At 63.3% G+C, this 113,825-nt stretch carries 104 protein-coding genes, 1 other RNA gene and 1 pseudogene (1 of these 106 running past the window's edge); 65 read left to right on the top strand and 41 right to left on the bottom strand.

The window, feature by feature from the left end; translation table 11 throughout:
* Window positions 1-830, bottom strand: partial view of a penicillin-binding protein activator gene (locus HU766_RS18985; RefSeq protein ID WP_186659708.1) — the 5' end (the start) only. It extends 988 nt beyond the left edge of the window; 830 of the gene's 1,818 nt are visible here — the first part of the coding sequence; the start codon lies at window positions 828-830; its stop codon lies beyond the left edge, outside the window.
* A gap of 187 nt (window positions 831-1,017) precedes the next feature.
* Here HU766_RS18985 and rsmI point away from each other — a divergent pair, with 187 nt between their 5' ends.
* The 18 genes from rsmI to lpxC all read left to right on the top strand — a co-directional run bounded on the left by rsmI (window position 1,018) and on the right by lpxC (window position 20,452).
* Window positions 1,018-1,893 (top strand): 16S rRNA (cytidine(1402)-2'-O)-methyltransferase, encoded by an 876-nt coding sequence (gene rsmI, locus HU766_RS18980; RefSeq protein ID WP_186659706.1) that lies wholly within the window; start codon window positions 1,018-1,020, stop codon window positions 1,891-1,893.
* A gap of 67 nt (window positions 1,894-1,960) precedes the next feature.
* An RNA gene (rnpB, locus tag HU766_RS18975) (RNase P RNA component class A) lies at window positions 1,961-2,334 on the top strand.
* 308 nt (window positions 2,335-2,642) lie between these two features.
* Window positions 2,643-3,098 (top strand): division/cell wall cluster transcriptional repressor MraZ, encoded by a 456-nt coding sequence (mraZ, locus tag HU766_RS18970; protein ID WP_019439042.1) that lies wholly within the window; start codon window positions 2,643-2,645, stop codon window positions 3,096-3,098.
* 2 nt (window positions 3,099-3,100) lie between these two features.
* Entirely contained in the window at window positions 3,101-4,042 is a 942-nt protein-coding gene (rsmH, locus tag HU766_RS18965; protein WP_177326487.1) for a 16S rRNA (cytosine(1402)-N(4))-methyltransferase RsmH, read from the top strand.
* Window positions 4,039-4,332 carry a cell division protein FtsL gene (gene ftsL, locus HU766_RS18960; protein ID WP_033702839.1) on the top strand — a complete coding sequence of 98 codons (294 nt, stop codon included), beginning with the start codon at window positions 4,039-4,041 and terminating at the stop codon, window positions 4,330-4,332. The genes rsmH and ftsL overlap by 4 nt, the downstream gene beginning before the upstream one ends.
* Window positions 4,332-6,068 carry a penicillin-binding protein 2 gene (locus HU766_RS18955; protein WP_162181164.1) on the top strand — a complete coding sequence of 579 codons (1,737 nt, stop codon included), beginning with the start codon at window positions 4,332-4,334 and terminating at the stop codon, window positions 6,066-6,068. The genes ftsL and HU766_RS18955 overlap by 1 nt, the downstream gene beginning before the upstream one ends.
* Entirely contained in the window at window positions 6,065-7,555 is a 1,491-nt protein-coding gene (locus tag HU766_RS18950) for a UDP-N-acetylmuramoyl-L-alanyl-D-glutamate--2,6-diaminopimelate ligase (RefSeq protein WP_186659704.1), read from the top strand. Before HU766_RS18955 ends, HU766_RS18950 begins: the two co-directional genes overlap by 4 nt.
* Window positions 7,548-8,915 carry a UDP-N-acetylmuramoyl-tripeptide--D-alanyl-D-alanine ligase gene (gene murF, locus HU766_RS18945; RefSeq protein WP_186659703.1) on the top strand — a complete coding sequence of 456 codons (1,368 nt, stop codon included), beginning with the start codon at window positions 7,548-7,550 and terminating at the stop codon, window positions 8,913-8,915. The genes HU766_RS18950 and murF overlap by 8 nt, the downstream gene beginning before the upstream one ends.
* Window positions 8,915-9,997: a phospho-N-acetylmuramoyl-pentapeptide-transferase gene (mraY, locus tag HU766_RS18940; protein WP_033702836.1), complete on the top strand. Its 1,083-nt coding sequence runs from the start codon at window positions 8,915-8,917 to the stop codon at window positions 9,995-9,997. The genes murF and mraY overlap by 1 nt, the downstream gene beginning before the upstream one ends.
* 6 nt (window positions 9,998-10,003) lie before the next feature.
* Window positions 10,004-11,350, top strand: coding sequence for a UDP-N-acetylmuramoyl-L-alanine--D-glutamate ligase (gene murD / locus HU766_RS18935; protein ID WP_186659701.1), 1,347 nt, complete (start codon window positions 10,004-10,006; stop codon window positions 11,348-11,350).
* Complete coding sequence (gene ftsW / locus HU766_RS18930) at window positions 11,350-12,561, top strand: putative lipid II flippase FtsW (protein ID WP_177326488.1); 1,212 nt, start codon at window positions 11,350-11,352, stop codon at window positions 12,559-12,561. The genes murD and ftsW overlap by 1 nt, the downstream gene beginning before the upstream one ends.
* Window positions 12,551-13,630, top strand: coding sequence for an undecaprenyldiphospho-muramoylpentapeptide beta-N-acetylglucosaminyltransferase (murG, locus tag HU766_RS18925; protein ID WP_033702834.1), 1,080 nt, complete (start codon window positions 12,551-12,553; stop codon window positions 13,628-13,630). The genes ftsW and murG overlap by 11 nt, the downstream gene beginning before the upstream one ends.
* Entirely contained in the window at window positions 13,623-15,071 is a 1,449-nt protein-coding gene (gene murC / locus HU766_RS18920) for a UDP-N-acetylmuramate--L-alanine ligase (RefSeq protein WP_033702833.1), read from the top strand. Before murG ends, murC begins: the two co-directional genes overlap by 8 nt.
* Complete coding sequence (locus HU766_RS18915; RefSeq protein WP_186659699.1) at window positions 15,068-16,024, top strand: D-alanine--D-alanine ligase; 957 nt, start codon at window positions 15,068-15,070, stop codon at window positions 16,022-16,024. The genes murC and HU766_RS18915 overlap by 4 nt, the downstream gene beginning before the upstream one ends.
* Before the next feature lie 5 nt (window positions 16,025-16,029).
* Window positions 16,030-16,899, top strand: a complete 870-nt coding sequence (locus HU766_RS18910; RefSeq protein ID WP_033702831.1) for a cell division protein FtsQ/DivIB — start codon at window positions 16,030-16,032, stop codon at window positions 16,897-16,899.
* Between the two features lie 14 nt (window positions 16,900-16,913).
* A complete protein-coding gene (ftsA, locus tag HU766_RS18905) occupies window positions 16,914-18,176 on the top strand; it encodes a cell division protein FtsA (RefSeq protein ID WP_033702830.1) in 1,263 nt (420 codons plus the stop codon).
* Between the two features lie 55 nt (window positions 18,177-18,231).
* Window positions 18,232-19,428 (top strand): cell division protein FtsZ, encoded by a 1,197-nt coding sequence (gene ftsZ, locus HU766_RS18900; protein ID WP_016488958.1) that lies wholly within the window; start codon window positions 18,232-18,234, stop codon window positions 19,426-19,428.
* A gap of 112 nt (window positions 19,429-19,540) precedes the next feature.
* Complete coding sequence (gene lpxC / locus HU766_RS18895; RefSeq protein ID WP_033702829.1) at window positions 19,541-20,452, top strand: UDP-3-O-acyl-N-acetylglucosamine deacetylase; 912 nt, start codon at window positions 19,541-19,543, stop codon at window positions 20,450-20,452.
* 58 nt (window positions 20,453-20,510) lie between these two features.
* Here the strand turns inward: lpxC and HU766_RS18890 are convergent, their stop codons facing one another.
* The gene (locus tag HU766_RS18890; protein WP_186659697.1) at window positions 20,511-21,413 is read right to left on the bottom strand and encodes a hypothetical protein; all 903 of its coding nucleotides are present in this window, start codon (window positions 21,411-21,413) and stop codon (window positions 20,511-20,513) included.
* Window positions 21,414-21,483: 70 nt separating this feature from the next.
* Window positions 21,484-21,951, bottom strand: a complete 468-nt coding sequence (locus tag HU766_RS18885) for a DciA family protein (RefSeq protein ID WP_186659695.1) — start codon at window positions 21,949-21,951, stop codon at window positions 21,484-21,486.
* Window positions 21,952-22,264: 313 nt separating this feature from the next.
* Here HU766_RS18885 and secA point away from each other — a divergent pair, with 313 nt between their 5' ends.
* The 4 genes from secA (at window position 22,265) to HU766_RS18865 (ending at window position 28,028) form a co-directional block, all read left to right on the top strand.
* A complete protein-coding gene (gene secA / locus HU766_RS18880; RefSeq protein ID WP_186659692.1) occupies window positions 22,265-25,000 on the top strand; it encodes a preprotein translocase subunit SecA in 2,736 nt (911 codons plus the stop codon).
* A gap of 184 nt (window positions 25,001-25,184) precedes the next feature.
* Window positions 25,185-26,402, top strand: coding sequence for a bifunctional glutamate N-acetyltransferase/amino-acid acetyltransferase ArgJ (gene argJ, locus HU766_RS18875; RefSeq protein WP_033702824.1), 1,218 nt, complete (start codon window positions 25,185-25,187; stop codon window positions 26,400-26,402).
* Window positions 26,403-26,454: 52 nt separating this feature from the next.
* On the top strand, window positions 26,455-27,087 hold the full coding sequence (locus tag HU766_RS18870; protein ID WP_186659690.1) for a glutathione S-transferase family protein: 633 nt from the start codon (window positions 26,455-26,457) through the stop codon (window positions 27,085-27,087).
* A complete protein-coding gene (locus HU766_RS18865) occupies window positions 27,084-28,028 on the top strand; it encodes a Nudix family hydrolase (protein ID WP_186659688.1) in 945 nt (314 codons plus the stop codon). The genes HU766_RS18870 and HU766_RS18865 overlap by 4 nt, the downstream gene beginning before the upstream one ends.
* A 106-nt stretch (window positions 28,029-28,134) precedes the next feature.
* Here the strand turns inward: HU766_RS18865 and HU766_RS18860 are convergent, their stop codons facing one another.
* The 3 genes from HU766_RS18860 to HU766_RS18850 are packed head-to-tail and all read right to left on the bottom strand — an operon-like array spanning window position 28,135 to window position 31,690.
* Complete coding sequence (locus tag HU766_RS18860; protein WP_186659685.1) at window positions 28,135-28,701, bottom strand: cob(I)yrinic acid a,c-diamide adenosyltransferase; 567 nt, start codon at window positions 28,699-28,701, stop codon at window positions 28,135-28,137.
* Between the two features lies 1 nt (window position 28,702).
* Window positions 28,703-30,733 (bottom strand): ATP-binding protein, encoded by a 2,031-nt coding sequence (locus HU766_RS18855; protein ID WP_186659722.1) that lies wholly within the window; start codon window positions 30,731-30,733, stop codon window positions 28,703-28,705.
* Window positions 30,734-30,772: 39 nt separating this feature from the next.
* Window positions 30,773-31,690, bottom strand: a complete 918-nt coding sequence (locus HU766_RS18850) for a putative 2-dehydropantoate 2-reductase (protein WP_033702819.1) — start codon at window positions 31,688-31,690, stop codon at window positions 30,773-30,775.
* A gap of 100 nt (window positions 31,691-31,790) precedes the next feature.
* Between HU766_RS18850 and HU766_RS18845 the strand changes: the two genes are divergently transcribed.
* From HU766_RS18845 to HU766_RS18835, 3 genes are all read left to right on the top strand, one after another.
* Window positions 31,791-32,276, top strand: a complete 486-nt coding sequence (locus HU766_RS18845) for a YajQ family cyclic di-GMP-binding protein (protein ID WP_033702818.1) — start codon at window positions 31,791-31,793, stop codon at window positions 32,274-32,276.
* Between the two features lie 114 nt (window positions 32,277-32,390).
* On the top strand, window positions 32,391-33,233 hold the full coding sequence (locus HU766_RS18840) for a mechanosensitive ion channel family protein (RefSeq protein WP_186659683.1): 843 nt from the start codon (window positions 32,391-32,393) through the stop codon (window positions 33,231-33,233).
* 165 nt (window positions 33,234-33,398) lie between these two features.
* Window positions 33,399-34,643, top strand: coding sequence for an MFS transporter (locus HU766_RS18835; RefSeq protein ID WP_186659681.1), 1,245 nt, complete (start codon window positions 33,399-33,401; stop codon window positions 34,641-34,643).
* A 73-nt stretch (window positions 34,644-34,716) separates the two neighbouring features.
* On the opposite strand, the gene HU766_RS18830 is transcribed toward HU766_RS18835, so the two are convergent.
* Both HU766_RS18830 and HU766_RS18825 read right to left on the bottom strand, forming a co-directional pair.
* Window positions 34,717-36,264 carry an AmpG family muropeptide MFS transporter gene (locus HU766_RS18830; protein ID WP_033702815.1) on the bottom strand — a complete coding sequence of 516 codons (1,548 nt, stop codon included), beginning with the start codon at window positions 36,262-36,264 and terminating at the stop codon, window positions 34,717-34,719.
* A 43-nt stretch (window positions 36,265-36,307) separates the two neighbouring features.
* Complete coding sequence (locus HU766_RS18825; protein ID WP_033702814.1) at window positions 36,308-36,661, bottom strand: MGMT family protein; 354 nt, start codon at window positions 36,659-36,661, stop codon at window positions 36,308-36,310.
* Between the two features lie 151 nt (window positions 36,662-36,812).
* Between HU766_RS18825 and HU766_RS18820 the strand changes: the two genes are divergently transcribed.
* The 5 genes from HU766_RS18820 (at window position 36,813) to groL (ending at window position 41,415) form a co-directional block, all read left to right on the top strand.
* Complete coding sequence (locus HU766_RS18820) at window positions 36,813-37,823, top strand: DUF481 domain-containing protein (protein WP_186659679.1); 1,011 nt, start codon at window positions 36,813-36,815, stop codon at window positions 37,821-37,823.
* A gap of 97 nt (window positions 37,824-37,920) precedes the next feature.
* Window positions 37,921-38,652, top strand: a complete 732-nt coding sequence (locus HU766_RS18815) for a DUF2470 domain-containing protein (protein ID WP_186659677.1) — start codon at window positions 37,921-37,923, stop codon at window positions 38,650-38,652.
* A gap of 65 nt (window positions 38,653-38,717) precedes the next feature.
* Window positions 38,718-39,182 carry an FxsA family protein gene (locus HU766_RS18810; RefSeq protein WP_033702811.1) on the top strand — a complete coding sequence of 155 codons (465 nt, stop codon included), beginning with the start codon at window positions 38,718-38,720 and terminating at the stop codon, window positions 39,180-39,182.
* 247 nt (window positions 39,183-39,429) lie between these two features.
* Entirely contained in the window at window positions 39,430-39,723 is a 294-nt protein-coding gene (locus tag HU766_RS18805) for a co-chaperone GroES (RefSeq protein ID WP_033702810.1), read from the top strand.
* A 48-nt stretch (window positions 39,724-39,771) separates the two neighbouring features.
* Window positions 39,772-41,415, top strand: a complete 1,644-nt coding sequence (gene groL, locus HU766_RS18800; protein ID WP_033702809.1) for a chaperonin GroEL — start codon at window positions 39,772-39,774, stop codon at window positions 41,413-41,415.
* An 80-nt stretch (window positions 41,416-41,495) separates the two neighbouring features.
* On the opposite strand, the gene HU766_RS18795 is transcribed toward groL, so the two are convergent.
* The gene (locus HU766_RS18795; RefSeq protein WP_186659675.1) at window positions 41,496-42,224 is read right to left on the bottom strand and encodes a phosphatase PAP2 family protein; all 729 of its coding nucleotides are present in this window, start codon (window positions 42,222-42,224) and stop codon (window positions 41,496-41,498) included.
* A gap of 181 nt (window positions 42,225-42,405) precedes the next feature.
* Here HU766_RS18795 and colR point away from each other — a divergent pair, with 181 nt between their 5' ends.
* The 5 genes from colR to HU766_RS18770 all read left to right on the top strand — a co-directional run bounded on the left by colR (window position 42,406) and on the right by HU766_RS18770 (window position 46,109).
* Window positions 42,406-43,089: a two-component system response regulator ColR gene (colR, locus tag HU766_RS18790; RefSeq protein WP_003255215.1), complete on the top strand. Its 684-nt coding sequence runs from the start codon at window positions 42,406-42,408 to the stop codon at window positions 43,087-43,089.
* Window positions 43,079-44,389, top strand: a complete 1,311-nt coding sequence (locus HU766_RS18785; RefSeq protein WP_033702807.1) for a HAMP domain-containing sensor histidine kinase — start codon at window positions 43,079-43,081, stop codon at window positions 44,387-44,389. The genes colR and HU766_RS18785 overlap by 11 nt, the downstream gene beginning before the upstream one ends.
* Before the next feature lie 107 nt (window positions 44,390-44,496).
* Window positions 44,497-45,177 carry a class I SAM-dependent methyltransferase gene (locus tag HU766_RS18780; protein ID WP_033702806.1) on the top strand — a complete coding sequence of 227 codons (681 nt, stop codon included), beginning with the start codon at window positions 44,497-44,499 and terminating at the stop codon, window positions 45,175-45,177.
* A 6-nt stretch (window positions 45,178-45,183) separates the two neighbouring features.
* Complete coding sequence (locus HU766_RS18775) at window positions 45,184-45,885, top strand: lipopolysaccharide kinase InaA family protein (RefSeq protein WP_033702805.1); 702 nt, start codon at window positions 45,184-45,186, stop codon at window positions 45,883-45,885.
* Window positions 45,882-46,109, top strand: coding sequence for a hypothetical protein (locus HU766_RS18770; RefSeq protein WP_186659666.1), 228 nt, complete (start codon window positions 45,882-45,884; stop codon window positions 46,107-46,109). The genes HU766_RS18775 and HU766_RS18770 overlap by 4 nt, the downstream gene beginning before the upstream one ends.
* A gap of 68 nt (window positions 46,110-46,177) precedes the next feature.
* Here HU766_RS18770 and HU766_RS18765 read toward each other — a convergent pair whose 3' ends face one another.
* The 9 genes from HU766_RS18765 to HU766_RS18725 form a co-directional block, all read right to left on the bottom strand.
* Window positions 46,178-49,222 carry a multidrug efflux RND transporter permease subunit gene (locus tag HU766_RS18765; protein WP_047582693.1) on the bottom strand — a complete coding sequence of 1,015 codons (3,045 nt, stop codon included), beginning with the start codon at window positions 49,220-49,222 and terminating at the stop codon, window positions 46,178-46,180.
* 12 nt (window positions 49,223-49,234) lie between these two features.
* On the bottom strand, window positions 49,235-50,383 hold the full coding sequence (locus tag HU766_RS18760) for an efflux RND transporter periplasmic adaptor subunit (protein ID WP_186659664.1): 1,149 nt from the start codon (window positions 50,381-50,383) through the stop codon (window positions 49,235-49,237).
* 255 nt (window positions 50,384-50,638) lie between these two features.
* Window positions 50,639-51,736, bottom strand: a complete 1,098-nt coding sequence (locus HU766_RS18755; protein ID WP_033702801.1) for a DUF1513 domain-containing protein — start codon at window positions 51,734-51,736, stop codon at window positions 50,639-50,641.
* A 2-nt stretch (window positions 51,737-51,738) separates the two neighbouring features.
* The gene (locus HU766_RS18750; protein ID WP_095064201.1) at window positions 51,739-52,803 is read right to left on the bottom strand and encodes an imelysin family protein; all 1,065 of its coding nucleotides are present in this window, start codon (window positions 52,801-52,803) and stop codon (window positions 51,739-51,741) included.
* Window positions 52,804-52,821: 18 nt separating this feature from the next.
* The gene (locus HU766_RS18745; protein ID WP_186659662.1) at window positions 52,822-54,249 is read right to left on the bottom strand and encodes a di-heme oxidoredictase family protein; all 1,428 of its coding nucleotides are present in this window, start codon (window positions 54,247-54,249) and stop codon (window positions 52,822-52,824) included.
* A gap of 162 nt (window positions 54,250-54,411) precedes the next feature.
* Complete coding sequence (locus HU766_RS18740; protein WP_033702798.1) at window positions 54,412-55,746, bottom strand: imelysin family protein; 1,335 nt, start codon at window positions 55,744-55,746, stop codon at window positions 54,412-54,414.
* A 148-nt stretch (window positions 55,747-55,894) separates the two neighbouring features.
* Window positions 55,895-57,946, bottom strand: a complete 2,052-nt coding sequence (locus HU766_RS18735; RefSeq protein ID WP_186659660.1) for a GGDEF domain-containing phosphodiesterase — start codon at window positions 57,944-57,946, stop codon at window positions 55,895-55,897.
* Between the two features lie 266 nt (window positions 57,947-58,212).
* Window positions 58,213-58,809, bottom strand: coding sequence for a Fe-Mn family superoxide dismutase (locus HU766_RS18730; RefSeq protein WP_095064204.1), 597 nt, complete (start codon window positions 58,807-58,809; stop codon window positions 58,213-58,215).
* Window positions 58,810-59,012: 203 nt separating this feature from the next.
* Entirely contained in the window at window positions 59,013-59,612 is a 600-nt protein-coding gene (locus HU766_RS18725) for a LysE/ArgO family amino acid transporter (RefSeq protein ID WP_186659658.1), read from the bottom strand.
* A gap of 124 nt (window positions 59,613-59,736) precedes the next feature.
* Here HU766_RS18725 and HU766_RS18720 point away from each other — a divergent pair, with 124 nt between their 5' ends.
* The 3 genes from HU766_RS18720 (at window position 59,737) to HU766_RS18710 (ending at window position 62,633) form a co-directional block, all read left to right on the top strand.
* Window positions 59,737-60,627 (top strand): LysR family transcriptional regulator ArgP, encoded by an 891-nt coding sequence (locus HU766_RS18720; RefSeq protein WP_033702794.1) that lies wholly within the window; start codon window positions 59,737-59,739, stop codon window positions 60,625-60,627.
* A gap of 49 nt (window positions 60,628-60,676) precedes the next feature.
* Window positions 60,677-61,681 (top strand): NAD(P)-dependent oxidoreductase, encoded by a 1,005-nt coding sequence (locus HU766_RS18715; protein ID WP_033702793.1) that lies wholly within the window; start codon window positions 60,677-60,679, stop codon window positions 61,679-61,681.
* Window positions 61,682-61,760: 79 nt separating this feature from the next.
* Window positions 61,761-62,633 carry an ATPase gene (locus tag HU766_RS18710; RefSeq protein ID WP_186659656.1) on the top strand — a complete coding sequence of 291 codons (873 nt, stop codon included), beginning with the start codon at window positions 61,761-61,763 and terminating at the stop codon, window positions 62,631-62,633.
* 40 nt (window positions 62,634-62,673) lie between these two features.
* On the opposite strand, the gene HU766_RS18705 is transcribed toward HU766_RS18710, so the two are convergent.
* Together HU766_RS18705 and HU766_RS18700 are read right to left on the bottom strand one after the other, a co-directional pair.
* The gene (locus tag HU766_RS18705; RefSeq protein WP_186659652.1) at window positions 62,674-63,723 is read right to left on the bottom strand and encodes an alkene reductase; all 1,050 of its coding nucleotides are present in this window, start codon (window positions 63,721-63,723) and stop codon (window positions 62,674-62,676) included.
* Window positions 63,724-63,735: 12 nt separating this feature from the next.
* Window positions 63,736-64,038, bottom strand: coding sequence for a helix-turn-helix transcriptional regulator (locus tag HU766_RS18700; RefSeq protein ID WP_033702790.1), 303 nt, complete (start codon window positions 64,036-64,038; stop codon window positions 63,736-63,738).
* 152 nt (window positions 64,039-64,190) lie between these two features.
* On the opposite strand from HU766_RS18700, the gene HU766_RS18695 reads away from it, so the two are divergent.
* Complete coding sequence (locus HU766_RS18695; RefSeq protein ID WP_186659649.1) at window positions 64,191-64,775, top strand: ACP phosphodiesterase; 585 nt, start codon at window positions 64,191-64,193, stop codon at window positions 64,773-64,775.
* A 51-nt stretch (window positions 64,776-64,826) separates the two neighbouring features.
* Here the strand turns inward: HU766_RS18695 and HU766_RS18690 are convergent, their stop codons facing one another.
* Together HU766_RS18690 and olsB are read right to left on the bottom strand one after the other, a co-directional pair.
* Window positions 64,827-65,615 (bottom strand): lysophospholipid acyltransferase family protein, encoded by a 789-nt coding sequence (locus tag HU766_RS18690; RefSeq protein ID WP_186659647.1) that lies wholly within the window; start codon window positions 65,613-65,615, stop codon window positions 64,827-64,829.
* Window positions 65,615-66,370, bottom strand: a complete 756-nt coding sequence (olsB, locus tag HU766_RS18685; protein ID WP_186659643.1) for an L-ornithine N(alpha)-acyltransferase — start codon at window positions 66,368-66,370, stop codon at window positions 65,615-65,617. Before olsB ends, HU766_RS18690 begins: the two co-directional genes overlap by 1 nt.
* 150 nt (window positions 66,371-66,520) lie before the next feature.
* Here olsB and HU766_RS18680 point away from each other — a divergent pair, with 150 nt between their 5' ends.
* From HU766_RS18680 to HU766_RS18655, 6 genes are all read left to right on the top strand, one after another.
* Window positions 66,521-67,408, top strand: a complete 888-nt coding sequence (locus HU766_RS18680) for an acyl-CoA dehydrogenase (protein WP_186659641.1) — start codon at window positions 66,521-66,523, stop codon at window positions 67,406-67,408.
* Between the two features lie 81 nt (window positions 67,409-67,489).
* Entirely contained in the window at window positions 67,490-68,554 is a 1,065-nt protein-coding gene (locus HU766_RS18675; RefSeq protein WP_186659714.1) for a serine hydrolase, read from the top strand.
* Window positions 68,551-68,859 carry an amidase gene (locus HU766_RS18670; protein ID WP_186659638.1) on the top strand — a complete coding sequence of 103 codons (309 nt, stop codon included), beginning with the start codon at window positions 68,551-68,553 and terminating at the stop codon, window positions 68,857-68,859. Before HU766_RS18675 ends, HU766_RS18670 begins: the two co-directional genes overlap by 4 nt.
* A 43-nt stretch (window positions 68,860-68,902) precedes the next feature.
* The gene (locus HU766_RS18665; protein ID WP_033702784.1) at window positions 68,903-69,484 is read left to right on the top strand and encodes a YceI family protein; all 582 of its coding nucleotides are present in this window, start codon (window positions 68,903-68,905) and stop codon (window positions 69,482-69,484) included.
* Window position 69,485: 1 nt separating this feature from the next.
* The gene (locus HU766_RS18660) at window positions 69,486-70,643 is read left to right on the top strand and encodes a phosphatidylserine/phosphatidylglycerophosphate/cardiolipin synthase family protein (protein WP_186659636.1); all 1,158 of its coding nucleotides are present in this window, start codon (window positions 69,486-69,488) and stop codon (window positions 70,641-70,643) included.
* A 51-nt stretch (window positions 70,644-70,694) separates the two neighbouring features.
* A complete protein-coding gene (locus HU766_RS18655) occupies window positions 70,695-71,273 on the top strand; it encodes a DJ-1/PfpI family protein (RefSeq protein ID WP_033702782.1) in 579 nt (192 codons plus the stop codon).
* A 35-nt stretch (window positions 71,274-71,308) separates the two neighbouring features.
* On the opposite strand, the gene HU766_RS18650 is transcribed toward HU766_RS18655, so the two are convergent.
* Window positions 71,309-71,707, bottom strand: a complete 399-nt coding sequence (locus tag HU766_RS18650; protein WP_033702781.1) for a nuclear transport factor 2 family protein — start codon at window positions 71,705-71,707, stop codon at window positions 71,309-71,311.
* 115 nt (window positions 71,708-71,822) lie between these two features.
* Between HU766_RS18650 and HU766_RS18645 the strand changes: the two genes are divergently transcribed.
* Together HU766_RS18645 and HU766_RS18640 are read left to right on the top strand one after the other, a co-directional pair.
* Window positions 71,823-72,413, top strand: a complete 591-nt coding sequence (locus HU766_RS18645; RefSeq protein WP_186659634.1) for a GNAT family N-acetyltransferase — start codon at window positions 71,823-71,825, stop codon at window positions 72,411-72,413.
* The gene (locus HU766_RS18640) at window positions 72,410-73,282 is read left to right on the top strand and encodes a carbon-nitrogen hydrolase family protein (protein WP_186659632.1); all 873 of its coding nucleotides are present in this window, start codon (window positions 72,410-72,412) and stop codon (window positions 73,280-73,282) included. Before HU766_RS18645 ends, HU766_RS18640 begins: the two co-directional genes overlap by 4 nt.
* Before the next feature lie 51 nt (window positions 73,283-73,333).
* Here HU766_RS18640 and HU766_RS18635 read toward each other — a convergent pair whose 3' ends face one another.
* Window positions 73,334-74,857, bottom strand: coding sequence for a fumarate hydratase (locus tag HU766_RS18635; protein ID WP_033702778.1), 1,524 nt, complete (start codon window positions 74,855-74,857; stop codon window positions 73,334-73,336).
* 249 nt (window positions 74,858-75,106) lie between these two features.
* Here HU766_RS18635 and HU766_RS18630 point away from each other — a divergent pair, with 249 nt between their 5' ends.
* Window positions 75,107-76,027 carry an iron-sulfur-binding ferredoxin reductase gene (locus tag HU766_RS18630; protein WP_186659628.1) on the top strand — a complete coding sequence of 307 codons (921 nt, stop codon included), beginning with the start codon at window positions 75,107-75,109 and terminating at the stop codon, window positions 76,025-76,027.
* A 143-nt stretch (window positions 76,028-76,170) separates the two neighbouring features.
* Here HU766_RS18630 and pyk read toward each other — a convergent pair whose 3' ends face one another.
* On the bottom strand, window positions 76,171-77,625 hold the full coding sequence (gene pyk, locus HU766_RS18625) for a pyruvate kinase (RefSeq protein WP_033702776.1): 1,455 nt from the start codon (window positions 77,623-77,625) through the stop codon (window positions 76,171-76,173).
* Window positions 77,626-77,805: 180 nt separating this feature from the next.
* Here pyk and HU766_RS18620 point away from each other — a divergent pair, with 180 nt between their 5' ends.
* The 3 genes from HU766_RS18620 to sbcB all read left to right on the top strand — a co-directional run bounded on the left by HU766_RS18620 (window position 77,806) and on the right by sbcB (window position 80,180).
* Window positions 77,806-78,192: a hypothetical protein gene (locus tag HU766_RS18620; protein WP_095064207.1), complete on the top strand. Its 387-nt coding sequence runs from the start codon at window positions 77,806-77,808 to the stop codon at window positions 78,190-78,192.
* Window positions 78,193-78,315: 123 nt separating this feature from the next.
* Complete coding sequence (locus tag HU766_RS18615) at window positions 78,316-78,675, top strand: PilZ domain-containing protein (RefSeq protein WP_033702999.1); 360 nt, start codon at window positions 78,316-78,318, stop codon at window positions 78,673-78,675.
* A gap of 68 nt (window positions 78,676-78,743) precedes the next feature.
* Window positions 78,744-80,180, top strand: a complete 1,437-nt coding sequence (sbcB, locus tag HU766_RS18610) for an exodeoxyribonuclease I (RefSeq protein ID WP_186659624.1) — start codon at window positions 78,744-78,746, stop codon at window positions 80,178-80,180.
* A 70-nt stretch (window positions 80,181-80,250) separates the two neighbouring features.
* On the opposite strand, the gene mvaT is transcribed toward sbcB, so the two are convergent.
* Window positions 80,251-80,628 carry a histone-like nucleoid-structuring protein MvaT gene (mvaT, locus tag HU766_RS18605; protein ID WP_033702773.1) on the bottom strand — a complete coding sequence of 126 codons (378 nt, stop codon included), beginning with the start codon at window positions 80,626-80,628 and terminating at the stop codon, window positions 80,251-80,253.
* A gap of 284 nt (window positions 80,629-80,912) precedes the next feature.
* Here mvaT and purU point away from each other — a divergent pair, with 284 nt between their 5' ends.
* Both purU and HU766_RS26225 read left to right on the top strand, forming a co-directional pair.
* Window positions 80,913-81,764, top strand: a complete 852-nt coding sequence (gene purU / locus HU766_RS18600; protein ID WP_033702772.1) for a formyltetrahydrofolate deformylase — start codon at window positions 80,913-80,915, stop codon at window positions 81,762-81,764.
* A gap of 49 nt (window positions 81,765-81,813) precedes the next feature.
* Entirely contained in the window at window positions 81,814-82,047 is a 234-nt protein-coding gene (locus HU766_RS26225; RefSeq protein ID WP_077068743.1) for a hypothetical protein, read from the top strand.
* Here HU766_RS26225 and HU766_RS18595 read toward each other — a convergent pair.
* The 4 genes from HU766_RS18595 to HU766_RS18580 form a co-directional block, all read right to left on the bottom strand.
* Entirely contained in the window at window positions 81,953-82,945 is a 993-nt protein-coding gene (locus HU766_RS18595) for a lysylphosphatidylglycerol synthase transmembrane domain-containing protein (RefSeq protein WP_186659622.1), read from the bottom strand. The genes HU766_RS26225 and HU766_RS18595 overlap by 95 nt on opposite strands.
* Window positions 82,942-83,706: a DUF2334 domain-containing protein gene (locus tag HU766_RS18590; protein ID WP_186659620.1), complete on the bottom strand. Its 765-nt coding sequence runs from the start codon at window positions 83,704-83,706 to the stop codon at window positions 82,942-82,944. Before HU766_RS18590 ends, HU766_RS18595 begins: the two co-directional genes overlap by 4 nt.
* Window positions 83,699-84,820, bottom strand: a complete 1,122-nt coding sequence (locus tag HU766_RS18585) for a glycosyltransferase family 1 protein (protein WP_033702769.1) — start codon at window positions 84,818-84,820, stop codon at window positions 83,699-83,701. Before HU766_RS18585 ends, HU766_RS18590 begins: the two co-directional genes overlap by 8 nt.
* A gap of 167 nt (window positions 84,821-84,987) precedes the next feature.
* Window positions 84,988-86,862: a methyl-accepting chemotaxis protein gene (locus tag HU766_RS18580; RefSeq protein ID WP_033702768.1), complete on the bottom strand. Its 1,875-nt coding sequence runs from the start codon at window positions 86,860-86,862 to the stop codon at window positions 84,988-84,990.
* 167 nt (window positions 86,863-87,029) lie between these two features.
* Between HU766_RS18580 and HU766_RS18575 the strand changes: the two genes are divergently transcribed.
* Entirely contained in the window at window positions 87,030-88,505 is a 1,476-nt protein-coding gene (locus tag HU766_RS18575) for a helicase HerA-like domain-containing protein (RefSeq protein WP_186659618.1), read from the top strand.
* Window positions 88,506-88,557: 52 nt separating this feature from the next.
* Here the strand turns inward: HU766_RS18575 and HU766_RS18570 are convergent, their stop codons facing one another.
* Window positions 88,558-90,030 carry an inorganic phosphate transporter gene (locus tag HU766_RS18570; protein WP_186659615.1) on the bottom strand — a complete coding sequence of 491 codons (1,473 nt, stop codon included), beginning with the start codon at window positions 90,028-90,030 and terminating at the stop codon, window positions 88,558-88,560.
* A gap of 314 nt (window positions 90,031-90,344) precedes the next feature.
* Entirely contained in the window at window positions 90,345-90,545 is a 201-nt protein-coding gene (locus HU766_RS18565) for a hypothetical protein (RefSeq protein ID WP_033702765.1), read from the bottom strand.
* 539 nt (window positions 90,546-91,084) lie between these two features.
* On the opposite strand from HU766_RS18565, the gene pcaR reads away from it, so the two are divergent.
* The 7 genes from pcaR to pcaC all read left to right on the top strand — a co-directional run bounded on the left by pcaR (window position 91,085) and on the right by pcaC (window position 99,062).
* The gene (gene pcaR, locus HU766_RS18560) at window positions 91,085-91,960 is read left to right on the top strand and encodes a pca regulon transcriptional regulator PcaR (RefSeq protein ID WP_186659612.1); all 876 of its coding nucleotides are present in this window, start codon (window positions 91,085-91,087) and stop codon (window positions 91,958-91,960) included.
* Window positions 91,961-92,286: 326 nt separating this feature from the next.
* Window positions 92,287-93,633, top strand: coding sequence for an MFS transporter (locus tag HU766_RS18555; protein ID WP_033702764.1), 1,347 nt, complete (start codon window positions 92,287-92,289; stop codon window positions 93,631-93,633).
* A gap of 135 nt (window positions 93,634-93,768) precedes the next feature.
* Window positions 93,769-94,974: a 3-oxoadipyl-CoA thiolase gene (pcaF, locus tag HU766_RS18550; protein WP_177326516.1), complete on the top strand. Its 1,206-nt coding sequence runs from the start codon at window positions 93,769-93,771 to the stop codon at window positions 94,972-94,974.
* A 218-nt stretch (window positions 94,975-95,192) separates the two neighbouring features.
* Window positions 95,193-96,482 carry an MFS family transporter gene (locus tag HU766_RS18545; RefSeq protein WP_033702762.1) on the top strand — a complete coding sequence of 430 codons (1,290 nt, stop codon included), beginning with the start codon at window positions 95,193-95,195 and terminating at the stop codon, window positions 96,480-96,482.
* A 9-nt stretch (window positions 96,483-96,491) separates the two neighbouring features.
* Window positions 96,492-97,856 (top strand): 3-carboxy-cis,cis-muconate cycloisomerase, encoded by a 1,365-nt coding sequence (locus tag HU766_RS18540; protein ID WP_186659611.1) that lies wholly within the window; start codon window positions 96,492-96,494, stop codon window positions 97,854-97,856.
* A gap of 11 nt (window positions 97,857-97,867) precedes the next feature.
* Window positions 97,868-98,659, top strand: a complete 792-nt coding sequence (gene pcaD / locus HU766_RS18535; RefSeq protein WP_033702760.1) for a 3-oxoadipate enol-lactonase — start codon at window positions 97,868-97,870, stop codon at window positions 98,657-98,659.
* 10 nt (window positions 98,660-98,669) lie between these two features.
* Window positions 98,670-99,062, top strand: a complete 393-nt coding sequence (pcaC, locus tag HU766_RS18530; RefSeq protein ID WP_047583944.1) for a 4-carboxymuconolactone decarboxylase — start codon at window positions 98,670-98,672, stop codon at window positions 99,060-99,062.
* A 125-nt stretch (window positions 99,063-99,187) separates the two neighbouring features.
* Here pcaC and HU766_RS18525 read toward each other — a convergent pair whose 3' ends face one another.
* The 6 genes and pseudogenes from HU766_RS18525 to ttgA form a co-directional block, all read right to left on the bottom strand.
* Window positions 99,188-99,700, bottom strand: a complete 513-nt coding sequence (locus HU766_RS18525; RefSeq protein WP_186659609.1) for an Mpo1-like protein — start codon at window positions 99,698-99,700, stop codon at window positions 99,188-99,190.
* 75 nt (window positions 99,701-99,775) lie between these two features.
* Window positions 99,776-99,927, bottom strand: a pseudogene (locus HU766_RS26580) (LysR family transcriptional regulator); the annotation flags it as partial.
* A gap of 92 nt (window positions 99,928-100,019) precedes the next feature.
* Window positions 100,020-101,273 carry an OprD family porin gene (locus HU766_RS18520; protein WP_033702756.1) on the bottom strand — a complete coding sequence of 418 codons (1,254 nt, stop codon included), beginning with the start codon at window positions 101,271-101,273 and terminating at the stop codon, window positions 100,020-100,022.
* Between the two features lie 256 nt (window positions 101,274-101,529).
* Window positions 101,530-102,984 carry an AdeC/AdeK/OprM family multidrug efflux complex outer membrane factor gene (locus HU766_RS18515; RefSeq protein WP_033702755.1) on the bottom strand — a complete coding sequence of 485 codons (1,455 nt, stop codon included), beginning with the start codon at window positions 102,982-102,984 and terminating at the stop codon, window positions 101,530-101,532.
* Window positions 102,981-106,133: a multidrug efflux RND transporter permease subunit TtgB gene (ttgB, locus tag HU766_RS18510; RefSeq protein WP_095064212.1), complete on the bottom strand. Its 3,153-nt coding sequence runs from the start codon at window positions 106,131-106,133 to the stop codon at window positions 102,981-102,983. Before ttgB ends, HU766_RS18515 begins: the two co-directional genes overlap by 4 nt.
* 3 nt (window positions 106,134-106,136) lie before the next feature.
* Window positions 106,137-107,291 (bottom strand): toluene efflux RND transporter periplasmic adaptor subunit TtgA, encoded by a 1,155-nt coding sequence (ttgA, locus tag HU766_RS18505; protein WP_033702753.1) that lies wholly within the window; start codon window positions 107,289-107,291, stop codon window positions 106,137-106,139.
* Between the two features lie 254 nt (window positions 107,292-107,545).
* Between ttgA and ttgR the strand changes: the two genes are divergently transcribed.
* Window positions 107,546-108,178, top strand: coding sequence for an efflux transport transcriptional regulator TtgR (gene ttgR / locus HU766_RS18500; RefSeq protein ID WP_033702752.1), 633 nt, complete (start codon window positions 107,546-107,548; stop codon window positions 108,176-108,178).
* Window positions 108,179-108,262: 84 nt separating this feature from the next.
* On the opposite strand, the gene HU766_RS18495 is transcribed toward ttgR, so the two are convergent.
* Window positions 108,263-109,714: an MDR family MFS transporter gene (locus HU766_RS18495; RefSeq protein WP_186659607.1), complete on the bottom strand. Its 1,452-nt coding sequence runs from the start codon at window positions 109,712-109,714 to the stop codon at window positions 108,263-108,265.
* A gap of 347 nt (window positions 109,715-110,061) precedes the next feature.
* Here HU766_RS18495 and HU766_RS18490 point away from each other — a divergent pair, with 347 nt between their 5' ends.
* On the top strand, window positions 110,062-110,931 hold the full coding sequence (locus tag HU766_RS18490; RefSeq protein ID WP_033702750.1) for an oxaloacetate decarboxylase: 870 nt from the start codon (window positions 110,062-110,064) through the stop codon (window positions 110,929-110,931).
* A gap of 19 nt (window positions 110,932-110,950) precedes the next feature.
* On the opposite strand, the gene HU766_RS18485 is transcribed toward HU766_RS18490, so the two are convergent.
* Window positions 110,951-111,124: a hypothetical protein gene (locus tag HU766_RS18485; RefSeq protein ID WP_186659605.1), complete on the bottom strand. Its 174-nt coding sequence runs from the start codon at window positions 111,122-111,124 to the stop codon at window positions 110,951-110,953.
* A gap of 68 nt (window positions 111,125-111,192) precedes the next feature.
* A complete protein-coding gene (locus tag HU766_RS18480) occupies window positions 111,193-112,101 on the bottom strand; it encodes a LysR family transcriptional regulator (protein ID WP_186659603.1) in 909 nt (302 codons plus the stop codon).
* A gap of 103 nt (window positions 112,102-112,204) precedes the next feature.
* Here HU766_RS18480 and HU766_RS18475 point away from each other — a divergent pair, with 103 nt between their 5' ends.
* Both HU766_RS18475 and HU766_RS18470 read left to right on the top strand, forming a co-directional pair.
* A complete protein-coding gene (locus HU766_RS18475; protein WP_186659601.1) occupies window positions 112,205-113,080 on the top strand; it encodes an MBL fold metallo-hydrolase in 876 nt (291 codons plus the stop codon).
* 27 nt (window positions 113,081-113,107) lie between these two features.
* Window positions 113,108-113,722, top strand: a complete 615-nt coding sequence (locus HU766_RS18470) for an NAD(P)-dependent oxidoreductase (protein ID WP_033702747.1) — start codon at window positions 113,108-113,110, stop codon at window positions 113,720-113,722.
* Window positions 113,723-113,825 lie beyond the last annotated feature (103 nt).

Here is a 113,825-nt window from a genome sequence, read left to right as displayed (position 1 = left end):
GCGGCCATGAAGCCATCACGCAGTGCGCGTGCGACGCCTGCCAATGGGCCTTCCTGGGGCAGCAGCAGGGCAATCTTGGTCAATGGCTGGCTGGCCAGCTCCTTGAGCTTGGCCAGCGCCACCGGCAGTTGCTGGGCGGCAGGGTGGTCCGGGTGCTGCTGGCGCCAGGTGTCGATGGCGGCTTGCTGTTGCTCCAGGGTGCCGGCGGTTTTCACGGCCAGGGCCAGGCTGGTCCAGCCGGCGAGTACCGGGTCGTTGGCTGGCTGCTGCAGCTGTTCTGACGGCAGCGCGGCGACCAGCGCCCAGATCGAGTCGTTGTTGGCGCTGGCGGCCTGGCCGCTGAGCAGCGGGGCAAGCAGCACGCGCTGCTGGGCTGCGGCCAGGGCCTGGCCGTCGGCTTCGAGGGCGGCGGCGTGGACGCTGTAGGTGCGTACCTGCTGTTCTGCCGGCAGCTCGGCGACACGCTGCAGGCTAGGGTGCGACAGGGCGGTGAGGGCCGCCTTGGGCTGGTTGCGGCTCATGGCCAGCTCGGCGCCAAGGGTGCTGGCGAACACTTGCTGTGCGGGCTTGAGCGTGTCCATCGGGACCTGCTCGAGAATGCGTGCGGCGCGCGGGTAGTCCTTCTGCTTGTACGCCAGGTCTGCGGCGCTCAGGCGCAGCAGGGCGGCATCTTCCGCAGACTTGCTGGAGGCGGCCTTTTCGAGCAGTTGCTCGATGCTGGCGTCCGGGGTGCGTGGCAGCTCGCCCAGGCTGGATGAGGGCGAGCTGGCGCAGGCTGCCAGCAGGGTAGCGAGGCAGAGGGCTGAGAGCAGCCGCAGGCAAGCGATCATGTAAAGGTCCTGTTACTCGATCAAGTTGGCCGGCAATTGTACCCAAGCACTGGCCGGGGCGCGATCTTGCTGATGCTGATCCTTCACTATAGGTCGCTGGCCGATGAACGCCTGCGAAGTTCTTTGCGCCCTGTTACGGGCGGTCGGGCTACAATGGCGCCTTTGATCCGAAAGACAGGTGTGCGCAGTGACTGATGTGGCAGGGGCTTCGAAATCCACCGTGGGTACGCTGTATGTGGTCGCAACGCCCATCGGCAACCTCGACGACATGAGCGCCAGGGCGCTGAAGGTGCTGGCGGATGTCGCCCTGATCGCGGCCGAGGACACGCGCCACTCGATCCGTCTGCTGCAGCATTTCGGTATCGACACGCCGCTGGCGGCGTGCCATGAGCACAACGAGCGCGACGAGGGCGGTCGGTTCCTGACCCGGTTGTTGGCCGGCGACAATGTCGCGCTGGTTTCCGACGCCGGCACACCGTTGATTTCCGACCCTGGCTACCACCTGGTGCGTCAGGCGCGGGCGGCGGGGGTGAGTGTGGTGCCGGTACCGGGTGCATGCGCGCTGATTGCCGCGCTGTCGGCGGCGGGCCTGCCCTCTGACCGTTTCATCTTCGAAGGCTTTTTGCCAGCCAAGATGGCGGGGCGCCGTGCGCGGCTGGAGCAGGTCAAGGAAGAGCCACGCACGCTGATCTTCTACGAGGCCCCTCACCGTATCCTCGAGTGCCTGGAGGACATGGAGGCGGTGTTCGGTGGCGGGCGCCCGGCGCTGCTGGCGCGCGAGCTGACCAAAACCTTCGAGACCCTCAAGGGCTTGCCGTTGGCCGAGCTGCGGGCGTTTGTCGCGGGCGACAGCAATCAGCAGCGCGGGGAATGCGTGGTGCTGGTCGGTGGCTGGAGCGCGCCCGAGGGCGAGCAGGCGATCAGTACCGAAGCGCAGCGGGTGCTGGACTTGCTGTTGGCGGAGTTGCCGCTCAAACGGGCGGCGGCACTTGCGGCGGAAATTACCGGTGTACGCAAGAACCTGTTGTATCAACTTGCCCTGGAAAAACAGAAAGCAGAGTAGTGGCCATTTGATATAGTTTGCGGTATCGCTTGTTCTTGACCGCGTGTACCGTTAATCTTGTCGGCGGAGAGTCGATCGGACAGTCGCTGCCTGTTTTTGTTCCGCAGCTTTTGTTGCGAAACAGCAGGGGGAGGAAAGTCCGGGCTCCATAGGGCAGAGTGCCAGGTAACGCCTGGGAGGCGCGAGCCTACGGAAAGTGCCACAGAAAATAACCGCCTAAGCACTTCGGTGCCGGTAAGGGTGAAAAGGTGCGGTAAGAGCGCACCGCACGGCTGGCAACAGTTCGTGGCTAGGTAAACCCCACTCGGAGCAAGACCAAATAGGGTTCCATTAGGCGTGGCCCGCGTCGGAACCGGGTAGGTTGCTAGAGGCGTCCAGTGATGGCCGTCGTAGAGGAATGACTGTCCTCGACAAAACCCGGCTTACAGATCGACTCTCCACCTCTCCCTCCCTGCTTGAATCGATAGCAGGCGCACTCTGGTAATACCGAAAAAATCTTACTCTTAATAAATCACTTTAACTTCGAACTCCATTCGCTTGCGTGGGTTTGATTTTTCTCGTGTTTTTTTCCTCCCTGAAGTCCTTCCACATTCCTTTATCGCGCTAAATCTCGGTCCTGTAAGGCTTTTCCTTATGAACGTGCCTTGACGGTGCGGCGGGCGGATTCCTATAGTGTGCGCAAGTGGCAGAAAGTGGGATGAAGTGGGTTTTCTGGCACAAAAAAGCTACCATTGTGGGGAATCGCAGCCGTGTTCCGCGGAGCCAATGCCGTCAGCCTCGATGCCAAAGGCCGTCTCGCCATGCCGAGCCGGTACCGCGACGAGCTCGATTCGCGTTGCAATGGCCAGCTGATCGTGACCATCGACGCTGTAGACCCCTGCTTGTGTGTTTACCCCCTCGATGAGTGGGAACAGATAGAAGCCAAGTTGCGTGCCTTGCCGTCATTGCGTGAGGAAAACCGCCGCCTGCAGCGTTTGCTGATCGGCAATGCGGTTGACCTGGAGCTCGATGGCAGTGGGCGCTTCCTGGTTCCGCCCCGTTTGCGTGAGTACGCCAAGCTCGACAAGAAGGCGATGCTGGTGGGGCAACTGAACAAATTCCAGCTGTGGGATGAAGATGCCTGGAACACGGTTTCGGCAGCCGACCTTGCAGCTATTCAACAACCGGGCGCCATGCCCGACGAATTGCGTGACCTGATCCTGTGACCATAGATAGCGGCTTCAACCACATTACCGTCCTGCTCGACGAAGCTGTCGAGGCATTGGCCCTGCGCGCCGACGGTTGCTATCTGGACGGTACCTTCGGCCGGGGCGGACACAGCCGTCTGATTCTCAGCAAGCTTGGGCCGCAAGGGCGGCTGCTGGGCTTCGACAAAGACCCACAAGCGATTGCCACAGGGCAAGCGCTGGCGGCCGAAGACGGCCGCTTTGTCATTGTGCAGCGCAGCTTTGCCGAGCTCGGCGCGGAAGTGGCTGAGCGCGGCATGGCCGGCAAGGTCAGCGGTGTGCTGCTCGACCTGGGGGTATCTTCGCCGCAGTTGGATGACCCAGAGCGTGGCTTCAGCTTCCTCAATGACGGCCCGCTGGACATGCGCATGAACCCCGGTATCGGGGTCAGCGCCGCCGAGTTCATCGCCAGCGCGCCGGTCGAGGAAATCGCCCGCGTGTTCAAGGAATACGGCGAGGAGCGTTTTTCCGGGCGTATGGCGCGTGCCGTGGTGGAACGTCGCGAAAAGCAGCCGTTCACCCGTACCGCCGACCTTGCCGAAGTGCTCAAGGTCGCCAACCCGGCCTGGGAGAAGGGCAAGAACCCCGCCACCCGCGCCTTCCAGGGCCTGCGCATCCACGTCAACAACGAACTGGGTGACCTCGAAACCGGCCTTGACGCGGCGCTCGAGTCGCTGGAAGTTGGCGGCCGCCTGGTCGTTATCAGCTTCCACTCGCTCGAAGACCGCATCGTCAAGCTGTTCATGCGCAAGCTGGTCAAGGGCGAGGCAGACAACCTGCCGCGCAACCTGCCGGTACAGCACAAGGCCTTCGAACCCAAGATCAAGCTCATCGGCAAGGCGCAGTTCGCTTCCGAGGCCGAGCTCAAGGCCAACCCGCGGTCGCGCAGCGCCGTGATGCGGGTGGCGGAGAAGCTGCGGTGAGCAGGCTGTTTGCCAAGCCATTGCCAGGCGGAAGCTTCCTGATGCTTCTGCTGTTCGTCGGTGTTCTGGTTTCGGCCATCGCCGTGTCTTACAGCGCCCACTGGAACCGTCAGTTGCTCAACACCCTGTACGGCGAGTTGAGCGAGCGCGACAAGGCGCAGGCCGAGTGGGGGCGTCTGATCCTTGAACAGAGCACCTGGACGGCGTCCAGCCGCATCGAGAGCCTGGCGTCCGAGCAGCTGAAAATGCGCGTGCCCGCAGCCGACGAAGTGCGGATGGTGGCGCCATGATGAAGCTCGAAGGCGCACTCTACCCCTGGCGCTTCCGGGTGGTGATCGGCTTGCTGGCGTTGATGGTCGGTGCCATCTGCTGGCGCATCATCGACCTGCAGGTGGTCGACCGTGACTTCCTCAAGGGGCAGGGCGATGCGCGCAGCCTGCGCCATATTCCCATCCCGGCGCACCGTGGCCTGATCACTGACCGCAACGGTGAGCCGCTGGCGGTCAGCACCCCGGTTACCACCTTGTGGGCCAACCCCAAGGAAATGCAGGCGTCCAAAGAACGCTGGCCGCAACTGGCAGCCGCCCTTGGGCAGAACCCCCAGCAACTGACCGAGCGCCTGACCCAGCAGGCCAGCAAAGAATTCATCTACCTGGTCCGCGGCCTGACCCCGGAGCAGGGCCAGCATGTGCTCGACCTGAAAGTGCCGGGTGTCTATGGCCTGGAAGAGTTCCGCCGCTTCTATCCCGCCGGTGATGTCACCGCGCACATGGTCGGCTTCACCGACCTCGATGACCACGGGCGTGAAGGGGTAGAGCTGGCCTATGACGAATGGCTGGCCGGCGTGCCCGGCAAGCGACAGGTGATCAAGGACCGGCGTGGCCGGCTGATCAAGGACATTCAGGTAACCAAAAACGCCAAGGCCGGTAAGACCTTGGCGTTGTCGATAGACCTGCGCCTGCAATACCTGGCCACCCGTGAGCTGCGCAACGCCATCGCCGAACAGGAAGCCAAGGCCGGCAGCCTGGTGATCATGGACGTCAAGACTGGCGAAGTGCTGGCCATGGTCAACCAGCCGACCTACAACCCGAACAACCGCCGCAGCATGTTCCCTGCCGCGATGCGCAACCGGGCGATCATCGACGTGTTCGAACCCGGCTCGACCGTGAAGCCGATTTCCATGAGCGCGGCGCTGCAGAGCGGGCGCTGGAAGATCACCGACAAGGTCGAGGTCTACCCGGGCAGCCTGCAGATCGGTCGCTACACGATCAAGGACGTTTCCCGCAGCGAGGGCCCGATCCTCGACCTGACCGGCATCCTGATCAACTCCAGTAACGTCGGCATGAGCAAGATCGCCTTCGATATCGGCGGCGAGGCCATCTACCGGGTCATGTCCCAGGTCGGCCTGGGGCAATACACTGGCCTGGGCTTCCCGGGCGAGCGGGTGGGCAACCTGCCTAACCACCGTGAGTGGCGCAAGGCCGAGACCGCGACCCTGTCCTACGGCTATGGCGTGTCGGTTACTGCGTTGCAATTGGTGCATGCCTACGCGGCGCTGGCCAACGACGGCAAGATGGTGCCGCTGTCGATCCTCAAGGTGGACAAGGCACCCGAGGCCGTTCAGGCGATTCCGAAAGAAACTGCCGAAACCGTCCAGGGCATGCTGCAGCAAGTGATCGAGGCGCCGCGCGGGGTGTTCCGTGCCCAGGTGCCGTTCTATCACGTGGGTGGCAAGTCGGGTACGGCGCGTAAGGCGACCGTTGGCTCCAAGGGCTACACCGAGAACGCCTACCGCTCGCTGTTCGCAGGCTTCGGCCCGATGAGCGACCCGCGTTACGCGATCGTCGTAGTCATCGACGAACCGAGCAAGGGCGGCTACTTCGGTGGCCTGGTATCGGCGCCTGTGTTCAGCAAGGTCATGTCGGGCACCTTGCGTTTGATGAACGTGCCGCCAGACAACCTGCCGCCGCCAGCAACCGCACAACCACAAGTCAATGCAGCAGACGCCAAGGGAGGGCGTGGATGATGACAATGCCACTGAGCAAGCTTTTCGCCCACGCCAGCCGCGATCCGCTGATCCGCGAGCTGACCCTGGACAGCCGTGCCGTGCGCCCGGGTGATCTGTTCCTGGCTGTGCCGGGTGCCAAGGTCGATGGCCGTGACCATATCGCCGACGCACTGGCCCGTGGCGCCGCCGCGGTAGCCTATGAAGAGCAGGGCGCGACCGTGTTGCCGATCACCGAGATGCCGCTGATTCCGGTCAAGGGGCTGATCGCCCAGCTGTCGGATATCGCCGGTCGCTTCTATGGCGAGCCAAGCCGTCAGTTGAACCTGGTCGGGGTGACCGGCACCAACGGCAAGACCAGTGTCACGCAACTGGTGGCCCAGGCGCTTGATGTGCTGGGCCAGCGTTGCGGCCTGATCGGCACGTTGGGTACCGGTTTCTATGGTGAGCTGCAGAGCGGCCGCCTGACCACGCCAGACCCGATCGCGGTGCAGTCGACGCTGTACGACCTGAAAAAGGGCGGCGCCAAGGCCGTGGCGATGGAGGTGTCCTCGCATGCCTTGGAGCAGGGGCGTGTCGCTGCGCTGGAATTCGATATCGCGGTAATGACCAACCTGTCCCGCGATCACCTGGATTACCACGGCAGCATGGAGGCCTATGAGGCCGCCAAGGCCAAGCTGTTCGCCTGGCGCAGCCTGCGTTGCCAGGTGGTCAACCTGGATGACGACTTTGGTCGCCGCCTGGCGGCGGCCTATGCCCGTCGTCCGAGTACCGATCATATCGAGACCCGGCTGCTCAGCTATAGCCTGGAGAATCCGGAGGCTTCGTTGTATTGCCGTGAAGCCACGTTCGATGACGATGGCGTGCGCGCAATCCTCGTGAGCGCCCAGGGTGAGCGCACCTTGCGCAGCCAACTGCTTGGCCGTTTCAACCTGAGCAACATGCTCGCGGCAGTGGCAACGCTGCTGGCACTGGATTATTCGCTGGACGAAATCCTCAAGGTCACCCCCCAGTTGCAAGGGCCGGTTGGCCGCATGCAGCGCCTGGGTGGCGGCGACAAACCGCTGGTGGTGGTCGACTACGCCCACACGCCGGATGCCTTGGAAAAAGTACTCGAGGCCCTGCGCCCGCACGCACACGGCAAGTTGCTGTGCCTGTTCGGCTGCGGTGGCGACCGTGACCGTGGCAAGCGCCCGCTGATGGCCGAAGTGGCCGAGCGCCTGGCTGACCGCGTGCTGGTCACCGATGACAACCCGCGCAGCGAAGACCCGCTGCGGATCTTCGACGATATCCGCCCTGGCTTTGCCAAGCCGGAGCACGTCGAGTTCGTCGCTGGCCGCGGCGAAGCCATTGCCCACTTGATCGCCACTGCCGCCGCCGATGACGTTATCGTCCTGGCCGGCAAGGGCCATGAGGATTACCAGGAGATCCGTGGCGAGCGCCACGATTTCTCCGATCTGGTCGAAGCCGAGAAGGCACTTGCAGCCTGGGAGGCTCCACATGCTTAAGCCCATGACACTCAGTCAGCTGACCACGGCGCTGAGTGCTCGCGTGGTGGGTGCCGACGCCAGCTTCGGCGGCGTCAGCATCGACAGCCGCAGCGTCAGTGCCGGGCAACTGTTCGTCGCCCTGACAGGCCCGCGTTTCGATGGCCACGATTACCTGGCCGATGTAAAGGAAAAAGGTGCCGTAGCGGCGCTGGTCGAGCGTGAAGTGGCCGATGTCGACCTGCCGCAGCTGCTGGTCAAGGACTGCCGTGTCGCGCTGGGGCAACTGGGTGCCTTGAATCGCGCCGCGTTCGACAAGCCGGTCGTGGCCATCACCGGTTCCAGCGGCAAGACCACGGTCAAGGAGATGCTGGCCAGCATCCTGCGTACCCGTGGCCTGGTGCATGCCACCCGTGGTAACCTGAACAATGACCTCGGTGCCCCGCTGACCCTGCTGGAAATCGCCCCGGAGCACAGCGCTGCGGTGATCGAGCTGGGCGCTTCGCGCATTGGCGAGATCCGCTACACCGTCGGCCTGACCCAGCCGCACGTGGTGGTCATCAATAACGCCGGTACTGCCCATGTCGGCGAGTTCGGCGGCCCGGAGAAAATCGTCGAGGCCAAGGGCGAGATCCTCGAAGGCCTGGGCGAGGGCGGCACGGCCATCCTCAATCTGGACGACAAGGCTTTTGCCATCTGGAAGGCGCGTGCCGGTGCGCACAGGGTCATCAGTTTCGCCCGCAACGATGGCCGCGCCGACTTCTACGCCACTGGCATCGACCGCGATGCGCGTGGCTGTCCGTCCTTCACGCTGCATGGCGCCGGGGACTCGGTTGCGGTGCAACTCAACGTCCTGGGCGAGCACAACGTCAGCAACGCATTGGCCGCGGCGGCGGCTGCCCACGCCGTCGGTCTGAGCCTGAGCGGCATTGCCGCTGGCCTGAATGCCGTGCAACCGGTCAAGGGCCGCACCGTGGCGCAGATCGCGCCGAACGGTGTGCGGGTAATCGACGACAGTTACAACGCAAATCCCACCTCGATGTGCGCGGCCATTGATATACTCGCCGGCTTTTCCGGACGCACCGTCCTGGTGCTTGGGGATATCGGCGAATTGGGTCAATGGGCGGAGGAAGGCCACCGTCAGGTGGGTGACTATGCGCGTGGCAAGGTCGATGCCCTGTACGCTGTGGGTTCCAACATGACATACGCGGTCAAGGCGTTCGGCGCCAATGGCCGTCATTTCGCTACTCAAGCTGAGCTGATCGACGCGGTTCGCGCCGAAAATGCCAGTGACACCACTATCTTGATCAAGGGCTCGCGCAGCGCTGCGATGGAAAACGTCGTGGCGGCATTGTGCGGTGCCAGCGGGGAGAAACATTAATGCTGCTGCTGTTGGCTGAGTATCTGCAACAGTTCCATAAAGGCTTCGCGGTCTTCCAGTACCTGTCCCTGCGCGGGATTCTCGGTGTACTGACTGCGTTGTCGCTGGCGCTGTGGCTGGGCCCGTGGATGATCCGTACCCTGCAGATTCGCCAGATCGGTCAGGCCGTCCGTAATGACGGCCCGCAATCGCACTTGTCCAAATCCGGCACCCCGACCATGGGCGGCGCGCTGATCCTGTCGGCCATCGCGATCAGCACCCTGCTGTGGGCCGACCTGTCCAACCGCTACGTGTGGGTCGTGCTGATCGTCACCCTGGCGTTTGGCGCCATCGGTTGGGTCGACGACTACCGCAAGGTGATCGAGAAGAACTCCCGTGGCTTGCCTAGCCGCTGGAAGTACTTCTGGCAGTCGGTGTTCGGCCTGGCTGCGGCGATCTTCCTTTACAAGACCGCCCCGACCAGCGTCGAGACCACGCTGATCGTGCCGTTCATCAAGGATGTCACCATTCCGCTGGGCATCGGCTTCGTCGTCCTGACCTACTTCGTGATCGTCGGTTCGAGCAACGCGGTCAACCTCACCGACGGCCTCGACGGCCTGGCCATCATGCCAACGGTCATGGTGGGCGGTGCCCTGGGCATCTTCTGCTACCTGTCGGGCAACGTGAAGTTCGCCGAATACCTGCTGATCCCGTATGTGCCGGGTTCGGGCGAGCTGATCGTGTTCTGCGGCGCGCTGATCGGTGCGGGCCTGGGCTTCCTGTGGTTCAACACTTACCCGGCCCAGGTCTTCATGGGCGACGTCGGTGCCCTGGCGCTGGGCGCCGCACTGGGCACCATCGCGGTGATCGTCCGCCAGGAAATCGTACTGTTCATCATGGGTGGCGTATTCGTCATGGAAACCCTGTCGGTGGTGATCCAGGTCGCCTCCTTCAAGTTGACCGGCAAGCGCGTGTTCCGCATGGCGCCGATTCACCACCACTTTGAACTCAAGGGCTGGCCTGAGCCACGGGTGATCGTCCGTTTCTGGATCATCACCGTGATTCTGGTGCTGGTCGGCCTTGCAACCCTGAAACTGAGGTAGATGAGCGTGTCACTGATCGCTTCCGACCAATTCCGCATCGTTGTCGGCCTCGGCAAGAGCGGCATGTCCCTGGTTCGCTTCCTGGCGAGCCGGGGCATTGCCTTTGCGGTCGCCGACACCCGCGAGCAACCGCCGGAACTGGACACCCTGCGCCGTGATTACCCGCAGGTGGAAGTGCGCTGTGGCGAGCTGGACGTGGACTTCCTCTGCCGCGCCAACGAACTGTACGTGAGCCCGGGCCTGGCATTGTCCACCCCGGCGCTGCAGCAGGCCGCGGCGCGCGGTGTGGCCCTGTCGGGTGACATCGAGCTGTTCGCCCGCCATGCCAAGGCGCCGATCATCGCCATCAGCGGCTCCAACGCCAAAAGCACCGTCACCACCCTGGTCGGGGAAATGGCTGCCAAGGCGGGCAAGCGTGTGGCCGTGGGCGGCAACCTCGGTACGCCGGCCCTCGACTTGCTCGGGGATGAGGTGGAGCTGTATGTGCTGGAGTTGTCCAGCTTCCAGCTGGAAACCACTGACCAGCTCAATGCCGAAGTGGCCACCGTGCTGAACGTCAGCGAAGACCACATGGACCGCTACAGCGGCCTGCCGGCCTATCACCTGGCCAAGCATCGGATCTTCCGGGGCGCCCACCAGGTGGTGGTGAACCGCCAGGACGCCCTGAGCCGGCCATTGCCGGTGGAAGGCCGGCCGTGCTGGAGCTTTGGTCTGAACCCGCCCGACTTCAAGGCCTTTGGCCTGCGCGAGGTCGATGGCGAGAAGTACCTGGCCTTCGAATTCCAGAACCTGATGCCGGTTCGCGAACTGAAAGTGCGTGGCGCGCACAACCAGAGCAACGCCCTCGCGGCCCTGGCCCTCGGCCATGCGGCCGGCTTGCCGTTTGCGCCGATGATCGAAGCCCTGCGTGAATTTGGCGGCCTGGCCCATCGTTGCCAGTGGGTTCGCGAGCGCAATGGCGTCAACTGGTACGACGATTCCAAGGCCACCAACGTGGGGGCCGCGCTGGCCGCCATCGAAGGCCTGGGCGCGGACATCACCGGCAAGCTGGTGCTGATTGCCGGCGGCGACGGCAAAGGTGCCGATTTCGCAGCGCTGCGTGCACCGGTGGCGCGCTTCTGCCGTGCAGTGGTGCTGCTGGGCCGTGATGCCGAGCGCCTGGCCGAAGCACTGGGTGAGGGTGTGCAGCAGGTCCGGGTCAAGACCCTGGATGAGGCCGTCGAGCAGTGCGCCGCCTTGGCTCAGCCGGGCGATGCGGTGCTGTTGTCGCCAGCCTGCGCCAGCCTCGACATGTTCAAGAACTTTGAAGAACGCGGGCGGCTGTTCGCCCAAGCGGCGGGAGGGCTGGCATGATCCTGGGCATCTTCAAGCCGTACCCGTCGCCGCTGATCAGCGGCCGTGGCATCGACCTCGACTTCGCGATGCTCGCCGGTTGCCTGGCATTGCTGGGCCTGGGCCTGGTGATGATCACCTCGGCCTCTTCGGAAGTGGCTGCGGTGCAGTCGGGCAACCCGCTTTACCACATGTTCCGCCACCTGGTGTACGTGGCCATCGGCCTGTTCGCCTGCGGCGCCACCATGCTGGTACCGATCGCTACCTGGCAGCGCATGGGCTTCATGATGCTGCTGGGCGCCTTCGGCTTGCTGGTGCTGGTGCTGGTGCCCGGCATCGGCCGCGAAGTGAACGGTTCCATGCGCTGGATCGGCTTCAGCTTCTTCAACGTCCAGCCTTCGGAAATTGCCAAGGTCTTCGTGGTCATCTACCTGGCCGGCTACCTGGTGCGCCGGCAGACCGAGGTGCGCGAGAGCTGGATGGGCTTCTTCAAACCGTTCATCGTGCTGCTGCCAATGGCCGGCCTGCTGCTGATGGAGCCAGACTTCGGCGCCACCGTGGTGATGATGGGCGCTGCGGCGGCCATGCTGTTTCTCGGCGGTGTGGGGTTGTTCCGCTTCAGCCTGATGGTGGTGCTGGCGGTGGTCGCGGTGTTTGTCCTGGTGCAGGCGCAGCCGTATCGAATGGCGCGCCTGATCACCTTTACCGACCCCTGGTCCGACCAGTTCGGTTCGGGCTACCAGCTGACCCAGGCGCTGATTGCCTTTGGTCGCGGTGAGTGGCTGGGCGTTGGCTTGGGCAACAGCGTGCAGAAGCAGTTCTACCTGCCCGAGGCGCACACCGACTTCGTGTTCTCGGTGCTGGCCGAAGAGCTCGGCGTGGTCGGCTCGCTGGTCACCATCGCGCTGTTCGTCTTCGTCACCGTGCGTGCTCTTTACATCGGCTTGTGGGCCGAAAAAGCCAAGCAGTTCTTTGCCGCCTACATGGCGTTCGGCCTGGCCTTCCTGTGGATCGGCCAGTTCCTGATCAACATCGGGGTGAACGTCGGCCTGCTGCCGACCAAGGGCCTGACCTTGCCGTTCCTCAGCTACGGGGGCAGCTCGCTGGTGATCTGCTGTGCCTGCGTGGGGTTGCTGCTGCGTATCGAGTGGGAGAGCCGCACGCACCTGGGCAGCGAGGAACATGAATTCAATGAAAGCGATTTTGCCGAGGAGACCAGTCATGGCCGCTGACGGCAAGAACGTACTGATCATGGCAGGCGGCACCGGGGGCCACGTGTTCCCGGCCCTGGCCTGCGCTCGCGAGTTCCAGGCACGCGGTTACAGCGTGCACTGGCTGGGCACGCCGAAAGGCATCGAGAACGAACTGGTGCCCCAGGCCGGCCTGCCGTTGCACCTGATCCAGGTCAGCGGCCTGCGCGGCAAGGGCAAGCTGTCGTTGCTCAAGGCGCCGTTCACCCTGGTCAAGGCCGTGCTGCAGGCACGGCGCATCATTCGTCAGCTCAAGCCGGTGTGTGTGCTGGGCTTCGGCGGCTATGTGACCGGGCCCGGCGGTGTGGCCGCGCGGCTGTGCGGTGTGCCGCTGGTGATCCACGAGCAGAACGCCCGTGCGGGTACCGCCAATCGGCTGCTGGTGCCACTCTCGGCGCGGGTCTGCGAAGCTTTCCCGGGCACGTTCCAGGCCAATGACAAGCTGCGTACCACCGGCAATCCGGTACGCACAGAGTTGTTCATGGATGCACAACGTGCGCCCCTTTCCGAGCGCCGTGCTCGCCTGTTGGTAATGGGCGGCAGCCTGGGTGCGGAACCATTGAACAAATTGTTGCCTAAGGCCCTGTCCGAAGTGTCTGCGGCGCTGCGGCCAGAGGTGTTCCACCAGGCTGGCAAGCAACACGCGCCGATCACCGCCGAGCGTTATCACGAGGTCGGCGTCGAGGCTCAGGTAGAGCCTTTCATCACGGACATGGCCCAAGCCTATGGCTGGGCCGACATGGTGGTATGCCGGGCCGGTGCCCTGACCGTCAGCGAACTCGCGGCGGCGGGCCTGCCTTCGATGCTGGTGCCGTTGCCCCATGCGATCGACGACCACCAGACCTACAACGCCCAATATCTGGCTCGGGAGGGCGCGGCCTTCCTGATGCCACAAGCGACAACTGGCGCAGCGCAGCTCGCTGAACGCCTGAACGAGGTGCTGATGCAACCCGAGAAACTCAATACCATGGCTGGCACCGCACGGCGCCTGGCCAAACCTGCTGCAACCAGCACCGTGGTCGATATCTGCCTGGAGGTGGCCCATGGTTGAAAGCCAGAAAGCCATTCCCCAGCCGAAGATGGGCCGTATCCGCCGTATTCACTTCGTCGGTATCGGCGGCGTCGGTATGTGCGGCATCGCCGAAGTGCTGCTGAACCTGGGCTATGAAGTGTCCGGCTCCGACCTCAAGGCGTCGCCGGTCACCGAGCGCCTGGAGTCGTTTGGCGCCGAGATCTTCGTCGGCCACCGTGCCGAGAACGCAGTCGCCGCCGATGTGCTGGTAGTGTCCAGCGCGATCAACCCGGCCAACCCGGAAGTCGCCACCGCCCTCGAGCGGCGTATTCCGGTGGTGCCGCGTGCCGAGATGCTTGCCGAGCTGATGCGCTACCGCCACGGCGTTGCGGTCGCCGGTACCCACGGCAAGACCACCACCACCAGCCTGCTGGCCTCGGTGTTCGCCGCCGGTGGCCTGGACCCGACCTTCGTCATCGGTGGGCGCCTGACCGCGGCCGGCACCAATGCCCAGCTCGGCACCAGCCGCTACCTGATCGCCGAAGCGGACGAGAGCGACGCCAGCTTCCTGCACCTGCAGCCGATGGTCGCCGTGGTCACCAACATCGATGCCGACCACATGGCGACCTACGAAGGCGACTTCAACAAACTGAAGAAAACCTTCGTCGAGTTCCTGCACAACCTGCCGTTCTACGGTTTGGCGGTGATGTGCCTGGACGACCCGGTGGTGCGCGAGATCCTGCCGCAGGTCAAACGCCCGACGGTCACCTACGGCTTCAGCGAAGAGGCGGATATCCGCGCCATCAACGTGCGCCAGCAGGGCATGCAGACGCACTTCACCGTGCTGCGCCGTGACTGCGAGCCGCTGGAGGTGTCGGTGAACATGCCCGGCAACCACAACGTGCTCAATGCCCTGGCAACCATTGCCATCGCCACGGACGAAGGCATCAGCGACGAGGCCATCGTCCAGGGGCTGTCCGGCTTCCAGGGTGTCGGCCGACGCTTCCAGGTCTACGGCGAGCTGCCGGTCGACGGTGGCAGCGTGATGCTGGTCGACGACTATGGCCACCACCCGACCGAAGTCGCCGCAGTCATCAAGGCCGTGCGCGGTGGCTGGCCGAGCCGTCGCCTGGTCATCGTCTACCAGCCGCACCGTTACAGCCGCACCCGCGACCTGTACGACGACTTCGTGCAGGTACTGGGCGACGCCAACGTGTTGCTGTTGATGGAAGTCTACCCGGCCGGCGAAGAGCCGATCCCCGGGGCGGACAGCCGTCAGCTGTGCCACAGCATCCGTCAGCGCGGCAAGCTGGACCCGATCTACATCGAGCGTGGCGCCGAGCTCGCCCCGCTGGTGCAGCCACTGCTGCGCGCGGGCGACATCCTGCTTTGCCAGGGCGCCGGTGATGTCGGTGGCCTTGCCCCGCAATTGATGAAAAGCCCGCTGTTCGCTGGCGCCAAGCAGGAGAAGTCGAAATGACCAGCGCCTACGACACACTGCACTCGACCCTGGACGTCAAGGCGTTCGGCCGCGTCGCGGTGCTCTACGGCGGCAAGAGCGCCGAGCGTGAAGTCTCGCTCAAGTCCGGCGCCGCCGTGATCGAAGCCTTGACCAGCGCCGGTGTCGACGTCGTCGCCATCGATGTGGGCGACGACCTGCTCGACCGCCTGCAACGCGAGAAGATCGACCGCGCGTTCATCATCCTCCACGGCCGTGGCGGTGAGGACGGCAGCATGCAGGGCCTGCTCGAGTGCCTGGGCATCCCTTACACCGGCAGCGGTATCCTCGCTTCGGCCCTGGCCATGGACAAGCTGCGCACCAAGCAGGTGTGGCAGAGCCTGGGTATTCCGACCCCGCGCCACGCGGTTTTGGCCAGCGAAAGCGATTGTGTGGTGGCCAGTACGGAACTGGGCTTCCCGCTTATCGTCAAACCTGCCCATGAAGGCTCTAGCATCGGCATGGCCAAGGTGAACAGCGAGCAGGAATTGATCGCCGCCTGGCAGGACGCCGCCAAATACGATTCCCAGGTTCTGGTCGAGCAGTGGATCCACGGCCCGGAGTTCACCATTGCGGTGCTGCGTGGCCAGGTGCTGCCGCCGATCGCCCTGGGTACGCCGCACGTGTTCTACGACTACGACGCCAAGTACATCGCCAACGATACCCAGTACCGCATTCCGTGCGGCCTGGACAGCGTCAAGGAACAGGAACTGATCGACCTGACCGCGCGCGCCTGCGATGCCATTGGCATCGAAGGCTGGGGGCGGTTGGATGTGATGCAGGACGAGCAGGGCCAGTTCTGGCTGCTCGAAGTCAACACCGCACCCGGCATGACTGATCATAGCCTGGTGCCCATGGCGGCCCGCGCGGCCGGCCTGGACTTCCAGCAACTGGTGCTGGCGATCCTGGCTGCCAGCGTCGAGACGCGAGGTTAACAGCCATGCAAGGCGCGATGTTACGTCATCAGCAACCCGCCACCGGCCGTAGCAAGCCGGTGCCGCGCGGTGCCAGCCGAATGGTGGCCAACGAGCCCATGTCGGCGCGCCTGCCCAAGGCCAACTTCAGTGGACTCAAGCGCCTGCTCTGGCCGGTGCTGCTGGTCGCGGCAGGCTTCGGCGCCTATGAAGGCGCCATTCGCCTGATGCCTTATGCCGACCGGCCGATCACCCGGATCGCCGTGCAGGGCGACCTCAGCTACATCAGCCAGCAGGCGGTGCAGCAGCGTATCGCCCCGTTCATGGCGGCGAGCTTCTTCAGCGTCGACCTGCCGGCGATGCGTGCGGAGCTCGAGCAGATGCCGTGGATCGCCCATGCCGAGGTACGGCGCGTGTGGCCGGACGAGGTGGTGATTCGCCTGGAAGAACAGCTGCCAGTGGCGCGCTGGGGTGACGAGGCCTTGCTCAACAACCAGGGCCAGGCCTTCACCCCGCGCGAACTGGCCAACTATGAGCACCTGCCGCAGCTGTTCGGGCCGCAGCGTGCTCAGCAGCAAGTCATGCAGCAGTATCAGGTTTTGAGCCAGATGCTGCGCCCCATGGGCTTTTCCATCGCTCGCCTGGAGCTTCGCGAGCGCGGCAGCTGGTTCCTGACTACCGGTGCGGGCAGCACCGGCCCAGGCATCGAATTGCTACTGGGGCGCGACCATCTGGTGGAGAAGATGCGCCGTTTCATTGCCATTTACGACAAGACGCTTAAAGAGCAGATCACCAACATCGCCCGCATCGATCTGCGATACGCCAACGGACTTGCCGTTGGTTGGCGGGAACCGATTGCACCGACGACGGCCCAACCCGCCGTTGCGAAGAATTAGAGAGAGGCAGGACCATGGCAAACGCGCATAGCGGCAAAATGATCGTCGGGCTGGACATTGGCACCTCCAAGGTGGTGGCGCTGGTGGGCGAAGTGGGCGAAGACGGCACCCTGGAGATTGTCGGGATCGGCACCCATCCGTCCCGCGGCCTGAAAAAAGGCGTGGTGGTGAACATCGAGTCGACCGTGCAGTCGATCCAGCGCGCGGTGGAAGAAGCGCAGCTGATGGCCGGCTGCCGTATCCACTCGGCGTTCGTCGGCGTGGCAGGCAACCACATTCGCAGCCTGAACTCCCACGGCATTGTCGCCATCCGCGACCGTGAGGTCAGTGTTGCCGACCTCGAGCGCGTGCTCGACGCCGCCCAGGCCGTGGCCATTCCAGCTGACCAGCGCGTACTGCACACCCTGCCGCAGGACTACGTCATCGACAACCAGGAAGGCGTGCGCGAGCCACTGGGCATGTCCGGCGTGCGCCTGGAAGCCAAGGTCCACGTGGTCACCTGTGCGGTCAACGCGGCGCAGAACATCGAGAAGTGTGTGCGCCGTTGCGGCCTGGAAATCGACGACATCATCCTCGAGCAACTGGCGTCGGCCTACTCGGTGCTGACCGACGACGAAAAAGAGCTCGGCGTGTGCCTGGTGGACATCGGCGGTGGCACCACCGATATCGCCATCTTCACCGAAGGTGCGATCCGTCACACCGCAGTCATCCCGATTGCCGGCGACCAGGTCACCAACGACATCGCCATGGCCCTGCGTACACCGACCCAGTACGCCGAGGAAATCAAGATCCGCTACGCCTGCGCCCTGGCCAAGCTGGCCGGCGCCGGCGAAACCATCAAGGTGCCGAGCGTGGGTGACCGGCCACCGCGCGAGCTGTCGCGCCAGGCCCTGGCCGAGGTGGTGGAGCCGCGTTACGACGAGCTCTTCACCCTGATCCAGGCCGAACTGCGCCGCAGCGGCTACGAGGATTTGGTGCCGGCCGGCATCGTCCTCACCGGCGGCACCGCGAAAATGGAAGGCGCCGTGGAACTGGCCGAAGAAATCTTCCACATGCCGGTACGCCTGGGCGTACCGCACAGCGTTCGGGGGCTGAGCGACGTGGTGCGCAACCCGATCTATTCCACCGGCGTGGGCCTGCTCACCTACGGCCTGCTCAAGCAGTCCGAGGACTTGATCCTGACCGGTAACAGCAACAGCAGCAGCAACAGCTATGGCGATGAACCGAAGGCTCCAGTGCTTGAGCGATTCAAGCGCTGGGTCCAGGGCAATTTCTAAGTTTCAAAGCAGTAGTGGTAGGCGCGACAACTAGAGAACTGTAAGGAGAGGGAAAATGTTCGAGCTCGTAGACAACGTCCCGCAAAGTCCGGTCATCAAGGTGATCGGCGTAGGTGGTGGTGGTGGCAACGCCGTCAACCACATGGTCAAGAGCAGCATCGAAGGCGTGGAATTCATCTGCGCCAACACCGATGCCCAGGCGCTGAAAAGCATTGGCGCGCGCACCATCCTGCAATTGGGCACTGGCGTGACCAAAGGCCTGGGTGCGGGTGCCAATCCGGAAGTCGGCCGTCAGGCCGCGCTGGAAGACCGTGAGCGCATTGCCGAGGTGCTGCAGGGCACCAACATGGTGTTCATCACCACCGGCATGGGTGGCGGTACCGGTACCGGTGCAGCCCCGATCATCGCCGAAGTGGCGAAGGAAATGGGCATCCTCACCGTTGCCGTGGTGACCCGTCCGTTCCCGTTCGAAGGCCGCAAACGTATGCAGATCGCCGATGAAGGCATCCGCATGCTGGCCGAGAGCGTCGACTCGCTGATCACCATCCCCAACGAGAAGCTGCTGACCATCCTGGGCAAGGATGCCAGCCTGCTGTCCGCCTTCGCCAAGGCTGACGACGTACTGGCCGGTGCCGTGCGCGGTATTTCCGACATCATCAAGCGCCCTGGCATGATCAACGTCGACTTCGCCGACGTGCGCACCGTGATGGGCGAGATGGGCATGGCCATGATGGGTACTGGCTGCGCCAGCGGCCCGAACCGTGCGCGTGAAGCGACCGAGGCGGCGATCCGCAACCCGTTGCTGGAAGACGTCAACCTGCAGGGCGCCCGTGGCATCCTGGTGAACATCACCGCCGGCCCTGACCTGTCGCTGGGTGAGTACTCCGACGTGGGTAGCATCATCGAAGCCTTCGCCTCCGACCACGCGATGGTCAAGGTTGGCACCGTGATCGACCCGGACATGCGCGATGAGCTGCACGTGACCGTGGTCGCCACTGGCCTGGGCGCGCGCATCGAGAAGCCGGTCAAGGTGGTGGACAACACCCTGCAGACCGCTCAGCAGGCGTACGAAGCGTCCAACCCGGCACCGGTTCGCCAGGAGCAGCCTGCGGTCAACTACCGTGACCTGGAGCGCCCGACTGTCATGCGCAACCAGGCCCATGCGGGTGCCGCTGCGGCAGCTAAACTGAACCCTCAGGATGACCTGGACTACCTCGATATCCCGGCTTTCCTGCGTCGTCAGGCTGATTAATGGAATTTATCAGGGGTATAAAGGTGATTGGTATTCAGCAAAGGTTGGGTCTGTTATCATCCTCAGCCTTTGTTGATACCTGTTCGCAATTTGCGCTGAAGCGGCCAATGCCATGATTAAACAACGCACCCTGAAGAATACCATCCGTGCCACAGGTGTCGGCCTGCACTCCGGGGAGAAGGTATACCTGACCCTGAAGCCTGCACCTGTTGACACCGGCATCGTCTTCCGCCGCGCCGATCTCGACCCCGTGGTCGAAATCCCGGCGCGCGCGGCCAACGTCGGCGAGACAACCATGTCGACGACGCTGGTCAACGGTGACGTCAAGGTCGATACGGTCGAGCACCTGCTCTCCGCCATGGCGGGCCTGGGCATCGATAACGCCTACGTCGAGCTCTCCGCCTCGGAAGTGCCGATCATGGATGGCAGCGCCGGACCCTTTGTATTCCTGATTCAGTCTGCCGGCCTGGAAGAACAGGACGCACCCAAACAGTTCATCCGCATCCTGCGCGAAGTGACAGTGGAGGAGGGCGACAAGCGCGCCACCTTCCTGCCTTTCGAAGGGTTCAAGGTGAGCTTCGAGATCGACTTCGATCACCCGGTCGTCAGCGGCCGGACCCAGAGCGCCAGTGTGGATTTCTCCAGCACGTCGTTCGTGAAAGAAGTCAGCCGTGCCCGCACCTTCGGTTTCATGCGGGACATCGAGTACTTGCGCAAGCATAACCTTGCGTTGGGCGGCAGTGTCGAAAACGCCATCGTGGTAGATGAGACTGGCGTGCTGAACGAAGACGGCCTTCGTTATGAAGACGAATTCGTCAAGCACAAGATTCTCGACGCCATTGGCGACCTCTACCTGCTGGGCAACAGCCTGATTGGCGAGTTCAAGGGCTACAAGTCCGGGCACGCGCTGAACAACCAGCTGCTGCGCAAGCTCATTGCTGAAACCGATGCCTGGGAAGTGGTCACTTTCGAAGATGCCAGCACGGCACCGATCTCGTACATGCGCCCTGTTGCGGCCGTGTAAGTTCGAACACTCTCTAGTTCATTAAGGCCACCTTCGGGTGGCCTTTTTTATACCTGCTTTACAGGCGCTGCAGCGTGAAAAAGTCGAGGAAAGAGTAATCGCTGTACGTTAGTTCGATACGGGAAACCGCTTGGCTTTCGTTCTCCGCTTGGTATTCAACCCATTGATCGCGCCCTGCGCTTGCATGAATTGTTCTGCTGTCCAGCGTGGCGCCCGACTGGTCCAGGTACTGGACCGTTGCGTCTTTTTGAAGCCAGGTCCAGGCGAAACGGATTGAGGTGAACTCACCTGGCAGATCAATGCTTAGGTACTGGCGCATGTCTTTGCCGATGCTCAAGCCCAGCGCTTGTTTTTCGCGCATGCCAGGCTCGTCGGAATCGTATCTGTGGATGCCCGCCGGCCCTAAACTGGTGGGCAGCAATGTGACGAGCATGGTCTTGAGTGCCAACTGCCCGCCGGGTTGAATCAATTGTTGCGGCAGGTCGTTGAAGTCTTCCTCGAACCGGGAGGGGTAGATGCGAATGTCATCGATGGCCAGGTTGCCCCTGGCATGCGAAGGGTCGCCAATTCGCTCCCTTACTTCAAGCTTCAGCGTCTCGACGGCTTGGGACGCCTTGAAACGCCAGTGCAGCGTAATCCACTCGGAAGTAGTGACTTCGATGGGGGCAGCGATCTGCTCATCACCCAGTTTCCAGGTGAGCACAGGCACAGCCTGGTTTGCCCATTGCTGCCGCGTGCGCAGGGAGAGGCAATACTCACGGTCGGGCTCCAGCCCTTGCAGTTCTTTGAATAGGACGGGGCCGTGTGGAAAAGAAATAGCGGGGGCAAAGGCTACGAAGTGGTTGCCATCTTCTTCTTGGTAAATACCGAGGGTGGCGCCGTTGGAGTCCGCTTTCCAGTCACCCCAGGGGTCGGTTGAGGGTGACTCGAACGTGGCAAGGTGAAAATAGTCTGCATTCATGCTGGTCTCTCCTGGGGGGGGATCAGGCGAGCGTATTGCACCCCGTGGAGAAGGCAAACTGGCAAAAATATCAGGTGCGCGAAGGTGCTTTGTTAGGTCCATGCGACGCCAGGCGCTCTAGCGCGGCGCGCAGCTTGGGGTCGGTAATCCCCTCGGCGGTATCGCGAAGGCTTTCGGCGGCATTGCTCGAAAGCTCGGTGGCATGCCCGCCACGCTTGGCGGGCACCAGCGGCGGTTGCACCTTGTACAGGATGCGCCGCAGGTTGCCGAACGCTTCCATGGCTTGCAACTCCCGCATCAGGCGTTTCTGCTGATAGCGCAGGCGGGTGGCCCAATGGCCGTCGGTCACCACCAGCAACAAGGTACCGTCACGCCAGGAGGCAACGTGGCAATGCTCGCGGGCGGCCGGCTGCAGCTGGCTTTCCAGCAGGCGCTGCAGGTGTTCCAGGCGTTCGGCCTGGTTCAACAGCAGGCGCAGCGGACGGACCTGGCGCAGCAGTGCCGAAGGAAGCTGGGCGGGGGAGGGTTTATAGGCCATGCGGGTACGTATGAAGTTACAAGATCGGCAGTCTAACAGATGCGGGGTTATCGATTGCCTGCACTGGCCGCTTCGCCGATAAACACTGGATACGAGCTATTCTCGATACGTTTCATCTTTCTCAGCCTTGAACTCAGGGAAAATGCCCCTATCTAAGAAACGCCCCTGCCAAAACGCTGTACCAGCATCGTGGAATCCACCACTTTCCTCACCATCGTTTCCGGGTAGAATGCTCGTTCGCATGCGGCCTTAGGGCTGCACGGGCGACTCATGGGGCCGCCCTCCATCCCTACGTGTGGAAGATCCTGCCGATATGTTTGCGCCTTTGTTAAAGAAACTTTTTGGAAGCAAGAATGAGCGTGAAGTCAAACGCATGCTCAAGACGGTGACTATCGTCAATGCCTTCGAAGAGAAGATGGTGGCCCTCTCCGATGAGCAACTGCGGGGCAAGACCGCAGAGTTCAAGGAACGCTTGGCCAAAGGCGAGACACTGGACCAACTGCTGCCCGAAGCCTTCGCCGTGGCCCGTGAGGCCGGCAAGCGTGTGATGGGCATGCGCCACTTCGACGTGCAGCTGATCGGCGGCATGACCCTGCACGAGGGCATGATCGCAGAAATGCGCACCGGTGAAGGCAAGACCTTGGTCGGTACCTTGGCCGTCTACCTCAACGCATTGTCCGGCAAGGGCGTGCACGTGGTGACCGTCAACGACTACCTGGCCCGCCGTGACGCCAACTGGATGCGCCCCTTGTACGAGTTCCTCGGTCTGTCCGTGGGCATCGTCTCGGCGTTCCAGCCGCCGGAAGAAAAGCGCGCTGCCTACGCCTCCGACATCACCTACGGCACCAACAACGAATTCGGTTTCGACTACCTGCGCGACAACATGGCGTTCAGCCAGGAAGAGAAGTTCCAGCGTGAACTCAACTTCTCGGTCATCGATGAAGTCGACTCGATCCTCATCGACGAAGCCCGTACCCCGCTGATCATTTCCGGGCAGGCCGAAGACAGCTCCAAGCTGTACATCGAGATCAACCGCCTGATCCCGCGTCTGACCCAGCACATCGAGGAAGTCGAGGGCCAGGTCACCCAGGAAGGCCACTTCTCCATCGACGAGAAGAGCCGCCAGGTCGAGCTCAACGAAGCGGGTCACCAGTTCATCGAAGAGATGCTCACCCAGGCCGGCCTGCTGGCCGAGGGCGAGAGCCTCTACTCGGCACACAACCTGGGCCTGCTGACCCACGTCTACGCTGGCCTGCGCGCGCACAAGCTGTTCCACCGCAACGTCGAATACATCGTCCAGGACGGCCAGGTCCTGCTGATCGACGAGCACACCGGCCGTACCATGCCCGGTCGTCGTCTGTCCGAAGGCCTGCACCAGGCCATCGAAGCGAAAGAGAACCTGAACATTCAGGCCGAGAGCCAGACCCTGGCTTCGACCACCTTCCAGAACTACTTCCGCCTTTACACCAAGCTGTCCGGCATGACCGGTACCGCCGACACCGAAGCGTTCGAGTTCCAGTCGATCTACGGCCTCAACGTGATGGTGATCCCGCCGAACAAGCCGCTGGCGCGCAAGGACTTCAACGACCTGGTGTACCTGACCGCCGACGAGAAATACGCCGCGATCATCGCCGACATCAAAGAAAGCATGACCCTGGGTCGCCCGGTGCTGGTGGGTACCGCGACCATCGAAACTTCCGAGCACATGTCGAACCTGCTGCAAAAGGAAGGTATCGAGCACAAGGTACTGAACGCCAAGTACCACGAGAAGGAAGCCGAGATCATCGCCCAGGCGGGTGCTCCGGGCGCGTTGACCATCGCCACCAACATGGCTGGCCGTGGTACCGACATCCTGCTGGGCGGTAACTGGGAAGCCGAAGTGGCTGCCTTGGACAGCCCGACCGCCGAACAGATCGCGCAGATCAAGGCCGACTGGCAGAAGCGCCACCAGCAGGTGATCGAGTCGGGTGGCCTGCATGTGATTGCCTCCGAGCGTCACGAGTCGCGCCGTATCGACAACCAGCTGCGTGGCCGTTCCGGCCGTCAGGGTGACCCGGGTTCCAGCCGCTTCTACCTGTCGCTCGAAGACAGCCTGATGCGTATCTTCGCCTCCGATCGGGTGAAGAACTTCATGAAGGCACTGGGCATGCAGTCCGGCGAGGCGATCGAGCACCGCATGGTCACCAACGCCATCGAGAAAGCCCAGCGCAAGGTCGAAGGCCGCAACTTCGACATCCGCAAACAGCTGCTCGAATACGACGACGTGGCCAACGAGCAGCGCAAGGTGATCTACCACATGCGCAACAGCTTGCTGGCGGCCGAGAACATTGGCGATACCATCGCCGAATTCCGCAAGGAAGTGCTGGACGCTACCATCAGCCAGCACATCCCGCCGCAATCGCTGCCCGAGCAGTGGGACGTGGCCGGCCTGGAAGCCTCGCTGGCGAGCGATTTCGCCATGAAGCTGCCGATCCAGCAATGGCTCGACGAAGACGACCACCTCTACGAAGAGACCCTGCGCGAGAAGCTGCTGAGCGAGATCACCAGCGCCTACACCGAGAAGGAAGACCAGGCCGGCATCGACGCCCTGCGTACCTTCGAGAAGCAGATTCTGCTGCGTGTGCTGGACGACCTGTGGAAAGACCACCTGTCGACCATGGACCACCTGCGCCACGGCATTCACCTGCGCGGTTATGCGCAGAAGAACCCGAAGCAGGAGTACAAGCGCGAGTCGTTCACGCTGTTCCAGGAGCTGCTCGAGTCGATCAAGCGCGACACCATCCGCGTGCTGTCGCACGTTCAGGTGCGCCGCGAAGACCCGATCGAAGAAGAAGCCCGCCTGCGCCGCGAGGCCGAAGAACTGGCCAGCCGCATGCAGTTCCAGCATGCCCCTGCGCCAGGCCTTGAAAGCGAGCAACTGAGTGAAGAGGGCGCCGAAGTGGCTGTGGCCACGGCTCCGGTGCGCAACGACCAGAAGCTGGGCCGCAACGAGCCATGCTGGTGCGGTTCGGGCAAGAAGTTCAAGCATTGCCATGGGCAGATCGAGTGATCTGATCTGACTCTTGTAAAAGCCTGGGGCCGCTTTGCGGCCCTTTCGCGACACAAGGCCGCTCCTACAGGTACCGCGCTCGTCTACGGATTGGCGCGGCCCCTGTAGGAGCGGCCTTGTGTCGCGATGGGGCGCAAAGCGCCCCCGTTTTTCGACATTAATCGTTTTATCTAGGAGCGCTCTAATGGCTGTTGGTCTTGGTCCTTTGCCCACCCTGCACCCGGTTCCGGGTTTTGAACTCGGCATCGCTTCTGCCGGCATCAAGCGCCCTGGGCGCAAGGATGTGGTGGTCATGCGCTGTGCCGAAGGCTCCAGCGTCGCTGGCGTGTTCACCCTCAACGCCTTTTGCGCCGCTCCGGTTATCCTCTCCAAGCAGCGCGTTCAGGGCACTGTGCGTTACCTGCTGACCAACACCGGCAACGCCAACGCCGGTACCGGTGCACCTGGCCTGGCCGCTGCCGAGCGCACCTGCGCCAAGCTCGCCGAGCTGACCGGCGTGCCGGCCGAGTCGGTACTGCCATTTTCCACCGGTGTGATCGGCGAGCCGCTGCCGGTCGAGAAGATCGAAGGCGCCCTGCAGGCCGCCCTGGACGACCTGTCGGAGAACAACTGGGCTGAAGCCGCCACCGGCATCATGACCACCGACACCCTGCCCAAGGGTGCCAGCCGCCAGTTCCAGCACGATGGCGTGACCGTCACCGTTACCGGCATCAGCAAAGGCGCCGGCATGATCCGCCCGAACATGGCCACCATGCTCGGCTACATCGCCACCGACGCCAAGGTCGCACCCCAAGTGCTCAAGGACCTGATGCTCGATGGCGCCAACAAGTCGTTCAACCGCATCACCATCGATGGCGACACCTCGACCAACGACTGCTGCATGCTGATCGCCACCGGCAAGGCCAACCTGCCGGAAGTCACCGAAGCCAGCGGTGCGCTGTTCGAAGCCCTGAAAAAGGCCGTATTCGAAGTGTGCATGGACGTGGCCCAGGCCATCGTCCGTGACGGCGAAGGCGCCACCAAGTTCGTCACCGTGCAGGTCAACGGCGGGGGTAACCATCAGGAATGCCTGGACGTCGGTTACGCCGTGGCTCACTCGCCGCTGATCAAGACCGCGCTGTTCGCCTCCGACCCCAACTGGGGCCGCATCCTGGCGGCCGTTGGCCGTGCCGGCGTGCCGGCGCTGGATGTCAGCCTGATCGATGTCTACCTGGACAACGTCTGCATCGCCAGCCAGGGCGGCCGTAGCCCTAGCTATACCGAGGCACAGGGTTCGGCGGTAATGGCCCAGGAAGAGATCACCATCCGCATCGAGCTGGGCCGCGGTGCGTGCAGCGAAACCATCTGGACCACCGACCTGTCCCACGAGTACGTGAAGATCAACGCCGAATACCGCACCTGATGCATGTGGGGCCGCATGCGGCCCCATAACCCCAGACAAATGGAGCCGAACCATGAGCTACCAACTGATCATCGGCGACAAGTTGCATTCCTCCTGGTCGCTACGCGGCGCCCTGGCCCTTGAGCTGGCTGGCGTTGCCTACGAAGAAACCCTGATCAAACTCAACCAGCCCGACACCCGCCAACGCCTGCTCGCTTACTCGGCCACCGGCAAGGTGCCATTGCTCAAGACCGAGCACGGTGTGATCGCCGACTCGCTGGCTATCGCCGAATACCTCAACGAACGCCACCCAGAGGCCCAGCTGTGGCCTGCCGATGTCGCTGCCCGTGCTCAGGCCCGTTCGGCCTGCGCGCAGATGCACAGTGGCTTCTTCGCCCTGCGCGGGGCGATGCCGTTCGACCTGGCCCGTGATGAAGCCCTGGAGAACGTGCCGCTGGACGTGCAGGTCGATATCGACCGTATCGTCGCGCTGTGGTCCGAGTGCCGCTTGGTTGCCAAAGACAGTGGGCCGTTCCTGTTCGGCAAGCCGACCTTGGCCGACGCCTACTTCGCCCCGGTGGCTGTGCGCTTGCGCACCTACCGCGTTGAGGTGCCTGCAGAGGCGGCAACGTACATCGAGACCATTTACCAGTGGCCGGCCTTCAAGGCCTGGCAACAGGCTGGCCTGGCGGAGCGAGCAGGGTGAAACGTATTCATGTAGTGGCCGCAGTGATCCGCGGCGCCGATGGCCGCATTCTTATCGCGCGACGGGCTGATACCCAGCACCAGGGTGGCCTTTGGGAATTCCCGGGCGGCAAGGTGGAAGAGGGCGAGAGCGTCGAAGCGGCGCTGGCCCGCGAGCTTCGTGAGGAGCTGGGTATCGAAGTGACCCGTTCACGGGCGCTGATCAAGGTCAGCCACGATTACCCGGACAAACAGGTGTTGCTGGAGGTTCGCGAGGTCGAGGCATTCACCGGCGAGCCCCATGGTGCCGAGGGCCAGCCGTTGGCTTGGGTAACACCACGCGAGCTGCCGCAGTACGACTTCCCCGAGGCCAACAAGCCGATTGTCGCCGCCGCGCGCCTGCCGGACCAGTATCTGATCACCCCCGATGGCCTTGAAGTGCCTGAGATGCTCAAGGGCATCCAGAAGGCGGTCGCCAGCGGCATACGCCTGATTCAGTTGCGCGCGCCGGACATGTACGACCCCAAGTACCGCGACGTGGCGGTGGATGCGGTTGGCTTGTGTGGCGGCAAGGCCCAACTGATGCTCAAGGGGCCGCTGGAGTGGCTGGGCGATTTCCCGTCTGCGGGTTGGCACCTGACGGCCGCACAGCTGCGCAAGTATGCGGCCAAGGGGCGGCCATTCCCTGAGCACCGTTGGTTGGCGGCGTCCTGCCACAGTGCAGAAGAGCTGGCGCTGGCGGAACAGATGGGGGTCGACTTCGTCACCCTGTCGCCGGTGCAGGCGACGCAGACGCACCCCGAGGCCGTGCCGCTGGGCTGGGATGAGGCGCAACGGTTGATTGCGGGCTTCAGCCGGCCGGTGTTCTTGCTGGGTGGTGTCGGGCCGGGTGAGCGTGAGCGTGCTTGGGAAGTCGGCGCGCAAGGCGTTGCCGGGATTCGGGCGTTCTGGCCTGAGATTTGAGTCGCCAGTACGGGGGCCGCTTTGCGGCCCATTCGCGGGGCAAGCCCGCTCCCACACGAGGATCGCGCAGTACCTGTGGGAGTGGGCTTGCCCTGCCGTGGCGCTCTCAGCTTTGAGGCTTTTCTGCGGGTTGCCATAGCACCTCGGCAACCCCCTGCCGGCGGCCAATGATCCGCGCTGCCACGAACAATAGATCCGACAGCCGATTGATATACGCCAACCCCACCCCTTCCAGTGGTTCCACTGCGTTCAACTGCTGGCAGCGGCGCTCTGCGCTGCGCGCCAGGCAACGGCACACATGCGCCTGCGCCACCAATGCCGAGCCACTGGGCAGGATGAAGTTCTTCAACGGCCCCAGCTCCTCGTTCCATACATCGATTGCCGCTTCCAGCCGCTGCACTTCGGCCAGGTTCAAGGCTTGGTAACTGGGCATCGCCAGTTCGCCACCGATGTCGAACAAGCGGTGCTGACAAGGCGCCAGTACCTCGCTGACCTCAGCCAGCCCTTGCTCATCCAGCCCTGCCAGCAGCAGCCCCAGCTGGCTGTTGAGGCTGTCCACCTCGCCAATCGCTTCGATGCGTGGGTGGTCCTTGGGCACCCGACGGCCGTCGCCCAGGCCGGTTTCGCCCTGGTCGCCAGTGCGGGTGTAGATCTTCGACAGGCGGTAGCCCATGTCATGCCTCCGTGGTGTTCGGTGCCGTCGCTGCCGGCTGGCCGAGGGGCAGGCGCAGGGTGAAGCACGTGCCCTGGCCGGGCGTGGACTGCACCTCCATCTGCCCCTTGTGGTTGTTGGTGATGATGAAATACGAGACCGAAAGGCCCAGGCCGGTGCCCTGGCCGATCTCCTTGGTGGTGAAAAACGGCTCGAAGGTGCGCTTGCGCACGGCTTCGGGCATGCCCACGCCGTTGTCCTCGACTTGGATTTCGGCCCAGGGCGGGTTGAGCCGGGTGCGCAGGGTGATGCGCCCAGGCTCGCTGGGTTGCGGGCGCAGGTGAATGGCCTGGGCAGCGTTTTTCAGCAGGTTGAGCAGCACCTGTTCCAGCTCGTTGGCGGTGCACGGCACCGGCCCGAGGTGTGGGTCGAACTGGCGCACGATGGCTTGGCCCTTGAAGTCGAAGCCGATGGCCAGGTCGAAGTCGTTGCTGGCGATCTCCAAGGCCTGGTCGATCAGTGCCGGCAGGTCGCAAGGTGCCAGCTGGCGATTGCTGCGCCGGCTGAAACTGAGCATGTGGGTGACGATCTTGGCGGCCCGCGCACCGGCCTGCTGAATCCCGTCGAGCAGCTGCGGTACTTCGCGGCTGTCCAGGTAGCGGTTGACGGTGGGCAGGTCGATGCCCAGCTCTTCGGCCTGCTCCTGGTTGCGCGGTAACTCCGGCGACAGGCGCCGACGGATATTCTGCACATTATGCAAAATGGCCCCCAGCGGGTTGTTGATCTCGTGGGCCATGCCGGCGGCCAAGCCACCTACCGAGAGCATTTTCTCTGACTGCACCATCATCTCTTCCAGGGACAGGCGCTGGGTGATGTCGTCGATCCGGATCACCACACCGCGGCCGCCACCGCCCATCAGTGGATAGAAGGTCAGGGCGTAGTGGCGCAGTTCATCGCCCTTGGGCCAGGTGACGCGCTCGATTTTCGCCACCCGGTGTTTTTCCACGGTTTCCTTGAGCTGCGGCAAGAACGGCTTGAGCGGCTCGAAGGCGATGAAGATCGGCTGGTTCAGGGCCTCGTCCAGCGGCGTCCCGGAGAGCACGGTGGCCTCGTGGTTCCACTGGGTGACGTAGAGCTGCTCGTCGAGGGCGATCAGGGCCGAGGGCATGGAGTCGATGATGCTGTTGAGGTAATTCTGGAAGCCTGTGAGCTTTTTCTCGATCTTGCTGCGCACCTGGACTTCCAGCTCCAGCTTGCGGTTGGTGTGACGCGTTTCTTCGGCCAGGCCCTGGGCCTGGTCATAGGCGGTCTGGAATTCATCGCGGGTGCGCTTGAGCTGCTGCTCGCGGGCTTCGATGCGCGAGAGCATGGTATTGAACGCCTCGGCCAGGCTGCCGATTTCGTCGTCGTTGCCGCGCCGGGCACGCAGGGCGTAGCTCTCTTCGCGGGTGACCTGGCGGCTGAGTTCTTCGAGCTGGTTGATCGGCTGGGTGATCAAACGCTTGATTTGCCGGGCCACGACGATCCACAGCAGGATACTGAACACCAGGATGCCCAGGCTGGCGCTGAGCGTGCCGGTGTAGAAGGCGGTGGGCAGTTCGCTGCTGGCCACCAGCAGCAGGTGTGCGGGTGGGTTGGCGTCGCGCGGGATACGGATCAGCTGCGTGCTGCGAAACTCCATCAGGCGCCAGCCGTCGATGTCGCGAAAGCGCCTGGGCAGCGCCAACGGTTCGCCGTGCTGGAGTTGTGCCAGCATGCGGCCATCGCCGCCGTACACCGCCGCCGCGCGTAATGGCGTGTAGCTGTCCAGCTCTTTGAGCAGGGCGCTGGCGGTTTCCGCGGTGTCGCCTGCCCGGGTCGCCAGCTGTGGGTTGGACACCAGCCGGCCGATGGTCTGCAGGGCCTGGGGCGCCATGCTTTCCTGGGTGATCCAGTAGGCGGCGCTGATGAAGGTCAGGTTGGCCACCAGCAGAATGGTCACCAGCAGCACCAGCAGGGCCGCCAGCAGCTTCTGCCCGACCGGGAGGTTTTCCAGGCGTTGGCGCAGGGTCATGGGCAAGGCAATGTCCGTCTCCGGTTGAAAGGGCCAGCGTCAGGCGCTGGGTAAGCCACGTGCCTGCAGGTTATCGACCAGGCGCCGGTGCAGGCGTTCCAGCTGCGGTAGCTGCAGGCCATGGCGATCGGCGGCGCGGCAGGCGTGGCCGAGCAGGTAATGAACCTCGGTTCGCCGCCCGGCTCGCACGTCCTGATACATGGAAGAGTAGTTGGCGGCGGTGGCGAGGATTACCCGTTGCACTTCTTCGTCCAGGTCCTCGGCAGCCTGGGGTTGGCCACAGCGACGCAGCAGCTCGGCCAGCTCGTCGCACAGGGCAGTCACTTCGCCCAGGTGCTCCAGCAGGCCGCCGTTGCGGCACTCGTGCAGCACCGTCAGCGGGTTGATCGCGCAATTGAGCGCGAGCTTGCGCCACAGGCGGGTGAGGATATCCACGGTCCATTCGGCCGGGATGCCGGCGTCGTGCAGGTCATCGAACCATTCCGGGAGCGCCGGCGTCAGCGGGTCACCCAGCCAGTTGAAGCCATGGCCGGCGAAGCGCACTTGCCAGTCGTCCTCGCGAAAAGCCCCTTCGGTACTGGAGGCGAAGATGCAACGGGCATGGGGGACCTGGTCGGCGACTTCGTCCTGGCTGCCGAGGCCGTTCTGCAGCAGCACCAGCTCGGCGCCGTCGGCCAGCCTGGGGGCCAGGCGCGCGATGGCCGGTGCGGCGTCATACGCCTTGCAGGCCACCAGCAGCCGGTGGATCGGGCCGTCGCCCTCGGCGGTTTCGGCGGGGATCGCGTAGTGGTTGGCGGTGTCCTGTTCGTGCAACGTCAGGCCGCCTACCTGCTGATAGGCCTGCAGTCGTTGCGCGTCGCGCAGGATCAAGCGTACCGCCTTGCCCGCGCGCGCCAGGCGGCAAGCCCAGAGGCTGCCCAGGCTACCCGCGCCGAGAATATGCCAGGTGCTGCTCATATGCGTTTCGCAACCCGTTATAATGAGTCCGCATTTTAACCGTCTAACTCAGCGTGCTCCATCTTCAGGCCGAGCGCGCTTTTATTTTTGGAGAATAACCATGCCTTCGTTCGACGTGGTATCGGAACTGGACAAGCACGAAGTGCAGAACGCTGTAGACAACGCCGTCAAGGAACTCGACCGCCGTTATGACCTCAAGGGCAAAGGCAACTTCGAGTTCAAGGACAAGGACCAGACCGTGCTGCTGACCGCCGAAGCCGAATTCCAGCTCGAGGCGATGATCGAGATCCTGCGCGGTGCGCTGGTCAAGCGCAAGATCGACGTCAAATGCCTGGAAACCAAGGACGCCTACCCGTCCGGCAAGGAAATGAAACAGGAAGCCAAATTCCGCGAGGGCATCGACAAGGAGCTGGCGAAGAAGATCGTCGCTCACATCAAGGATGCCAAGCTCAAGGTTCAGGCCGCCATCCAGGGTGAGCAGGTGCGTGTCACCGGCAAGAAGCGTGACGACCTGCAAGAGGCGATCGCCGCCCTGCGCGCCAAGGAATTCGACATGCCGCTGCAGTTCAATAACTTCCGCGATTGATCGGGGCGTTGCCAGGAACCTCGATGGCGCAATGATGTCCATCGGGGCCGTGGCCGCGGAAATGCCCGCGGCCAGTTTTACCGTGCACATGCCGTTCGGCATCAGGAGATGAACATGGATTTGAACGCTGAAGTCGATCAGCTGGTCCGCCAATCGCAGACCTGGATCCCCTTGATCATGGAATACGGCAGCCGGGTGTGCCTGGCGTTGCTGACCCTGGCCATCGGCTGGTGGATCGTCAACAAGCTCAGCGCGCGCCTGGGCAAGCTGGTCGGCCTGCGCAACGCCGACCTGGCGCTGCAGGGGTTCATCAGCACCCTGGCCAATATCATCCTGAAGATTCTGCTGTTCGTCAGCGTGGCGTCGATGATCGGCATCGAGACCACCTCCTTCGTCGCCGCTATCGGTGCCGCGGGCCTGGCCATCGGCCTGGCCTTGCAGGGCAGCCTGGCGAATTTCGCCGGTGGCGTGCTGATCTTGATGTTCCGCCCGTTCCGCATTGGTGACTGGATCGAGGCGCAGGGTGTCAGTGGCACCGTGGACAGCATTCAGATCTTCCACACCGTGCTGCGCACGGGTGACAACAAGACGGTGATCATGCCCAACGGCAGCTTGTCCAACGGCATCATCACCAACACCAACCGCCAGCCGACCCGCAAGGTGGTATTCGACGTGGGCGTGGATTACGACGCCGACCTGCAAAAGGCGCGTAATGTGCTGCTGGAACTGGCCCAGGACCCACGTGTGCTGGCCGACCCGGCGCCGCAGGCAGTGGTTTCGACGCTGGGCGACAGCTCGATCACCGTGTCGCTGCGCATCTGGACCAAGACCTCGGACTACTGGGATGTGATGTTCATGCTCAACGAGCATGCCCGTGACCGGTTGAAGGCCGAGGGTATCGACATTCCGTTTCCGCAGCGGGTGATTCGTGTGGTGCAGGAGACGGCCACGCAGTAAGCAACGCTTCAACGCTGGGGCCGCTGTGCGCCCCTTCGCGGGCTTGCCCCGCGAAGGGGCGCACAGCGGCCCTAGCTTTTTCCGCGCCTATTACACTTGTTCACAGCCAAGCCCTGCCATTTCTGGCATACAGGCTGACCCCACCTGTTCCCGCTGAAATTCACCATGAAACCACTGCTGTACATTACCCCCCTCCGAGCCCTGTTGTTCGGCCTGACCCTGGCCCTGTTCGAGTTGCTCACCTACCTGGCCAGCGACGCTGTGATGCCGGCCATGCCCGTGGTGGTCGGCGACCTCGATGCCAGCCCCGAATACATCCCCCACGCCCTGAACCTGTACCTGCTCGGTGGCGTGGTGCTGCAGTGGTTGATTGGCCCTCTGGCCGACCGCTACGGCCGCCGCCCGCTGCTGTTGAGCGGTTGCGTGTTCTTCGGCGTGGCGTGCCTGGCGACGTTCTGGGTACATGACATCGGCCTGTTCAACCTGCTGCGCCTGTTGCAGGGCATTGGCCTGGGCTTTGTCGTCACGGTCAGCTACCCGGCCTTGAACGAGGCGTTCAGCGAAGCCGACGCAGTGCGCATGATGGCCTTGCTGGCCAACATTGCCCTGCTTTCGCCGCTGCTCGGCCCCCTGGTGGGCACCTTGCTGCTGCAATGGCTGGACTGGCGCTGGCTGTTCGTGGCCTTCGCCATCGGTGCGGTGCTGGCCTGGGTGCTGTTGTACCGGTTGATGCCGGAAACACTGGGCGTGGAGCGGCGCGACGGTTCGCGGCTGCCCTTTACGCCGATCCATTTGCTGCCGTTGTTGTCTGGCTACGGCCAGCTGCTGGCCAACCGTCGCTTTGTCGCCGGTAGCGCCGCGCTGGGCTTGGTCGGCCTGCCCTTGATTGGCTGGATCGGCCTGTCGCCGGTGCTGCTCATCCATGACGAAGGGTTGAGCACGATGGAATATGCGCTATGGCAGCTGCCGGTGTTTGGCGGGCTGATTCTCGGCAACCTGATCATCAACCGTATTGCCGACCGTTACTCGCTGCCAGCCCTGGTGCGGGGCGCATTGTGGCCCTACCTGGCGGGCCTGTCGCTGATGGTGCTGGCGACTTGGTACTGGCCAAGCGTGACCAGCGTGGTGGCCGGTATGTCGCTGTATGCCCTGGGGCTGGGGGTGGCCAACGCCGTGCTGTACCGCATGACGCTGTTCGCCAGCGATCAGAGCAAAGGGCTGGTCTCGGCCATGCTGGGGATGATCACCATTGCCTTGCTGGGCCTGGGCGGCGCAGTCATGGCGATGATCGGGGCGGGTGCCAGTTTGCTGCACTTTGCCTTGGCGGCCAGTGTGGCGGGGGCGCTGGCGCTCTGGCCGTTGTGGTTCGTTGTGGGTGGGCGGTCTGGGGAAGGCGCCGTAGCCCAGTAGCATTCGTCGCCTGTACCGCCTCTGCGGGCGCGGGTTCACCCGCGAAGAGGCCGGTACAGGCGGCGAGGTACCCTCAGGGCCGTTCGGCCGCTGGGTTCTCCTCGGGCACCGGTTTGCCGGGCCCGGCTTCCTGACGCCACTGCAGGGCGATCAGAATCAGCGTCGGCACGCCCAGCAGGGCAGTGATCAGGAAGAAGTCGTGGTAACCGAACTTCTCCACCATGACCCCCGAGTAGCCGCCGATCAGCCGTGGCAGCAACAGCATGATCGAGCTGAGCAGCGCGTACTGGGTGGCCGAGAACTTCAGGTTGGTCAGGCTAGACAGGTAGGCGACGAACGCCGAGGTGGCCATGCCGGAGCTGAAGTTGTCCAGCGAGATGGTGACCACCAGCATGTCCAGGTTCGGGCCCATGTCGGCCAGCATCAGGAACAGAATGTTGGTCGCCGCCGAGGCCACGCCACCGATGAACAGGATCGGCATGATGCCGAAACGCACGATCAGCAGGCCGCCGACACCGGCACCGACCAAGGTCATGATGAGGCCGAAGATCTTGCTGACGCTGGCGATCTGGTCCTTGGTGAAGCCCATGTCGATATAGAACACGTTGGCCATCACGCCCATGACCGTGTCCGACATGCGATACGTGGCGATCAGCCCCAGCAGCAGCAGGGCCTGCCAGCGGTAGCGGGCAATGAAGTCGTTGACCGGGGTCAGCACCGGGGCAAGGCCGCGACGGCCCATGGTCGACAGGCACGCCCAGGTCAGCAGCACGTACAGAATCAGGCGCAGGAAGGCGCGGTCTTCCAGCAGCAGGTCCAGCGGGGTGGCGTCACCGAAAATCACGCTGGCCCAGTCGGTATTGAACAGTTGGGTGAAGCTGGCAGGTACCGACACCAACAGCAAGATCAGCACGAATACCGACGCCAGCTGGTGGACCAGGCCATAACGCGCCGCCGACAGCTGGGTACGCAGCGGCACCGAGGGTTCACGCATGACCAGGGTGGTGAACAGCGCGGGCAGCATCAGCAGGGCGAACATGATGTAGGTGCCGGCCCAGGCCTTGTGCAGGTAGCTGAACCCGGTGGAGCCGAACCATTCGGCGAAGAACAGCGCGCCTGCCGTGGCCAGCAGGGCCGCTACCCGGTAGCCGGCCATGTAGCTGGCGGCGAGCGCGGCCTGACGCTGGTCATCGGCAATTTCCAGGCGATAGGCATCAACGGCGATGTCCTGGGTAGCCGAGGCAAACGCCACGAGCACGGCCATGGCAATCAGCCACGACAGGTGTTGCTGCGGGTCGCACAGGCTCATGCCGACCAACCCGACCACCACCAGCGCCTGGGACAGCAGCAGCCATGAGCGGCGGCGCCCCAGGCCACCAAGCAGTGGCAGGCGCCATTGATCGAGCAGCGGTGACCAGACCCATTTGAAGGCATAGGCCAGGCCGATCAGGCTCGCGTAACCAATGGTCTCACGGGCCACACCTGCTTCGCGCAGCCATACCGAAAGGGTCGAGAACACCAGCATGTAGGGCAGGCCGGCGGCAAAGCCGAGCAGCAGCAGTACCAGGGTTGACGGGCTGGCATAGGCAGCAAGCGCAGCGCGCCAGGTTTTACGGGGCATGGGCCAACATCTGCCTCAAGTTTTCGAAAACAAAGCGCGCACTCTAACCGCTGTGCTCCATCGGGCGCCAGCCATGGCGCGTCATATCCACACGATTATTGGTTACATTCACGCCTTCTGCGCGCAACCGCGCCCGTTGTTCGTCGCCTGACGGCGTGCCCAATGCCAGGCTCAGGCGCCCGCCCGCACCGAGTACCCGGTGCCAGGGCAGGCGGGTATCGCCTGGCAGTTGCCCGAGGGTGCGCCCAACCCAACGTGCCGCGCGGCCAAGGCCGGCCAGCTCGGCAAGCTGGCCGTAGCTGACGACCTTGCCCGCGGGCACTTGCCCGAGCACCGAATACAGCGCCGTTCGTCGGGCTTGTGGTGTTTCCAGTGTGTGCCCGTATGCCTCAGACATCAGTGACCCCGTGGCTTGTGGATGAAACCGGACCAGCGGCGAGGCAAATGCGAGTTGAACTCAACGGCATGTGCTCGGTCTTTCCTTGCTCTGGTTGTCCGTATCTGGATAATGCCCGGCTTTTTCGACGAATCGAACCCGTAGTCCGCCTATGTATTCTAGATCCCTGTTGTGCCTGTTAGCTGTCTCCCTGTGCACCGCGCCCGCGTTTGCCGACACCGTGTGGATGAAGAACGGTGACCGCCTGAGCGGCAAGATCAAAGTCTTCGATGGCGGCAAGCTGCTGCTGGAGACCCCCTATGGCGGCTCTATCGCGCTGGACTGGAAAGAAGTCCAGACCCTGGAAAGCGACCAGGAAATGCTGGTCAAGCAGGATGCCTACAGCGGGGAGCGGGCCAAGTCGTTGAAAGCCGCCGAAGCCGGCAAGGTCACCCTGGCCAACGGCGAGGCGCCCAAGACCGTCGACCTGGCCAGCATCGAGCAGATCATGAAGCCCAAGCCGGTGGTCGAGGACCTGGTCTGGAAAGGCAACGTCGACGTCGCCCTGGACTACAAGCGTGCCGAGAATGACACCGACGACTACGACGTCAGCTTCAAGACCACCGCCCGCCATGGCCGCTGGCGCCACAACGCCGAGGGCGAGTACAACCGCGAGACCAAGGACGACGTCACCACCACCGACAACTGGAGTGCCGAGTACGCCCTTGACCGCTTCATTACCGAGAAGTGGTTCTGGCAGGGCCGCATGGAGTACAAGCGCGACCGCATCGAGGACCTGGCCCGCCAGCGCACCGTGGGTACCGGCCCGGGCTACCAGTTCTGGGACGACGAGCTGGGCGCGTTCTCGCTGGGTTCGCTGATCAACCGTACCGACTTCGAATACCAGGACGGCGCCAAGGACAACTTCTATGCCGCGGCGGTCAAGTGGGACTACACCCGCTACCTGATCGGCAAGAATGTGCAGCTGTTCACCAATGGCGAAGTCGCCAAGCCGCTGGGCAGCGTGGCCAACTACTCGCTGGATGCCGAAATCGGCTTGCGCTACAAGGTCACCGAATGGGCCTCGCTCAACCTCAAGGCAGAGAAGGACATCATCAGCGGTACACGTGACAGTGACCTGGACAAAACCCGTTACACCGCAGGCTTTGGCGTGACCTGGTAAAGACGCGATCCGTGTAGGCGTCAGCGGCTCCTGTGGCGGCGGCGGGTGATAATGCTTATCTTGTCACCCATCCAGTCCGCTGCCAGGAGCGCCCTTCGTGAGTACCAATGCCATCCGCCCCGCCCGGGAACTGCTGCTCAAGGAATACCGCGGCGTGCTCTCGACCCACTCCAAGTCCATGCCCGGCTTCCCGTTCGGCTCGGTCGTGCCGTATTGCCTGGATGCACAGGGCAACCCGCTGATCCTTATCAGCCGCATTGCCCAACACACCCACAACCTGCAAAAAGACCCCAAGTGCTCGCTGCTGGTTGGTGAACGCGAAGCAGAGGATGTTCAGGCAGTCGGCCGCCTGACGGTCATGGCCGAGGCGCACAAGCTGGTGGACGAAGCTGCCATCGAAGCTGCCGCCGAGCGCTACTACCGCTACTTCCCCGACTCCGGCAACTACCACAAGGCCCACGACTTCGACTTCTGGGTGTTGCAGCCGGTGCGTCACCGCTACATCGGTGGTTTTGGCGCCATCCACTGGCTTGACCAGGTGACCTTGGCCAACCCGTTCGCGGGCAAGGCCGAAGCGAGCATGATCGAGCATATGAACAGCGATCACGCCAAGGCCATTGCCCACTACGTCGAACTGACCGAGCTGTCACGCTCTGTGCCGGCGCACATGGTCGGTATCGACAGCGAGGGCATGCACCTGCGCATTGGCCAGGCGGTCCATTGGCTGGCGTTCCCGAGCCCATGCAATACGCCGACACAAGTGCGCGAAGCCCTGGTTTTGCTGGCGCACGCCGACCAGTGGCCGGTTGCGGCTGAAGTCGAGGGTTGAAATTGGAAGCTTGCGCATCCATCTGAGGTCTTATTGGGAGGTTCTCTTCCGTCGAGGAATCTTTGATGCGTGCTTTTCTACTGCTGTTTTTGCTGTTTCCTGTGCTGGAGCTGTTCGTCTTCGTCAAGGTCAGCGCGGCGATCGGGTTTTTCCCCGCACTGCTGCTGATCATCGCCGGTTCCGCGCTGGGTGTGCTGGTTATGCGGGTGGCCGGGCTGGCCACCGCACTGCGTGCCCGTGAAAGCCTGCAGCGCGGCGAACTGCCCGCTGAGGACATGTTCCAGGGTTTGATGATGGCGGTGGGTGGTGGCCTGCTGTTGCTGCCGGGCTTCATCAGTGACGTGCTGGGCCTGATTTGCCTGTTGCCATTCACCCGTCACCTGGCCGCGCGCAAGATGCGCCAGCGTGCCGAGGAGCAGGCCCTGCGCCAGCGGGCGTTTCAGGACGATCCGTTCCAGGCGCAGCCGCCTCGTGACGCCGGCCACCGGCCGAATGTGATCGAGGGCGAATACGAGCGTCGCGACAAGTAACCTGCCGGGGCCGCTTCGCGGCCCCTGTTGTTTTCACGTTATGCCTTTGATGAAAATTTTTACGTATCAAGCCTTGTAATTGCATATGGCGGCCTCATGTATGGGTCACCGCAAGGTTTCTGGTGGCAACACCAGACATGACTCAGGTGGTCCGCCCTGCGCGGGCCACCCCCGGCAACGCCGGACCGCATCAACCCGCCGGTGTCGATACCGGCCGATGAAAACCACAATTTGGGAGAGATCGACAATGAAGCTTCGTCCTCTGCATGACCGCGTAGTCATCCGTCGCAGCGAAGAAGAATCGAAAACCGCTGGCGGTATCGTCCTGCCGGGTTCGGCCGCTGAAAAACCTAACCGCGGCGAAATTGTTGCCGTCGGCACCGGTCGCATCCTGGAAAATGGCGAAGTGCGTGCGCTGGCCGTGAAAGTGGGTGACAAAGTGGTTTTCGGCCCTTACTCGGGCAGCAACACCGTGAAAGTCGATGGCGAAGACCTGCTGGTAATGGCCGAGAACGAGATTCTCGCCGTTATCGAAGGCTGATTTCCCCGACTTCCCGTTATTCCAAAGCATTTCAAGGATTAAACGATCATGGCTGCTAAAGACGTAAAATTCGGCGATTCCGCCCGTAAGAAAATGCTGGTTGGTGTCAACGTTCTGGCTGACGCGGTAAAAGCGACCCTGGGCCCGAAAGGCCGCAACGTGGTCCTGGCCAAGAGCTTCGGCGCACCGACCATCACCAAGGACGGCGTTTCCGTTGCCAAAGAGATCGAGCTGAAAGACGCGTTCGAGAACATGGGCGCCCAGCTGGTCAAGGAAGTCGCTTCCAAGGCCAACGATGCAGCCGGTGACGGCACCACCACCGCTACCGTTCTGGCTCAGTCCATCGTCAACGAAGGCCTGAAAGCCGTCGCTGCCGGCATGAACCCGATGGACCTGAAGCGCGGTATCGACAAGGCTACCGCCGCTGTCGTCGCCGAGCTGAAAAACCTGTCCAAGCCATGCGCCGACTCCAAGGCCATCGCTCAGGTAGGCACCATCTCCGCCAACTCCGACAGCTCCATCGGTGAAATCATCGCCGAAGCCATGGAAAAAGTCGGTAAAGAAGGCGTGATCACCGTTGAAGAAGGCTCGGGCCTGGAAAACGAACTGTCTGTCGTTGAAGGCATGCAGTTCGACCGTGGCTACCTGTCGCCGTACTTCGTCAACAAGCCGGACACCATGGTTGCCGAGCTGGAAGGCCCGCTGCTGCTGCTGGTCGACAAGAAGATCTCCAACATCCGCGAGCTGCTGCCAGTACTGGAAGCCGTTGCCAAAGCCGGCCGTCCGCTGCTGATCGTTGCAGAAGACGTTGAAGGCGAAGCGCTGGCTACCCTGGTAGTCAACAACATGCGCGGCATCGTCAAGGTTGCTGCGGTCAAGGCACCGGGCTTCGGCGACCGTCGCAAGGCCATGCTGCAGGACATCGCTGTCCTGACCGGCGGCCAGGTCATCTCCGAAGAAATCGGCCTGTCCCTGGAAACCGCTACCCTGGAGCACCTGGGTAACGCCAAGCGCGTCATCCTGTCCAAGGAAAACACCACCATCATCGACGGCGCTGGCGCCGACACCGAGATCGAAGCACGCGTCAAGCAGATCCGTGCCCAGATCGAAGAGACTTCCTCGGACTACGACCGTGAGAAGCTGCAAGAGCGTCTGGCCAAACTGGCTGGCGGTGTTGCCGTGATCAAGGTCGGTGCTGGCACCGAAGTCGAGATGAAAGAGAAGAAAGCACGCGTTGAAGACGCCCTGCACGCTACCCGTGCAGCCGTTGAAGAAGGCGTGGTGCCTGGCGGTGGTGTTGCCCTGGTACGTGCTCTGAACGCTATCGTTGACCTCAAAGGTGACAACGAAGACCAGAACGTCGGTATCGCACTGCTGCGTCGCGCTGTTGAATCGCCGCTGCGTCAGATCACTGCCAACGCCGGCGACGAGCCAAGCGTTGTGGCCGACAAGGTCAAGCAGGGTTCGGGCAACTTCGGTTACAACGCTGCTACCGGTGAGTACGGCGACATGATCGAGATGGGCATCCTGGACCCAGCCAAGGTCACCCGTTCGGCACTGCAAGCTGCTGCTTCGATTGGCGGTCTGATGATCACCACCGAAGCCATGATTGCTGATGCTCCGAGCGACGCTCCAGCTGGCGGTGGTATGCCAGACATGGGCGGCATGGGTGGCATGGGCGGCATGATGTAAGCCAGCCTTACCCCCTAGCAGCATGAAAAAGCCCCGGCTCGCGAGAGCCGGGGCTTTTTCGTTCTTCTGCGGCCCCTCACTCAGGCAACGCGGCGCTCAGCGGCAGGCGCCTCGACCATGCCCCGCCGATACAGAACCAGGTAGTACGAGCCCAACCCGATCAACCAGCAGAACACCGCGGTCCACACGTTGTGCGACAGAAAGTGGGCGCCCTGCATCATCCGCCCAACCGACAACACTGAACCGGCCACCACCGCCACCACCAATGCCACCCGGGCCAGTCGCGGGCGACGGTCGCGCAGCGCGAAGAACAGCGCAAACAGGCAAAAACCGGTCGCGGCATGCCCGCCTGGCCAGCACAGCCCGGGCTTGTCGGTAGCGGGCCGCGCTTCCAGCAGCTTGCTGTAGGTTTCCTTGCCGCCGAACTGGCTCAGGCTCCACGGGCACTGGACCTGGGTGACCTTTTTAAGCGGTGTGACGAACGCTGTGGACAAACTCAACGCCAGCACCAGGCAGCCCAGTTCTCGGCGCCAGCCAAACAAGCGTTTCCAGAAGAAACTCAGGGCAAATGTCAGCAACGCCAGCAAGCCCAGCAGGATCACCGCCTGCTTGACCCCGTCATGCAGCACGTTCTCCAGCCAGTAGCTGTGGCGCCCGATGAATTGCCCGGCGGCCGGGTCGAAGAACAGGTTGGCCACGTCCATGTCGACCGAGGTCAGCTCAATCAGGACCAAGGCCACTGCCGTCACCAGCGGGATGCCCAGGTACACCCAGAGGTTGATCGGGCGAGGGCGGCTACGTTCGTGCATGACGACTCCAGGGCGCAAAAAAGATCGGGCATTATCGAGTGGCCGCTATCCTGTGTCCGTGAAGGATCAGTGAAAAAACTGTCAACGGCGGCGAATTTCGCCTGGGGGTGGCACAGTGCAGGCATTGGCCTTAAGCTGCGCCTGCCGCGCACCACAGCGAAGCGCCGCACAGGAGACCCCGATGCGCATTCTATTGGTTGAAGACAACCGCGATATCCTTGCCAACCTGGCTGATTACCTGGGCATGAAAGGCTACACCGTCGACTGCGCCCAGGACGGTCTGTCAGGTTTGCACCTGGCGGCCACCGAGCATTACGACCTGATCGTGCTCGACATCATGTTGCCCGGCATTGATGGCTACACCCTGTGCAAGCGCCTGCGAGAAGATGCCCGGCGTGACACCCCGGTGATCATGCTCACCGCCCGCGATCAACTGGACGACCGCCTGCAAGGCTTCCGCTCCGGGGCCGACGATTACCTGCTCAAGCCCTTTGCCCTGTCGGAGCTGGCCGCCCGCATCGAAGCGGTGCTGCGCCGCGCCCAGGGCGGAGGCCGCCGCACCTTGCAGGTCGCCGACCTCAGCTACGACCTCGACACCCTCGAAGTCACGCGTCAGGGGCGCCTGCTCAAGCTCAACCCGGTCGGCCTCAAGCTGCTTGCCGTGCTGATGCAGAAAAGCCCGCACGTGCTGCGTCGCGAGGTACTGGAAGAAGCCCTGTGGGGCGACGACTGCCCAGACAGCGACAGCCTGCGCAGCCATGTGCACCAGTTGCGCCAGGTGATCGACAAACCGTTCGAAAAACCGCTGCTGCATACCGTCCATGGCGTCGGCTATCGCCTCGCCGAGGGCCGCGATGGAGTTTAAGCAAAGCCTTGCCCAGCGCATCATCATCGCCTTTGCGTTGATGAGCGCGCTGGTCGCCGGGGCCTTCGCCTTCGGCATCGTCGCCACCGTGCACCTGGTTGAAGAGCGGCTGATTTCCACGGTGCTGGGGGGCGACCTGCAGCGCCTGTTGCGTATGGACAGTGTGAGCGACTGGAGCCATCGACCGCGCCCTGACCAGCTGTTCTATTTCAGCGGCGGGCGTGATGATTTCGAGTTGCCCAAAGACTTGCGTCATCTCGACAGCGGCTTCCATGAGGTGTTTCGCGATCAGCTGTCGTACCACGCGATGGTCGAGATCGTCGACGGTCGCCGTTATGTGTTATTGCAGGATCAGAGCGATTTCGAAGAGCGCGAGCGCGTGCTGTTTGCTGTGGTGGTCGTGGGCTTTCTGCTCAGCCTGGTGCTGGCCGTCATCCTTGGCTGGCTGGTGGCGCGCAGGGTGATGGCGCCGGTGATCCGCCTGGCGCGTCAGGTACGCCATCGTGACCAGCTGCTCGGCCTGGCGCCGCCCTTGGCGCCCGATTATGCGGCAGACGAAGTCGGCCAGTTGGCCGTTGCCTTCGACGACACGCTGGGCCGTCTGCGCGATGCCTTGACCCGCGAGCGGCTGTTCACCAGCGACGTCAGCCACGAACTGCGCACGCCGTTGATGGTGCTGGCCACGTCGTGCGAACTGCTGATGGAAAACCAGACACTGGACCCGCGTGCGCGCAGCCAGGTCGAGCGGGTCGCCCGGGCTACCGAGGAGATGCGCGAACTGGTCAAGACCTTCCTGATGCTGGCCCGTGCCCAGCGCGACGAGGGCGCCGTGGCCTCGAAGGCAACCCTGCGCGAGGTGGCCGACGAACTCACCGGCGTGTGGCGCGATACCATCGAGCAGAAAGGGCTCACCCTCTATTTCGATGGTCGAGTCAGCGCCAGCCCGGTGCTGTACAACGCCACTTTCCTGCAGTCGGTGATGGGCAACCTGCTGCGTAACGCCGCGCACTACACCGACAGCGGTTACATTCGCCTGAGCCTTGAAGCCAATGGGTTCAGCGTGGAAGACAGTGGTGTAGGCATTCCGGAAGAGCAGCGCGAGGCGATGTTCAAACCCTTCGTGCGCGGCGCCGAACGGCGGGGCGAAGGGCTGGGCTTGGGCCTGTCACTGGTGCAGCGCATCTGTGACGACCAGGGCTGGCGGGTCACCCTGACATCGACCTTGCCGCACGGCTGCCGCTTCCAGGTGGACCTCAGCAAAAGTGTGGAGGTGGGTGACCCTTCGTCGCTCATTGGGTAATGTTTGGTAATACCTCTCGAAAGGACTAACACTTTTTTCACATTGGCATAACCTGATTCCAACGCTTGCTTTCCTAAAGTGGGCGTACTGGAGTCAGGAGATGCCCAATGCGTAGCCCCATCAAGCTTGAATTTTCCGAGAAATACGACCAAGAACACGCGCGCGAATATTTTCTCAAGCATCAGGATGGCCTGGCACGTCGCCTTTCCCACAAACGTGACGAGCAGTTGGCGCGTCGCGCCCTGGCCTTGGCCGGTGAGCCGGGCCTGGTGCTGGACCTGCCCTGCGGTGCGGGGCGCTTCTGGCCGCTGCTGGCGGAAAAACCCAACCGGGTGATCATCGGTGCCGACAACTCCGAGGCGATGATCGAGACAGCCTGTGCTGCGCAACCGCCAGAGGTAGTCGCACGGGTACGGCCCTTGCAGACTTCAGCGTTCGCCATCGACCTGCCGGACAATTCGGTCGACAGCATTTTTTGCATGCGGTTGTTCCACCACATTGGCGAAGCCGCCCACAGAAAGACGATTCTTTCGGAATTTCAACGGGTTAGCCGTGATAGTGTGATCCTGTCGCTGTGGGTGGATGGCAACTTCAAGGCTTGGCGCCGGAAAAAGCTCGAGCAGCGCCGTAGCGCCAAGACTGAGCAGGACAATTACCAGAACCGTTTCGTGTTACCAGCGGATACGGTCGAAGAAGAATTCAAGGCAGCCGGCTTCAGAATTCAGGAACGCTTGGACTTCCTGCCGTTCTATGCCATGTGGCGAGTCTATGTATTGCGCAAGGGGTAGTGTTTGATGGCTGTAGCCCGGAACGGGGAATCGCGGTTCGATTTTTACTGGCGCCAGCAGGGTGAGTGGGTCGAGGAACCCAACCAGCGGCGGGGTGGCGAGAGTGGCGTGCAGCGCCTCAACGACGCCAGCGGCAAACTGCTGTATGCCAAGCGCCAGGTCGGGCACATCTACCGCAGCTTGCTGCACCCTTTTGGCCGGCCGACCGTATTGCGTGAACTCGATGCGCTCAACAGCTTCGAGCAATTGGGTGTGCGTGTGCCGCGCATCGTCTTTTGTGGTGCCGAGCGCGATGCCGATCATCAATGGCGGGCGCTGCTGGTCAGCGAAGCGCTGGATGGCTTCATCGAACTCGACACCTGGCATGCCGAAGGTGCTCGCGAGCGTTATCCGCAGGTGGTGCATGAGCGCATGCTCAAGGACCTGGCCGATAACCTGGCGCGCATGCACCTGGGGCATTGGCAGCACGGCTGCCTGTATGGCAAGCATGTCTTCATCAAGGTCATCGGCGAGGGCGAACAGGCGCGGGTCGAAGTCGCCCTGCTGGACCTGGAGAAGTGCCGGCGGCGTATCAGCTGCCAGCGCGCGGCCGGTAACGACCTGCGTCAGCTGCGCCGCCACTCGTCGTTGAATGATGCGGAATGGAAAACATTGCTCTACTTTTACCAGATGGCGTTTGGCAGCGTTGTCAAAGGGTTAGAGCAATGAAACTAGAAATCGCTCGAGCTTTGTTCTTGGTCGCCGGGTTGGCCGTGACCACCGTGGCGGTGGCCGCCTGGGAAGAGCCGAAGCCGATGGTGTTCAGCAAGGCCGAGAGGGTGGACCAGTGCGCATTGCCGCGGGTGGCAAAGCAGCAAGCGCAGGCCAAGCCAGATCAGGACCTGTTGCTGTTCCTGTTCGGCTTGCGTCAGGGGTTGCGGCCGTTCGGCTGAACCCTGGTTGAGTGTAAAAAGCCAGAGGCCCCGTATCGCGGGGCCTCTGGCTTTTTTTGTGGGCCGCTTCAGGCGATCGATGTTTCCTTGGCTTGGGTCTTGTGTGCCAGCAAGGTGTAGATGCAAGGCAGCACAAACAAGGTAAACAGCGTCCCGATCGACATCCCGGTCGCAATCACCGTCCCAATATCGAACCGGCTCACCGCCCCCGCACCGGTCGCCAGGATCAACGGCACCATGCCGAACACCATTGCCGCGGTGGTCATCAGCACCGGCCGCAGGCGAATGGCTGCCGCTTCCTCGATCGCCTCGCGCACGCTCAAGCCTTTTTCTTCGCGCAACTGGTTGGCGAACTCGACGATCAGAATACCGTGCTTGCTGATCAGCCCGATCAGGGTCACCAGCCCCACCTGGGTGTAGATGTTCATGCTGGAGATACCCAGGAACAGCGGCAGCAGCGCACCGCAGATCGACAACGGCACCGTCACCAGAATCACCAGGGGGTCACGGAAGCTCTCGAATTGCGCGGCCAGCACCAGAAAGATGATCGCCAGCGCCAGGCCGAAGGTCACCCACAGGGCGCTGCCTTCCTGGACGTATTGGCGTGCCACCCCGGCATAGTCGAAGGCGAAACCTTCCGGGGCCTCTTCGCGGGCGATGGCCTGCACGGTCTGCAGGGCCTCGCCCAGGCTGACCATGGGCACGCCCTGGATGATCGCCGAGTTCAACTGCTGAAACTGGTTGAGCTGGCGCGGGCGGGCGCGGTCGCTGAGGGTAATCAGGGTCGACAGGGGCAGCAACTGGCCCTGGTCGTTCTTCACGTAGTAGTTGTTCAGCCAGCCGGGGTTGTCGCGGTACGGCCGCTCGACCTGGGCAATCACCTTGTAGCTGCGGCCCTCCAGGGTGAAACGGTTGATTTCCGCCTCGCCCAGCAAGGTCGCCAGGGTGCCGCCCAGGGTGTCCATCGAAACCCCCATCTGCGCCGCTTTGGCGCGGTCGATATCGACCACCACCTCAGGTTTGTCGAAGGCCAAGTCGATGTCGAGGAAGGCGAACTTGCCTGACGCTTGGGCGCGCGCCTTGATGCGCTGGGCCACTTCCAGCAGTGCCGGATAATCCCCGGCGGTGTTGATCACGAACTGGAACGGCAGGCCCTCACCGGTGCCGGGCAGCGACGGCAGGTTGAAGCCGAAGATCTGCAGGCCGCCGATTTCCTCAAGCTTGGCCTGCACCAGCGGCAGCAGCTCCATCTGCGTACGTTCGCGCTCGTTCCACGGCTTGAGCAGGAAGCCGCCGATGCCGCTCTGCACACCGTTGAAGCCGTTGATCTGAAACGACGAGTAGTACTCGGGGAAGGCTTTGAACAGCGGCGTGAACTGGTCTGTGTAGGCATTGAGGTAGTCGAGGTTGGCCGGTTGCGGCGAGCTGCTGATCATGAAGATCACCCCTTGGTCCTCGTTGGGCGCAAGCTCGTTTTGGGTGAACTTGAGCAGTACCGGGATCAGGCACAGGATGATCACCGCGAACACCAGCACCACCGGCCGGCTGTTCAGGGTGGCGTGCAGCAGGCGCTGGTAGCGCACCTTGAGGCGCTCGAACAGCCGGTCGAGGCGGTGGGCAAGGCCTGTGGCGTTCTGTTCCGGGCGCAGCAGCAGCGCGCACATCATGGGTGAAAGGGTCAGCGCGACGATGCCGGAGATGATCACTGCACCGGCCAGGGTCAGCGCGAACTCCTTGAACAGCGCTCCTGTAAGCCCGGTCAAAAAGCCGATAGGGGCATACACCGCCGCCAGGGTGATGGTCATCGAGACCACCGGCATGGCGATTTCCCGGGCACCTTCGAGCGCCGCATCGAACGGCGATTTGCCTTCTTCCATGTGCCGGTGGATGTTTTCCACCACGACGATGGCGTCGTCCACCACCAGGCCGATCGCCAGCACCATCGCCAACAGGGTCAACAGGTTGAGCGAGTAGCCCATCATCTGCATGAAAAACAGCACGCCGATCATCGACAACGGGATGGTCACCACCGGGATCAGCACCGAGCGCAGGGCACCGAGGAACAGGAACACCACGACGATGACAATCAGCACCGCCTCGCCGAGGGTCTTGATCACTTCGTCGATGGAGGCCTGGATGAACAGCGTGGCATCGTAGGCAATCGACACCTTCAGCGCCGAGGGCAGCTGGCTCTCAAGCTCCGGCATGATGCGCCGGACTTCCTTGATCACTTCCAGCGGGTTGGCGGCCGGTGTGGCCTTGATGCCGATGTACACCGAGGGGATGCCGTCGAACGAGCTGACCGTGTCGTAGTTTTCTGCGCCCATCTCGACCCGTGCCACATCACCCAGCAACACCCGGCTGTCGCCACTGGTCTTGACCGGCAGGGCGGCGAACGCCTCGGCAGACTTGAGCTCGGTGCTGGCATTGATGCTGGTGACCACGTACTCGCCCTTCACCTCGCCGGCAGCGGAGAGGAAGTTGTAGCGGCGCACGGCGCTGGTCACGTCGGTTGCCGAGAGGCCGAAGCCGGCCAGCTTCACCGGGTCGATCCAGATGCGCATGGCGAACACCTGGTTGCCGAGAATCTCGGCCTCGGCCATGCCCGGCAGGGTGGCAAGCTTGGGCTGGATCACCCGTGACAGGTAGTCGGTGATCTGCGGGTTGCTCATTTCCTTGCTGTAGAAGCTGATGTACATCAGCGCCGAGGCATCGGCGGCCTCCTTGCTCAGCACCGGGTCTTCGGAGTCTTGCGGCAGCTTGTTGCGCACCTCGTTGGCCTTGGCCAGCAGTTCGGTGAACAAACGGTCACTGTCGGCGCCGATGCGCGCATAGATAGAGATGATCGAGAAGTTCTGCCGGCTCACCGAGGTCATGTAGTCGATGCCTTCAGCGCTGGCCAGGCTTTGCTGCAGGGGCTGGGTGATATAGCCCTGGATGGTTTCGGCGTTGGCACCCGGGTAGGCGGTGGTCACCGTGATCAGGGCGTTCTCCATCTGCGGGTACTGGCGGATCTGCAGTTTGCTCCAGGCCTGAAAGCCCAGCAGCAAAATCAGCAGGCTGACGACGCTGGCCAGGACCGGGCGGCGGATGAACGGGTCGGTGAACGCCATGCCTGCCTCCTGTCAGTCGTTGTGCGGGGTGCCGTGATCAGGCGTGAGCGCCTTGTCCTGGCCGATGCGGATCGCCGCGCCCGGGGTCAGTTTCAGCTGCCCGGCGGTGACCACCTGCTCGCCAGCCTTCAGGCCCTTGCTGACCACCACCACGCCGTCGCGGCGCTCGCCGGTCTGCACGGTGCGTTGCTCGGCGCTGAGCCGGGGTTGGCCATCGTCGGTTTTCTCTGCGGTGCCGTCCTCGCCTTGCTTGGGCGTGGCGACATACACCGAGTTGCCATACAGGGTGTAGGTGATGGCGCTTTCCGGCACTACCACGCGCGGCTGCGGGTCGGGCAACAGGATCAGCAAGTTGGCAAACATGCCCGGCAGCAGCTTGCCGTCAGGGTTGGCCAGGGTGGCGCGGGCCAGCAGGTTGCGAGTGGTTTCCTCGACCTTGGGGTTGATGGCGCTGAGGCTGGCGGGGAAGGTCTGGCCGGGGTAGGCCGCCACCTGCAGCAGCACCTGCTGGCCAAGGCTCAGGTGCGGCAGGGCCTGTTCGGGCACGTTGAAGTCGACGTAGAGGCTGGACAGGTCTTGCAGGGTGGCGATCACCGTGCCGGCTGCCAGGTAGTCGCCGACATCGACCTGGCGGATGCCGATGGTGCCGCTGAAGGGGGCACTGATGCTTTTCTTGGTCTTCGAGGCCTTGAGCTGATCGACCACTGCCTGATTACGCCGGTACTGGGCGGTGAGGCGATCGTACTCGCCACGGGAGATGGCCGAGTCGACCACCAGCTGGCTGCCCCGGCCGAAATCGACCTTTGCCAGGCCCAGGTCGGCCTGGGCGGTGCCGAGCAGGGCGGTTTCCTGGTCGTCGTTGAGTTGCAGCAGCAGTTGTCCGGCCTTGACCTTCTGGCCGGAGTCGAAGTGCAGGCTTTTGACGATGCCTTCGACTTCAAGGCTCAGCTCGACGCCTTGCAATGCCTTGAGGCTGCCGACGGCGGGCAGGCGCTCTTGCCACTGGCGTTCTTCTGCCAGCGCCGCTGCCACGGTGATGGGCGGTTTGGGGGCAGTGAACACCTGGATCTGCTGGTAGATCGAGTAAGCCTTGTAGCCCCCCAAGGCCAACACGATCAGCAGAACGACGGCCAACATGATGAGCATGCGGCGGCGCAGCATAGGTCCGGTTCCTTGGATACGTGGTTGTTATTCGTTTTGACACGACAACGGGCGACCCTGCCCACGTGTGGATGGGGCAAGTATTGACTGTTTTTGGCAGGATGGGGGATGTATTCGCACCGCCTCTGTGTAGGAGCGGCCTTGCGTCGCGAAAGGGCTGCGCAGCAGCCCCAGCAATTTTTGCCTGTACGCTCAGATCCTGGGGCCGCTGCGCAGCCCTTTCGCGACGCAAGGCCGCTCCTACACGGGTGAACCTCAGGCCAGGTGCAGGTGGTTGTCCCAGAACCCGGAAGGCAGCTGCATCGGTTGCCCGATCAGCTCGGCCTTGCGGCAATCGTAAAAGCGGCAACGGCCCTGCCCGGAGGTCACGACAAAGCCATCTTTCACCGCACCCACCCCAGCGCAATCGGGCATTGGTGCATCCAGCTTCACCGCGCCACTGTCCAGGTCCCAGACGAACAAGCGGTTGGCCCGCGGCGCCGTCAGCGCCACCAGTCGCAAGTCGCTGTGAATGGCAACGCTGGCGGTGTACTGGGCCATGGCCTGCAACTGCCGCTCCGGCACTGGGAAGGCCTTGAACGGCTCGCCCGGGCGCTTGATGGCCAGCAGCTCGGCCGTCTCATCGGCGTCGCCCATGAACTGCTGGCAGGCGGCGATGGTGCCGTCGTCGCCAATAGCCAGGTGACGCACGCTGTTCATCTGCTGGGCGAGGGTTTCCTTGCTCAGCAGGGTGCCGTCGCGCTGCATCAGTACCAGGCTCGGTTGCATGGCGTCGAGATTCATTTCCACGCGGCTTTCGGCCTCGGTGCGGATGCCGCCGTTGGCCACCACCAGTGTCTCGCCGTCTGGTAGCCAGGCGACTTCATGCGGGCCGATACCGTGGGTCGAGAGCTCGCCACTGTGCACCAGGCGTTCGCCCTCGAAACGGTAGACGCCGAGCACGCCGCGCCCAGGGTCGCGGGTATCGTTCTCGGTGGTGTACAGCCACTCGCCATCCTTGTGGATGACCGCGTGGCCATAGAAGTGGCGGTTGGGCTGCGAGGTCACGGTTTGCAGCAGACGCCCGTCGCGCAGGTCGACCAGGTAGCTTTCGGTACCCGGTCGACGGGCGACGAACAGGGCGATCGGCAGCTCGGGGTGGTTGATGATGGCGTGGCAACGCTGGGCAACCTGGGTGCTGAACACCTGGGTGCCGTCCAGGCGAAACCCGACGGCGTAATGCTTGCCATCGCCATCGTCACGCGCCGAGAGCAGCAGAGGTTCGCCGCCTTTGTTGCGCAACAGGCTCCAGCCGCCCAGGGTCAGGGCGCTGAGCAATACACTACCGAGTTTGAGGGCCTGGCGTCGCAGCATGATCAGTCACCGTCGTTGGCATTGAAGCCCAGCTGGATGTTCAACGCCTTGGCCAGCTCGCCTTCGTGCAGGCGGTGGACGACGTTGAGGCTGTCGTAGATCTGGTTGAGGGTCTGCTTGCCGGCGTCATCGGCCAGCAGCTCGCCGAGGGTCTTCTGGTTGTCGGCCAGCAGTTTGATGGACGTAGCGTAAGCCTCGTCGATCTTGCCCGCCAAGGCCTTCTGGTCGCTGCCCAGCAGGCCGCGCAAGCCCTGGTTGTCGACCCCGACCCAGACCGCCTGGGCAGCCTTCAGGCTGGCCTCCAGGCTCTTGAGCGAAGAATGGCTGCGCCAGGCTTCGGCCTGCAGCGGCTGGACGATGCCCTTGCTCTGCCGGCCCATGGGGGCGCCGAGCTTTTTCTTCAGGGTATCCAGGGCGGTGACCTGTGCGCGCAGCAGATCGGCGATGGCCTCGTGGGAGTCGGCGTAGCGCTGGTTGGGGAACTTGGTCATCTGCGAGAGCATGCCGTCGGTGCTGTTCCAGCCCTTGAGGATCTCTTCGGCCAGGGCCTTCTGGTGGTCGGCGATGGCCACCAGCAATGGGCAGTAGCGGGCCTTCTGTTCAGGCGTGGCAACATCCGGCTTGCTGTCGAAGAGGATGTACTCGTAGGCCGACAGGCCGCGCACCACGACGCTGGCCTTGCCCAAGGTAGCGGCATCGACGGGCTTGTCGGCGTTGACCAGTTGCTCGACCTGGCGGCCGACCAGGTTCTTCTTGTCGGGCCAGAACTGCACCTGCCAAGGACGGTTGCCTTCGGCCAGTGGGCCGACCAGCAAGGGTTGCAGCTCGGCCCAGGCCTTTTGCGCAGTAAGGAAGTCGGCGCGGGCGGTGTCCAGGCTGGCCTTGCCTTCGCAATAGGCCAAGGCGCTGACGGCCAACTGGCGGTCGGCTTCGACCCAGCGGCTGTAGGTGGGCAGGATCACCTGCTTGGCGATGGCGGCGGAGGTCACCGCTTGCGGGTCCTGCGGCGAGCAGGCGCCGAGGGCGAGTGCGGCGAGGCTGGTGAACAACAGTTTAGGTCGGAACATGCCCGGCTCCTTGCGCGTTTAAAGTGAATTCAGGAAAGCCAGCAACGCGGCGCGCTGCTCGGCATTGAAGGTGAGTACGAAGTTGCGCGCCGCTTGCGCTTCGCCACCGTGCCAGAGCACGGCTTCGAGCAGGTTGCGGGCGCGGCCGTCGTGCAGGAACTGGCTGTGGCCACTGACCGTTTCGCTCAGGCCTATGCCCCACAGCGTCGGGGTGCGCCAGTCCTGGCCATTGGCGGCGAATTCGGTGCGTTCATCGGCCAGGCCCGGCCCCATGTCATGCAACAGCAGGTCACTGTAGGGGCGGATCACTTGGCCGGCCAGCTCAGGCTCTGCGGCGTTTGCGGCGGTGGTGAATTGCGGGGTATGGCAGCCTTGGCAACCGGCCTGGAAGAACAGGTTCTTGCCCGCCAGCACCTGCGGCGAACCCACGTCGCGACGGGCAGGCACTGCCAGGTTGCGGGTGTAGAAGGTCACCAGGCGCAGGATGTTGTCGCTGACTTCCTTTTCGCCGCCGATGCCATCGCCGTTGGGGGCGGCCAGGCAGTCGACTTGCGCCGCGGTGCAGTCGTCCTTGGGTTGCAGGGTGGTGGTCAGGCCCATGTCGCCGGCAAACGCATGGACGTTCTGCTGGTTGACGTTGGGTTGCCCGGCTTTCCAGCCGAAGCGGCCAACCACGGTTTTGCCCTGGGCGTCGTCCCAGACCCGGTTGGCACGGCCACGGATACCGTCGCGGTTGCGGTCGTCCGGGTCTTCGTTGGCCAGGATATCGGCTTCGGGGATGGCTTCGAGCAGGCCCAGGCCGATCATCGGCGGCGCCACGCGGGCCGAGAAACGGGTGTCGGGGTGCATCGCGCCGTAGCCAAGCTGGGTGATCTGCAGGCTTGGGCGGCGCAGCTCGACCTGATGGCCGTCCTTGAAGGTGACGGGCTGGTTGGCGTAGGTCACCCGCACCTTGCCCTCCGGTGCTACCCCGGGGATGGCCATGTCCTGCAGCTGGGTGCCGTACACCGGCTCGGGGACCACGCCCAGGCGTTCGATCACCTTGGCCAGGTAAGGCTGGTCGGGGATCGACAGGCGCACCAGCATCGACACCGCGTTGCTGTCATCGAGCGCTGGCGGGTGGCCACGGCCATCGCGTACGTGGCAGTTCTGGCAGGCATTGGTGTTGAACAGCGGGCCGAGCCCATCGCGCGCGGTGGTGGTGGACGGGGCGATCACCCACGGGTTGCGAAAGAAGCTGTTGCCGACGGCAAAGTCCAGGCGCCGCTCGGGCGAGAGGTTGGCCGAAGGCAGGGAGTAGGCATTGCGATCACTGCGCTGGACCGTCGCCTTGCCACCCGACAGTGCTTCGCCGGGCTCGGCCTGGGTGAAACGCGGGGCGTCATCACAGGCACCGAGGGCAAAGGCCAGCAGCAGAGGAGAGAGTCGGAACAGCGACGAGGACATCTAGAACCCTGGGCGTGAGCGAAAAACCGGCGTGCAAGCTTAGCAAAGTGGGGATGTTTGAATAAGAGCAATTTGCAATTGCTGGATGAAATCAGTGTCAGGAAGGACAAAACAAAAAAGGCGACCCGAGGGCCGCCTTCTTCAGAACCGCTACAGCAGGGATCAGAATTCGTGATCGGCCGTGTCCGGGTTCAGGTTGGTAATGCCCAGCTTGCCTGCGGCTTGCTCGATCGCACCGGTCTGCTTGACCAGGGAGGCGATGGCATCACGCACGATCTGGTTGCCGGCCGCATTGTCGGCGGCGATCAGCTGGTCGTAGTGCTCGCCCTTCAGGGCGTGGTCGACGATCACCTGGATCTTCGCTTCGGTGGCTTCCAGGTCGGCCTTCAGGGTGGCGTCGGTGGCCGGGTCAACCTTGGCCACCAGCGACGACAGGCTCGGGCCGGTCACCTTGCTGCCATCCGGGCGGGTGTACTCGCCCAGGTAGACGTTGCGGATGCCCTTGGCGTCGTAGAAGTGCGAGTAGTGGGTGTTGTCGCTGAAGCAGTCGTGCTCGTCTTCAGGCGAGTTGGCTTCCAGCGAGACCTTCATGCGCTCGCCCGCCAGTTCGCCCAGCGAGAGGCTGCCCATGCCGAACAGCATCTTGCGCAGGCCGTCGTTGACCGACTCGGCTTCCAGCTTGGCGCGGTAGTTGTCGGCGACGTTCGGTGCCCAGTTGCCGACCATCTCTTCGAGGTCCTTGACCAGCAGGTCGGTGACCGCTTTCAGGTAGGCACGACGGCGGTCGTTGTGGCCGCCGGTGGCGCCGTTGCCTTCCAGGTAGTCGGAGGCTGGGCGGTTGCCGGCGCCCGGGCCGGTGCCGTTCAGGTCCTGGCCCCAGAGCAGGAATTCGATGGCGTGGTAGCCGGTGGCAACGTTGGCTTCGGAGCCGCCCAGCTCGTTCAGGCTGGCCAGCTTCTCTGGGGTGATGTCCTTGACGTCGACCTTCTCTTCGCCGACCTGGATCTCCGTGTTGGCGATGATGTTGGCGCTGGCGGCCGGGTTGCCCAGGGCGTGCTCGTAGCTCTTGTCGACGTAGTCGATCAGGCCTTCGTCCAGCGGCCATGCGTTAACCTGGCCTTCCCAGTCATCGATGATGGTGTTGCCGAAGCGGAAGGCCTCGCTCTGCAGGTACGGCACGCGCGAGGCGAACCAGGCTTCCTTGGCGGCCTTCAGGGTTTCGTCGTTGGGCTGAGCAAGGAACGCGTCGACAGCGGTCTGCAGGGCCTTGGCGGTGCTCAGCGAGTCGCTGTACACGGCGTAGACCAGTTCGGCGTAGTGCTTGACCACCGCCTTGCCAGCCACTTCATCGACAGCCCCAGGCGCCGCAGCGGGGGTGCTGGCGGCAGCAGGTGCCTGAGCTTGCGGAGCGGCAGCCTTGTCATCTTTTTCGCCGCAACCGGCGAGAGCGATGGCGATGGCCAGCAGACTGGCGGAGGCCAGAGGCATTCGAATCATTGTTGGTTTCCCTGCGTCGTGTGGTTGGACCGTGCGGCGTGGCACGCGAAACCGCAACATCATGCGAAAGATTTGCATTTGCTGTAAAGGGGCGAACGCGCAATTCATGTAAATGCCGGTCACGGCCTGTAACCGGGGGCGCCAGCGGCTAGAACATCGAGACCTGGTTGCGTTGGGCCTGCTTGAGGAAGTTGGTCAGTTCGCGGGCCGACAGTGGCTTGCTGTAGTGGTAGCCCTGACCCTCGTGGCAACCCTGGGCGATGATGTAGGTCTCCTGCTCGGCGGTTTCAACGCCTTCGGCGATTACCTGCATGCCCAGGCTCTTGCCCAGCTGGATGATGGCACGGACGATGGTGGCGTCGTCATCGTCGTCGAGCAGGTCCTGGACGAAGCTCTTGTCGATCTTGATCTTGTCCAGCGGCAACGACTTCAGGTAGCTGAGCGAGGAGTAGCCGGTGCCGAAGTCGTCAATGGCGATCAGTGCCCCGGAGCGGCGCAGGCTGAGCAGGTGCTGGGCGGCCGTGCTGATGTCTTCCATCAGGCCGGTCTCGGTGACTTCCAGCTCCAGGCTGCGCGGTGGCAGGCGATAGGCTTGCAGCAGGTTGTTGACCACCCGCGGCAGCTCGCTGTGGTGCAGTTGCACGGTCGACAGGTTGACCGCCATGCGCAGGTCGCTGAAGCCCAGGTCGTGCCATTCGCGCAGCTGCCGGCACGCCTGGTCGAGCACCCATTCGCCGATGGTGATGATGTTGCCGTTCTGCTCGGCCAGCGGGATGAACTGGTCGGGCGGGACCATGCCCAGCTCCGGGTGCTGCCAGCGCAGCAGGGCCTCGACGCCGACCACGCGGTGGTCGCGGTAGCTGATCTGCGGCTGGTACACCAGGTACAGCTGATTGCGCGGCAGCGCTTCGCGCAGGTCTTTTTCCAGCTCGCGGCGGCGGCGCATCTCGCTGTCGACGCTGGCGATGTAGAACTGGTAGCGGTTGCGCGAGCGGGCTTTGGCCAGGGTCATGGTCTGTTCGGCTTTCTGCAGCAACTTCTCGGTACTGTCGCCGTCTTCAGGGAACAGGGTGATGCCGATGGTGGCGCGCAGGCGGATCTGATGGTGGTCGAGGTCGAACGGCACTTCCAGGTCGTCGAGGATGCTCTGGGCCAGTTCGGCCGCTTCATAAGGTTGCTCGATATTGGCCTGGACCAGGGCGAACTGGTCGCCCCCCAGCCGCGCCAGCGCCCCCAGACGGCCACTGTGGGCCCGCAGGCGGTCGGCCAGGGCCAGCAGCAACTGGTCACCGACCTGGTAGCTGAACTGCTCGTTGATGCCCTTGAAGTCGTCCAGGCCCACGCACAGCACCGCCACGCGATGCTGCAGGCGGCCGCCATCGACGAGGATCTTGTCCAGTTGTTGCTGCAGTTGTTGGCGATTGGGCAGGCCGGTGAGGAAGTCGTACTGGGCCATGCGTTGCAGGCTGTTCTCGGCTTCATGGCGCAGGTGGGTGTTGCGCTCGATGGACGCCAGCAATTGGTTGGCGGTGTTGACCCAGAGCCCCAGTTCGTTTTTCTCGTGGCCCTTGAGCAGGGGAATCTGGTGTTGGCTGGGGCGGTCGGGGTTGATCTGGGTCAGGTGCTCGATGATCTTCGACAGCGGCTTGGTCAACAGCCAGTGGTAGACCAGGTACAGCACCAGGCCCATGGCCAGGGCACGCAGCACGCCGGAGATGAAGATGATCACTGCATTGATCAGGAAGTCTTCGCCATAGGACGAGGTGTCGAGGGTGATGCTCAGGTCGCCGTAGTATTCGCTGTAGGGGCCGCGGCCGACCAGTTGGGTGGTATAGGTGCGTTCCTGGCCGAGAATCAGGTCGGTCAGCCAGCGCATGGACATGTCCTGCAGCGGGCGGGACTTTTCTGCCAGCATGGTTTCGTTGGGGTGGCCGATGGATGCCATGCGTACCGATTCGTCCTGGAACAGGCCTTCCATGACCTGCATGCCCATCTCCCGGTCAAGGCTGTACACCGCCTGGGTCGAAGGGTCGCGGAACATGTCGAGGATGCGCTGGGCATCGCTGTTGACAGCCAGGCGGGTCTTGTAGGTGTCATAGACGATTTGCGCACAACTGAGTACGACGCCCACTGCGAGCGCCGACAGCAGCACGACCCTGAGCAACTTGACCGACAAGCTGTTCCGCAATTCCAGCTTCAATGGGGTTTCCTTAATCCATGCGCATGGCATCATTTTGCCATCAATGAAACCAATACACTATCGGCCGGTGTGCCACGGACACAGCGCGAGGAGCGGGGTTGTCCTTGGCAGTATATCGGTCGCCTGGCCCTGCAACTTGAGTGCGCTGTATCAACTTTCCAGAGGTTTGATGTTAGCGCGCAATCCTGGCTGAGCAAGAGGCCATGACCTGCGCATAAAAAAACCCGGCACCAGGGCCGGGTTCTTCGTTCAAGGCTGAATAAACATCAGGCCTTGAAGGTGTTGCCTTCGAACTGTTCGGCAACGAATGCCCAGTTGACCAGGTTCCAGAACGCCTCGACGTACTTCGGACGTACGTTACGGTAGTCGATGTAGTAGGCGTGTTCCCAGACGTCGCAGGTCAGCAGCGGGGTGTCGCCGTTGGTCAGCGGGTTGCCGGCGCCGATGGTGCTGGCCAGGGCCAGGGAACCGTCAGCTTTCTTCACCAGCCAGCCCCAGCCGGAACCGAAGGTGCCAACCGAAGTCTTGGTGAACTCTTCCTTGAACTTGTCGAAGGAACCGAAGGCGGCGTTGATGGCTTCAGCCAGGGCACCGGTCGGTTGACCACCGGCATTCGGGGCCAGGCAGTTCCAGTAGAAGGTGTGGTTCCAGACTTGAGCGGCGTTGTTGAAGATGCCACCCGAAGAGGTCTTGACGATCTCTTCCAGGGTCTTGCCTTCGAATTCGGTGCCTGGGACCAGGTTGTTCAGGTTCACGACATAGGTGTTGTGGTGCTTGTCGTGGTGATACTCCAGGGTTTCCTTGGAGATGTGCGGCTGCAGGGCATCGTGGGCGTACGGCAGCGGCGGCAATTCAAAAGCCATGGTGGATCTCCTGATTCAGGTCTATTTGCGGTTTGCGCAAGGCCGATCACGGGCGGCCCGATAAGCGTCGGCGAGTTTGTACTCTTTGCGACGCAAGGGCTGGATCATAGCACCGGGCCCGGCGCATAACCACGCAACAAACATAGGGAATAGAGGTTCCAGAGCGGTTGGGCGCTGCCGACCAATGGCGTGTCGCGGTCAGGTCAATTGAAGATCAACTGCGCCGCCACCGCGAACATCATCACCGCCACCATCAAGTCGAGCATCCGCCAGGTCGCTGGCCGTGCCAGCCACGGTGCCAGCCAGGCCGCGCCGATCGCCAGGGTCGAGAACCACAGCAACGACGCGCTGGCCGCCCCCGCCACATAGGCCCCAGGCACCGTCTGCTGGGCACCGAGCGAGCCGATCAACAGCACCGTGTCGAGGTACACATGGGGGTTTAGCAAGGTCACCGCCAGGGCACTGAGCAGCACCGCGCGGCGCGAACGCACGCCCTGGCCTTGCTGATGCTGCAGGCTCTGCTTGGAACAGGCGCTGCGCAAGGCCTTGGCGCCATACCACAAGAGGAACAGCGCGCCGCCCCAGCGAGCGATGGCCAGCAGTGTCGGGTTGTGCGCCAGTACCGTGGCCAGGCCGAATACCCCGGCAGCCACCAGCAGGGCGTCGCAGACGATGCACAGGGCAGCCACTGGCAAGTGATGCTCGCGGCGCAGGCTCTGGGCGAGGACGAAGGCGTTCTGCGCGCCAATGGCCATGATCAGCCCGAAGGCCACCAGCATGCCGTTCAAATAACTTTGCCACATGGCGGGATACTCCACTGACGCCACGGGACACGGGCGTTGTTCAACGAAAGAAGATGCTGGCCATTGTGGATAAAGCCGCTGTATAAGAAAAACAAATAAAGCTGATCCGGCATTAGGGAAATCGATGTTCGACTACAAGCTGCTAGCCGCCCTTGCGGCGGTGATCGAGCAAGGCGGCTTCGAGCGCGCGGCGCAGGTGCTGGGGCTGTCGCAATCGGCCATTTCCCAGCGCATCAAGCTGCTTGAAGCACGGGTCGGCCAGCCGGTGCTGGTGCGTGCCACGCCACCGAGCCCGACCGAGGTCGGGCGCCAGTTGCTCAACCATGTGCAGCAGGTGCGCCTGCTCGAACGCGACTTGCAACGCCAGGTGCCGGCGCTGGACGAGGAGGGCATGCCCGAGCGTTTGCGCATTGCCCTGAACGCCGACAGCCTGGCCACCTGGTGGGCGGGCGCGGTAGGCGCGTTTTGCGCTGAGCACAACCTGCTCACCGACCTGGTGGTAGAAGACCAGGAAGTGGGCCTTAAACGCATGCGGGCGGGCGAAGTGGCGGCCTGCCTGTGTGGCAGCGAACGGCCGGTGGCCGGCGCGCGCAGCCTGCCTTTGGGTGCGATGCGTTATCGCGCGCTGGCCAGCCCGGTGTTCATGGCGCGGCACTTCCCGCAGGGTTTCGAGGGCAGGCGCCTGGCCCGCACGCCGGCGATCGTGTATGGCCCGGACGACTTTCTGCAACACCGCTACCTGGCATCGCTGGGTATCGAAGGCGGTTTCCTGCATCACCTGTGCCCGTCGTCCGAAGGTTTTCTGCGCATGACCGAAGCGGGGCTTGGCTGGGGGCTGGTGCCTGAGTTGCAGGCACGCGAACAACTGTCCAGCGGGCAATTGGTGGAAATATGCGCCGATACTCCCATCGATGTGCCGCTGTACTGGCATCATTGGCGCAATGGCGGGCACTTGCTCGCGCAACTGACCGACCACCTGCGGCACACGGCACGGCAATGGCTGGTGCCGTTGTAGCCACGGCTGGCGTCAGTTGCATCTGAAATCTGGCAAGGCGGAGTCTTACATGCGAATTCTGGTCACTGGCGCGAGCGGCTTCATCGGCGGGCGCTTTGCGCGCCTGGCCCTGGAGCAGGGCCTGGACGTGCGGGTCAGCGGCCGACGTGCCGAAGGTGTCGAGCACCTGGTCAAGCGCGGTGCGCAGTTCATCCCTGGCGACCTGGGTGATGCCGAACTGGCCCGGCGCCTGTGCCAGGGCGTCGAAGCAGTGGTGCATTGCGCGGGTGCAGTGGGTAACTGGGGGCGCTTCCAGGACTTTCACCAGGGCAACGTGGTGGTCACCGAAAACGTGGTCGAAGGTTGCCTGAAGGAGCATGTGCGGCGCCTGGTGCACCTGTCGTCGCCGTCGATCTACTTCAATGGCCGCTCGCGCCTGGACATCCGTGAAGACCAGGTGCCGCGGCGCTTTCATGATCACTACGCACTGACCAAGCACCTGGCCGAGCAGAAGGTGTTCGGTGCCCAGGAGTTTGGCCTGGAGGTGCTGGCGCTGCGCCCGCGCTTTGTCACCGGTGCCGGTGATGCCAGCATCTTCCCGCGGCTGATGCAGATGCAGCGCAAGGGCCGCGTGGCAATCATCGGCAATGGCCTGAACAAGGTTGATTTCACCAGCGTGCACAACCTCAACGAAGCATTGCTCAGCGCCTTGTTCGCCGACGACCGCGCGCTGGGCCAGGCCTACAACATCAGCAATGGGCAGCCGTTGCCACTGTGGGATGTGGTCAATTACGTGATGCGCCAGATGCAACTGCCGCAGGTTACCCGTTACCGCTCCTATGGCCTGGCCTACAGCCTGGCCGCGTTGAACGAGGCGGCCTGCATGCTGTGGCCGGGGCGCCCGCAGCCGACCTTGTCGCGCCTGGGCATGCAGGTGATGAGCCGTGATTTCACCCTGGACATCAGCCGCGCCCGGCAATACCTGGACTACCAGCCCAAGGTCAGCCTGTGGACGGCACTGGACGAGTTCTGCGCCTGGTGGAAGCACCAGCCCGAAGGCCTGAAGTTCGGCTGAGGCTGATGATGGTCATCAACGTGCCGCGCTTGCAGTTTATACTCGTGCCTCTTTGCGACTACTGCGGTTGAATGTATCCATGCGTAACCATGCTCACGACGATTACGATGATGTGCCTACCCTGAGGGCCGGCACCCCCGACGATGACGAACTGATGCCAGCGCACGTGGTGCGCAATCGCCAGAAAGCCGAGCGTGGGGCCAGCACCGCGCCTTTGTGGGCGCTGCTGGGGGCGTCGTTCATCGCCTTGGTGGGGTTGGGCTGGTGGAGCTTTCAGCAGATATCGCTGATGGAGCAGCAACTGGTCGCGACCCAGGAAAGCTTTGCTCGCATCAGCGAAGAGGCGGCCGGGCGGCTGCAGGCCATCAGCGGCAAGGTGGCGGCCAGCGAATCGACGGTCACGACCGGCAGCGAGGCCTTGAAACTGCAGATCCGCCAGTTGCAGCAAGGGGTGGCCGGGCAGACCGGTGACCTGGGCAAGCGTCTGGAGCAGGTGCTGGCCGATACCCGTGAACAGCAAAAAGCCGTGACTGAGCTGCAGACCCAGTTGCAGACGCAGTTGAAGCTGGTGAATGGCGAACTGGCTGCGCTGAAGTCCAGCCAGGTCGATGGCGGCAAGCTGGATGCCCAGTTCAAGACGTTGACCACGGATGTGGCCGCCTTGAAAGCGGCGCAGGTGGATGGCGGCAAGCTGGATACTCAGCTCAAGAGCCTGGGCAGCGATGTGGCGGCGCTGAAGAAGCAGGGCAACCCGAGTGCGGCGATCCAGAACCTGGAGCAGGACATGCTGGTGTTGAAGAGTCAGATCGACAATCGCCCGGCTGCTGCGCCGTCATCGAGCGGTGCTTCGGTGCAGGAGTTCGATGCGTTCCGTGGGCAGATGACCCGCAGCCTGAATACGTTGCAAAGCCAGGTCCAGAACCTGCAACAGCAGATCAACGCGCGGCCTTGAGCCTTACCGCCGGGGCAACGCGCCCCGGCGGCCGATCCGCTTACAAGCGCGGGTAATCGATGTACCCCACCGGCCCCTTGCCGTAGAACGTTTCCGGGTGTGCCGGGTTCAAGGGGGCATCTGCCGCCAGGCGCGCCGGCAGGTCTGGGTTGGCGATGAATGGCACGCCGAACGCCACGGCGTCGGCCTTGCCGCTGGCCAACGCGGCATTGGCACTGGCCTTGTCAAAACGCTCGTTGACGATGTAGGGGCCGCCGAACGCTTGCTTGATCAGTGGGCCGATGCTGTCGTCGGCGTCTTTCTCCCGCGAGCAGATGAAGGCGATGCCGCGCTTGCCCAGTTCACGGGCGACGTAGGTGAAGGTCTCGGCCCGGTCGGCGTCGCCCATGTCGTGTGAGTCGGCACGCGGCGCCAGGTGCACGCCCACGCGGTTTGCCCCCCACACTTCAATGGCGGCGTCGGTCACCTCAAGCAGCAAACGTGCGCGGTTTTCCAGCGAACCACCGTAGCGGTCGGTGCGCTGGTTGGTGCTGCTTTGCAGGAACTGGTCGAGCAGGTAGCCATTGGCGCCATGCACCTCGACACCATCGAAACCGGCGGCCTTGGCATTTTCGGCGCCGCTGCGGTATGCCTCGACAATGTCGACGATCTCTTCGGTTTCCAGTGCGCGCGGTGTGGGGTAGTCGGTGAGCGGACGCACCAGGCTGACATGGCCCTTGGGCTTGATTGCGCTGGGTGCCACGGGCAGCTCGCCGTTCAGGTAGCTGGGGTGGGAAATGCGGCCGACATGCCACAGTTGCAGGAATATGCGCCCGCCGGCGCCATGCACGGCCTTGGTGACGTTGTTCCAGCCGCGCACCTGTTCATCGTTCCAGATGCCTGGGGTGTCGGGGTAGCCGACCCCCATCGGCGTGACCGAAGTCGCTTCGCTGAGGATCAGCCCGGCGCTGGCGCGCTGCACGTAGTATTCGGCCATCAGTGCGTTTGGCACCCGGCCTTCATCGGCGCGGCAGCGGGTCAGCGGGGCCATGATAATGCGGTTGGGCAGTTGCAGGTCGCCCAGCGTGATCGGGTCGAAGAGCGTAGTCATGCGGTTTCCTTTTCAGAGCGCTCGGCTCAACTGTGCGAGGAAGGCCTGAACGGTCTCCTCATTGCGTTTGAAGAAGTGCCATTGGCCGATCTTCTGGCTGTTGATCAGGCCGGCGCGCTGCAAGATGGCCAGGTGCGCAGAGACGGTCGACTGCGACAGGCCGCAGCGTTGGTCGATCTGCCCGGCACAGACGCCGTGTTCGGTGCTGTGGTGCTGGTCAGGAAACTGCGTTGCCGGGTCCTTCAGCCAGTCGAGGATTTGTCGCCGTACCGGGTGGGCCAGGGCTTTTATTATTTCGTCCAGATCGAGGGGCATGGGGTGGGGCTCGTGGTGAAGCGGTAAATCGCGGTAGGGCGAAATGTAAATCGGTATTTCGCGATATACAAATATGAAGACGTTCTGAGCTGAGCACCAATTGCTATATCGTGTGATGACGATATAGGCCTGGGCGGTGCTAGACTTGCGCCATGAACTACCTCGCACACCTGCACCTGGGCGGCCCTGCGCCGCAGCAATTGCTCGGCAGCCTGTATGGCGATTTCGTCAAGGGCACGCTGGAAGGGCGCTTTGCGCCGGCACTGGAAGCGGCGATCCGCCTGCACCGGCACATCGACAGTTATACCGACCGCCATCCCGTGGTACTGGCAGCGTTGGCACGTTTCCCCGCACAGCGACGGCGCTTTGCCGGCATTGTCCTCGATGTGTTTTTCGACCACTGCCTGGCGCAGCATTGGGCGGATTATGCCGAGCAGCCGTTGGCGCAGTTCACCGGCAATTTTTATCGGGTGCTGCTGGCTGAACCTGAGTTGCCGGGGCGCCTGGCGCGCATTGCGCCGTTCATGGTGGCGGATGACTGGCTGGGGGCGTATGGCGATTTTGCGACGCTGGAGCAGGTGTTCAACGGCATTGCGCGGCGGCTGTCGCGGCCGGCGGGGATGAGCGGGGTGATGCCGGAGCTGGAGCGCTTGTATGAGCCGTTGCTGGCGGACTTTCGTGAGTTCTATCCACAGTTGCAGGCGTTTGCGGCGGTGGGGCGGGTGTCGGGCAGTTAGTCATGTATTGCCTGCCCCGGCCTCTTCGCGGGTACAGGCAGCCCAAGCCAATCAGGCAGCCCGCGCCTGCCGCTGTGGCACCCTCTCTTCCTCTTCAACCCCGAACAACGCCCCATGAATGGCCTGCTGCGCCTGCAAGGCCAGTACCGCTCGCTCTTTCTGCGCGCTGGCAATCGGTTGCAGCAGGTGAATGCACACCTCGCCACGCGGCTGGGCAAACAGACGCAGCAGGTGCGACACCAGATCATCATCGCCAATGAAAGGCGCAATCGGGTCGATCACGCCATCGCGCAAGTACTGGATCGCCACGGGTTGAACGGCCACGCCCTGGTCGATGGCGCCTGCCAGTAGCCGGCCGTGGAACGTTCGCAGGCCATGGCCGTTGGTGGTAGTACCCTCCGGGAAGATCAACAGTGGCCGGGCTTCGCCCAGTTGCGTGCTGATCTGCTCGCGCAGACGCTGGCTGTCGCCACCGCCGCGGCGGATGAACAGCGTGCCGGCTTTCTCTGCCAGCCAGCCGGCCACCGGCCAGTGACGGACTTCGGCCTTGGACAGGAAAGACAGCGGCTGCAGCATGCCGAGCAGTGGGATGTCGGCCCAGGAGACGTGGTTGCTGACCCACAACATCGGCCGCTGCGGCAACTGGCCGATTACCCGCACCTTGAACGGCAAGGCGGCCACCAGGTGCTTCATGAACAGGCAGCTCCAACGTTGCCGGCGCTCGATGGAGGCTTTGAGGCCCAGGCGTTCGCCAAGTGCGATCACGCTGGCCATCAGCATGCCGAGCAGCAGGACCAGAAGCAGCCGTGTCAGGCGGGCCAGTACCCGCAGCTGGGGCATCAGACCGCCGCCTTGAAGTGGCGGGCGTAGCGCGGGCAGAGGTCGTCGCGCTTGAGCAGGATGAACACGTCGGCAACCTGGAAGTCTTCGTCCCAGCACGGCTCGCCGCAGATCTTCGCACCCAGGCGCATGTAGGCCTTGAGCAGCGGTGGCATTTCGGCGATGACGTTGTTGGGCAGGGCCAGGCTTGGCAGGGGGGTTTTCGGCTCGGCACGTAGGTGATCGGTGCACAGGTAACGCTCGCGCAGGCGCTGCATGACCGCATGGGCCTGCACGCCACCGTCCTGCATGGGGATGCTGGCGCAGCCCATCAGGTAGCTGTAGCGCCCTTCGTTGAGTACTTCGGCGAGCTCGCCCCAGAGCACGGCGATGGTGCCGCCGTTGCGGTAGTCGGCGGCCACGCAGGTGCGCCCCAGCTCCAGGATCGGCCCTTTCAACTGCACCAGGCCGTGCAGGCTGAACTCTTCTTCGCTGTAGAAACGGCCCAGGCTGCTGGCCGCCTGGTGGTCGAGCAACCGGGTGGTGGCTACCAGCTCGCCGGTGCTCAGGTCGCGCACACCGATATGGCGGCAGTGCGGGTCGTAGTCGTCCATGTCCAGGCCGTGTTCGGCACCTTTGAGCTTGGCCTTGAATTCTGCACTGAACACTTTGTAGCGCAGGGCCTGGGCTTCCTGCAGGGCCGTGGCGCCGACCAGGCGTTCGGCTTGCAGACGGCGTGCAGTGCTGGTGTCGCCAGCGTGAGCGATCCGAGTCATTACGAGTCTCCATAAGCCAGCCATGAAGGGTTGCGGCCGGTCGGCTTTGTTGTGCAAAGTCAGCGTAGGTAGACGGGGTGTCACCCCTGTGAATCTTTGGTGATGCTTGCGTGACACCCTCCCACACGCCCCAGCAAGGAGCATCCTGCGATGGCTTGGCTACAACGACTCAACGACCCGCTGCGCCTCCCTATGGCCGGCACCCTGGGTGAAACCTACGCCGCGCTGCTCGAGCGCCTTGGCCAGGTAGCCCCGTTCGAACTGGCGGTGCTTGGCGGGCGCGCCATGCCCACGCCGGGCCTGGCGTTTCTGGTTGGCTACCAGGCCGCCTTGCGGGTGCTCTGGCCCAGTGCGCCACCCAGCCTCGGCGCACTGTGCGCGACCGAACGGCGCAGCGTGCGGCCGGCAGACATGCGCACCCGTCTCGACGGTTTGCGCCTTGGCGGCAGCAAGGATTTCGTCACCGCCGGCCTTGAGGCGGAGTGGCTGCTGGTGGCCGCGCGCAGCGAAGCGCCAGGCGAGGCAGTGCGGCTGAACCTGGCGGTGGTGTACCCGGGGGAGCCGGGCGTGACGCTGGAAGCGTTGCCGACCTTGCCGCTGATGCCCGAAGTCGGCCATGGCCGCCTGCACCTGGAGCAGGCGGCTTGCGAGTTGTTGGCAGGCGATGGCTGGGATGCTTACGTCAAACCGTTCCGCTCGCTGGAAGACCTGTACGTGCTCGCCGCGTTGACGGCCTGGCTGTATGGCGTCGGCCAGGAATGTGCGTGGCCGCAGGCGTTGCGTCTGCGTTTGCTGGGCGTACTGGCCGGCTGTGCCGAGGGTAGCCGCCAGTGTGCCGACAGTGTCGGTTGCCATTTGCTGCTGGCGGGGTTGTTTGGCCAGTTTCAGGCGCTGCGCGCCGACATCGATGAGGCGTTGCTGGCGGGGCCCGCGCAGTGGGCGCAGCTCTGGCAGCGTGATCAGGGGGTGTTGGCGTTGGCGGCGGCAGCGCGGGAGAAACGTTTGGCCAAGGCCTGGGCGGCTGCGGGATTGTCATGAAGGGCAGGCAGACTCGGTGAACCATTGAATGCTGGGGCCGCAAAGCGGCCCCATGGCGCCGAGGCCCAAGTGCTCGATACCCTGAAAGCCCTACTGGCAACCCTCAGCCTGGCAGTGGCCCCAGCCTGGGCCGAAGACTGGCCGGCCCCCGACTGGCAAACCGACCCCACCCGCATCGACTGGCAAGCCGTCGACGCCTATGCCTTCCCCCCTGACGGGCGCCTGCGCACCGACGCCCTGCTGATCATCCGCGACGGCCGCATCCTGCATGAACGCTACGCCGCGCCCACCACCGCCAGCACCGCGCACCTTACCTGGTCGGTGAGCAAGAGCGTGCTGGCCACGCTACTGGGCGTGGCCCAAGGCGAAGGGCGTTTCCAGCTGCAGGACCCGGTAGCCCGCTTCTACCCCCCGATGCAGGCACACCCAGAGGTGCGCCTGGGAGACCTGCTGCACTGGGCCAGCGGCCTGGCCTGGCAGGAAGACTACGAATACGCACCGTTGCACTCCTCGGTGGTGGCCATGCTCTACACCCGTGGTCGTGAGGACATGGCGGCCTATACCGCAGCGCGGCCTGCGGCGCAGCTACCGGGGCAGCGCTTTCTCTACTCCAGCGGCGACAGCAACCTGTTGGCAGCGGCCCTGCGCGGCATGCTCGATGCCGGGCAGTATGCCGACTACCCGTGGCAGGCGCTGTTCACGCCGCTGGGCATCAACAGCGCGGTGTGGGAACGCGATGGCGCGGGGAGCTATGTCGGGTCTTCGTACCTGTACCTCACTGCCCGTGACCTGGCGCGCATCGGCCTGCTGATGCAGCGCGACGGGCGCTGGCGCGAGCGCCAACTGGTGCCTGCGACATGGGTGGCGTTCAACCGCACGCCGTTTGCCCAGGCCGAGGCTGTACCCGGTGAGGCCAACCCAGGCGGCCACTGGTGGCTCAACACCGCGTCGCCAGGCGGGGCTCGTCCCTGGCCGCATGCGCCGGCTGACACCTACGCCGCGCTCGGTCATTGGGGCCAGGCGCTGTACGTGTTGCCGACGCAGAAGCTGGTGATCGTTCGCTATGCCGATGACCGAGGCGACAGTTACCAGCATGACCAACTGCTCGAACGGGTACTGGCGGCGCTGGCCGGGGAGGGCGCATGAGGCGGGTGCTGCTGGTGCTGTTGGCGCTGCTTGGCGTGTCGTTGGGATGGAGCGGTTGGCAGGCACGTCAGGCGTTGGCGGACTTCCCGGGCATTCTTTCGGCCTACTCGGCCAAGGAGTACTGCTCATGCCGCTTCGTCATGGGGTTTGACCCGGCGTATTGCCGGGGGTACGTGAAGCAATGGCTGCCCCTTGGCCTGCTGGCGGAAAACAGTGCGCAGCGCCTGGTCACGGCCCAGGGCCTGGGCCGGCGTAACCAGGCCGCATGGCAGGGCGCACGCATGGGCTGCCGCTTGCTGCCATGATGGCGGGCGGGTAAGGTTGCGGTCTTGTTTTACGAGATCTGTCATGTTCAAGTTGCCCCGCCTGCTGCCCGCCTTGTTGCTGGCTCTATGCCTGCCCGCCCACGCCAACTGGCACCTCGATGGCGAGTCATCGCGCCTGTCGTTCATCACCGGCAAGAACGGTGATACCGCCGAAGTCCATCGCTTCCTGGTGCTGCATGGCACGGTAGACCGCAAGGGCGCGGCCGGCCTGCGCATCGAGATGGACTCGGTGAGCAGCGGCATCCCTTTGCGCGACGAACGCATGCGCGACGGTCTGTTCGAGGTCGAGCGTTTTGCCGAGGCGACGGTGAAGGCGCAACTGGACCTGCGCCCGATCAACGACCTGGCCAGCGGTGCGCAAATCGAACTGCGCCTGCCGCTGACCGTTACCCTGCATGGCCAGTCCCACCGCTACAACGCCTTGCTGCTGGCCACGCGGCTGGACGAGCGGCGCTTCCAAGTGGTGACCCTGGAGCCCCTGGTACTGCGCGCCGAGGATTTCGGCCTGATGCCGGGCCTGGAGAGCCTGCGCAAGTTTGCCGGGCTCAAGTCCATCAACCCATCGGTACCGGTCAATGCGGTGCTGATCTTCACCGCCCGCTGACATGCCGGGGCCGGTCTTCCCCTGGCGGGATGGCAACCAGTTCGAACTGCTGATCGACGGCCCCGAATTCTTCCCTCGCATGCTCGAGGCGATCACCCGCGCCGAGTTCCAGGTCGACCTCGAACTGTATCTGGTCGAGGCTGGCGCCTGCGCCGAAGCGGTCGTCGCAGCGCTGGAGCACGCCGCCCGGCGCGGTGTGCGGGTACGCTGCCTGTTCGATGACTATGGCTCGCTGGCCTTCAACAGTGCCCTGCGCCAGCGGCTGCTGGAAGCAGGCGTGTACCTGCGCTGGTACAACCGCCTGCGCTGGAAGCGTGGCTTGCGCAACCTGTATCGCGATCACCGCAAACTGCTGCTGGTGGACGAGCGCTGGGCAGTGGTGGGGGGCACGGGCGTCACCGACGAGTTCTGGACGCCGGCCAGCGCTACCAGCGAATGGCACGAGGTAATGGTGCAGATGCAGGGGCCTGTGGTCAGCGACTGGCAGTTGCTGTTCGACCGCCAATGGCACGCCAACAACCGGCGCACCGCCTGGCGCCCAGCTGAAGGTTTCGGCCTGCCGCGCCTGCCCAAGGTGCCTGCGCAGGGGCAAGGCATGGGCCGGGTAGCGTATGCCGACGCCCGGCAGCATCAGGACATCCTGCATTCGCTGGTGCGCGCGCTCAACAGCGGCAAGCAGCGGGTGTGGCTGGCGACGCCTTATTTCTTGCCGACCTGGAGTGTGCGCCGCTCGTTGCGCCGCGCGGCCAGCAAGGGCCTGGACGTGCGCCTGCTGCTGACCGGGCCGCGCACCGATCACCCCTCGGTGCGCTATGCCGGGCATCGTTACTACCCGCGCCTGCTGCGCGCCGGGGTAAAGATTTTCGAGTACCAGCCGTGTTTCCTGCACTTGAAGATGGCCGTGGTGGACGACTGGGTGAGCGTTGGTTCGTGCAACTTCGACCACTGGAACCTGCGTTTCAATCTTGAGGCCAATATCGAGGCCCTGGACCCGCCGCTGACCGCTGCCGTGGTGGCCAGTTTCGAGCGTGACTTCGCCTTGAGCGAAGAGGTCGACCTCGACCACTGGAACGCCAGGCCGCTGTGGCGACGGGTGAAGCAGCGGGTATGGGGTTGGCTCGACCGTCTGGTGGTCAACCTGCTCGACCGGCGTGACTGAGAGCGACTATCGTGCAGTGACTGTTCACAAGCAATGGAAGGAGTGGATGCGATGACGGCGAAGAAAATTCTCATGCTGGTTGGCGACTACGTCGAGGATTACGAAGCGATGGTGCCGTTCCAGGCCCTTAGCATGGTTGGCCATACGGTGCACGCTGTCTGCCCCGAGAAGCTTGCGGGCCAGACCGTGCGCACCGCGATCCATGATTTCGAGGGTGAGCAGACGTACAGCGAAAAGCCGGGGCACAACTTTGCCCTGAACTATGACTTTGTGCGGGTGCGTGCCGAAAGCTATGACGCCTTGCTGATCCCCGGTGGCCGTGCCCCGGAATACTTGCGCCTGGATGAGCGGGTGCTGGAGCTGGTCAAGGCGTTCGACCAGGCAGGCAAACCGATTGCGGCGGTGTGCCATGGCGCGCAGTTGCTGGCAGCGGCGGGTGTGCTGGAAGGGCGCGAATGCAGTGCCTACCCTGCCTGTGCGCCGGAGGTGCGTTTGGCGGGCGGGACGTTCATCGATATCGCGGTGGACCAGGCGCATGTGGAAGGCAACCTGGTGACCGCGCCGGCATGGCCTGCCCACCCGGCCTGGCTGGCGGCTTTCCTCAAGGTGCTGGGTACACGTATCGCCTGATCTACACGGCCGCTCCTACAAAAGCGTACGCAGATTCAGCCGACCTGCTCGACCCAGTCATTGAGGTTGTAGTAGTTGGTCACCCGGGCAATCTTGCCGCAGTGGATATAGAAGAACGCCCCCGCCGACAGCACATAGGTCTGCCCGTTGGCCGCGGGCAGGCCTTCGTCATCGGCGATGTACTCGCCATGCACGGTGAACTCCGCGGCTGCGCGGCTGCCGTCGGCATTCTGCATGACCACGATATCGGCCAGGCGCTCGCGGTAGCAGCGGTTCATCTTGTCCATGAACGCGGCAAACCTGGCCTTGCCCATCTGCCGCTCGCCCTGGTTGATGTCGTGGATCACATCTTCGTTCAGCAGTGCGAGAAAGCCGGGCATGTCACCGGCATTGAAGGCGGCGTAGTAGGCATTTACCAGTTCGGTAGCGGTCATGGAACAATTCCTGTCGTGTTGGGAAAAGGCGGTGCGTTGGCTTGGATGATAGGGTTTCCCCTCAAGCCCGGCTTAGCCGAGCGCGTCATCCACATCGACAAAACGACCGCCAAGCATGGAAATCCGCCTGTTGCACGGCGCCGCTATCGCGCCTTACATCGATGACCTCGCTCGCCTGCGCTTGACCGTGTTCCGCGAGTTTCCCTACCTGTACGACGGTACGCCGGAGTACGAGGCCGACTACTTATCTACCTATGCCCGCTCCGGGCGCAGCCTGGTGGTACTGGCGCTGGACGCCGGCCAGGTGGTGGGTGCCGCCACCAGCCTGCCGCTGGTGGACGTTGCCGCCGAGTTCCAGCAGCCGTTCCTGGCCCAGGGGCGTGACCCGGCCAGCGTGTACTACTTCGGTGAGTCGGTGGTGCTGCCGGAATACCGTGGCCAAGGGCTGGGGGTGCGTTTTTTCATCGAGCGCGAGTCCTACGCCCACAAACTCGCCGAGTTCGATTATTGCGCCTTCTGTGCCGTGGAACGGCCGGGCGTGCACCCGCTGCGCCCGGCGCACTACAAGCCCTTGCAGGGGTTCTGGCGCAATCGTGGGTTCCTGCACGACCCCTCGTTGCGCACCCACTACGCCTGGCGCGACCTGGATGAACAGGAATCGTCTGAAAAGATCATGTCGTTCTGGCTCAAGGAACTGCCGATATGATCCGCCTCGCGGCCTGCCAGTACGCCATCGAGCTGCACAAGACCTGGGATGCCTACGTCGATCATCTGCAGGGCCTGTGCGCCGAAGCGGCCGAGGCCGGCGCTCAGCTGCTGCTGTTGCCGGAGTACGCGGGCCTGGTACTCAGCGGGCTGTTACCTGCGCAGCAGCGGGGTGATTTGAAGGCTTCTATCGCCGGTATCCAGCCCTTGATCGAACCTTGGAAAGCGCTGTGCGAGCGCATTGCCCGGCGCTGGGGCGTCTACCTGCAGCCCGGCAGCCTGCCGGTGCAGGACAGCGATGGCCGCTATCGCAACCGTGCCTGGCTGTTTGGCCCCGAGGGTGAACTGGGGCATCAGGACAAGCTGATGATGACGCGCTTCGAGCGGGAACAATGGGACATTGCCCCGGGCGATGGCCTGAAGGTGTTCGACACCCAGCTGGGGCGGCTGGGCATTCTGATCTGCTACGACAACGAATTCCCGATGCTGGCACGGCGCCTGGCAGAAGGGGGCGCCGACCTGATTCTGGCACCGAGCTGCACCGATACCGAAGCCGGTTACCACCGGGTGCGCATTGGTGCCCAGGCGCGGGCCCTGGAAAACCAGATTGCCGTGTTGCAGAGCCCCACGGTGGGGTTGGCCGCGTGGTCGCAGGCGCTGGATGAGAACATTGGGCGCGCCGGGTTGTTTGTGCCGCCGGACCATGGCATGCCGAAGGACGGAGTGGTGGCCCTGAGTACCGAGCTTGACCCGGCCGGCAGCCAGTGGCTGATCTGTGACGTGGACCTGGCGGCGGTGCGGCGGGTAAGGGAGCAGGGGCAGGTGTTTACCCGGCGCGACTGGCCAGCGCAGTTCGAGCGCAGCCTGTAAATGAAAACGCCCGGCAGATGCCGGGCGTTTTCGATCAGGCCGGAGGGTGAATCACTTCACTTCAACCGCCAGGCTTTCGGCGATCTTGCTCTGCCACAGCGCGGGGCCGGTGATGTGCACCGACTCACCGTTGCTGTCCACCGCGACAGTGACCGGCATGTCCTTCACTTCGAACTCGTAGATCGCTTCCATGCCCAGCTCGGCGAACGCCAGGACCTTGGACTTGCGGATCGCCTGGGCCACCAGGTAGGCGGCGCCGCCGACGGCCATCAGGTACACGGCCTTGTTGTCCTTGATCGCTTCGATAGCGGTCGGGCCACGCTCGGACTTGCCGATCATGCCCAGCAGGCCAGTCTGCTCGAGGATCTGGCGGGTGAACTTGTCCATGCGGGTAGCAGTGGTCGGGCCGGCTGGGCCTACCACTTCGTCACCGACCGGGTCGACCGGGCCGACGTAGTAGATGAAGCGGCCTTTCAGGTCGACCGGCAGTTCTTCGCCACGGTTGAGCATCTCGACCATGCGCTTGTGCGCGGCGTCGCGGCCGGTGAGCATCTTGCCGTTGAGCAGGATGGTCTCGCCTGGCTTCCAGCTGGCGACTTCTTCCGGGGTGATCGAGTCGAGGTCGACGCGACGGGCGCTTGGGCCAGCTTCCCAGACGATTTCCGGGTAGGCGTCCAGCGATGGCGCTTCCAGCTCGGCCGGGCCGCTGCCGTCGAGCACGAAGTGCGCGTGACGGGTGGCGGCGCAGTTCGGGATCATGCACACCGGCAGGGAGGCGGCGTGGGTCGGGTAGTCCATGATCTTGACGTCGAGCACGGTGGTCAGGCCGCCCAGGCCCTGGGCGCCGATGCCCAGCTGGTTGACCTTGTCGAACAGCTCCAGGCGGATCTCTTCGATGCGGTTCTGCGGGCCACGGGCTTTGAGTTCATGAATGTCGATGGACTCCATCAACACTTCCTTGGCCATGACCGCAGCTTTTTCGGCGGTGCCGCCGATGCCGATGCCGAGCATGCCAGGTGGGCACCAGCCGGCGCCCATGGTCGGGACGGTCTTCAGCACCCAGTCGACGATCGAGTCGGACGGGTTGAGCATGGCCATCTTCGACTTGTTTTCCGAGCCGCCGCCTTTGGCTGCGACATCGACTTCGACCTTGTCGCCAGGGACGATCGAGTAGTGGATGACGGCCGGGGTGTTGTCCTTGGTGTTCTTGCGGGCACCGGCCGGGTCGGCCAGGATCGAGGCGCGCAGGACGTTCTCAGGCAGGTTGTAGGCGCGACGCACACCTTCGTTGATCATGTCGTCGACGCTCAGGGTGGCGCCGTCCCAGCGCACGTCCATGCCCACACGCACGAACACGGTGACGATACCGGTGTCCTGGCAGATCGGGCGGTGGCCGGTGGCGCACATGCGCGAGTTGATCAGGATCTGGGCGATGGAGTCGCGCGCGGCAGGCGACTCTTCACGCAGGTAGGCCTCGTGCATCGCCTGGATGAAATCGACGGGGTGGTAGTACGAAATGAATTGCAGGGCGTCGGCGACGCTCTGAATCAGGTCGTCTTGCTTGATCACGGTCATGCAGCGCGCTCCTCTTAAAGACGGGAACATTCGTAAAGGCTTTCCGACACTGCACACCTGTGTGTCGAAACGCCTGGCAAGGCGTCGGCAGGTCAGGCCGACGTAAAAAGGCGCGGCAGTATAGCGCGCCTCACCGTGCGAAACACCTGCGCGTGGTCTGGACCATGGTCGGCAGTGCGGCGGGCATCCTTTTTGCTGCCGATAGCGGCTTGCCTTAGAGTGGCGATGTAGACCAAGGAAGTAATGACCATGCCTGAACTCTGTGTGGGCGAGCGCCGCTGGACGGTGCCCACCGGCAGTAACCTGCTCGATGCCTTGAACGAGGCAGGCTTGAATGTGCCCTACAGCTGCCGTGCGGGCAGTTGCCACGCCTGCCTGGTGCATTGCCTGGATGGGCAACCGGTGGATGCCCTGCCCGAGGCGTTGGCGCTGGACAAGCACGCACAGGGCTGGCGCCTGGCCTGCCAGTGCCGGGTGGTGGACGACCTGCGCGTGGCGGTGTACGACCCGCAGCTCGAAGGGGTGCCCGCAACGGTGTGTGAACTGGACTGGTTTGGCGATGTGTTGCGCTTGCGCCTGCGGCCGGAGCGGGCGCTGCGGTATCAGGCCGGCCAGCATCTGGTGCTGTGGAACGGTGCGGTCGCGCGACCGTATTCCTTGGCAAGCCTGCCGGGTGAAGACGCCTTGCTGGAGTTTCATGTCGATTGCCAGCGGCCAGGGGCTTTCTGTGACCAGGCCCGGGCCTTGCAGGTTGGCGATGAACTGCGTCTGGGCGAGCTGAGGGGCGGGGCGTTGCATTATGACCCGGACTGGCAGGACCGTGCGCTGTGGTTGCTGGCGGCCGGAACGGGGCTTGCGCCATTGTGGGGCATCTTGCGCGAGGCGCTGCGCCAGGGCCATCGGGGTGAGATCAGGGTGCTGCATGTGGCGCGTGAGCACGCCGGGCATTACCTGGCTGAGCCGTTGCTGGCAATGGACGGGGTGCGTGTCGAGCAGGTGCTGGGGGAGCAGCTGGATGAAGCGCTGGCGACGTTGCGGCCGTCATCACGGCAGACCATCGCGCTGCTGTGTGGCTCGCCGGGGAGTGTCGAGCGGTTTGCGCGGCGGCTGTTTATTGCGGGGGTGCCGAGGAACCAGGTGTTTGCCGATGTGTTTGTCGAGCATGCCTGAGGAATGTTGCGCGCCTATGCCGACCCTTTCGCGGGGCAAGCCCGCTCCCACAGGGACCTGACTGCGCCTGAGTTCAGAAGGGTAACTGTGGGAGCGGGCTTGCCCCGCGAAGGGGCCGCAGAGCGGCCCCCCCAGGAAGGCTATCAGCCGACCAGCGGATCACCGACATGCAGGATCTTCATGCCGTTGGTGCCACCGATGGTGTGGTAGCTGTCGCCCTTGGTCAGGATCACCCAGTCACCCTGTTGCACCAGGCCACGCTTGAGCAGTTCGTCGACCGCCGCCTGGCTCACCTTGTCGGCCGGCAGCGAAGCCGGGTCGAAGGCGATCGGGTAGACACCACGGAACATCGAGGCGCGAGCCTGGGTAGCGCGGTGCGGCGACAGGGCAAAGATTGGCACGTGCGAACGCAGGCGCGACATGATCAGCGGGGTGTAGCCACTTTCGGTGAGGGCAATGATCGCCTTGACGCCCGGGAAGTGGTTGGCGGTGTACATGGCCGCCAGGGCGATGCTTTCGTCGCAACGCTCGAAGGTGGTGTGCAGGCGGTGGCTGGATTTCTGGTTGGTCGGGTGCTTTTCGGCACCTTGGCAAATCCGCGCCATGGCCTGTACGGCTTCGATCGGGTAGGAACCGGCAGCACTTTCGGCCGACAGCATCACCGCATCGGTGTTGTCGAGCACGGCGTTGGCCACGTCGGACACTTCAGCGCGGGTCGGCATCGGGTTCTGGATCATCGACTCCATCATCTGGGTCGCCACGATCACCGCCTTGTTGTTGCGGCGGGCGTGCTGGATGATCTTTTTCTGGATGCCGATCAGCTCGGCGTCGCCGATTTCCACACCCAGGTCGCCACGGGCAACCATCACTGCGTCGGAGGCGGCGATCAGCTTGTCGAGGGTCTCGTCGTCGGCAACGGCTTCGGCACGCTCGATCTTGGCCACCAGCCAGGCGCTGCCGCCGGACTCGTCACGCAGCTTGCGGGCATATTCCATGTCGCTGGCGTCACGCGGGAACGATACGGCCAGGTAGTCCAGGTCCATTTCCGCGGCCAGCTTGATGTCGGCCTTGTCTTTTTCGGTCAGGGCCGGCGCGGTCAGGCCGCCACCTTTGCGGTTGATGCCTTTGTGGTCCGACAGCGGGCCACCGATGATCACCACGCAGTGCAGTGCATCAGCGGTAGCGGTCTCGACGCGCATGACCACACGGCCATCGTCGAGCAGCAGTTCGTCACCAACGCCGCAGTCCTTGACCAAGTCGGGGTAGTCGATACCGACGATGTCCTGGTTGCCTTCGGTCAGCGGGTGGGCGGTGGAGAAGGTGAACGTGTCACCGATCTTCAATTCAATGCGCTTGTTGCTGAACTTGGCGATGCGGATCTTCGGACCTTGCAGGTCGCCCAGCAAAGCGACATGGCGGCCGTTCTTGGCGGCGATGTCACGGATCAGGCGGGCGCGCGCTTTGTGCTCGTCCGGGGTGCCGTGGGAGAAGTTCAGACGTGCCACGTCCAGGCCGGCAAGGATCAGTTGTTCGATCACTTCCGGCGAGTTGCTGGCGGGGCCAAGGGTGGCGACGATTTTGGTACGGCGGATGGTCATGCACAGACTCCTATAGTGAAGCGCAGCGAAAGGCTACTCCTGAATCGCGCTGTAGTCATTGTTCCGTTGCACTACCTGCGAGCGAGGCAGGGTGGCGTTTGAACGGTCAGGCCATCCTTGCAAAAGGGTGTGAAGATTTATCGGCAAAGGCCGATACACTGGCATCAAAGGAGACCCCCCATGCGAGCCCTGATCGTTTTAGCCTTGGCGGCCAGCGCCGTCGGCTGCACCCGCTGGTCCATGGACCACCACTTGAACAACGCCTACCGTGCCTATGACCGCGGCGATTGCCAGCGAGTCATGCTGGAGCTGTCGCAGGTTGACCGCACCAGCCGCGCGCGACCGTTCGTCCACCCGGAGGTGTCGCTGCTACGCGGCCAGTGCCTGGAGCGCCAGAAGTTGTTCGTGGATGCAGCGCAGACCTACGAGTACCTGATCCAGCAGTACCCCGGCAACGAATACGCGTACCGTGCCCAGGCTCGCCTGCAAACACTGGAGCAGCTTGGCCATTACCGCGGTGCCGAAGCGGCCGTGGCCAACCCGGTGAAGGCCACCCCTTGGCGTTAATGCGAAGGTGTGATTTATTTCACGGGATTTACCGTGCGCGCTGCGCTAATCTGTAACTCAGTTGTTACAACAACCGCCAGTACCTCGCATTCCTGGCACCGGGTACGGACTGCACTTGTGATCATGTTCAACAAGCGGCATATCGAACGCCATCAGTTGCCCTGCGTTCTCAAGGTCTTCAACCGTTTTACCGATCAGGCGATCGGCCAGCTGGGTAATGCCTCCGAAGATGGGCTGATGCTGATCAGCCAGCTGCCGGTACTGGTCGGGCCAGACTACGAACTGCAACTGCGCTTGCCGCTGGCCGGTGGCGGGTACCAGTTCATCAACCTCACCGCCAGTTGCCTGTGGTGCCGCGAAGACCAGACGCCCGGCAACTACGATTCTGGCTTCATGTTGCTGCAGGCGCCCCGCGAGTACGATGAATTCGTCCGCTCGTTGCGCGACTATTTCAGTTTCCGCCCCGCCAACGCATCCGCCTGACCCCCCCCTGAGCCTTGGCGCGCGAGAATCGCGCTAGAATCGGGTCGACCTTGATACAGGACGACCCCGTGAGCTCCAGCATTTTCTGGCACGACTACGAAACCACTGGCATCAACCCGCGCTGCGACCGGCCACTGCAGGTGGCCGGTGTACGCACCGATTTCGACCTCAACGAGATCGAAGAACCGATCAGCCTCTTTTGCAACCCCTCCGACGACATCCTGCCGCACCCGGCCGCCTGCCTGGTAACCGGTATCACCCCGCAGCAACTGCAAGCCCAGGGGCTGTGCGAAGCCGAGTTCATGACCCGCGTGCACGAGCAACTGGCGCGCCCTGGCACCTGTGGTGCCGGCTACAACACCTTGCGTTTCGACGATGAGGTGACGCGTTACAGCCTGTACCGCAACTTTTTTGACCCTTACGCCCGTGAATGGCAGGGCGGCAACAGCCGCTGGGACCTGATCGACATCGTGCGCACGGCCTATGCACTGCGCCCTGAAGGCATCGAGTGGCCGCAGCAGGATGGCCGCACCAGCCTGCGCCTTGAACTGCTCAGCAAAGCCAATGGCATCGACCATGGCCATGCCCACGAAGCACTTTCCGACGTGCGGGCCACTATTGCCCTGGCGCGCTTGATTCGGCAAAAACAACCGAAGTTGTATGAGTGGCTGTTTCAGTTGCGCAGCAAACATAAAGTGATGGAGCAGGTTCGTTTGTTGCAGCCAATGGTCCATATCTCTGGGCGATTTTCGGCGGCGCGTAATTACCTGGGGGTGGTCCTGCCGCTGGCGTGGCACCCGCGCAATCGCAATGCCCTGATTGTCTGCGACCTGCATCAGGAAACCCTACCGTTAATACGGGAAAGTGCCGAAGTTCTTCGCCAGCGCTTGTATACCCGGCATGAAGATCTGGCCGAAGGTGAATTACCCGTTCCGCTTAAATTGGTGCAGATCAACCGTTGCCCGGTGCTGGCACCGCTCTCGGTATTGCGCCCGGCCGATCAACAGCGCTTGGGTGTGGACTTGACGTTGTTACAATGGCGCGGCGAGCAATTGGCCAATCAACAGGCGGACTGGCAAGACAAGCTGACGCACATTTATGGCAACGATGATTTCACGCCAAGTGAAGACCCTGAACAACAGTTGTATGACGGTTTTCTAGGGGACCGCGACCGCCGTTTGTGCGAGCAAGTTCGCACGCTGGAACCCGCGCAGTTGGGCCAGGGGCACTGGATGTTCGATGACCCGCGCATGCCTGAACTGTTGTTCCGTTATCGGGCACGCAACTTCCCTGACACCTTGAATAGCGAAGAGCGCCAGCGCTGGTATGCATTCTGTCAGCAACGTCTGAGCGACCCCCAGTGGGGCGCGCCGAATACCCTGGGTGATTTCGAGCAGGCGCGCCAGCGTGCCTGGGAAAGCGCCGACGAGGCGGGCCGCCAGGTATTGAACGCCTGGCAGGAACACGCCGGTAAACTGAAGACACAATTTGCAATTACGCCCTGAACGGACAAACAAAAACGCCGGCATCGAGCCGGCGTTTTTGTTGCGTCAAGCAATGTGAGCGTGCGGACTATCAGTCCAGCAGGGTCGCCCAGCTTTCAACCACGTCACCACCCCACTTGGCTTTCCATTCTTTCAGGGTCTTGTGGTTGCCGCCTTTGGTTTCGATCACTTCACCATTGTGCGGGTTCTTGTATTGCTTGACCTTGCGCGCACGCTTAGTGGCGGTGACCTTGACCGCGCCACGTGGCGCCTTGCTCAGTTTCGACTCTGGGTCGAGCAGGGCAATCACATCACGCAGCGACTTGGAGTACTCGCCCATCAGCGTGCGCAGTTTGCCTTCGAACTCCAGCTCTTGCTTCAGCTTGTCATCCTGGGACAGGTTGGCCAGGCGGGCCTGAAGTTCCTTGATGGCTTCTTCGGTGGCGCGGTACTCGTTAATCAGGGACATGGAGTGTTCCTTTAATACGTGTTCAGAAATGTGTGGGCCAATAATAGACAGGCCATACTCGCAAGTAAACATGGAATTGGGCAATTAACTGTTAATTAAGCTGTGACAACATTTCTCCACGTGAACAAAAATTTACATAAGCCCCTGCATTTTGTCATGGCGATGCGCGGCGGCTTGCCGTGTGTGTGGGCAGGTGCGCACAAGACGCGCCGTGCAATCCATACTGCGTTTTTTCTGGCGGGCCGCTAGAATGAGCGCCTTTGCGAAGTTCTGGAGTCTCATTCATGCGCACCTATCGTCTGGTGATCGCCTGCCCCGACCGTGTTGGCATCGTGGCGAAAGTCAGTAATTTCCTGGCCTTGTACAATGGCTGGATCAACGAAGCCAGCCACCACTCCGATGAACAGAGTGGTTGGTTCTTCATGCGTCATGAAATCCGTGCCGAATCCCTGCCATTCGGTATCGAGGCATTTCGCGAGGCGTTTGCGCCGATCGCCGAAGAGTTCTCCATGACCTGGCGGGTGACCGACTCGGCGCAGAAAAAACGCGTGGTGCTGATGGCCAGTCGCGAATCCCATTGCCTGGCCGATCTGCTGCACCGCTGGCACACCGACGAGCTGGATTGCGATATCCCGTGCGTGGTGTCCAACCACAATGACCTGCGCAGCATGGTCGAGTGGCACGGCATTCCGTTCTTCCATGTGCCGGTCGACCCCAAGGACAAGGCGCCAGCTTTCGCCGAAGTGTCGCGCCTGGTTCAGGAGCACGCTGCCGATGTGGTGGTGCTGGCCCGCTACATGCAAATCCTGCCGCCGCAGCTGTGCCAGGACTACGCTGAAAAAGTGATCAACATCCACCACAGCTTCCTGCCGTCGTTCGTCGGTGCCAAGCCCTACCATCAAGCGGCCCTGCGCGGCGTGAAGCTGATCGGTGCAACTTGCCACTACGTGACCGAAGAGCTGGATGCCGGCCCGATCATCGAACAGGACGTGGTACGTGTCAGCCATGCCGACAGCATCGAAGACATGGTGCGCTTCGGCCGTGATGTCGAGAAGATGGTGCTGGCCCGCGGCCTGCGTTATCACCTGGAAGACCGCGTGCTGGTGCATGGCAACAAGACGGTGGTGTTCGACTGACAGCGACACGGGGCTGCGCAGCAGCCCCGGCAATCCCGAGTGAAACGCCATGGCCGACCCCCGCGACAAAGCCACCGCCTCACCCCCGCCAACCCTCGGCGAGGGCTGCCTGGCCCGCTATGATCCCGAGGCCCTGAGCGACGCCGACGGCACCGACTTCCCCGGCGCTGCCGAGCTCTGGCGCCAGCTCAACCCGCCTGACGCCGCCAGCGTTCCAGCAACGGACGCGCCAGCAGGCAGGCAAACACCGGCCCCCCCGCCAGCAGATAAAAGTAGTAAGTGACCGCACGCCAGATCACGATCGCCGCAGCCGCTGTCGAGCTGCCCACCAAGGGCGTCAGCAGGCTTGCCGAGGTCAGCTCGGCAGCCCCCGCACCGCCTGGCAGCAGGCTGAACTGGCCAGCACTGAGCGAGAGCATCTGCACCAGAAAGCTGGGGATCCACGACAGTTCCACGCCCAAACCCTTGAGCACCAAGTACAGCACGCTGTAGCGCAGGCCCCAATGCACGCAGGTCAGCGTGAACACCAGCGCCAGGGTGCGTTTGGGCAGGCGCCAGGTCTGGGCCAGGGCGTCGATGAAGTGCAGCAGCTTGCGCGCCCAGCGGCGTTTACGGCATTCGGACATGCCCAGGCGGCGCAACAGCCGCCCATTGAAGCGCATCATGGCGCGCCGGTAGCGCAGCAGCCCCAGCACCACGACCAACGCCGAGCACAGCAGCAGCGCGCTGCCCAGCAACATGCTTTGCTGGCTGTGCCCCAGGCGGTGAAACAACGCATAGCCGGCAATCGCCAGCATCGCGCAGAAGAAGAACAGCAGGTCGTTCAGCTGGTCCATGGCGAACACCGCGCCGCTGCGCGCCGGGCCGATGCGGTCCCGCGCCAGCAGGGCCATCAGGGTCAGCGGGCCGCCGCTGCCGCCCGGGGTGGTGCAGATGGCGAACTCGGTGGCCATGACCACGCCGAGGCTGCGCAGGTACTTGAGCTGAGCACCTTGCTGGCCGAGCAGCAGGCGCAGGCGCAGGGCATTTATCACCCAGCACAGCAGGATCATGCCCAGCAGCGTCAGCAACAGGCCGGGGTCGAAGCGTTGAAGCCTGGGCAGCAATTCGCTACCGCCCAGCACTATCGGCACCAGCACGGCGCCCAGCAGGGCCAGGCCCAGCCAGCCCAGGCGGTTCATGCGCTGGCCTGGCCGTCCAGCCAGGCGGACTTGGTCAACGGCACACGGCCCTGTGCCAACAGTGCGCGCAAGGTGCGTAGCCAGTATTCGCGCGACGCCTTGTGGCGCATGTCCACCGGGTGCAGGCCCAGGCGCACGGTGCCGGCTTCACGCCAACGCCGGCATTGCCAGTCGCAAAGCATCTTCGATAGCCCTCGACGCCAGGCACTGCGGGCGCTCCAGACCAGCCCGGGGGCTTCGATGGCGGTGAAGTCCGGCAGGCGGTACAGGTGCTGCGGTGTGCTGGTATAGCGCAGCGGCAGCTGGCGCAATGCCTGGCGCGTGCCTTCGCTCATCAGCCAGGCCGGGGCGACGAAGCCGGCAACCGGCCAGCCTTGCCGGTCGAAAACTGCCAGCCCTTGCTCCAGGCGCTGCAGGGCCTGCTGCTGATCAAGCCCATAGAACTCGCCCTCGTGGGTATAGATGCGGCGCATGAAGAACGCGCTGGGGCTGCGCGGTGGCGTGCCGTCGTCGGCATGGTAGAAACCATGCAGCGCCAGTTCGTCACCCAGCGCCAGGCGCCGTTCGAGCAGGCGGCAGAAGGTTGGCGAGCGGTGCAGGGGGTTGCGGTGGTGAAAGTCCGGCACCACCAGCCAGGTCATGGGCACACCGCCCATCTCATCGATGGCCTGGACGAAGGGTTGGTAGTCGGGCCAGGTCTCGGGCGCGATGTCGTGCAGCACCAGCATCAGGCTGCGGGGGGCGCTGGCGCTTTCAGCCATGGGCGCGCACCAGCGGTTGGTGGCCGAGCACCGCCTGGTAATGCTGCAGCAAGCCGGCCACCACGTTGTCCCATGAATAATGCTGCTCGACATGGCGGCGGGCCTGGCTGCCGAGCGTGCGCACGCCCTCTTCGAACACCTGGCGCACGGCCTGCGCCATGGCTGTGCCGTCGTTGGCCTGGCACAGCCGCCCGCACTGTTCGTTGACGATTTCGCCAAAGGCGCCGGCGCGCACCGCCACCACCGGCGTGGCGCTGGCCATGGCTTCGAGGATGACCAGGCCGAAGGTTTCCTGGTCGCCGGCATGCACCAGCAGGTCGGCACTGGCCATCAGCCTGGCGACCTCCTGCGGTGGGCAGAAGTGGTCGATCACGCTGACGTTATCCGGCACATTGACTGGCATGTTGGAGCCGACCAGCAGCAGGTGATAAGGGCGGCCAAGGCGCTGCATGCAGTCGAGCAGCACCGGCAGGTTCTTCTCCCGCGAGCCACGGCCGGCGTAGATCAACAGGCGGCTGGTGTCGGCAATCCCCAGTTCGGCGCGCAGGTGCGGGTCGCGGTGCTCGGGGTTGAAGGTGGCCAGGTCCACACCCAGGCGTTGCACGTGCACGTCACGGATGCCCAGGCGGCGCAGTTTGTCGGCCATCACCTGGCTGGGCGCCAGCACCCGGTCGAAGTTGCCGTACAGCTTGCTGACATAGGCCTCGACATTGGGCGTGAACCAGTTGCCCATGCGGTTGCTGACCAGCAGCGGCAAGTCGGAGTGGTAGAAACCGATCACCGGTACGTCGAGTTGGCGGCGTGCCTCCAGGGCAGCCCAGGCGGTCAGGTAAGGGTCGCCGACTTCGATCAGGTCGGGTTTGAGGTTACGCAGCACATTGCACCAGGGCGCCAGACGCACCGGGAAGCGGTAGCCGTTGCCGAAGGGTAGGGGCGGCGCGGGCACCTGGTAGATGCCATCGGCGTGTTGCGCGCTGGCGCCGGGGATCAACAGGCTGTGGCGCACGCCTTGCAAGGCATCGAGGCGGCGGTGTTTGGCATCAAGATAGGTACGTACGCCGCCGCTGGCGGGGGCATAGAACATGGTGATGTCGGCGATGTGCACGATCAGCATCCCTCCGGGATCGTCTTCGGGTCTGTCATCCGGCCGTAATGGGCCGGCGATGACACGCCTAAAGGTTGACCTTTCAGAAGGATAGTTTGTTCGATCGGGGTTGGCTGGGGGTGAACCCGCTCCCATCAGGTTGCAGTGGGAGCGGGTTCACTCGCGAAGCAGGCGGATCAGATGCGGAAGCTGCCAACCAGGTGTTTCAGGCGCGAAGCCTGTTGCTCCAGGTCCGAACAGGCGCGCAGGGTGGCCTGCAGGTTCTCCACGCCCTCCTGGTTGAGCATGTTGATCTCGTTGATGTCCATGTTGATCGCCTCGACCACGGCAGTCTGTTCTTCGGTGGCGGTGGCCACCGACTGGTTCATGCCGTCGATCTCGCCGATGCGCACGGTCACGCTGTCCAGGCGTTCGCCGGCCTGGTTGGCGATCTGCACGCTGTCCTGGCTGTGGCGCTGGCTCTGGCCCATGGTGTCGACCGACTCGCGGGCACCAACCTGCAACTCTTCGATCATGGTTTGCACCTGCTGCGCCGACTCCTGGGTGCGGTGCGCGAGGTTTCGCACTTCGTCGGCGACCACGGCAAAGCCACGCCCGGCTTCACCGGCGCGGGCGGCTTCGATCGCCGCGTTCAAGGCCAGCAGGTTGGTCTGCTGGGAGATGCTGGTGATGACTTCGAGAATCTGGCCGATGTTGACGGTCTTGCTGTTGAGCGTCTCGATGTGCGCACTGGAGGTGACGATCAGGTCGGACAGCCGGTTCATCGCCGCAATGTTGCGTTCCACCACTTGCTGGCCTTCTTCGGCCAGCAAGCGGGCGGAGCTGGCATGTTGCGAAGCCTGGGCGGCGTTACCGGCGATTTCCTGGGCGGCGGCGCCCAGTTCGTTGATGGCGGCGGCGACGCTGTTGGTGCGGTTGGATTGCTCGTCGGAGTTGGTCATCGACGAGTTCGAGGCGCTGATCACGCGCAGGGCCACTTCATTGACCTGTTCGGTGGCCGACGACACTTCGCGGATCGAGCCGTGGATGCGCTCGACGAAGCGGTTGAAAGCGGTGCCCAGGATGCCGAACTCGTCGTGGTTGTGGATGCGCAGGCGTTTGGTCAGGTCACCTTCGCCTTCGGCGATGTCTTCCATGGCGCGGGTCATGGTCAGCAGCGGTTGCATCAGCACGCGAATCAGCAGGCCGAGCAGGCCGATGATGATGACAACCGCAACCAGCGTGGCGATCACCGCCGAGGTGCGGAAGGTGCTGAGCATGGAGAAGGCTTTGTCCTTGTCCACCGACAGGCCGATGTACCAGTTGGCCGACGGCAGGCCTTTGATCGGGGTGAAGGTCAGCAGGCGGGTCTGGCCCTGGGCCTGGACTTCGGTCAGCTCACCGGACAGCGTCGGTGTGTGCTGCGGGAACAGGTCCGACAGCGATTTCATCACCAGGTCCTTGTCCGGGTGAACCAGGATCTTGCCTTGGTCGTTGACCAGGAACGCATAGCCCATGCCGCCGAAGTTCAGCGAGTTGATGATCTCGACCAGGCCGTCGAGGGCCAGGTCGCCACCGACCACGCCCACACTGTTGGACACTTTGCTGAGGATGCCAATGACCATCTTGTTGGTGGTCATGTCGATGTACGGCTCGGTCAGGGTCGCACCGGAGGCGTTCATGCCGTCCTTGTACCAGGGGCGAGTACGTGGGTCGTAGCCGTCGGGCATCTTCGCGTCGGGGCGCACGCTGAAACCACCGTCGACCTTGCCCAGGTACACCGTGAGGAAGCTGGTGATCAGGGCATTTTGCCCCATCAGGGTTTCAGCGTCGTTGGGGGCCTGGGCAATGTTCTGTGCCAGGTTCTCTACCAGCTTGATACGGCCTTCGAACAGGTTGCGAATATTGGTCGAAGTGGACTCGCCCATTTCAGCCAGATAGTTCTCCAGGTCCTCCCTGATCGCATTACGCTGGAGATAATCGTTGTAGAGGGTGAAGAGGCTGAAGGCGAGCATCACGATCAGTGACGCGGCCACGAGAATCTTGTGGCTGAAACGAAGGCTTTTGTTCATGGTGTAATCGGTTCCGCTAAGGTTTTATCGGGCGTTCGCACGAATACATCTGCAAGACAGTGCAACATCCCGGGAAGTCCTAGTTGGGTTGTTACTGTGTTCTAGGCGAATATCACCCCGAGGTATCGGCCGATACGCGGCAAAGCTTGAGAAGAGGATGAAAGAAGATGTCAGATCCTTCGCAAATTGTTGTAGGAGCGGGCCTTGATGGCCAGCCTGTCCATCAAGCCATGCGCCTCGCCAACCGCCATGGCCTGGTCGCTGGGGCCACCGGCACCGGCAAGACCGTCACCTTGCAGCACCTTGCCGAAGTGTTCAGTGATGCCGGCGTGGCGGTGTTCGCGGCCGACGTCAAAGGCGACCTGTGTGGCCTGGGCGCCGCGGGCGCGCCGCAGGGCAAGGTGGCCGAGCGCATTGCCGGCATGCCGTGGTTGGGGCATGCACCGCAGGCTTACCCGGTGAGCTTGTGGGATATCGCCGGGCAGTCCGGCCACCCGTTGCGCACCACCCTCAGCGAAATGGGGCCGCTGCTGCTGGGCAACCTGCTTGAGCTGACCGACAGCCAGCAGGCGGCCTTGTATGCAGCGTTCAAGGTGGCGGACCGAGAAGGCTTGCTGTTGCTCGACCTCAAGGACCTCAAGGCGCTGCTTGCGCACCTGAAGGACAACCCGCAGATGCTGGGTGAAGACAGCGCGTTGATGACCAGCGCGTCCACCCAGGCCTTGCTGCGTCGCCTGGCGACCCTGGAACAGCAAGGCGCCGAGGCGCTGTTCGGTGAGCCTGCGTTGCAGCTCGAAGACTTGTTGCGCCCTGGCAGCGACGGCCGTGGGCGTATCCACTTGCTCGATGCCAGCCGGCTGGTGCATGAGGCACCGAAGGTGTATGCCACCTTCCTGCTGTGGCTGTTGGCGGAGTTGTTCGAACAGTTGCCCGAGCGTGGCGATGCCGACAAGCCGGTATTGGCGCTGTTCTTCGATGAAGCGCACTTGTTGTTCAATGGCACGCCCAAGGCGTTGCAGGACCGCCTGGAGCAGGTGGTCAGGCTGATTCGCTCCAAGGGCGTGGGCGTCTACTTCGTCACTCAGTCGCCGGGCGACCTGCCCGATGCGGTGCTGGCCCAGTTGGGCCTGCGTATCCAGCATGGGTTGCGTGCATTCACCGCCAAAGAGCAGAAGTCGCTGCGGGCCGTGGCCGATGGCTTTCGCCCCAACCCCGCGTTCGACAGCCTGGCGGTGCTGACCGAGCTGGGTATCGGTGAGGCCTTGGTGGGTACGCTGGAGGATAAGGGCACGCCCGCGATGGTGCAGCGGGTGCTGATCGCACCGCCGCAATCGCGCATCGGGCCACTGAGTGCCGCTGAGCGCAGTGCATTGATTGCTTCGTCGCCGCTGGTTGGGCGCTATGACAAGCCGGTTGACCGTGAGTCGGCCTACGAAATGCTCACCCAGCGCAAAGGCGAGCCTGTGGAGCCTGCGCCCGTACCTAAGGCCGATGAGGAGAGCTTTGCCGACAAGGCCGGTGACTTCTTGCAGAGTGCGGCAGGGCAGGCGATCAAGTCTGCGGTGCGCCAAGCGGCCAATCAGTTGGGGCGGCAGTTGGTGCGCGGGTTGATGGGGTCGTTGCTGGGTGGCAAGAAGCGCTAGTGGGGCGCATGAAAAAGGCGCCCGAAGGCGCCTTTTTCTACAGCGGTACCGCTCAGCCGATCGCCTTGGACGCCAGCCAGAACAGGCCAGCTGCCAAGCCCATCGAGGCTGGCAGGGTCAATACCCAGGCCAGCAGGATGGTCTTCACGGTGCCGCCTTGCAGGCCGCTCTTGTTGGCGACCATGGTGCCGGCGACGCCGGATGACAACACATGGGTGGTCGATACCGGCAGGCTGAACACGTTGGCCATGCCGATGGCGCAGGCTGCGGTGATCTGCGCCGACATGCCCTGGGCATAGGTCATGCCCTGCTTGCCGATTTTCTCGCCAACCGTCAGTACCACGCGTTTCCAGCCGACCATGGTGCCCAGGCCCAGGGCCAGGGCAACGGCCACGATCACCCAGAACGGTGCGTATTCTGTGGTGGCGGTGAGGTCTTTGCGCAGCTTCTCCAGGTCGGCCTTTTCACGGGCATCCAGGCCTGGCAGCTTGCCGACCTTTTTCGCCGTGTCATCCAGGCAGAGCAGGTAGCGGCGCACTTCAACGCGCTTGTCGGCTTCCAGGGTGTGGTAGTCGGTCACGCCCTTGAGCGAAGCCTGCAGGGCCGCGATGGTCGGCTCGGTCTGCTGCGGGTTGCAGCTGAACTGCTCTGGCAGGTCGGTCGACTTGGCCTTGCCCAGTGCCAGGAACTCACCCAGGGTGGCGGCGTTGCGCTGGTAGAACTGGCTCATGTGCAAGGTGGCGTCGCGGGTGCGCTCGATCTGATAAGTGGTGCTGTTCAGGTCGAGTACGAACTTGGCCGGTACGATACCGATCAGCACCAACATGATCAGGCCGATACCTTTCTGACCATCGTTGGAGCCGTGCACGAAGCTCACGCCCATGGCCGAAATCACCAGTACCAGGCGGTTCCAGAAAGGAGGGTGCTTCTTGTCGTCGAGCTTGCGACGCTGTTCGGGCGTCTTGTGCATCTTCGACAGCGGGCGCCACCATTTCAGGCCGAGCAGCACCAGCGCCGCGACGGCAAAGCCGGCCATGGGCGAGACCACCAGCGACATGGCGATGTCGATCGCCTTCTGCCAGTTGACGCCATCGCCCAGCGGGATGTCGTTGATCAGGGCATTGGCCAGGCCAACACCGAGGATCGAACCGATCAGGGTGTGCGAGCTGGACGCAGGGATACCGAAGTACCAAGTGCCCAGGTTCCAGGTGATGGCCGCAGCCAGCAGCGAGAAGACCATGGCCAGGCCGTGTCCGGTGTTCACATTGATCAGCAGCTCTACCGGCAACAGGTGAACGATGGCATAGGCCACCCCGACACCACCGAGCAGAACGCCGAGGAAGTTGAACACGCCGGAGAAGAACACGGCGAGGTGCGGCGGCATGGCTTTGGTATAGATGACGGTAGCTACCGCGTTGGCGGTGTCATGAAAGCCATTGATGAACTCGAAGGCGAGTACGAAGGTCAAGGCGAGCAGCAGGCTCACCAACACCCAGGCATCCAGTCCGCTGAATAAATCGATCATGAAGGTTGTCTGGCGGTCATAGGGGGGCGCGATTATGCCAGAAAACCTTGGCAATCGATGCACCTGCGACAGATCGATGGCAGGCATCCAGGTGCGATCAGCAAGCGCAATACCGCGCTATCTGGCAAGGAAATGTCCGATAAAAAACGAGAAATGTCACTAAAATCGGTAAATATCTGGAAAACGTACGGCGTGGCATTCATTCAAACGGTCGTATGAAATTTGTGTAATTCCATTTCATCTACGACCTCTGGGTAAAGATCGACCGCGCCCGGGCTTGCCGGGCGACGACGCGGATAGCGTGAACCTGGCGCTCAGGGCTTGTCGCTGCGCAGGTCCTTTTCCATTTTTTCCAGCTCCTGGTTGAACGCCTGGTCGCGCACGCTGGCACGCTTGCGCCACGGTTTGCGCTCCGGGTCCGGTTGAGCGGCGTACGTGGTGACTTCACCACCGTAAACATCCTTGTAACGTTCAGCCTGGCGCTCGAGCTCTGCGCGCAGTTCATCTTTCGTCACAGTAGTACCTGAGTAAGTTGAGTTAAGACTGTTGTTGTTTGCTGTACAGCGTGCCCCTGTGCATACAAAGACAGCACATGGAAAAGCTGCGGGGATGCCATACAGGGCCTGCACACACACACATGGGTTGAAGCGAAGTGCTGATTATAGCGGTGTGTTCCATTACCCCAGCATCGGGCATTCAACCAAATTGATTATAGCAACCGACCCTTCTTCGAACAGGGGTATTTATGCGGGCCTGACAATGCCGGTCGAAGTTGTCGGTTTCATTCGGCAATGTCTGACGGCGTGCGTATAACTTTGAAGGGCGGCAAGGGCAAAAGTTTCGTTGCCACGCACACGCGAGGAGGGGAAGTAAAAACGGCCTCGCACAGGGCGAGGCCGTTGCCTGGGACTTCTACGGTGGGTACCTGACCAGTCTCTCCAAAGAAGCCACAAGTGGCAGGAGAAAGGTATAAGCAAAAGTGTCAGCGGTCAATTGCGATTATCGGCCGTTCGTTCGATAATCGCACGAACCAGCGATTTTTTTGAGGTGAGCGATGAGCGACGAAACACCGGCCAACGAATCTGCCAACCCAGAGTCGGCACGCCCTGCCGCCCCGGCGCTGGCGCCGCCGATCGTGGCATCGCCGGCCAAGCGTATTCAGGCGTTTACCGGCGACCCGGACTTCATGACCTCGCTCGCCCGGGGGCTGGCGGTGATTCAGGCGTTCCAGGAGCGCAAGCGCCACCTGACCATCGCCCAGATCAGCCACCGCACCGAGATTCCTCGGGCGGCGGTACGCCGCTGCCTGCACACGCTGATGAAGCTGGGGTATGCGACGACCGACGGGCGCACCTATTCGCTGTTGCCCAAGGTGCTGACATTGGGCCATGCGTACCTTTCGTCGACGCCCTTGGCGATTTCCGCCCAGCCGTACCTGGACCGTATCAGTGACCAACTGCACGAGGCGGCCAACATGGCCACTCTTGAAGGCGACGACATCCTTTATATAGCCCGCTCGGCAACCGTGGAGCGGCTGATCTCGGTCGACCTGTCGGTAGGCGGGCGATTGCCGGCGTATTGCACATCGATGGGGCGTATCCTGCTGGCGGCGATGGATGACACCAGCCTGCGCGAGTACCTGGACCGGGCTGATCTCAAGGCGCGCACCAGCCGCACTTTGAATGATGCCGAATCATTGTTTGCCTGCATCCAGCAAGTGCGTGCCCAGGGCTGGTGCGTGGTGGACCAGGAGCTGGAACAAGGGCTACGCTCCATTGCCGTGCCGATCTATGACGCGTCGGGGCAGGTGCTGGCAGCATTGAATGTCAGTACCCATGTCGGGCGGGTAACGCGTAGCGAGCTGGAACAGCGCTTCTTGCCGATCCTGTTGGCGGCCAGTCGGGATCTTTGCCACCAGTTGTTTGGTTGACGCGCGCAGGGGGGGCACCCCCTGCATGCCCCATTATCGAACACGCCCGCCGTTTCCTGTTCGATAAACGCACAATGTCGCTCCCAGCGAATTGCGTCCGCCCCGTCTGCTGATTAATGTCTCTCGCAACGGTCGGCTGTGCCGACCGAACAAGAAAAACTCGAGAGGCACACACCATGACTGCTGTCCCATCGCTGCTGCGGCCGCACCCGCACGCAGTACTGTTGTATCCAGGCTGAAGCAGGCCACCATCATCCTATTACCCAACCCTGTACTTGCGCCCTGAGTGCAGTGGCATGGCTGTGCCCTAATTCTGGATAACAACAATGAACCAACCACACACCAACGTCGGCAGTTGCCTCGACGTTCAGTCGTTCATCAACGATCAGCCGCTGTCCCGCTATCAATGGCGGGTGGTGTTGCTGTGCTTTCTGATTGTCTTCCTCGATGGCCTGGACACCGCCGCCATGGGCTTCATCGCCCCGGCCCTGTCGCAGGAGTGGGGTATCGACCGCGCCAGCCTCGGCCCGGTCATGAGTGCCGCGTTGATCGGCATGGTGTTCGGTGCCTTGGGCTCTGGGCCGCTGGCCGACCGTTTCGGGCGCAAGGGCGTGCTGGTTGGCGCAGTGCTGGTGTTCGGCGGCTTCAGCCTGGCCTCGGCCTACGCGACCAATGTCGACCAGTTGCTGATCCTGCGCTTCTTGACCGGGCTCGGGCTGGGCGCGGGCATGCCCAATGCCACCACGCTGCTTTCCGAGTACACCCCTGAGCGCCTCAAGTCGCTGCTGGTGACCAGCATGTTCTGTGGTTTCAACCTGGGCATGGCCGGTGGTGGCTTCATTTCCGCGAAGATGATCCCGGCCTACGGTTGGCACAGCCTGCTGGTGATCGGTGGCGTGCTGCCGCTGCTGCTGGCGGTGGTGCTGATGGTCTGGCTGCCGGAGTCGGCGCGGTTCCTGGTGGTGCGTAACCGTGGCACGGACAAGGTGCGCAAGACCCTGGCGCCGATTGCGCCGCAGGTAGTGGCCCAGGCGGCCAGCTTCAGCGTGCCGGAGCAGAAGGCGGTGGCTGCGCGCAGCGTGTTTGCGGTGATCTTCTCCGGTACCTACGGGCTGGGCACCATGCTGTTGTGGCTGACCTATTTCATGGGCTTGGTGATTGTCTACCTGCTGACCAGTTGGCTGCCGACGCTGATGCGTGACAGTGGTGCCAGCATGGAAGAGGCGGCCTTCATCGGCGCGTTGTTCCAGTTCGGTGGCGTGCTGAGTGCGGTGGGCGTGGGCTGGGCCATGGACCGCTTCAACCCGCACAAGGTCATTGGCATTTTCTACCTGCTGGCCGGGGTATTCGCCTACGCCGTTGGGCAGAGCCTGGGCAACATCACCTTGCTCGCCACCTTGGTGCTGATCGCAGGCATGTGCGTCAACGGCGCCCAGTCGGCGATGCCGTCGTTGGCAGCACGCTTTTACCCGACCCAAGGGCGTGCCACGGGCGTCTCGTGGATGCTGGGCATCGGCCGCTTTGGCGCAATTCTCGGCGCCTGGAGTGGGGCGACGCTGCTGGGCCTGGGCTGGAACTTCGAGCAGGTGCTGACAGCATTGCTGGTGCCGGCTGCATTGGCAACGGTGGGGGTGATTGTGAAAGGGATGGTCAGCCACGCGGACGCGACCTGAGCAGCGCTGGAAAGTGGAGGGTCAGGGTGACAAATAGTTCGATAATCGCACGGATAGTCGATTATCGGATTGTCACCGACCTGTCAGCCTCCTTAATCTGAACTCACTGATGCACCCTGACCAGGAGTCTCCAAAATCATGCGTGACGTATTTATCTGTGATGCCATCCGCACCCCGATCGGGCGCTTCGGCGGCGCCCTGGCCGGCGTGCGCGCCGATGACCTGGCGGCTGTGCCGCTGAAGGCGCTGATCGAGCGCAACCCGTCGGTGCAGTGGGACCAGGTCGACGAAGTGTTCTTTGGTTGCGCCAACCAGGCCGGCGAAGATAACCGCAACGTGGCGCGCATGGCGCTGCTGTTGGCAGGCCTGCCCGAGAGCATCCCAGGCGTGACCCTCAACCGCCTGTGCGCATCGGGCATGGATGCCATCGGCACGGCGTTCCGCGCCATCGCCAGTGGCGAAATGGAGCTGGCCATCGCCGGTGGTGTCGAGTCGATGTCGCGTGCCCCCTTCGTCATGGGCAAGGCCGAGAGCGGTTACTCGCGCAACATGAAGCTTGAGGACACCACCATTGGCTGGCGCTTCATCAACCCGTTGATGAAAAGCCAGTATGGCGTGGACTCGATGCCGGAAACTGCCGACAACGTTGCCGACGATTACCAGGTCTCCCGCGCTGACCAGGATGCCTTTGCCGTGCGCAGCCAGCAGAAGGCCGCAGCGGCCCAGGCAGCTGGGTTCTTTGCCGAAGAGATCGTGCCGGTGCGCATTGCCCACAAGAAGGGCGAGACCGTGGTCGAGCGCGACGAGCACCTTCGCCCGGAAACCACCCTTGAAGCCTTGACCAAGCTCAAACCGGTCAATGGCCCGGACAAGACGGTCACCGCTGGCAACGCGTCGGGCGTCAACGATGGCGCGGCGGCGTTGATTCTGGCCTCGGCCGAGGCGGTAAAAAAACATGGCCTGACCCCACGCGCCCGGGTACTGGGCATGGCCAGCGCCGGTGTGGCGCCACGGGTGATGGGCATCGGCCCGGTACCGGCGGTGCGCAAGCTGACCGAGCGCCTGGGCGTGGCGGTGGCTGATTTCGATGTGATCGAGCTCAACGAGGCGTTTGCCAGCCAGGGCCTGGCGGTGCTGCGCGAGCTGGGTGTGGCGGACGATGCGCCGCAGGTGAACCCTAATGGCGGCGCGATTGCCCTCGGCCACCCGCTGGGCATGAGCGGTGCGCGGTTGGTGCTGACGGCGCTGCATCAGTTGGAGAAGAGTGGCGGACGTAAAGGCCTGGCCACCATGTGCGTGGGCGTGGGCCAAGGTTTGGCGCTGGCTATCGAACGAGTTTGACCACTACCGGCCTCTTCGTGGGGCAAGTCGGATCGCCGCACCGCTGCCCCCACGGCGGACCACGCATTCTCTGTGGGAGCGGCGGTGCAGCGATTCGATTTGCCCCGCGAAGAGGCCGGTACTGTAAGACACAAGGCCAATTGCCAGCCTGCGAGCGGAACGAGTGTGTTACTAGGTATGTCTAGACTTACCTAGGACCCTCCAGGAGTAAAACCACCATGACCTCAACCTATTACACCGGCGAAGAGCGCAGCAAGCGCATCTTCGCTATCGTCGGTGCCTCTTCGGGCAACCTGGTGGAATGGTTCGACTTCTACGTCTACGCCTTCTGCGCGATCTACTTCGCCCCAGCCTTCTTCCCCTCCGACGACCCCACCGTACAGTTGCTCAACACCGCCGGCGTGTTTGCCGCGGGCTTCCTGATGCGCCCCATTGGTGGCTGGATCTTCGGCCGCCTGGCCGACCGCCATGGCCGCAAGAACTCGCTGATGATCTCGGTGCTGATGATGTGCGCCGGGTCCTTGATGATCGCCTGCCTGCCCACCTACGCCAGCATTGGTACCTGGGCACCCGCGCTGCTGTTGCTCGCCCGCCTGATCCAGGGCCTTTCGGTGGGTGGCGAGTACGGCACCACCGCCACTTACATGAGCGAAGTGGCGCTGCGCGGCCAGCGCGGCTTCTTCGCCTCGTTCCAGTACGTGACCTTGATCGGCGGCCAGTTGCTGGCCGTGCTGGTGGTGGTGATCCTGCAGCAACTGCTGACAGAGGACGAGTTGCGTGCCTGGGGCTGGCGCATTCCGTTCGTGGTCGGCGCCGTGGCCGCACTGATCTCGCTGATGCTGCGCCGCTCGCTGCACGAAACCAGCAATGCCGAAACCCGCAATGACAAAGATGCCGGTTCGATCAGCGGGCTGTTCCGCAACCACACCGCAGCGTTCATCACCGTGCTGGGTTACACCGCGGGCGGGTCGCTGATTTTCTACACCTTCACCACCTACATGCAGAAGTACCTGGTCAATACGGCCGGCATGAACGCCAAGAACGCCAGCTACGTGATGACCGGCGCGCTGTTCCTGTTCATGATCCTGCAGCCGTTCTTCGGCATGTTGTCCGACCGGATTGGCCGGCGTAATTCCATGCTGCTGTTCGGCGCCTTGGGCACGCTGTTCACCGTGCCCCTGCTGATGGCGCTGAAGACCGTGACCAGCCCGTTCCTGGCCTTCGTGCTGATCAGCCTGGCCTTGTGTATCGTCAGTTTCTACACCTCGATCAGCGGCCTGGTAAAAGCGGAGATGTTCCCGCCGCAGGTGCGCGCGCTGGGTGTCGGCCTGGCCTATGCAGTGGCCAACGCGATGTTCGGGGGTTCTGCCGAATACGTGGCGCTGGGCCTGAAGACGCTGGGCATGGAAAACACCTTTTACTGGTACGTGACGGGCATGATGGCGATAGCCTTCCTGTTCAGCCTGCGCCTGCCGAAGCAGGCCGCGTACCTGCACCATGACGATTAAGGACCTGCAATGACGTACCGTGCGGACAACCAGCTGTTCGATGCCTACTTCACCGCGCCGGCCATGCGCGAGATCTTCTCCGACCGCGGCCGCCTGCAGGGCATGCTCGATTTCGAGGCTGCCCTGGCCCGCGCCGAAGCTGCCGCCGGGCTGGTGCCGCACAGCGCGGTGGCGGCCATCGAGGCCGCCTGCAAGGCCGAGCGCTACGACACCCGCGCCCTGGCTGATGCCATCGCCAGCGCTGGCAACTCGGCCATCCCACTGGTGAAGGCGCTGGGCAAGGTGATCGCCAGCGGCGTACCCGAGGCCGAGCGCTATGTGCACCTGGGCGCCACCAGCCAGGACGCCATGGACACCGGGCTGGTACTGCAGCTGCGCGATGCCCTCGACCTCATCGAAGCGGACCTTGGCCAACTGGCCGAGAGCCTGTCGCGCCAGGCCTTGCAGCATGCCGATACGCCCCTGGTGGGGCGCACCTGGCTGCAGCACGCCACGCCGGTCACCCTGGGCATGAAGCTGGCCAGTGTGCTGGGCGCGCTGACCCGCCATCGCCAACGCCTGCAGGAACTGCGCCCGCGCCTGCTGTGCCTGCAGTTTGGCGGTGCTTCGGGCAGCTTGGCGGCATTGGGCAGCAAGGCCATGCCGGTAGCCGAGGGCTTGGCCGAGCAGCTCAAGCTGCACTTGCCTGAGCAGCCTTGGCACACCCAGCGCGACCGCCTGGTGGAATTTGCCTCGGTGTTGGGCCTGATCGCCGGCAGCCTGGGCAAATTCGGCCGCGATATCAGCCTGCTGATGCAGACCGAGGCGGGCGAGGTGTTCGAGCCTTCCGCGCCGGGCAAAGGTGGCTCGTCGACCATGCCGCACAAGCGCAACCCGGTGGGCGCCGCCGTGCTGATCGGTGCCGCCACCCGTGTGCCTGGCCTGGTGTCGACGCTGTTTGCCGCCATGCCTCAAGAACATGAACGCAGCCTCGGCCTGTGGCATGCCGAATGGGAAACCCTGCCGGATATCTGCTGCCTGGTGTCCGGCGCCCTGCGCCAGGCCCAGGTGATCGCCGAAGGCATGCAGGTGGACGCCGAGCGCATGCGCCGCAACCTCGACCTGACCCAGGGCCTGGTGCTGGCCGAAGCCGTCAGCATCGTCCTGGCCCAGCGCCTGGGCCGTGACCGCGCCCACCATCTGCTCGAGCAGTGCTGCCAGCGTGCCGTCGCCGAGCAGCGCCACCTGCGCGCGGTGCTTGGTGACGAGCCGCACGTCAGCGCCGAACTGTCGGCGGAAGAACTCGATCGTTTGCTCGACCCTGCCCATTACCTCGGCCAGGCCCGCGTCTGGGTGGCGCGCGCCGTGGCTGAACATCAACGTTTCACTGCCTGAAGGAGACTGCTGTGGCGCATTTGCAACTGGCCGATGGCGTACTGAACTATCAAATCGATGGCCCGGCGGATGCTCCGGTGCTGGTGTTGTCCAATTCCTTGGGTACCGACCTGGGTATGTGGGACACGCAGATTCCGCTGTGGAGCGAGCACTTGCGCGTGTTGCGTTATGACACCCGCGGCCATGGTGCCTCGCTGGTCACCGCAGGCCCTTACAGCATTGAGCAATTGGGCCGCGATGTGCTTGCCCTGCTCGATGGCCTGGACATCCAGAAAGCGCACTTCGTCGGGCTGTCGATGGGCGGCCTGATCGGCCAGTGGCTGGGGATCAACGCAGGCGAGCGCCTGCACAGCCTTACCCTGTGCAACACCGCGGCCAAGATCGGCAGTGACGAGGTCTGGAACCCGCGCATCGACACCGTGCTCAAGGGCGGCCAGCAGGCCATGGTTGCCCTGCGCGATGCCTCCATTGCGCGCTGGTTTACCCCAGGCTTCGCCCAGACGCAGCCCGAGCAGGCCCAGCGTATCTGCCAGATGCTGGCGCAGACCACGCCTGAGGGCTATGCAGCCAACTGCGCTGCGGTGCGCGACGCCGACTACCGCGAGCACGTGCAGCGTATCCAGGTGCCGACCTTGATCGTTGCCGGTACCGAAGACGTGGTGACCACCCCTGAGCATGGCCGCTTCATGCAGGCTGCCATCCAGGGCGCCGACTATGTCGACTTCCCGGCTGCGCACCTGTCCAACGTCGAGATTGGCGAGCGCTTCAGCCGCCGAGTGCTCGACTTCCTGCTGGCCCACTGAGGATAACGCCATGGATGAGAAACAACGCTACGACGCAGGCATGCAGGTGCGCCGCGCGGTGCTTGGCGATGCGCACGTGGACCGCAGCCTGGAGAAGCTCAACGACTTCAATGGCGAGTTCCAGGAGATGATCACCCGCCATGCCTGGGGTGATATCTGGACTCGCCCCGGCCTGCCGCGTCACACCCGCAGCCTGATCACCATCGCCATGCTGATCGGCATGAACCGCAACGACGAGCTCAAGCTGCACCTGCGGGCCGCTGCCAACAACGGCGTGACCCGTGACGAGATCAAGGAAGTGCTGATGCAGAGCGCGATCTACTGCGGCATCCCGGCGGCCAATGCCACCTTCCACCTGGCGGAATCGGTGTGGGATGAGCTGGGCGTCGAGTCGCGCTCTTAAGCCCCGTGGGCTCTTGGTAGGAGCGGCCTTGCGTCGCGAAAGGGCTGCGTAGCGGCCCCGGATATGTGCGGTGACGCTGAAATCGAGGGGCCGCTGCGCGCCCCTTTCGCGACGCAAGGCCGCTCCTACGACGACCGCAGGGCCACTGGGCCGGCATTGGCCTCCACGGCTTGCTTGAGCGCTGGGCACAACCCCAGCATGAATGCCGCTTCCGCCACCACGAACAGGGGCCCGATGATCAGCCCGCTGATATCGTCGACGAACGCCGGCTTGCGGCCTTCGTAATAGTGGCCGACGAACTGGATGATCCAGCCCACCACGAACGCCCCCAGCCCCGCACCGAGCCACAGCCCGGTGCTTTGTACCGCCAGTACCTGGCCAAGCCACAGGCACAGACCCAGCAGCAGCCCCATGACCAGCCCGAAGCGCAGGTCCAGGCGCAGGTAGAACCACACCGAAGCCGCCGCCGCCAGCAGGGCAGGGGATAGCCAGATACCGGCAACGTCCCAGCCTGGGCGCGACAGCAGGATGGACACGGCCAGCACGATCAGTGGGATGCCGACGAAATGAGTGGCGATGTTGCGTGGGTCGCGGTGGTAGTTGGCGTATTGGCTCAGGTGTTCGACGAGGTTTTTCATTGTTGTGCCTCCCTGGTTGGCCGGTACAGGCCCCCATATAGCTCAGGATAGCCCGCAGGCACCATCTTCATCAGTTCAGCGAATGGCGGCACTGCGCAGGGGCGCATCCAGCCCCACCAGCGTCTCGATCATGGCCCGCGTCGCCGGCGACAAGCGATAGCCGCTGCGGCTGACCGGGCCCCCGCCAGGTGCTCGGTCTGCAGGTGTGGGGTGAAGTCGCTGCGCCCGCGATGCCTTCAAGAATGGTTTGTTTCGTTAGTTATTCTTTTGGGTTATTTAAACCCTCGTCACGGGTTTGACCGCGACGAGGGTGGCCAGATCACAGCAGATTCAACGGGTAACTCACTATCAGCCGGTTCTCATCGAAGGCATTGGTGCTGAAATCTCGGCGCATGGTGGAGTTGCGCCATTTCACCGACAGGTCCTTGAACGACCCCGACTGCACCACGTAGGCCAGTTCGGTCTCACGTGCCCATTCCTTGCCATCGTCGACGCCACCCGCCGTCACGTTGTCACCCTTGATATAGCGGTTCATCAAGGTCAGCCCCGGTACCCCGACGGTGGCGAAGTTGAAGTCATGGCGCACCTGCCAGGAACGCTCCTTGGCATTGTCGAAGCTGGCGTTGTAGCTGTCGTTGGCCAAGGTGCCGCCGCTGGTGCCGTTGACCCGCAGCCAGGCGTCATCGCCACTGACCTTTTGCAGGCCGACGTAGAAGGTATGGCCCTGGTAGCGTGCCGAAAGCAGTGCTGAGGCGGTGCGGTTATCCAGTTCCCCGGCGCGCTCGGCGCCGTCTTCCTTGCCGATGAAGTAGCCGAGGTTGGCGCCCAGGGTCCAGTCGCCCAGTGGCTGGCTGTGTACCAGGTTGAGGTACTGCTGGCGGTAGATGTCCTTGAGCTGGGCATCCCACAGGCCAATCATCGTGCGCTTGTCGTTGAAGGTGTATTCACCACCGCCGAAGTTGAAGCGGTCCGAGGTGAAGGCTGCACGGCCATTGAGCGACATGTCTTCCATGCTGGCGTCGTTGCGCGGGCTGTTGCCGCGGAACTGGCCGGCATACAGGGTCAGGCCGTCGATTTCCTTGGAGGTGAGCTGGCCGCCGCGGAAGGTCTGTGGCAGCGAGCGGCCATCGTCCGAACGCAGGATCGGCAGCACTGGCATCCATTCGCCGACCTTCAGTTCGGTCTGCGAGAGCTTGGCTTTCAGGGCCACGCCCAGGCGGCCGAAATCGTCTGCGGGGCGGCCGTCATCGTGCACCGGCAACAGGTGGGTATTGGTGGTGCCTCTGCCGCCATCGAGCTTGACCGAGTACATGCCCAACACATCCACGCCGAAACCCACAGTGCCCTGGGTGAAGCCGGAGCGGGCATCGAGGATGAAGCTCTGGGTCCATTCCTCGGCCTTGCTCTGGGGGTGGGCTGGGTCGACGAAGTTGCGGTTGATGTAGAAGTTGCGCAGGTTGAGGGTGGCCTTGGCGTCTTCCATGAAGCCGCCGTCCGCAGCAAACGCGGGGAGGGTGCAGGACATGGCCAACAGGCCGGGCAGCAGCTGGCGTGCGGTATGCGAAGTGCTCATCTGTCGTGGATCTCTTGTTTTTATGGGCGAGCCGTTGCGCTGCAGGATGCGGCCTGCAGGTGCGGGTCTTTGATGAACGTGGGCAACGTTGCGTGAGCGGATGGTGCGGGGAAGGGAAGGGGCGAGGCAATTCGTCGCAGACGGTATGGGGCGATAATCGAACGGAATGTTCCAGGTGGTTAATTGTTTGCCTGCCCAAGCAAGCGACAACAAAAAGCCCACCGCGAGGGTGGGCTTGATGTTGCTACCAGGGCATTCAGCCTTTCGGTGTTGCCACCGAAGCCTGCTGATTGGCCTGCCCGGTCTGCTCGTACCAGCCGCCGCCGAGCGCCTTGTACAGGTTGACCTCACTGGTCAGCTGCGACAGGCGATCACCGATCAGTGCCTGCTGGGCGCTGAACAGGTTACGTTGGGCGTCGAGGAAGGTCAGGTTGCTGTCGATACCGATACGGTAGCGACGCTCGGCCAGGCGGTAGTAGTCCTGGTTCGCCTGCACCAGGTCACGCTGGGCCTGCAACTGCTCTTCGAAGGTCTTGCGCGCCGCCAGGCCATCGGAGACTTCCTGGAAGGCGGTCTGGATGGTCTTCTCGTACTTGGCGACGTTGATGTCCTTCTGGATCTTCGAGTAGTCCAGGCTGGCCTTCAAGCTGCCGGCGTTGAAGATCGGCAGGTTGATCTGCGGCTGGAACAACCAGGTGCCCGAACCGCCTTTGAACAGGCCGTCCATGTCGGTACTCAAGGTGCCGGCGTTGGCGGTCAGGCTGATGCTCGGGAAGAACGCTGCACGGGCCGCGCCGATGTTGGCGTTGGCGGCCTTGAGCAGGTGCTCGGCTTCCTGGATGTCCGGGCGACGCTGAAGGATGTCCGACGGCAGGCCGGCCGGTACTTCGGCCAGCTGGTCGGCGTTCAGCTCCAGCGGCTGGGGCAGGTTGGCCGGTACGCCGGTACCCAGCAGCACAGTCAGGCTGTTGAGGTCCTGGGCAACCAGGCGCTGGTACTGCGAGTACTTGACCCGCGCGCCTTCCACGGCGGTGCGTGCCTGGCTGAGGTCGAGCGCCGAGGCGACACCGACTTCATTGCTGCGACGGGTCAGGTTGTAGCTTTCTTGGTAGGTCTTCAGGGTGTCTTCGGTCAGCTTGAACAGCGCCTGATCCGCCTGCCAGGTGTAGTAGGCGTTGGCCACGCTGGCCACCAGGGCGATCTGCGTGGAGCGCCGTGCCTGTTCACTGGACAGGTAGGTTTCCAGCGCTTGCTCGCTCAGGCTGCGCACACGGCCGAACAGGTCCAGCTCATAGGCACTGACGCCGAGAGTGGCCGAGTACTGGCTGGTGATACCGGCTTGGCCGGTCTGCGACATGTCTGCCGGTACCCGCTGGCGGCTGCCGCTGCCAGTGGCCGAAACCGCCGGGAACAGGTCGGCCCGCTGGATGCGGTACTGCGCGCGGTAGGCGTCGATGTTCAGCGCCGCGACACGCAGGTCGCGGTTGTTCACCAGCGAGGTCTGAATCAGCTGCTGCAGCGCCGGGTCGTGGAAGAACTGGCGCCAGCCCTGTTCGGCGGCGGCAACGTCTGCCGATTGGGTCGGCGAATACGCAGGGCCTTGCGGCCACTGCGCTGCCACCGGCGCTTCCGGGGTCTGGTAATCAGGGATCAGCGAGCAACCGCCAAGAATGAAAGCGGTTACCGCCAGGGACAACAAAGACTTGGTCATTGCCCAGCCTCATAACGTGGAGTTTCAGGGGTGTCGTCTTTTTTCGGCTCTTTGCTGCCGAACATCGACGACACTGCGACGAAGAATAGCGGTACCCAGAAGATTGCCAACACGGTCGCACTGATCATGCCGCCGATCACGCCGGTGCCGATCGCATGCTGGCTGCCGGCGCCTGCGCCGCTGGCGATGGTCAACGGTACCACGCCGAGGATGAACGCCAGCGAGGTCATGATGATCGGGCGCAGACGCATGCGGCACGCCTCGATCGCAGCGTCGTACAGGCTGCGGCCCTGCTCGTGCAGCTCTTTGGCGAACTCGACGATCAGGATCGCGTTCTTCGCCGCCAGGCCGATGGTGGTCAACAGGCCGACCAGGAAGTACACGTCGTTGGACAAACCGCGCAGGCTGGCGGCGATCAGGGCACCGATGATACCCAGCGGTACCACCAGCACGACCGCGATCGGGATCGACCAGCTTTCGTACAGCGCTGCCAGGCACAGGAACACGAACAGAATCGAGAGGGCGAACAGTGCCGGCATCTGCGAGCCGGAGAGTTTTTCCTCGTAGGACATGCCCGTCCAGGAGAAGCCGATACCGTCCGGCAGCTCGCCAGCGATGCGTTCCACTTCAGCCATGGCCTCACCGGTACTGTAGCCCGGCGCTGGCGCACCAAGGATTTCCATCGCCTCGACGCCGTTGTAACGGGACAGCTTCGGCGAGCCGTAGGTCCATTCGCCCTTGGCGAAGGAAGAGAACGGCACCATCTCGCCCTTACCGTTGCGTACGTACCACTTCTGCAGGTCTTCCGGGCTCATCCGGGCATTGGGTTCACCCTGGATGTACACCTTCTTGACCCGGCCACGGTCGATGAAGTCGTTGACGTAGCTGGCACCCAAGGCAATCGACAGGGTGTTGTTGATGTCGGCGATGGTCACGCCCAGGGCGCTGGCACGTTCGTCATCAATGGTCAGCTGGTACTGCGGTTCATCGTTCAGGCCGTTAGGGCGCACGGCACTGAGTATCTTGCTCTGTGCAGCCTTGGCCAGGAACTGGTTGCGTGCTTCCATGAGTTTTGCATGGCCGACACCGCCGCGGTCCTGGAGGAACACGTCGAAGCCGGTGGCGTTACCCAGTTCGAGTACCGCAGGCGGGGCGAAGGCGAACACCATCGCATCGCGGAAGGTGAAGAAGTGCTGCTGCGCACGCTGGGCCAGGGCGAACACACTGTTCTCCTGGGAGCGCTCGCCCCACGGCTTGAGCATGATGAACGCCATGCCCGAGCTTTGGCCGCGGCCGGCAAAGTTGAAGCCGTTGACGGTGAACACCGACGAAACGGTATCGGCTTCGTCCTTGAGCAGGTACTCGCGCATCTGGTCGACCACCACTTGGGTGCGTTCGGCACTGGAGCCTGCCGGGGTCTGCACCTGGGCAAACAACACGCCTTGGTCTTCTTCAGGCAGGAACGCCGTCGGGATGCGGGTGAACAGCCAGATCATGCCAACCACGATCAGTGCGTAGCCCAGCAGGAAGGGCACCTTGTTGCGCAGGATGGTGCCCACGCTGCGCTCGTAGCCGTTTACGCTGCGGTCGAAGTTGCGGTTGAACCAGCCGAAGAAACCACCTTTGGCGGTGTGGTGCTCGCCCTTCTTCAGCGGCTTGAGCATGGTTGCGCACAGTGCCGGGGTGAAGATCAGTGCCACCAGCACCGACAGGCCCATGGCCGAGACGATGGTGATGGAGAACTGGCGGTAGATCACACCGGTAGAGCCGCCGAAGAAGGCCATGGGCAGCAATACCGCCGACAGCACCAGGGCGATACCCACCAATGCACCCTGGATCTGCTCCATGGAACGCTTGGTGGCTTCCTTGGGTGGCAAACCCTCCTCGGACATCACCCGCTCGACGTTCTCCACCACGACGATGGCGTCGTCCACCAGCAAGCCGATGGCCAGGACCATGGCGAACATGGTCAGGGTGTTGATGCTGAAGCCCGCAGCGGCAAGGATGCCGAAGGTACCCAGCAACACCACCGGTACGGTCATGGTGGTGATGATGGTAGCGCGGAAGTTCTGCAGGAACAGGTACATCACCAGGAACACCAGGACCACGGCTTCGATCAGGGTGTGGATCACCCCACTGATCGATTCGGTGACCACTGGCGTGGTGTCATACGGGAACACGGCCTTCACGCCCGGCGGGAAGAACGGCTCGAGGTCGCTGATGGTCTGGCGCAGCGCCTTGGCAGTGTCCAGGGCGTTGGCGCCGGTGGCCAGCTTGACCGCCAGGCCCGAAGCCGGTTTGCCGTTGAACTGGGCACTGACCGCGTAGTTCTCGCCGCCCAGGCCAACCTCGGCGACATCACCCAGGCGTACCTGGGAACCGTCGTTGTTGACCTTGAGCAGGATCTTTTCGAACTGCTCGGCGGTCTGCAGACGGGTTTTGCCGATGATGGTGGCGTTCAGCTGGGTACCCGGCAGGGCAGGCAAGCCGCCGAGCTGGCCGGACGATACCTGCACGTTCTGCGCAGCGACCGCAGTCTTCACGTCGACCGGGGTCAGCTGGAACTTGTTCAGCTTGGCCGGATCGAGCCAGATACGCATGGCGTACTGGGCACCGAATACCTGGAAGTCACCCACGCCGGCGGTCCGCGAAACCGGGTCCTGCATGTTCGAGACGATGTAGTTGGCCAAGTCGTCCTTGGTCATGCTGCCATCTTCGGACACCAGGCCGATCACCAACAGGAAGTTCTTCACTGCCTTGGTGACACGGATACCCTGTTGCTGCACTTCCTGCGGCAACAGCGGTGTGGCCAGGTTCAGCTTGTTCTGAACCTGAACCTGCGCGGTGTCGGCGTTGGTGCCTTGCTCGAAGGTGGCGGTGATGGTCATGCTGCCGTCGGAGTTACTTTCCGAAGACACATAACGCAGGTTGTCGATACCGTTGAGCTGCTGCTCGATGACCTGCACCACGGTGTCCTGCACCGTCTGCGCCGAGGCGCCCGGGTAGGTCACGGCGATGGCGATGGCCGGTGGCGCGATGCTTGGGTACTGGTTGATCGGCAACTTCAGGATCGACAGGGCCCCGACCAGCATGATCACCAAGGCGATCACCCAGGCGAAGATCGGGCGATCGATAAAGAACTTCGACATGGTTTACTCCGCTTTGGCGTCTGCTTTCGCCGCGTTGGCCTGATCAGGGCTGGCCGGCTTGTTGACGTTGGTGGCTTCGCTGACCTTGACCTCGACGCCCGGACGCACGTATTGCAGCCCTTCGGTGATCAGGCGATCGCCCGGGTTCAGGCCTTCCTCGATCAGCCAGTCACTGCCCAGGGTACGGCTGGCCTTGAGCTGGCGCAGTTCGACCTTGTTTTCCTGGTTGACCACCAGTGCGGTTGGCGCGCCCTTGAGGTCGCGGGTCACGCCCTGCTGTGGGGCCAGGATGGCGTTGGCGTTGACCCCGGCGCGCAGGCGGGCATGCACGAACATGCCTGGCAGCAGGGTGTGGTCGGGGTTCGGGAAGATCGCACGCAGGGTCACCGAGCCTGTGGTCTCGTCGACCGAGACTTCGGAGAACTCCAGGCGGCCTTGCTGCTTGAACAGGCTGCCGTCTTCGAGCACCAGTTGCACCGAGGCGGCGTTTTCGCCGGCCTTTTGCAACTGGCCGCTTTCCAGGTCACGGCGCAGCTTGAGCAGCTCGGCGGTGGACTGGGTGACGTCGACGTAGACCGGGTCGAGTTGCTGGATGGTGGCCATGGCGTTGGTCTGACCATTGCTCACCAGCGCGCCTTCGGTAAACGCGGAACGGCCGATGCGGCCGCTGATCGGTGCCAGGACTTTGGTGTAGCGCAGGTCGATCTGGGCACTCTTGAGTGCAGCCTCTGCCTGCAATCGTTTGGCATTGGCGTCGTCGTATTCCTGCTTGGACACAGCCTGTTCATCGATCAGCTGCTTGTAGCGCTCGGCCAGCGAGCGGGTGGCCTGCAGGTTGGCCTGGGCATTGGCCAGGTTGGCCTCGTAGACGGCAGGGTCGATCTGGTACAGCTGCTGGCCTTCCTTGACGTCGCTGCCTTCCTTGAAGAGGCGCTTGAGAATGATGCCATTGACCTGTGGTCGCACTTCGGCAACCCGGTAGGCACTGGTGCGCCCCGGCAATTCCGAGGTCAGGGTGAAGGCTTGCGGCTGAATGGTCACGACGCCGACCTGAGGAGCCTGCGCGGCAGGCGCTGCTTCTTCTTTCTTGCAGCCACTGAGCAGAGTTGCCAGGGCGACGGCGGAAACCAGAGCGGTAACGGCTGGCTTGAATTGCATGAGGATCCTCGGGGCGCTGGAGCAGGAGACGCTCAAGAGTAATGGAAGAGTCTGATCGGAAAAATGCTATCCGGTGGATAAATAGCTTGCTAAGGAATATACTTACATTCATGGTTGTTTGTAAATACCGCTGCGCAGTACTTGGTGACTGCAGCAGCCCTTGATTAGCCCATTCGGGAGACGCCCTGCAGAGGCGACCCCGGCGGTTCCCCCGAGCACGCCGCGTGCTCGGGCCCAGATGAGGTTGTACTGCCATGGTCCGTAGAACCAAAGAAGAAGCCCAGGAAACCCGCGCCCAGATCATCGAGGCAGCGGAAAAGGCCTTCTACAAGCGCGGGGTTGCGCGAACCACCTTGGCCGACATCGCCGAACTGGCGGGCGTGACCCGAGGTGCGATCTACTGGCACTTCAACAACAAGGCCGAACTGGTGCAAGCGCTGCTCGACAGCCTGCATGAAGCCCATGACCACCTTGCACGCGCGAGCGAAAGCGAGGACGAACTGGACCCGCTGGGTTGCATGCGCAAGCTGCTGCTGCAAGTGTTCAACGAGCTGGTGCTCGATGCCCGAACCCGGCGTATCAATGAAATTCTGCATCACAAGTGCGAGTTCACCGATGACATGTGTGAAATTCGCCAGCAGCGCCAGAGCACGGTGCTGGATTGCCACAAGGGCATTGCCCTGGCGCTTGCCAATGCCGCGCGCCGGGGCCAGTTGCCTGTCGAGCTGGATGTCGAGCGCGCGGCGGTGGCCATGTTTGCCTATGTCGATGGCCTGATCGGGCGCTGGTTATTGCTGCCGGACAGTTTCGACCTGCTGCGTGATGTCGAAAAATGGGTCGACACCGGGCTGGATATGCTGCGCTTGAGCCCAGCGCTGCGCAAATGACACTTTGTTAAGGATTGTGAGGGAGTGTTGCCCCATTGTATTAACGGGGCATTAAAGGCGGGGTCGCGTTGCGGCCCTGCTTTATTAGTGCCCGCGCAATTGCCGGTCCGGCAACGCCAGCGCCGCCACCAACCCCAGCAGTGCAACCACACCACTGCCCATCAACAAATGCTTGAACGTCTCCAATAACCTTGCCTGGGTCAGTGGGTCGGCCTCGCCTGCCTTCAGGCTGCCCAGCAAGGGGTTGCCCAGCAGCTCGAACCCACCCTGGTGCAGCAACGCCAGCAGCAGGCTGGACATGCACGCCACCCCCATGGCCCCCCCAAGCGAGCGGAACAGGTTGGTGGTGCTGGTGGCCACGCCAATGTCCTTGCTGGCCACCGCGCTTTGCGTGCCCACCAGCGACGTCGGAAACTGCAGCCCGCAGGCAATGCCGGTCAGCAACATGAACACGGCGCTGAGCAGCGCCGACTGCGGCGGTGTCATGGCCATGGCGAAGATGGCCACCGGCATCAGCAGCGCGCCGGTGAGTATCTGCGGTTTGTAGCGCCCGGTGAGGCTGGTCATGCGGCCGCCGGTGAAGGCCCCCATCGGCAGGCCCATGGCCAGTGGCAGCAGGTGCAATGCCGCGCTGTCGGCACCTGCACCGGTGATGCCCTGGTAGCGCAAGGGCATGAGCATGGTCAGGGAAATCGACTGGAAACTGGCGAAAAATATCACCCCCCAGCACAGCACGGCGACGCGGTTGCCGAACAGGTCGAGGGGCAGCAGCGGCTCCGGGCAGCGCCGTTCATGGCCAATGAAAAGCGCCAGGCCAAGCACCGCGCAGGCGAACAGCGCCAGTACGGATGGCGCTGCCCAGGCGTGGCCCTGGCCGACCAGGGTAATGCCCAGCAGCAGGCTACCCAGGCCAACAATCAGCAACACGGCGCCGAGGTAATCGACCTGCGCCTCGCGGCGCTTGACCGGCATGTCGCGCAGTGCCCGATGGATCGCCCACAACGCGACCATTCCCAGTGGCAGGTTGATCCAGAACACCCAGCGCCAGGACAGGTACTCGGTCAGCCAGCCGCCGAGCACCGGCCCGGCGACGCTGGCCACTGCGTACATGCTGCTGAAATAGCCCTGGTAACGGCCACGTTCGCGCGGTGGCACGAAGTCGCCGATGATCGCCTGGCTGACCGACACCATGCCCCCTGCACCGACCCCTTGCAGCACGCGGGCCAGCACCAGTTGCTGCATGTCCTGGGCGAGGGCGCAGGCAATCGACGCCAGGGTGAACAGCGTGATGCCGGTAAGGATCATGCGCCGCCGGCCATACAGGTCACCGAGTTTGCCGTAGATCGGCACCGCCACCGTCATCGCTACCATGTACCCGGAGATCACCCAGGCCAGCAGGCCGACATCGTTGAATTGTGCGGAAATGGCCGGCAGCGAGACGGCGACAATGGTCTGGTCCAACGCGCCGAGGAAGATGGCCAGCATCAGAGCGGTGAGCACGTTGCGCAAGACGGTCGGGGGCAGGGCGGCAGTCACGAAATTACCTTAGGCATGGCAATGAGGCCGATGAAGTGTAACCTGACTTAGGTAGCTTCCTATGTACTATCTGCATCCCCTATGCAAGATCGGCATTGGCGCATTCATCCAGTGAGGCATGGCCGCGTGATATCGTGGCTGGACCGCAGGGGCTGTGATCCGTGGCCTGCACCAGCTTGGTGCAGCTAATTGCCGCAGGGTTTTCGTGTCGCTGTATCCCATACCTTTTATTCCTCTGCCTGCATGTCGAGCATGACCGCCCGGATGGCGACGGTTGGAACAGGTCAGGTAGACCCGATTCAGGGGTTGGTAGCAACCGTTCAATTTCACGTTATTGCGGAGTGATCATGCCCAGGGCTTCCCACCAAGATTTGCGTTTTGCCTTCCGCGAGCTGCTCGCTTCAGGTTCCTGTTACCACACAGCGTCCGTGTTCGACCCGATGTCGGCGCGCATTGCCGCTGACCTGGGTTTCGAAGTCGGTATTCTTGGTGGTTCGGTGGCTTCGCTGCAGGTGCTGGCCGCACCGGATTTTGCCTTGATCACGCTCAGCGAGTTCGTCGAACAGGCCACACGCATTGGCCGTGTGGCGCAACTGCCGGTGCTGGCCGATGCCGACCACGGCTACGGCAACGCGCTGAATGTCATGCGCACGGTCATCGAACTGGAGCGTGCCGGCGTTGCGGCACTGACCATCGAAGATACGCTGCTACCGGCCCAGTTCGGGCGCAAGTCCACCGATTTGATTCCAGTCGATGAAGGCGTCGGCAAGATTCGCGCGGCGCTTGAAGCACGGGTCGATTCGTCGCTGTCGATCATCGCCCGCACCAACGCCGGCGTGCTGAGCACCGAAGAAATCATTGTGCGCACCCAGAGCTATCAGAAAGCCGGTGCCGACGGGATCTGCATGGTGGGGGTGAAGGATTTCGAGCAGCTCGAGCAGATTGCCGAGCACCTGACCGTGCCGTTGATGCTGGTGACCTACGCCAACCCCAACCTGCGTGATGACGAACGCCTGGCACGCCTGGGCGTGCGCATCGTGGTCGATGGCCATGCGGCGTACTTTGCTGCCATCAAGGCCACCTACGACTGCCTGCGCCTGCAGCGCGGCCAGCAGAACAGGTCCGAGAACCTCAACGCCACCGAACTCTCGCACACCTACACCCAGCCCGAGGATTACATCCGCTGGGCCAAGGAATACATGAGCGTCGAGGAGTGACCGGCAGGGCGCCGTCAGCTCAACGGACGGCGCTCAAGGTTGCGCTTTGCGGCACGCAGTGCGCGTGCTGACAATTGGCTGCCGAGCCGGGTTGGTCGCGGAGCAGTTCGACCCGCCAGCAGGCTGAGCCGTAAAGCCCGGCAACGGCAAACAGCGCCATCACCACTGCGAACCTTCTTGTCTTGATGCCCATGGTGCTCACCTCCTGTTACCGCGCCAGGTGATACCGGTAAGCGTAGGCCAATTCGCGGCGCCATGGGCTTACATCAGGTGCTTGTCCCATTCCGGCTCGTCCCGGAATCGCTGTGCGAGAAAGTCCAGCATGCTGCGCAAGGTCGCCGGCATGTGCTTGCGCGAGGTATACACCGCATTCAGGTTGAGCTCGCGCGGCCGTGCCTCGGGCAGCAGGCGCACCAGTGCGCCCGTGCGCAGCGCAGCGGCAGCCTGGTAGGTTGGCAGCATGGCAATGCCCGCACCGGCCAGTGCCGCCTTTTGCAACGTCATGGCCTCATTGGCACTGATGTTGCCCTCGACCGGGACGGCAATGGCGTGGCCCTGCACCTCGAAATGCCAGAGGCTGTGGCCGAAGTAGGCATGGGTCAGGCAATTGTGCCCGCTCAGTTCCTCAACCCGCTGCGGCGTCCCATGTTCGTGCAGGTAGCCCGGTGCCGCGCACACCACCGAGCGGCACACGGTCAGGCGCCGGGCGATCAGGTTCGGGTCCAGGTCGTTGCTGGTGCGGATGGCCAGGTCGATGCGCTCATCCACCAGGTTGACCGTGCGATCGAGCATCTGCAGTTCAACCTTCACCCCGGGATAGCGCCGAACATACGCGGCCACGGCATCCACCAGTTGCGCCTGGCCGAATGACGTACTGACGCTGATGCGCAGCGCGCCGCGGGGCGCGTCGTCCGGTTGGCGTACGGCAACCTGCAGGTCGCCGGCAAGTTCCAGCAGTTGGCGGCAGCGGGGCAGTGTCTCCTGGCCAGCGGCGGTCAGGCTCAGCTTGCGCGTGGTGCGCTGCATCAGCCGCGCCCCGACCCACTCCTCGAGTTCTGCCAGGTAGCGTGAAACCACTGGCCGCGACAGTTGCAGGTGATCCGCTGCCGCAGACTGGCTGCCCAGGTCGACAACAGTGACAAAAACGCGCATGGCGTTGAGACGGTCCATGATTTGCCCGATTTTAGAAACAAACTATGTTCGAGCATCGCATTTTTTGTCATGGATTTGGCAACTAAGCTGTTGACCATTCTTCTACAGACGGACCGTTGCGATGTCGCTATTCACTCCCTTGCGTGGCCTGTTATTGGCCTGTGTTGCGTTGACCGGCCCGGCCCTGGCTGCCGAGCCGTTGCAGCTGGAGGTCTACAACCCTGGGCACGAGGCCATTTTCCCGGTCAGTTCGGTGATTGTCAGCGGCGCCCACGATGCCATCCTGGTCGACGCCCAGTTCGGCAAGGCGCAGGCTGAACAGGTGGTCGAGCGGTTGCGTGCCGGCGGCAAGCGGCTGACCACCATCTACATCAGCCATGGCGACCCGGACTACTACTTCGGCCTCGACACGCTGACCCAGGCGTTCCCCGCCGCCAAGGTGGTCGCCTCGGCGCCCACGGTTGCGCACATTCGCCAGACCATGGACGCAAAGCTGGCCTACTGGGGCCCGCAAATGGGCGCGGACAAACCGGCTCGGCTGGTCGTGCCACAGGTCCTCGCGGGCGATCGCCTGACCCTGGAAGGCCAGACGCTCGAGGTGGTCGGCCTGGACGGGCCGCAGCCTGATCGCAGTTTTGTCTGGATTCCGTCGATCAAGGCAGTCGTCGGCGGCGTGGTGGTTGCGGAGCATATCCACGTGTGGATGGCCGATACCCAGTCGGCCCAGTCGCATGCCGACTGGCTGGGCACGCTCAAGCACATCGAGCAGCTGGCGCCGCGCACCGTTGTGCCCGGCCATTACCTGGGCCAAAGCAGCCGTTCGCTCGCCGCTGTGCGCTTCGCGGCCAATTATGTTGAGGCGTTCGATGCCGAAGCCGCCAAGGCGAAAGATGCCGCTACGTTGATCGCGGCGATGAAAAAACGCTACCCGGGCCTGGCTGACGAGAGCTCGCTGGAGCTCGGTGCCAAGGTCGCCAAGGGCGAGATGAAGTGGTAATTCCGTTCAATTGATGGAGTGTTTCCCATGAGCAAGATCGCAATCATTGGTGCCACCGGCCGAGCCGGCAGCCAGTTGCTGGAAGAGGCCCTGCGCCGTGGCCACAGTGTCGTGGCCATTGCCCGCGACCCGTCGCGGCTGCAGGGGCGTGATGGGGTGACGGTCAAGGCGCTGGACGTCAAGGACAGTGCGGCGCTACAAGCGGCTGTCGCCGGTGTGGACGCGGTGTTGAGCGCTGCGCACTTTGCAACTATCGACGCGCACGCGATCATCGAGCCGGTCAAGCGCGCTGGGGTCAGGCGCCTGCTGGTGGTGGGCGGGGCCGGCAGCCTGCTGCTGCCTTCCGGGCACAGGGTGATCGACAGCCCGGACTTCCCCGAGGCCTACAAAGCCGAGGCGAGTGCCGGCGTGCGCTTTCTCGAGGTGCTGCGCCAGGAGCAGAATCTGGACTGGACGTTCCTGTCGCCTTCGGCGGAGTTTGTCGAGGGCGAGCGGAGCGGGCACTACACGCTGGGCAAGGATCATCTGCTGATCGGTGCCGACGGCAAGAGCTGGATCACCTTTGCCGACTATGCGATTGCCATGCTCGATGAGCTGGAAAAGCCGGCGCATTCGCGGGCGCGGTTTACCGTCGGGTACTGAGCCGCAGCAAGGCCTCGTGTAGGAGCGGCCTTGCGTCGCGAAAGGGTCGCGGAGCGGCCCCTACGTTCTTACAGGCACCCGAAAACCCGGGGCCGCTCCGCGA

The organism is Pseudomonas sp. SWRI77 (assembly GCF_014269105.1).
GTDB classification, from domain to species: domain Bacteria; phylum Pseudomonadota; class Gammaproteobacteria; order Pseudomonadales; family Pseudomonadaceae; genus Aquipseudomonas; species Aquipseudomonas capeferrum.
This window is presented reverse-complemented; position numbering and strand designations above follow the sequence as displayed.

Coding starts and splice junctions, on each gene's coding strand:
- HU766_RS18785 (WP_033702807.1), top strand. CDS start 43,079: ATGGAGTTTAAGCAAAGCCTTGCCCAGCGCATCATCATCGCCTTTGCG.
- HU766_RS18475 (WP_186659601.1), top strand. CDS start 112,205: ATGTCGCTATTCACTCCCTTGCGTGGCCTGTTATTGGCCTGTGTTGCG.
- HU766_RS18485 (WP_186659605.1), bottom strand. CDS start 111,124: ATGGGCATCAAGACAAGAAGGTTCGCAGTGGTGATGGCGCTGTTTGCC.
- argJ (WP_033702824.1), top strand. CDS start 25,185: ATGGCTGTTGGTCTTGGTCCTTTGCCCACCCTGCACCCGGTTCCGGGT.
- HU766_RS18910 (WP_033702831.1), top strand. CDS start 16,030: ATGCAAGGCGCGATGTTACGTCATCAGCAACCCGCCACCGGCCGTAGC.
- HU766_RS18840 (WP_186659683.1), top strand. CDS start 32,391: ATGGATTTGAACGCTGAAGTCGATCAGCTGGTCCGCCAATCGCAGACC.
- pyk (WP_033702776.1), bottom strand. CDS start 77,625: ATGACCATCCGCCGTACCAAAATCGTCGCCACCCTTGGCCCCGCCAGC.
- purU (WP_033702772.1), top strand. CDS start 80,913: ATGCGCACCTATCGTCTGGTGATCGCCTGCCCCGACCGTGTTGGCATC.
- HU766_RS18955 (WP_162181164.1), top strand. CDS start 4,332: ATGAAGCTCGAAGGCGCACTCTACCCCTGGCGCTTCCGGGTGGTGATC.
- HU766_RS18765 (WP_047582693.1), bottom strand. CDS start 49,222: ATGGCGTTCACCGACCCGTTCATCCGCCGCCCGGTCCTGGCCAGCGTC.
- HU766_RS18740 (WP_033702798.1), bottom strand. CDS start 55,746: ATGATTCGAATGCCTCTGGCCTCCGCCAGTCTGCTGGCCATCGCCATC.
- HU766_RS18540 (WP_186659611.1), top strand. CDS start 96,492: ATGACGTACCGTGCGGACAACCAGCTGTTCGATGCCTACTTCACCGCG.
- HU766_RS18700 (WP_033702790.1), bottom strand. CDS start 64,038: ATGCCCCTCGATCTGGACGAAATAATAAAAGCCCTGGCCCACCCGGTA.
- ttgA (WP_033702753.1), bottom strand. CDS start 107,291: ATGCAATTCAAGCCAGCCGTTACCGCTCTGGTTTCCGCCGTCGCCCTG.
- HU766_RS18850 (WP_033702819.1), bottom strand. CDS start 31,690: ATGAGCAGCACCTGGCATATTCTCGGCGCGGGTAGCCTGGGCAGCCTC.
- HU766_RS18720 (WP_033702794.1), top strand. CDS start 59,737: ATGTTCGACTACAAGCTGCTAGCCGCCCTTGCGGCGGTGATCGAGCAA.
- ftsA (WP_033702830.1), top strand. CDS start 16,914: ATGGCAAACGCGCATAGCGGCAAAATGATCGTCGGGCTGGACATTGGC.
- HU766_RS18750 (WP_095064201.1), bottom strand. CDS start 52,803: ATGTTCCGACCTAAACTGTTGTTCACCAGCCTCGCCGCACTCGCCCTC.
- HU766_RS18555 (WP_033702764.1), top strand. CDS start 92,287: ATGAACCAACCACACACCAACGTCGGCAGTTGCCTCGACGTTCAGTCG.
- HU766_RS18770 (WP_186659666.1), top strand. CDS start 45,882: ATGAAACTAGAAATCGCTCGAGCTTTGTTCTTGGTCGCCGGGTTGGCC.
- HU766_RS18620 (WP_095064207.1), top strand. CDS start 77,806: ATGCGAGCCCTGATCGTTTTAGCCTTGGCGGCCAGCGCCGTCGGCTGC.
- HU766_RS18795 (WP_186659675.1), bottom strand. CDS start 42,224: ATGCACGAACGTAGCCGCCCTCGCCCGATCAACCTCTGGGTGTACCTG.
- HU766_RS18845 (WP_033702818.1), top strand. CDS start 31,791: ATGCCTTCGTTCGACGTGGTATCGGAACTGGACAAGCACGAAGTGCAG.
- HU766_RS18695 (WP_186659649.1), top strand. CDS start 64,191: ATGAACTACCTCGCACACCTGCACCTGGGCGGCCCTGCGCCGCAGCAA.
- HU766_RS18490 (WP_033702750.1), top strand. CDS start 110,062: ATGCCCAGGGCTTCCCACCAAGATTTGCGTTTTGCCTTCCGCGAGCTG.
- HU766_RS26225 (WP_077068743.1), top strand. CDS start 81,814: ATGGCCGACCCCCGCGACAAAGCCACCGCCTCACCCCCGCCAACCCTC.
- HU766_RS18575 (WP_186659618.1), top strand. CDS start 87,030: ATGTCAGATCCTTCGCAAATTGTTGTAGGAGCGGGCCTTGATGGCCAG.
- HU766_RS18650 (WP_033702781.1), bottom strand. CDS start 71,707: ATGACCGCTACCGAACTGGTAAATGCCTACTACGCCGCCTTCAATGCC.
- HU766_RS18870 (WP_186659690.1), top strand. CDS start 26,455: ATGAGCTACCAACTGATCATCGGCGACAAGTTGCATTCCTCCTGGTCG.
- HU766_RS18595 (WP_186659622.1), bottom strand. CDS start 82,945: ATGAACCGCCTGGGCTGGCTGGGCCTGGCCCTGCTGGGCGCCGTGCTG.
- HU766_RS18520 (WP_033702756.1), bottom strand. CDS start 101,273: ATGAGCACTTCGCATACCGCACGCCAGCTGCTGCCCGGCCTGTTGGCC.
- HU766_RS18570 (WP_186659615.1), bottom strand. CDS start 90,030: ATGATCGATTTATTCAGCGGACTGGATGCCTGGGTGTTGGTGAGCCTG.
- murC (WP_033702833.1), top strand. CDS start 13,623: ATGGTTGAAAGCCAGAAAGCCATTCCCCAGCCGAAGATGGGCCGTATC.
- HU766_RS18890 (WP_186659697.1), bottom strand. CDS start 21,413: ATGAATGCAGACTATTTTCACCTTGCCACGTTCGAGTCACCCTCAACC.
- HU766_RS18745 (WP_186659662.1), bottom strand. CDS start 54,249: ATGTCCTCGTCGCTGTTCCGACTCTCTCCTCTGCTGCTGGCCTTTGCC.
- mraY (WP_033702836.1), top strand. CDS start 8,915: ATGCTGCTGCTGTTGGCTGAGTATCTGCAACAGTTCCATAAAGGCTTC.
- HU766_RS18710 (WP_186659656.1), top strand. CDS start 61,761: ATGCGTAACCATGCTCACGACGATTACGATGATGTGCCTACCCTGAGG.
- HU766_RS18680 (WP_186659641.1), top strand. CDS start 66,521: ATGGCTTGGCTACAACGACTCAACGACCCGCTGCGCCTCCCTATGGCC.
- HU766_RS18780 (WP_033702806.1), top strand. CDS start 44,497: ATGCGTAGCCCCATCAAGCTTGAATTTTCCGAGAAATACGACCAAGAA.
- pcaC (WP_047583944.1), top strand. CDS start 98,670: ATGGATGAGAAACAACGCTACGACGCAGGCATGCAGGTGCGCCGCGCG.
- HU766_RS18950 (WP_186659704.1), top strand. CDS start 6,065: ATGATGACAATGCCACTGAGCAAGCTTTTCGCCCACGCCAGCCGCGAT.
- HU766_RS18810 (WP_033702811.1), top strand. CDS start 38,718: ATGCGTGCTTTTCTACTGCTGTTTTTGCTGTTTCCTGTGCTGGAGCTG.
- HU766_RS18470 (WP_033702747.1), top strand. CDS start 113,108: ATGAGCAAGATCGCAATCATTGGTGCCACCGGCCGAGCCGGCAGCCAG.
- ttgR (WP_033702752.1), top strand. CDS start 107,546: ATGGTCCGTAGAACCAAAGAAGAAGCCCAGGAAACCCGCGCCCAGATC.
- murG (WP_033702834.1), top strand. CDS start 12,551: ATGGCCGCTGACGGCAAGAACGTACTGATCATGGCAGGCGGCACCGGG.
- murF (WP_186659703.1), top strand. CDS start 7,548: ATGCTTAAGCCCATGACACTCAGTCAGCTGACCACGGCGCTGAGTGCT.
- HU766_RS18630 (WP_186659628.1), top strand. CDS start 75,107: ATGCCTGAACTCTGTGTGGGCGAGCGCCGCTGGACGGTGCCCACCGGC.
- HU766_RS18590 (WP_186659620.1), bottom strand. CDS start 83,706: ATGGCTGAAAGCGCCAGCGCCCCCCGCAGCCTGATGCTGGTGCTGCAC.
- HU766_RS18660 (WP_186659636.1), top strand. CDS start 69,486: ATGCCGGGGCCGGTCTTCCCCTGGCGGGATGGCAACCAGTTCGAACTG.
- HU766_RS18585 (WP_033702769.1), bottom strand. CDS start 84,820: ATGCTGATCGTGCACATCGCCGACATCACCATGTTCTATGCCCCCGCC.
- groL (WP_033702809.1), top strand. CDS start 39,772: ATGGCTGCTAAAGACGTAAAATTCGGCGATTCCGCCCGTAAGAAAATG.
- HU766_RS18725 (WP_186659658.1), bottom strand. CDS start 59,612: ATGTGGCAAAGTTATTTGAACGGCATGCTGGTGGCCTTCGGGCTGATC.
- HU766_RS18705 (WP_186659652.1), bottom strand. CDS start 63,723: ATGACTACGCTCTTCGACCCGATCACGCTGGGCGACCTGCAACTGCCC.
- secA (WP_186659692.1), top strand. CDS start 22,265: ATGTTTGCGCCTTTGTTAAAGAAACTTTTTGGAAGCAAGAATGAGCGT.
- HU766_RS18730 (WP_095064204.1), bottom strand. CDS start 58,809: ATGGCTTTTGAATTGCCGCCGCTGCCGTACGCCCACGATGCCCTGCAG.
- HU766_RS18820 (WP_186659679.1), top strand. CDS start 36,813: ATGTATTCTAGATCCCTGTTGTGCCTGTTAGCTGTCTCCCTGTGCACC.
- HU766_RS18755 (WP_033702801.1), bottom strand. CDS start 51,736: ATGCTGCGACGCCAGGCCCTCAAACTCGGTAGTGTATTGCTCAGCGCC.
- HU766_RS18615 (WP_033702999.1), top strand. CDS start 78,316: ATGTTCAACAAGCGGCATATCGAACGCCATCAGTTGCCCTGCGTTCTC.
- HU766_RS18760 (WP_186659664.1), bottom strand. CDS start 50,383: ATGCTGCGCCGCCGCATGCTCATCATGTTGGCCGTCGTTCTGCTGATC.
- HU766_RS18835 (WP_186659681.1), top strand. CDS start 33,399: ATGAAACCACTGCTGTACATTACCCCCCTCCGAGCCCTGTTGTTCGGC.
- HU766_RS18525 (WP_186659609.1), bottom strand. CDS start 99,700: ATGAAAAACCTCGTCGAACACCTGAGCCAATACGCCAACTACCACCGC.
- HU766_RS18855 (WP_186659722.1), bottom strand. CDS start 30,733: ATGACCCTGCGCCAACGCCTGGAAAACCTCCCGGTCGGGCAGAAGCTG.
- HU766_RS18655 (WP_033702782.1), top strand. CDS start 70,695: ATGACGGCGAAGAAAATTCTCATGCTGGTTGGCGACTACGTCGAGGAT.
- HU766_RS18580 (WP_033702768.1), bottom strand. CDS start 86,862: ATGAACAAAAGCCTTCGTTTCAGCCACAAGATTCTCGTGGCCGCGTCA.
- HU766_RS18545 (WP_033702762.1), top strand. CDS start 95,193: ATGACCTCAACCTATTACACCGGCGAAGAGCGCAGCAAGCGCATCTTC.
- ttgB (WP_095064212.1), bottom strand. CDS start 106,133: ATGTCGAAGTTCTTTATCGATCGCCCGATCTTCGCCTGGGTGATCGCC.
- ftsZ (WP_016488958.1), top strand. CDS start 18,232: ATGTTCGAGCTCGTAGACAACGTCCCGCAAAGTCCGGTCATCAAGGTG.
- HU766_RS18645 (WP_186659634.1), top strand. CDS start 71,823: ATGGAAATCCGCCTGTTGCACGGCGCCGCTATCGCGCCTTACATCGAT.
- HU766_RS18635 (WP_033702778.1), bottom strand. CDS start 74,857: ATGACCGTGATCAAGCAAGACGACCTGATTCAGAGCGTCGCCGACGCC.
- colR (WP_003255215.1), top strand. CDS start 42,406: ATGCGCATTCTATTGGTTGAAGACAACCGCGATATCCTTGCCAACCTG.
- HU766_RS18690 (WP_186659647.1), bottom strand. CDS start 65,615: ATGCCCCAGCTGCGGGTACTGGCCCGCCTGACACGGCTGCTTCTGGTC.
- HU766_RS18775 (WP_033702805.1), top strand. CDS start 45,184: ATGGCTGTAGCCCGGAACGGGGAATCGCGGTTCGATTTTTACTGGCGC.
- HU766_RS18670 (WP_186659638.1), top strand. CDS start 68,551: ATGAGGCGGGTGCTGCTGGTGCTGTTGGCGCTGCTTGGCGTGTCGTTG.
- lpxC (WP_033702829.1), top strand. CDS start 19,541: ATGATTAAACAACGCACCCTGAAGAATACCATCCGTGCCACAGGTGTC.
- HU766_RS18860 (WP_186659685.1), bottom strand. CDS start 28,701: ATGGGCTACCGCCTGTCGAAGATCTACACCCGCACTGGCGACCAGGGC.
- mvaT (WP_033702773.1), bottom strand. CDS start 80,628: ATGTCCCTGATTAACGAGTACCGCGCCACCGAAGAAGCCATCAAGGAA.
- HU766_RS18805 (WP_033702810.1), top strand. CDS start 39,430: ATGAAGCTTCGTCCTCTGCATGACCGCGTAGTCATCCGTCGCAGCGAA.
- HU766_RS18830 (WP_033702815.1), bottom strand. CDS start 36,264: ATGCCCCGTAAAACCTGGCGCGCTGCGCTTGCTGCCTATGCCAGCCCG.
- olsB (WP_186659643.1), bottom strand. CDS start 66,370: ATGACTCGGATCGCTCACGCTGGCGACACCAGCACTGCACGCCGTCTG.
- HU766_RS18885 (WP_186659695.1), bottom strand. CDS start 21,951: ATGGCCTATAAACCCTCCCCCGCCCAGCTTCCTTCGGCACTGCTGCGC.
- HU766_RS18715 (WP_033702793.1), top strand. CDS start 60,677: ATGCGAATTCTGGTCACTGGCGCGAGCGGCTTCATCGGCGGGCGCTTT.
- HU766_RS18915 (WP_186659699.1), top strand. CDS start 15,068: ATGACCAGCGCCTACGACACACTGCACTCGACCCTGGACGTCAAGGCG.
- HU766_RS18515 (WP_033702755.1), bottom strand. CDS start 102,984: ATGACCAAGTCTTTGTTGTCCCTGGCGGTAACCGCTTTCATTCTTGGC.
- pcaR (WP_186659612.1), top strand. CDS start 91,085: ATGAGCGACGAAACACCGGCCAACGAATCTGCCAACCCAGAGTCGGCA.
- HU766_RS18665 (WP_033702784.1), top strand. CDS start 68,903: ATGTTCAAGTTGCCCCGCCTGCTGCCCGCCTTGTTGCTGGCTCTATGC.
- HU766_RS18825 (WP_033702814.1), bottom strand. CDS start 36,661: ATGTCTGAGGCATACGGGCACACACTGGAAACACCACAAGCCCGACGA.
- HU766_RS18640 (WP_186659632.1), top strand. CDS start 72,410: ATGATCCGCCTCGCGGCCTGCCAGTACGCCATCGAGCTGCACAAGACC.
- HU766_RS18480 (WP_186659603.1), bottom strand. CDS start 112,101: ATGGACCGTCTCAACGCCATGCGCGTTTTTGTCACTGTTGTCGACCTG.